The sequence below is a fragment of the Variovorax sp. CCNWLW225 genome (assembly GCF_037204045.1).
In the GTDB taxonomy this organism is placed as follows: Bacteria; Pseudomonadota; Gammaproteobacteria; order Burkholderiales; family Burkholderiaceae_C; genus Variovorax.
The window spans coordinates 55,578-168,034 of the sequence record NZ_JBBCBV010000001.1 but is presented as its reverse complement, the minus strand read 5'-3'; the positions used below and the strand labels follow the sequence as shown (position 1 = coordinate 168,034).

Annotated in this window: 107 protein-coding genes (2 of these 107 cut by a window edge); 63 read left to right on the top strand and 44 right to left on the bottom strand. The window is 65.7% G+C overall.

All coding sequences use genetic code 11. The features are described from left to right. Positions 1-441, top strand: partial view of a Crp/Fnr family transcriptional regulator gene (locus V9L20_RS00800; protein ID WP_337295120.1) — the 3' portion only. Its footprint begins 282 nt before the window's first position; only the last 441 of its 723 coding nucleotides appear in the window; the start codon falls outside the window, past its left edge; its stop codon occupies positions 439-441. Between the two features lie 84 nt (positions 442-525). Next, positions 526-1,104 carry a helix-turn-helix transcriptional regulator gene (locus tag V9L20_RS00795; protein WP_258505547.1) on the top strand — a complete coding sequence of 193 codons (579 nt, stop codon included), beginning with the start codon at positions 526-528 and terminating at the stop codon, positions 1,102-1,104. A 30-nt stretch (positions 1,105-1,134) separates the two neighbouring features. Here V9L20_RS00795 and V9L20_RS00790 read toward each other — a convergent pair whose 3' ends face one another. Continuing rightward, entirely contained in the window at positions 1,135-1,368 is a 234-nt protein-coding gene (locus V9L20_RS00790; RefSeq protein ID WP_258505548.1) for a hypothetical protein, read from the bottom strand. Between the two features lie 250 nt (positions 1,369-1,618). On the opposite strand from V9L20_RS00790, the gene V9L20_RS00785 reads away from it, so the two are divergent. The 3 genes from V9L20_RS00785 to V9L20_RS00775 are packed head-to-tail and all read left to right on the top strand — an operon-like array spanning position 1,619 to position 3,982. Next, positions 1,619-2,110 carry a hypothetical protein gene (locus V9L20_RS00785; RefSeq protein ID WP_337295119.1) on the top strand — a complete coding sequence of 164 codons (492 nt, stop codon included), beginning with the start codon at positions 1,619-1,621 and terminating at the stop codon, positions 2,108-2,110. 35 nt (positions 2,111-2,145) lie between these two features. Beyond that, positions 2,146-3,489, top strand: coding sequence for an SDR family oxidoreductase (locus tag V9L20_RS00780; protein ID WP_337295118.1), 1,344 nt, complete (start codon positions 2,146-2,148; stop codon positions 3,487-3,489). A 10-nt stretch (positions 3,490-3,499) separates the two neighbouring features. Beyond that, entirely contained in the window at positions 3,500-3,982 is a 483-nt protein-coding gene (locus tag V9L20_RS00775; protein WP_337295117.1) for a DUF2269 family protein, read from the top strand. On the opposite strand, the gene V9L20_RS00770 is transcribed toward V9L20_RS00775, so the two are convergent. The 4 genes from V9L20_RS00770 to V9L20_RS00755 form a co-directional block, all read right to left on the bottom strand. After that, complete coding sequence (locus tag V9L20_RS00770) at positions 3,983-4,243, bottom strand: hypothetical protein (protein WP_258505552.1); 261 nt, start codon at positions 4,241-4,243, stop codon at positions 3,983-3,985. Positions 4,244-4,259: 16 nt separating this feature from the next. Further along, positions 4,260-5,126 (bottom strand): ZIP family metal transporter, encoded by an 867-nt coding sequence (locus V9L20_RS00765; RefSeq protein WP_337295116.1) that lies wholly within the window; start codon positions 5,124-5,126, stop codon positions 4,260-4,262. Positions 5,127-5,402: 276 nt separating this feature from the next. Next, positions 5,403-7,163, bottom strand: coding sequence for a hypothetical protein (locus V9L20_RS00760; RefSeq protein WP_337295115.1), 1,761 nt, complete (start codon positions 7,161-7,163; stop codon positions 5,403-5,405). Further along, positions 7,163-7,696, bottom strand: a complete 534-nt coding sequence (locus V9L20_RS00755; RefSeq protein WP_337295114.1) for a protein-tyrosine phosphatase family protein — start codon at positions 7,694-7,696, stop codon at positions 7,163-7,165. Before V9L20_RS00755 ends, V9L20_RS00760 begins: the two co-directional genes overlap by 1 nt. A gap of 207 nt (positions 7,697-7,903) precedes the next feature. Here V9L20_RS00755 and V9L20_RS00750 point away from each other — a divergent pair, with 207 nt between their 5' ends. After that, a complete protein-coding gene (locus V9L20_RS00750) occupies positions 7,904-9,289 on the top strand; it encodes a UDP-glucose dehydrogenase family protein (protein WP_337295113.1) in 1,386 nt (461 codons plus the stop codon). A gap of 36 nt (positions 9,290-9,325) precedes the next feature. Next, positions 9,326-10,381 (top strand): UDP-glucuronic acid decarboxylase family protein, encoded by a 1,056-nt coding sequence (locus V9L20_RS00745; protein WP_337295112.1) that lies wholly within the window; start codon positions 9,326-9,328, stop codon positions 10,379-10,381. Here the strand turns inward: V9L20_RS00745 and V9L20_RS00740 are convergent. Continuing rightward, positions 10,297-11,256, bottom strand: coding sequence for a beta-xylosidase (locus V9L20_RS00740; RefSeq protein ID WP_337295111.1), 960 nt, complete (start codon positions 11,254-11,256; stop codon positions 10,297-10,299). The two genes, V9L20_RS00745 and V9L20_RS00740, sit on opposite strands and share 85 nt — an antisense overlap. Further along, complete coding sequence (locus tag V9L20_RS00735) at positions 11,253-12,404, bottom strand: inositol-3-phosphate synthase (protein ID WP_337295110.1); 1,152 nt, start codon at positions 12,402-12,404, stop codon at positions 11,253-11,255. The genes V9L20_RS00740 and V9L20_RS00735 overlap by 4 nt, the downstream gene beginning before the upstream one ends. A 299-nt stretch (positions 12,405-12,703) precedes the next feature. Here V9L20_RS00735 and V9L20_RS00730 point away from each other — a divergent pair, with 299 nt between their 5' ends. The 10 genes from V9L20_RS00730 to V9L20_RS00685 are packed head-to-tail and all read left to right on the top strand — an operon-like array spanning position 12,704 to position 22,820. Beyond that, positions 12,704-13,822: an NAD-dependent epimerase/dehydratase family protein gene (locus V9L20_RS00730; protein ID WP_258505561.1), complete on the top strand. Its 1,119-nt coding sequence runs from the start codon at positions 12,704-12,706 to the stop codon at positions 13,820-13,822. Then, positions 13,819-14,949, top strand: coding sequence for an NAD-dependent epimerase/dehydratase family protein (locus V9L20_RS00725; protein WP_337295109.1), 1,131 nt, complete (start codon positions 13,819-13,821; stop codon positions 14,947-14,949). The genes V9L20_RS00730 and V9L20_RS00725 overlap by 4 nt, the downstream gene beginning before the upstream one ends. Positions 14,950-14,951: 2 nt before the next feature. Further along, complete coding sequence (locus V9L20_RS00720) at positions 14,952-15,905, top strand: MDR/zinc-dependent alcohol dehydrogenase-like family protein (protein ID WP_337295108.1); 954 nt, start codon at positions 14,952-14,954, stop codon at positions 15,903-15,905. Continuing rightward, entirely contained in the window at positions 15,902-16,966 is a 1,065-nt protein-coding gene (locus V9L20_RS00715; protein ID WP_337295107.1) for a Gfo/Idh/MocA family protein, read from the top strand. The genes V9L20_RS00720 and V9L20_RS00715 overlap by 4 nt, the downstream gene beginning before the upstream one ends. Beyond that, positions 16,956-18,125 carry a glycosyltransferase family 4 protein gene (locus tag V9L20_RS00710; protein WP_337295106.1) on the top strand — a complete coding sequence of 390 codons (1,170 nt, stop codon included), beginning with the start codon at positions 16,956-16,958 and terminating at the stop codon, positions 18,123-18,125. The genes V9L20_RS00715 and V9L20_RS00710 overlap by 11 nt, the downstream gene beginning before the upstream one ends. Then, positions 18,113-19,234 (top strand): CgeB family protein, encoded by a 1,122-nt coding sequence (locus V9L20_RS00705; protein WP_337295105.1) that lies wholly within the window; start codon positions 18,113-18,115, stop codon positions 19,232-19,234. Before V9L20_RS00710 ends, V9L20_RS00705 begins: the two co-directional genes overlap by 13 nt. Next, entirely contained in the window at positions 19,231-20,337 is a 1,107-nt protein-coding gene (locus V9L20_RS00700) for a CgeB family protein (protein ID WP_337295104.1), read from the top strand. The genes V9L20_RS00705 and V9L20_RS00700 overlap by 4 nt, the downstream gene beginning before the upstream one ends. Further along, entirely contained in the window at positions 20,334-21,431 is a 1,098-nt protein-coding gene (locus V9L20_RS00695; RefSeq protein WP_337295103.1) for a CgeB family protein, read from the top strand. Before V9L20_RS00700 ends, V9L20_RS00695 begins: the two co-directional genes overlap by 4 nt. Positions 21,432-21,448: 17 nt before the next feature. After that, positions 21,449-22,273, top strand: a complete 825-nt coding sequence (locus V9L20_RS00690; RefSeq protein ID WP_337295102.1) for a TIGR04290 family methyltransferase — start codon at positions 21,449-21,451, stop codon at positions 22,271-22,273. Further along, positions 22,260-22,820, top strand: coding sequence for a DUF1003 domain-containing protein (locus V9L20_RS00685; RefSeq protein WP_337295101.1), 561 nt, complete (start codon positions 22,260-22,262; stop codon positions 22,818-22,820). Before V9L20_RS00690 ends, V9L20_RS00685 begins: the two co-directional genes overlap by 14 nt. 33 nt (positions 22,821-22,853) lie before the next feature. Here V9L20_RS00685 and V9L20_RS00680 read toward each other — a convergent pair whose 3' ends face one another. Continuing rightward, positions 22,854-23,447, bottom strand: a complete 594-nt coding sequence (locus tag V9L20_RS00680; RefSeq protein ID WP_281150252.1) for a DUF4142 domain-containing protein — start codon at positions 23,445-23,447, stop codon at positions 22,854-22,856. A 163-nt stretch (positions 23,448-23,610) separates the two neighbouring features. Between V9L20_RS00680 and V9L20_RS00675 the strand changes: the two genes are divergently transcribed. Continuing rightward, positions 23,611-23,895, top strand: coding sequence for a hypothetical protein (locus V9L20_RS00675; RefSeq protein ID WP_258505573.1), 285 nt, complete (start codon positions 23,611-23,613; stop codon positions 23,893-23,895). A gap of 33 nt (positions 23,896-23,928) precedes the next feature. On the opposite strand, the gene V9L20_RS00670 is transcribed toward V9L20_RS00675, so the two are convergent. Genes V9L20_RS00670 through rpoN form a run of 4 tightly spaced genes read right to left on the bottom strand, consistent with a single transcriptional unit; the run spans position 23,929 to position 26,170 of the window. Continuing rightward, a complete protein-coding gene (locus V9L20_RS00670; RefSeq protein WP_258505574.1) occupies positions 23,929-24,183 on the bottom strand; it encodes a hypothetical protein in 255 nt (84 codons plus the stop codon). Further along, on the bottom strand, positions 24,180-24,413 hold the full coding sequence (locus V9L20_RS00665) for a hypothetical protein (protein WP_337295100.1): 234 nt from the start codon (positions 24,411-24,413) through the stop codon (positions 24,180-24,182). Before V9L20_RS00665 ends, V9L20_RS00670 begins: the two co-directional genes overlap by 4 nt. A 15-nt stretch (positions 24,414-24,428) precedes the next feature. Next, positions 24,429-24,689 (bottom strand): hypothetical protein, encoded by a 261-nt coding sequence (locus tag V9L20_RS00660; RefSeq protein WP_337295099.1) that lies wholly within the window; start codon positions 24,687-24,689, stop codon positions 24,429-24,431. Between the two features lie 17 nt (positions 24,690-24,706). Next, positions 24,707-26,170 (bottom strand): RNA polymerase factor sigma-54, encoded by a 1,464-nt coding sequence (gene rpoN / locus V9L20_RS00655; RefSeq protein WP_337295098.1) that lies wholly within the window; start codon positions 26,168-26,170, stop codon positions 24,707-24,709. Between the two features lie 213 nt (positions 26,171-26,383). Here rpoN and V9L20_RS00650 point away from each other — a divergent pair, with 213 nt between their 5' ends. Beyond that, a complete protein-coding gene (locus V9L20_RS00650; protein WP_337295097.1) occupies positions 26,384-26,755 on the top strand; it encodes a histidine kinase dimerization/phospho-acceptor domain-containing protein in 372 nt (123 codons plus the stop codon). 130 nt (positions 26,756-26,885) lie between these two features. Further along, positions 26,886-28,310 (top strand): sigma-54-dependent transcriptional regulator, encoded by a 1,425-nt coding sequence (locus V9L20_RS00645; protein WP_337295096.1) that lies wholly within the window; start codon positions 26,886-26,888, stop codon positions 28,308-28,310. Here the strand turns inward: V9L20_RS00645 and V9L20_RS00640 are convergent. Beyond that, positions 28,280-28,525, bottom strand: a complete 246-nt coding sequence (locus V9L20_RS00640; RefSeq protein WP_337295095.1) for a hypothetical protein — start codon at positions 28,523-28,525, stop codon at positions 28,280-28,282. The genes V9L20_RS00645 and V9L20_RS00640 overlap by 31 nt on opposite strands. 145 nt (positions 28,526-28,670) lie before the next feature. Between V9L20_RS00640 and V9L20_RS00635 the strand changes: the two genes are divergently transcribed. Both V9L20_RS00635 and V9L20_RS00630 read left to right on the top strand, forming a co-directional pair. Then, the gene (locus V9L20_RS00635; RefSeq protein WP_337295667.1) at positions 28,671-33,290 is read left to right on the top strand and encodes a PAS domain S-box protein; all 4,620 of its coding nucleotides are present in this window, start codon (positions 28,671-28,673) and stop codon (positions 33,288-33,290) included. 88 nt (positions 33,291-33,378) lie between these two features. Next, positions 33,379-34,389 (top strand): chemotaxis protein CheB, encoded by a 1,011-nt coding sequence (locus V9L20_RS00630; RefSeq protein WP_337295094.1) that lies wholly within the window; start codon positions 33,379-33,381, stop codon positions 34,387-34,389. An 18-nt stretch (positions 34,390-34,407) separates the two neighbouring features. Here the strand turns inward: V9L20_RS00630 and V9L20_RS00625 are convergent, their stop codons facing one another. Then, the gene (locus V9L20_RS00625; protein ID WP_258505584.1) at positions 34,408-35,337 is read right to left on the bottom strand and encodes a manganese catalase family protein; all 930 of its coding nucleotides are present in this window, start codon (positions 35,335-35,337) and stop codon (positions 34,408-34,410) included. A gap of 212 nt (positions 35,338-35,549) precedes the next feature. On the opposite strand from V9L20_RS00625, the gene V9L20_RS00620 reads away from it, so the two are divergent. Further along, complete coding sequence (locus V9L20_RS00620) at positions 35,550-36,047, top strand: YciE/YciF ferroxidase family protein (protein ID WP_281150265.1); 498 nt, start codon at positions 35,550-35,552, stop codon at positions 36,045-36,047. 131 nt (positions 36,048-36,178) lie between these two features. Next, positions 36,179-36,391 (top strand): KGG domain-containing protein, encoded by a 213-nt coding sequence (locus tag V9L20_RS00615; RefSeq protein WP_258505586.1) that lies wholly within the window; start codon positions 36,179-36,181, stop codon positions 36,389-36,391. A 26-nt stretch (positions 36,392-36,417) separates the two neighbouring features. On the opposite strand, the gene V9L20_RS00610 is transcribed toward V9L20_RS00615, so the two are convergent. After that, entirely contained in the window at positions 36,418-36,990 is a 573-nt protein-coding gene (locus tag V9L20_RS00610) for a hypothetical protein (RefSeq protein WP_337295093.1), read from the bottom strand. A gap of 239 nt (positions 36,991-37,229) precedes the next feature. On the opposite strand from V9L20_RS00610, the gene V9L20_RS00605 reads away from it, so the two are divergent. Beyond that, the gene (locus tag V9L20_RS00605; RefSeq protein ID WP_258505588.1) at positions 37,230-37,466 is read left to right on the top strand and encodes a hypothetical protein; all 237 of its coding nucleotides are present in this window, start codon (positions 37,230-37,232) and stop codon (positions 37,464-37,466) included. Between the two features lie 21 nt (positions 37,467-37,487). On the opposite strand, the gene V9L20_RS00600 is transcribed toward V9L20_RS00605, so the two are convergent. From V9L20_RS00600 to V9L20_RS00590, 3 genes are all read right to left on the bottom strand, one after another. After that, a complete protein-coding gene (locus V9L20_RS00600) occupies positions 37,488-38,378 on the bottom strand; it encodes an SIR2 family NAD-dependent protein deacylase (RefSeq protein WP_337295092.1) in 891 nt (296 codons plus the stop codon). Between the two features lie 3 nt (positions 38,379-38,381). Beyond that, a complete protein-coding gene (gene ctaD, locus V9L20_RS00595) occupies positions 38,382-39,947 on the bottom strand; it encodes a cytochrome c oxidase subunit I (protein ID WP_337295666.1) in 1,566 nt (521 codons plus the stop codon). Positions 39,948-40,099: 152 nt separating this feature from the next. Then, a complete protein-coding gene (locus V9L20_RS00590; RefSeq protein ID WP_337295091.1) occupies positions 40,100-40,669 on the bottom strand; it encodes a DUF2244 domain-containing protein in 570 nt (189 codons plus the stop codon). Positions 40,670-40,867: 198 nt separating this feature from the next. On the opposite strand from V9L20_RS00590, the gene V9L20_RS00585 reads away from it, so the two are divergent. Then, positions 40,868-41,125, top strand: coding sequence for a hypothetical protein (locus tag V9L20_RS00585; RefSeq protein ID WP_281150270.1), 258 nt, complete (start codon positions 40,868-40,870; stop codon positions 41,123-41,125). Between the two features lie 17 nt (positions 41,126-41,142). On the opposite strand, the gene V9L20_RS00580 is transcribed toward V9L20_RS00585, so the two are convergent. The 3 genes from V9L20_RS00580 to V9L20_RS00570 form a co-directional block, all read right to left on the bottom strand. Then, entirely contained in the window at positions 41,143-42,573 is a 1,431-nt protein-coding gene (locus V9L20_RS00580) for a Coenzyme F420 hydrogenase/dehydrogenase, beta subunit C-terminal domain (RefSeq protein ID WP_337295090.1), read from the bottom strand. Further along, entirely contained in the window at positions 42,566-43,753 is a 1,188-nt protein-coding gene (locus V9L20_RS00575; protein WP_337295089.1) for a polysaccharide pyruvyl transferase family protein, read from the bottom strand. Before V9L20_RS00575 ends, V9L20_RS00580 begins: the two co-directional genes overlap by 8 nt. Before the next feature lie 89 nt (positions 43,754-43,842). Next, complete coding sequence (locus V9L20_RS00570) at positions 43,843-44,613, bottom strand: OBAP family protein (protein WP_337295088.1); 771 nt, start codon at positions 44,611-44,613, stop codon at positions 43,843-43,845. 276 nt (positions 44,614-44,889) lie between these two features. On the opposite strand from V9L20_RS00570, the gene V9L20_RS00565 reads away from it, so the two are divergent. Then, entirely contained in the window at positions 44,890-49,032 is a 4,143-nt protein-coding gene (locus tag V9L20_RS00565; protein WP_337295087.1) for a CheR family methyltransferase, read from the top strand. Between the two features lie 21 nt (positions 49,033-49,053). On the opposite strand, the gene V9L20_RS00560 is transcribed toward V9L20_RS00565, so the two are convergent. From V9L20_RS00560 to arsC, 4 genes are all read right to left on the bottom strand, one after another. Next, positions 49,054-50,418 (bottom strand): NUDIX domain-containing protein, encoded by a 1,365-nt coding sequence (locus V9L20_RS00560; protein WP_337295086.1) that lies wholly within the window; start codon positions 50,416-50,418, stop codon positions 49,054-49,056. 40 nt (positions 50,419-50,458) lie between these two features. Then, a complete protein-coding gene (locus V9L20_RS00555; RefSeq protein WP_337295085.1) occupies positions 50,459-50,650 on the bottom strand; it encodes a hypothetical protein in 192 nt (63 codons plus the stop codon). Positions 50,651-50,743: 93 nt separating this feature from the next. Beyond that, the gene (arsH, locus tag V9L20_RS00550; RefSeq protein WP_337295084.1) at positions 50,744-51,481 is read right to left on the bottom strand and encodes an arsenical resistance protein ArsH; all 738 of its coding nucleotides are present in this window, start codon (positions 51,479-51,481) and stop codon (positions 50,744-50,746) included. Beyond that, complete coding sequence (gene arsC, locus V9L20_RS00545; RefSeq protein ID WP_258505599.1) at positions 51,447-51,893, bottom strand: arsenate reductase (glutaredoxin); 447 nt, start codon at positions 51,891-51,893, stop codon at positions 51,447-51,449. Before arsC ends, arsH begins: the two co-directional genes overlap by 35 nt. A 29-nt stretch (positions 51,894-51,922) precedes the next feature. On the opposite strand from arsC, the gene V9L20_RS00540 reads away from it, so the two are divergent. From V9L20_RS00540 to V9L20_RS00520, 5 genes are all read left to right on the top strand, one after another. Next, positions 51,923-52,246 (top strand): ArsR/SmtB family transcription factor, encoded by a 324-nt coding sequence (locus tag V9L20_RS00540; RefSeq protein ID WP_258505600.1) that lies wholly within the window; start codon positions 51,923-51,925, stop codon positions 52,244-52,246. Position 52,247: 1 nt separating this feature from the next. After that, a complete protein-coding gene (arsB, locus tag V9L20_RS00535) occupies positions 52,248-53,330 on the top strand; it encodes an ACR3 family arsenite efflux transporter (RefSeq protein WP_337295083.1) in 1,083 nt (360 codons plus the stop codon). Positions 53,331-53,440: 110 nt separating this feature from the next. After that, a complete protein-coding gene (locus V9L20_RS00530) occupies positions 53,441-54,220 on the top strand; it encodes an exodeoxyribonuclease III (protein ID WP_337295082.1) in 780 nt (259 codons plus the stop codon). Positions 54,221-54,261: 41 nt separating this feature from the next. Then, the gene (locus V9L20_RS00525) at positions 54,262-54,957 is read left to right on the top strand and encodes an AP2 domain-containing protein (RefSeq protein ID WP_337295081.1); all 696 of its coding nucleotides are present in this window, start codon (positions 54,262-54,264) and stop codon (positions 54,955-54,957) included. 83 nt (positions 54,958-55,040) lie between these two features. After that, positions 55,041-55,784: an EAL domain-containing protein gene (locus V9L20_RS00520; RefSeq protein ID WP_337295080.1), complete on the top strand. Its 744-nt coding sequence runs from the start codon at positions 55,041-55,043 to the stop codon at positions 55,782-55,784. A gap of 47 nt (positions 55,785-55,831) precedes the next feature. Here the strand turns inward: V9L20_RS00520 and V9L20_RS00515 are convergent, their stop codons facing one another. The 3 genes from V9L20_RS00515 to V9L20_RS00505 form a co-directional block, all read right to left on the bottom strand. Further along, positions 55,832-57,724 (bottom strand): GspE/PulE family protein, encoded by a 1,893-nt coding sequence (locus tag V9L20_RS00515; RefSeq protein ID WP_337295079.1) that lies wholly within the window; start codon positions 57,722-57,724, stop codon positions 55,832-55,834. 130 nt (positions 57,725-57,854) lie between these two features. Further along, positions 57,855-60,899 carry a sensor domain-containing diguanylate cyclase gene (locus V9L20_RS00510; protein WP_337295078.1) on the bottom strand — a complete coding sequence of 1,015 codons (3,045 nt, stop codon included), beginning with the start codon at positions 60,897-60,899 and terminating at the stop codon, positions 57,855-57,857. A 149-nt stretch (positions 60,900-61,048) separates the two neighbouring features. Next, positions 61,049-62,713, bottom strand: a complete 1,665-nt coding sequence (locus tag V9L20_RS00505; RefSeq protein ID WP_337295077.1) for an alpha-amylase family protein — start codon at positions 62,711-62,713, stop codon at positions 61,049-61,051. A 58-nt stretch (positions 62,714-62,771) separates the two neighbouring features. Here V9L20_RS00505 and V9L20_RS00500 point away from each other — a divergent pair, with 58 nt between their 5' ends. Next, positions 62,772-64,382 (top strand): alpha-amylase family glycosyl hydrolase, encoded by a 1,611-nt coding sequence (locus V9L20_RS00500; RefSeq protein WP_337295076.1) that lies wholly within the window; start codon positions 62,772-62,774, stop codon positions 64,380-64,382. A 28-nt stretch (positions 64,383-64,410) separates the two neighbouring features. On the opposite strand, the gene V9L20_RS00495 is transcribed toward V9L20_RS00500, so the two are convergent. Genes V9L20_RS00495 through V9L20_RS00475 form a run of 5 tightly spaced genes read right to left on the bottom strand, consistent with a single transcriptional unit; the run spans position 64,411 to position 67,748 of the window. Continuing rightward, the gene (locus V9L20_RS00495) at positions 64,411-65,757 is read right to left on the bottom strand and encodes an erythromycin esterase family protein (protein ID WP_337295075.1); all 1,347 of its coding nucleotides are present in this window, start codon (positions 65,755-65,757) and stop codon (positions 64,411-64,413) included. After that, on the bottom strand, positions 65,754-66,437 hold the full coding sequence (locus tag V9L20_RS00490) for a phosphoribosyltransferase (RefSeq protein ID WP_337295074.1): 684 nt from the start codon (positions 66,435-66,437) through the stop codon (positions 65,754-65,756). The genes V9L20_RS00495 and V9L20_RS00490 overlap by 4 nt, the downstream gene beginning before the upstream one ends. 58 nt (positions 66,438-66,495) lie before the next feature. Continuing rightward, positions 66,496-66,843, bottom strand: coding sequence for a hypothetical protein (locus tag V9L20_RS00485; protein ID WP_258505611.1), 348 nt, complete (start codon positions 66,841-66,843; stop codon positions 66,496-66,498). A 38-nt stretch (positions 66,844-66,881) separates the two neighbouring features. Then, entirely contained in the window at positions 66,882-67,286 is a 405-nt protein-coding gene (locus tag V9L20_RS00480; protein WP_337295073.1) for an Hsp20/alpha crystallin family protein, read from the bottom strand. 24 nt (positions 67,287-67,310) lie between these two features. Continuing rightward, the gene (locus tag V9L20_RS00475) at positions 67,311-67,748 is read right to left on the bottom strand and encodes an Hsp20/alpha crystallin family protein (protein ID WP_258505612.1); all 438 of its coding nucleotides are present in this window, start codon (positions 67,746-67,748) and stop codon (positions 67,311-67,313) included. Between the two features lie 255 nt (positions 67,749-68,003). Between V9L20_RS00475 and V9L20_RS00470 the strand changes: the two genes are divergently transcribed. From V9L20_RS00470 to V9L20_RS00395, 16 genes are all read left to right on the top strand, one after another. After that, entirely contained in the window at positions 68,004-68,363 is a 360-nt protein-coding gene (locus tag V9L20_RS00470) for a hypothetical protein (protein ID WP_337295072.1), read from the top strand. 108 nt (positions 68,364-68,471) lie between these two features. Further along, positions 68,472-68,792: a hypothetical protein gene (locus tag V9L20_RS00465; protein WP_337295071.1), complete on the top strand. Its 321-nt coding sequence runs from the start codon at positions 68,472-68,474 to the stop codon at positions 68,790-68,792. Positions 68,793-68,987: 195 nt separating this feature from the next. Further along, complete coding sequence (gene glgB, locus V9L20_RS00460; protein WP_258505616.1) at positions 68,988-70,886, top strand: 1,4-alpha-glucan branching protein GlgB; 1,899 nt, start codon at positions 68,988-68,990, stop codon at positions 70,884-70,886. Then, a complete protein-coding gene (locus V9L20_RS00455) occupies positions 70,883-72,934 on the top strand; it encodes an alpha-1,4-glucan--maltose-1-phosphate maltosyltransferase (RefSeq protein WP_337295070.1) in 2,052 nt (683 codons plus the stop codon). Before glgB ends, V9L20_RS00455 begins: the two co-directional genes overlap by 4 nt. A gap of 12 nt (positions 72,935-72,946) precedes the next feature. Further along, positions 72,947-76,273 carry a maltose alpha-D-glucosyltransferase gene (gene treS / locus V9L20_RS00450; RefSeq protein WP_337295069.1) on the top strand — a complete coding sequence of 1,109 codons (3,327 nt, stop codon included), beginning with the start codon at positions 72,947-72,949 and terminating at the stop codon, positions 76,271-76,273. Positions 76,274-76,331: 58 nt separating this feature from the next. Further along, positions 76,332-77,087, top strand: a complete 756-nt coding sequence (locus V9L20_RS00445; RefSeq protein ID WP_337295068.1) for a mechanosensitive ion channel family protein — start codon at positions 76,332-76,334, stop codon at positions 77,085-77,087. A gap of 54 nt (positions 77,088-77,141) precedes the next feature. After that, a complete protein-coding gene (glgX, locus tag V9L20_RS00440; RefSeq protein ID WP_337295067.1) occupies positions 77,142-79,304 on the top strand; it encodes a glycogen debranching protein GlgX in 2,163 nt (720 codons plus the stop codon). After that, positions 79,301-81,157: a malto-oligosyltrehalose trehalohydrolase gene (treZ, locus tag V9L20_RS00435; protein WP_337295066.1), complete on the top strand. Its 1,857-nt coding sequence runs from the start codon at positions 79,301-79,303 to the stop codon at positions 81,155-81,157. Before glgX ends, treZ begins: the two co-directional genes overlap by 4 nt. Continuing rightward, on the top strand, positions 81,150-86,213 hold the full coding sequence (locus V9L20_RS00430) for a malto-oligosyltrehalose synthase (protein WP_337295065.1): 5,064 nt from the start codon (positions 81,150-81,152) through the stop codon (positions 86,211-86,213). The genes treZ and V9L20_RS00430 overlap by 8 nt, the downstream gene beginning before the upstream one ends. A gap of 322 nt (positions 86,214-86,535) precedes the next feature. After that, positions 86,536-86,949: a hypothetical protein gene (locus V9L20_RS00425; protein WP_337295064.1), complete on the top strand. Its 414-nt coding sequence runs from the start codon at positions 86,536-86,538 to the stop codon at positions 86,947-86,949. Between the two features lie 159 nt (positions 86,950-87,108). Next, positions 87,109-87,579, top strand: coding sequence for a hypothetical protein (locus tag V9L20_RS00420; RefSeq protein ID WP_337295063.1), 471 nt, complete (start codon positions 87,109-87,111; stop codon positions 87,577-87,579). A gap of 769 nt (positions 87,580-88,348) precedes the next feature. Next, positions 88,349-88,702, top strand: coding sequence for a hypothetical protein (locus V9L20_RS00415; RefSeq protein WP_337295062.1), 354 nt, complete (start codon positions 88,349-88,351; stop codon positions 88,700-88,702). Positions 88,703-88,986: 284 nt separating this feature from the next. Then, positions 88,987-89,820, top strand: a complete 834-nt coding sequence (locus V9L20_RS00410) for a hypothetical protein (RefSeq protein WP_337295061.1) — start codon at positions 88,987-88,989, stop codon at positions 89,818-89,820. Positions 89,821-90,936: 1,116 nt separating this feature from the next. After that, on the top strand, positions 90,937-91,359 hold the full coding sequence (locus tag V9L20_RS00405) for a hypothetical protein (RefSeq protein ID WP_337295060.1): 423 nt from the start codon (positions 90,937-90,939) through the stop codon (positions 91,357-91,359). 520 nt (positions 91,360-91,879) lie between these two features. Next, on the top strand, positions 91,880-92,434 hold the full coding sequence (locus V9L20_RS00400; protein ID WP_337295059.1) for a hypothetical protein: 555 nt from the start codon (positions 91,880-91,882) through the stop codon (positions 92,432-92,434). Positions 92,435-92,837: 403 nt separating this feature from the next. Continuing rightward, positions 92,838-93,665 (top strand): hypothetical protein, encoded by an 828-nt coding sequence (locus V9L20_RS00395; protein ID WP_337295058.1) that lies wholly within the window; start codon positions 92,838-92,840, stop codon positions 93,663-93,665. Positions 93,666-93,868: 203 nt separating this feature from the next. On the opposite strand, the gene V9L20_RS00390 is transcribed toward V9L20_RS00395, so the two are convergent. Next, positions 93,869-94,339, bottom strand: a complete 471-nt coding sequence (locus V9L20_RS00390; RefSeq protein ID WP_337295057.1) for a glutaredoxin domain-containing protein — start codon at positions 94,337-94,339, stop codon at positions 93,869-93,871. Positions 94,340-94,550: 211 nt separating this feature from the next. Here V9L20_RS00390 and V9L20_RS00385 point away from each other — a divergent pair, with 211 nt between their 5' ends. From V9L20_RS00385 to V9L20_RS00345, 9 genes are all read left to right on the top strand, one after another. Beyond that, positions 94,551-95,012, top strand: a complete 462-nt coding sequence (locus V9L20_RS00385) for a DUF4288 domain-containing protein (protein ID WP_337295665.1) — start codon at positions 94,551-94,553, stop codon at positions 95,010-95,012. 7 nt (positions 95,013-95,019) lie between these two features. Then, positions 95,020-95,226, top strand: a complete 207-nt coding sequence (locus V9L20_RS00380) for a hypothetical protein (protein ID WP_337295056.1) — start codon at positions 95,020-95,022, stop codon at positions 95,224-95,226. Positions 95,227-95,493: 267 nt separating this feature from the next. Beyond that, positions 95,494-95,841: a hypothetical protein gene (locus V9L20_RS00375; protein WP_337295055.1), complete on the top strand. Its 348-nt coding sequence runs from the start codon at positions 95,494-95,496 to the stop codon at positions 95,839-95,841. Between the two features lie 76 nt (positions 95,842-95,917). Continuing rightward, positions 95,918-96,313, top strand: a complete 396-nt coding sequence (locus V9L20_RS00370) for a hypothetical protein (protein WP_337295054.1) — start codon at positions 95,918-95,920, stop codon at positions 96,311-96,313. Between the two features lie 141 nt (positions 96,314-96,454). Further along, the gene (locus V9L20_RS00365; RefSeq protein ID WP_337295053.1) at positions 96,455-96,712 is read left to right on the top strand and encodes a hypothetical protein; all 258 of its coding nucleotides are present in this window, start codon (positions 96,455-96,457) and stop codon (positions 96,710-96,712) included. 198 nt (positions 96,713-96,910) lie between these two features. After that, on the top strand, positions 96,911-97,384 hold the full coding sequence (locus V9L20_RS00360) for a hypothetical protein (RefSeq protein WP_337295052.1): 474 nt from the start codon (positions 96,911-96,913) through the stop codon (positions 97,382-97,384). 571 nt (positions 97,385-97,955) lie between these two features. Beyond that, positions 97,956-98,324, top strand: coding sequence for a hypothetical protein (locus tag V9L20_RS00355; RefSeq protein ID WP_337295051.1), 369 nt, complete (start codon positions 97,956-97,958; stop codon positions 98,322-98,324). Positions 98,325-98,550: 226 nt separating this feature from the next. Further along, on the top strand, positions 98,551-98,820 hold the full coding sequence (locus tag V9L20_RS00350) for a hypothetical protein (RefSeq protein WP_337295050.1): 270 nt from the start codon (positions 98,551-98,553) through the stop codon (positions 98,818-98,820). Between the two features lie 116 nt (positions 98,821-98,936). Further along, the gene (locus tag V9L20_RS00345; protein ID WP_337295049.1) at positions 98,937-99,326 is read left to right on the top strand and encodes a hypothetical protein; all 390 of its coding nucleotides are present in this window, start codon (positions 98,937-98,939) and stop codon (positions 99,324-99,326) included. Between the two features lie 60 nt (positions 99,327-99,386). On the opposite strand, the gene V9L20_RS00340 is transcribed toward V9L20_RS00345, so the two are convergent. The 3 genes from V9L20_RS00340 to V9L20_RS00330 form a co-directional block, all read right to left on the bottom strand. Next, entirely contained in the window at positions 99,387-99,725 is a 339-nt protein-coding gene (locus tag V9L20_RS00340) for a PRC-barrel domain-containing protein (RefSeq protein WP_337295048.1), read from the bottom strand. Between the two features lie 146 nt (positions 99,726-99,871). Continuing rightward, positions 99,872-101,443: a hypothetical protein gene (locus V9L20_RS00335; protein WP_337295047.1), complete on the bottom strand. Its 1,572-nt coding sequence runs from the start codon at positions 101,441-101,443 to the stop codon at positions 99,872-99,874. A 26-nt stretch (positions 101,444-101,469) separates the two neighbouring features. After that, positions 101,470-101,916 (bottom strand): helix-turn-helix domain-containing protein, encoded by a 447-nt coding sequence (locus V9L20_RS00330; protein ID WP_258505625.1) that lies wholly within the window; start codon positions 101,914-101,916, stop codon positions 101,470-101,472. A 72-nt stretch (positions 101,917-101,988) separates the two neighbouring features. On the opposite strand from V9L20_RS00330, the gene V9L20_RS00325 reads away from it, so the two are divergent. Further along, a complete protein-coding gene (locus V9L20_RS00325) occupies positions 101,989-102,846 on the top strand; it encodes a class I SAM-dependent methyltransferase (protein ID WP_337295046.1) in 858 nt (285 codons plus the stop codon). A gap of 4 nt (positions 102,847-102,850) precedes the next feature. Here V9L20_RS00325 and ctaD (V9L20_RS00320) read toward each other — a convergent pair whose 3' ends face one another. The 3 genes from ctaD (V9L20_RS00320) to V9L20_RS00310 are packed head-to-tail and all read right to left on the bottom strand — an operon-like array spanning position 102,851 to position 106,742. Further along, positions 102,851-105,379 (bottom strand): cytochrome c oxidase subunit I, encoded by a 2,529-nt coding sequence (ctaD, locus tag V9L20_RS00320; RefSeq protein ID WP_337295045.1) that lies wholly within the window; start codon positions 105,377-105,379, stop codon positions 102,851-102,853. Further along, positions 105,376-106,335, bottom strand: coding sequence for a cytochrome c oxidase subunit II (locus V9L20_RS00315; RefSeq protein ID WP_337295044.1), 960 nt, complete (start codon positions 106,333-106,335; stop codon positions 105,376-105,378). The genes ctaD (V9L20_RS00320) and V9L20_RS00315 overlap by 4 nt, the downstream gene beginning before the upstream one ends. Then, positions 106,332-106,742 carry a c-type cytochrome gene (locus tag V9L20_RS00310; protein ID WP_337295043.1) on the bottom strand — a complete coding sequence of 137 codons (411 nt, stop codon included), beginning with the start codon at positions 106,740-106,742 and terminating at the stop codon, positions 106,332-106,334. The genes V9L20_RS00315 and V9L20_RS00310 overlap by 4 nt, the downstream gene beginning before the upstream one ends. Positions 106,743-106,820: 78 nt before the next feature. Between V9L20_RS00310 and V9L20_RS00305 the strand changes: the two genes are divergently transcribed. Continuing rightward, a complete protein-coding gene (locus tag V9L20_RS00305; protein WP_443098530.1) occupies positions 106,821-107,693 on the top strand; it encodes a c-type cytochrome in 873 nt (290 codons plus the stop codon). Between the two features lie 14 nt (positions 107,694-107,707). Here the strand turns inward: V9L20_RS00305 and V9L20_RS00300 are convergent, their stop codons facing one another. Together V9L20_RS00300 and V9L20_RS00295 are read right to left on the bottom strand one after the other, a co-directional pair. Beyond that, on the bottom strand, positions 107,708-107,971 hold the full coding sequence (locus V9L20_RS00300) for a hypothetical protein (protein ID WP_126748642.1): 264 nt from the start codon (positions 107,969-107,971) through the stop codon (positions 107,708-107,710). 51 nt (positions 107,972-108,022) lie between these two features. Beyond that, positions 108,023-108,454, bottom strand: coding sequence for a hypothetical protein (locus V9L20_RS00295; protein WP_337295041.1), 432 nt, complete (start codon positions 108,452-108,454; stop codon positions 108,023-108,025). Between the two features lie 251 nt (positions 108,455-108,705). On the opposite strand from V9L20_RS00295, the gene V9L20_RS00290 reads away from it, so the two are divergent. Continuing rightward, the gene (locus V9L20_RS00290; protein WP_337295040.1) at positions 108,706-109,149 is read left to right on the top strand and encodes a hypothetical protein; all 444 of its coding nucleotides are present in this window, start codon (positions 108,706-108,708) and stop codon (positions 109,147-109,149) included. A gap of 20 nt (positions 109,150-109,169) precedes the next feature. Here the strand turns inward: V9L20_RS00290 and V9L20_RS00285 are convergent, their stop codons facing one another. Both V9L20_RS00285 and V9L20_RS00280 read right to left on the bottom strand, forming a co-directional pair. After that, a complete protein-coding gene (locus tag V9L20_RS00285; RefSeq protein ID WP_337295039.1) occupies positions 109,170-110,951 on the bottom strand; it encodes a thiamine pyrophosphate-requiring protein in 1,782 nt (593 codons plus the stop codon). A gap of 61 nt (positions 110,952-111,012) precedes the next feature. Then, positions 111,013-111,495 carry a DUF421 domain-containing protein gene (locus tag V9L20_RS00280; protein ID WP_337295038.1) on the bottom strand — a complete coding sequence of 161 codons (483 nt, stop codon included), beginning with the start codon at positions 111,493-111,495 and terminating at the stop codon, positions 111,013-111,015. Positions 111,496-111,733: 238 nt separating this feature from the next. On the opposite strand from V9L20_RS00280, the gene V9L20_RS00275 reads away from it, so the two are divergent. Both V9L20_RS00275 and V9L20_RS00270 read left to right on the top strand, forming a co-directional pair. Then, positions 111,734-112,048 (top strand): plasmid stabilization protein, encoded by a 315-nt coding sequence (locus tag V9L20_RS00275; protein WP_157613337.1) that lies wholly within the window; start codon positions 111,734-111,736, stop codon positions 112,046-112,048. Between the two features lie 25 nt (positions 112,049-112,073). Further along, positions 112,074-112,457, top strand: partial view of a CBS domain-containing protein gene (locus V9L20_RS00270; RefSeq protein ID WP_337295037.1) — the 5' portion only. It continues 90 nt past the right edge of the window; the window shows 384 of its 474 coding nt (coding positions 1-384); it begins with the start codon at positions 112,074-112,076; the stop codon falls past the right edge of the window.

Here is a 112,457-nt window from a genome sequence, read left to right as displayed (position 1 = left end):
CCTTCGTCGGTGTACCTGATTCCGGTTTCCGAAATGCGCAGGCTGTGCGCGTTGCATCCAGAAATTTCGCTGAAGCTGCTCGAGCTTGCCATGAAGCGCCTGAGCGCAATGCGCGGCCAGCTCCGGCGGATTTCATCGTTGCCCTCCGAAGACCTGGTGGGCCGCGTGCTGCATCAGCTGAGCCAGCTGGCGCCTTCCACCACCGGCGGCTACGACAAGCGCATCACGCAGGCGGTGATCGCCTCGTATGCGGGGCTTTCGCGCGAGGTGGTCAACAAGGCCATGCGCAACATGGAAGACCGCGGGCTCGTTCGCCGCGACGAGCACGGGTTGCACGTGTCTTCGGACTTTGCCGCCACAGACTTCGAACCGCTGCCTGACGAGCACAGCGGCAGCGGGAATCCGGCCGCTGCATCGGGCCCTGAATCCCCCACCGATTGAAGCCTGGAGCCCATCCGCAGCGGATACGTTGCCGGTTTCCCTCTGCCAGATGTGAACAGAGACACAGCGGCACTACAAAAGCGCGTGCGCGCAAGTGGCGTTTTCCATAGCATCGGGTTTCATCAACGCGCGCGGAGCTTGCAACGTGAAGGTCTTCAGATCCATGTTCCCGAACCCGGCTTGCACGAGCCGCTCGAGCCGACGGTTTTCGGCGGCCCGCCGATGAGCGCCGCCACGGCAGCGGCGGGGGTTGTGCGGCATCTCTTCGCGCAGGCAAACGCAACAGACCTGGCCTTTCTGATGCACTCGATCGAACTCGGCGACTCCCTGTCGGCGTCGCAGATCGCACGCCGCATCCTCGACGGCATTGCCGCGCAACCTGGGGCCAAGCTGACCACTGCCGACGCGCAGCGCGCAGACAAATTGCTGCGCGCGGAGGGCATCGCGCCGAAGGGGCTGCTGACGCCCCGGGAGCTGAACGTGCTGCGGCTGATCGCGCAGGGCAAGACCAACCGGCAGATTGCCGAGGAAAGCCAGCGTTCGGCCCACACCATCGGCGCCCAGCTCAAGAGCATCTATTACAAGCTGGCCGTGAAGACGCGCACGCAAGCGGTCTGCGAGGCCACCCAGAAGGGCCTTCTCAGCTGGAATGCGTCTTCCTGACGCAGGCCGCGGCGGGCAACCGCTGCGCGCCTATTTCGATGGAGCAGTTGGGGCCGCTGGTGCTGCGGGCGCAGCAGTCGACGGCGCCGTCGTCTGCGGCGCGCTCTGCGTCGGGGTGTCCGGCTTCACCGGACCTTCTTCCCGCGTCTGCGTCAGCAGGTTGTAGAGCAGCGCCAGCAGGAACACGACGATAGCCGCGCCCACACCCCACCGAAAAACCCGCTTGTTGTCGCGCTCGTCACTTCTTGCTTGTTGAGCCTTCATCTCGATCACCTTTCAGTGCAGTGAGCCAACGCTGCATCGCCTCGCGGGCCAAGGGTGTCGGACAGCGGCGCGCACCCCTGTCGCGAAACGCCCGAAGCGCCCCCAAGCGCCTGGAAGCGCTTGGACGCACGTGCCGCCGCAGCAATGCGGCGCCGACCTACGTGTTCATGCTCCGTGCCGCACTCGCGCAAAGCACGCAGGCGTCAAAGATTCGGGCATGCAAAGCTGTGAAAGTGAAAAATCTTCCGCCATGGACGCGCCGCCCGCGAGCCGCGCGGCGTCGGCCCTCAAGACCGGCCTGATCGCGGGCGCGTTCGCCAGCGTGGCATCGAGCGTGGCGCTGGCGATCTGCGGGCGCTTCGAGACTGGCAGTTCCACGGCGACCACCAACGCCACCAGCCACTGGGTATGGGACCGCGAGGCCCTGTTCCGCAGGTCGCCGTCATTGCGGCATACGGTGCTCGGCTATGCCATTCACCATGGCTCGGCCACCTTCTGGGCGGTTCTCTATGCATGGCTTCACGCCAACCGGCGCCCCGCCCGGTCGGTGCCGGCCGCGCTGGGAGGCGCCGGCATTGCCGCGGCCACCGCATGCGCGGTCGACTACCTGGCCACACCCCGGCGGCTGACTCCCGGGTTCGAGCATCACCTTTCCAAAGGCGCCATGGCCGCGGTGTACGCCAGTTTTGCCGTCGGCCTGGCGCTCGGCTGCGCGGTGGCCAACCGCGAGCGCACGCGGTGAGGCCCGGCTGGCCGCGGCATGGGGAAAGGCGAGCAGTGAGGGTAGTGATCGTTGGCGCATCCGGCTTTCTGGGGCGCGCATTTTCTGAAGCCTTCGCGCACCGCGGGGCCGACCTGCTGTGCACCGCGCGCGATGCGGACAAGGCACGCACGGAGGCCCGCTGGCCGCAAACCCATGCGCAATGGATTTCGGCAGACCTGGCCGAGGTTCCGCCCGCTTCCTTCTGGACGGAACACCTGCGCCCCGGAGACGTGGTCATCAACGCGGCCGGCATGCTGCGCGAGCGCCGCGCAGGCGAGTTCGATGCCATTCACCACCTGGGGCCGGTGCAGCTCTTCGACGCCTGCGCCGCGGTGGGCGTCGCGCTGGTGATCCAGATCTCCGCACTGGGCGCCACGCCCGCCGGGGCCAGCGGCTATTACCGCAGCAAGGGAGCCGCAGACAGGCACCTGCGGCGCTGCCGGGTGGCGTCGGCCGTCGTGCAGCCTTCGCTGGTGTGGGGCGACGAGGGCGCGAGCGCGAACCTGTTCGCCTCGCTTGCCGTCATGCCGATGCTGCTGCTGCCCGGCGGCGGTGGCCAATGGCTGCAACCCGTCCACCTGCATGACGTGGTCGCCGGCGTGCTGGCGCTGGCCGAGGCGCGGCCCGTGGGCAGCCGCACGATCGCCTTCGTGGGCCCCGAGCCGGTGAGTTTGCGCACCTACCTGGCCGATCTGCGCCGGCAGCTCGGCTATGCGCACCAGGCGTGGGTGCTGCCGCTGCCCGAGTGCCTGTTCAGGTGGGGCGCGATGCTGGCGGGCCGGTGGAAGGGCGGCTTTCTGGACGCAGAAACCGCGGGCATGCTGCTGCAAGGCAATGCCGCGCCCGCGGCCGACCTGGAAGGCTGGCTCGGGCGGGCGCCGCGCTCGCACCGGGCCTTCATTCCGGCCCACGGCGTGCCGGCGCTGCGCCGCGCCGCATGGCTGCAATGGATGCTGCCGCTGCTGCGCTGGTCCGTTGCGCTGGTGTGGATCTGGACCTTTATCGTCTCCATCGGGCTCTACCCGCGCGACCAGAGCCTTGCGCTGCTGGCCCGCGTCGGCGCGAGCGGCCTGTGGGCCGAGCTGCTGCTCGACGGCGCCGCGGTGTTCGACCTGGCACTGGGCATCGGCACGCTCGCGCTGCCCGCCGCATGGCGCAGCCGCGTGCTGTGGCCGCTGCAGCTTGCCTTGATTGCCTTCTACACCGCGGCCATCACATGGGCCATGCCGGAGTTCTGGCTGCATCCCTTCGGCCCGCTCTCCAAGAACCTGCCGATGTGCGCGGCCATCGGCCTGCTGTGGGCCATGGAGCCGCCCTCGCGCCGCCGCATGCATGCCGCAGCACCCAAGCCGCCTTGAAAGCCGCACCATGGAATACCTTGTCTTGAAGTACGTGCACGTGATCTCGTCGACCCTGCTGTTCGGTACCGGCATCGGGTCGGCCTTCTACCTGCTGGCCACCACCCTGTCCGGCGACGTGCGGGCGATAGCGGTCGTCTCGCGCATGGTGGTGCGTGCCGACTGGCTCTTTACCGCGACCACGGCCGTGCTGCAGCCGGTCACGGGCCTGTGGCTGGTGCACCGCATGGGCATGCCGCTTTTCACGCCATGGGTTGCCGCTTCCCTGGTCTGCTATGCATTGGCCATCGCGTGCTGGCTGCCGGTCGTCTGGCTGCAGATGCGGTTGCGCGACCTGGCGGCGCAGGCGGCCGAAGGCAATACGCCGCTGCCGCCGCGCTACTGGCTGCTCTTCAAGTGGTGGGTGGCACTGGGCGTGCCGGCGTTCTTTCTCTTTCTTGCGCTGTTCTGGCTCATGATCGCCAAACCCGCGCTCGCGTTCGGCGGAGCCTGATCAGGCCATGGCCTTCGCGCGTTCTATGATGCCGCGCACCGTGAACGAAAGGGTGCAAAGGTAGCGGGCGTCGGCCGAGAGCGAGCGGCTCATCGCAAGAGCCAGCTCCTCGAAGTCCCTGTCGGCCGGCCCCTGGCCCGGATCGCCGTTCCACCTGGCAAGCGACTCGGTGATCCGGCTTTGCGCCTGCAGGTAGTCGGCGCGCAGAAGCACGCTGCGCGCAAGGAGCACGTCCAGGTTCAAAAGGTCGAGTGCAGTCATATGGCGTGCCCTTTCTTTACCCCAGCGCGGTGTCCAGCACCATCATCAGCACGAAGCCGACCATCAGGCCTCCCGTTGCAAAGGCCTCGTGGCCCTGGCGGTGCGACTCCGGAATGATCTCGTGGCTGATGACGAACAGCATGGCACCCGCCGCCAGTGCCAGGCCCCAGGGCAGCAGGCTGGCGGTCAGCGTGACCACCGTGGCGCCCAGCACCGCCATGGCCGGCTCCACCAGGCCCGAAGCCACGCCAAGGCCTACCGACATGAAACGCCCGTAGCCCACGCCGCGCAGCGCAAGCGCCACCACCATGCCTTCGGGCACGTCCTGGATCGAGATGCCCGTGGCCAGTGCGGTGGCTGCCACCGGGTCGGAGCCCGCGAAAGCGACGCCGATCCCCAGGCCCTCGGGCAGGTTGTGCAGCGCAATGGCCAGCACGAAAAGCCACACTCGCTTCAGTTTCATCGCCTTGGGCCCCTCGAGGCCCTTCACGAAATGCTCATGGGGAACCATGCGGTCGATGGCCAGCAGCAGCGCCGCGCCGAGCAGCACGCCCCCGCCCACAATGCCTCCGGCGGCCCACGCGCCGGCGCCCTGGGCTCGCGCGGCCTCCAGGCCCGGGATCACGAGCGAGAACGAAGTGGCGGCGAGCATCACGCCGGCCCCAAAGCCCAGCATGGTGTCGCAGCTGCGCTGCGAGAACTGCTGCGACAGTGCCACGGGCAGCGTGCCGAGCGCCGTAGCCAGCGCCGCCAGGCTCCCGCCCAGAAGTGCCCCGCGCACGCGCGCATCGCCGCGCCAGATCGCCTCGGCCGCCTCGAAGGCCAAGAGGCCCAGGCCCAGTACAACGATGCAGAAACCAAGCACTCGACGCACGGGTCGCATCCTGGGGCCTCGGGCAAACAGCAGATCAAGAGTGGTCATCTTCGAACAAGCGATACGCCCGCAAAAAAGGCGGCGACCACCATGGCCGCCGCCAAACTCGCACCCACGGGAAAAATGGTTGTCGAGCCGGTGTGTTCACCCGGTTGCAGATTCGGGGCGGGCTCGGGTGCCTCGCGTAGGAACGTTTCTCGTGTGGGTGGCAGCGCGGACTACATACGGGGCCTCCCAGGCTGATGCCCTGAGCACTTATGTTCGCAAGCGCTCTGGAGTAGCTTCTCAGCTGCCTGCGAGTTGGTCGCGCAGCGCCTGGGTGTAGCGCTCGCAGTGCGACTCGAGGCGCCTTTGCTCATCTTGGCTGCGAGCGTCCTGTGCCGCCAGGTGGTAGTGGCCCAACTGGAAGGCAAGGTAAGCCGGCGCGTAGAAGCTCAGCAGCTCCGCGTCGATCCGGCAGCCGCGCCGCAAGAGGCCGTCGACCAGCCGGTCCAGCTCTTCGGCGGTCAGCCCGAGCTCGGTACACGCACCGGCAACATCCCAAGCCGCGTCCTGGCAGCCGATCAGGTCGTGGCCCGCGTGGTGGTCCACCGCATCGGTCTTGAGGATGCGGTTGTCGTCCGCCAGCCATTCCCATGCGTGCATGCGGTTGTCCGTCTTCACCCGTTGCACACGGCCCTCCAGTCGCTCGGCCTGGACTTGGAATCGATCCCATGCGCTCGCCAGTCCATTGCCAAGCGCCTGGGTGCTGTTGTGCCGCCCCATTTCACACAGCGCCCGCAGCGACGCGCCGTTCTCTTCCGGTGCGGGAAAGCTGCGCACGCGAAATGCGATGTAGTCCGCAACGCGTTCGACCAGGCGCGCCCTGAGCTCCGTGCATTGCAACCGAGCGAGAGACAGCGGCGCCATCTCATCGTGCCATTGCTCCACCATGAAGCCATGGCACAGGCCCGCGACGGTGGGGGAGAAACCGGCCTCCGCCAATCGCATCGCACAGCCGAAACGCTGGCGCGCGGCGTGGCCCAGGCCGATGAACTTCACGAGCCAGGCGCCGTGATGGCTGTGCGCCAGGAACTTGCGCCGCTCCTGCCATGGATGAGCCGGAGGCACATCGCCTTGGCCATCGCCATGTGCGCGGCGCCATGCGCCTCCGGTGATCTCGGCAAGCGGCGCATGAAGCGGCCCGACCAGCGACTCGACCCAGCCCTGCAGCCGATGAGCGGGATGTTTGGCGCGCAAGATCAGTTCGTCGAACCCGACCACGTGCACCGAAGCCTGCGTCCACAGCGCGCGCGTTTCATCGTTGGCCTGCGCGCCCGGTCCGTTCGCGTGCCCGGGAAAGAGATGGATGCGGTCCGCCGGCACGCCTTCATCGCGCAGCCGCCGTATCACGCCCGCGATCGACGATCCCGAGAGCCCGGGCCCTTCATCGACGATGGCATGGTGCGCGGCGGGCTTTGCAAGCGGCGCGTCGCCCAGCGAAACATGGCGTTCGAAGGGATGCCCGACCGGCCTGAGCGTCAGCGGCGCAGGCGCATCGAGCGCCACCGCCGCCATCGCGGCCAGGCTGGTGCCGATGCTGCGGAGACCGATCACGCGCCACGGCCCGGGCCCCAACCGCTTGGCGGCGGCGAAGTGGCCTTCCGGATAGAGCGCGTAGAACGCGTAGCCCTCAGGCTGCTTCACTTCCAGGTCGGCGGAAGCAAGCAGGGTTTCGCACGCGGCGAGCCGGTCTTCCAGCGGACCTTGCCGCCACTCATGCGCAAAGGCTGTCTCCCACGACTGCGCGCACAGCCTGGCTACCGCCACGGTGAGCGCCATGGCGGCATCCGTCTGGGGCGACGGCGTGTCGCGCTTTCCGGCCGCGAGAAAGTGCGCATCCGCAACGCCCTGAACCAGTTCGCCGGCTTCGATGAGCGCATCGACAAGCAGGCAGTGCCTGCCAAGGCCCGCCGGCGAAGCCCGCGCATCGGCAAGCTGCCCGCGCAGCCGCGCCAGCTTTCGGGCGGCCGGCTCCCGCCGCGTCGCGTCGCCATAGACCAGCATCAGCGAATCCGCATGTGGCGGTATGCAATGGCCTGGAACGCATCGAAATCCGGAACCTCCCACGGCGCGCGGCTCAGCTCGCGATGGCGCGCCAGCCATTCGCTCCAGCACGCGAACTGCGCGGGGGAGGGCGACACCAGCGCCCTGCGGCTTTTCATCTGCTCGAGCGCATCGAGCGGTCGCTCGCCGCGAAACACCATCACGCACAGCGCGAGCGTGGCCGACCGGCCGATGCCGTGTTCGCAATGAATGAGCACGCGTTCGCCGCGGTCGAGCGCGGCGCTGGCAAAGGCCACGCCTTCATCGAGCTGTTCGGCATCGACGCCGCACATGTCCTCGGTCGGCAAGTGCAGCAGCGTCATGCCGTGCCGGTGCAGCACGGCCTCGTCGTCCTTGGCCTCTTTGCGCAGGTCGACCACCGCACGAATGCGATGCGCGGAGGCGAGCTCTTCGGCGCGCTCGGATGGAAAGCTGCCACCGACGGCAAGCTCCTGCGTGATCCAGCTGAAGTTGGGTGTCCAGGTCGTCGTCATCGTTCGTAGTCGTCGAAAAAAATTCATGGCAACCGGCATGCCCGCGGGGCGCCGCCTCTGTTTTCGATGCGCCACGTTATTTGCGCTCATCAATGCAGTCAACCACGCACCACGGTGCTGTCCTGTTCCTTCGCCGAAAAATTTCTGCTAGGTTTTTTCAACACGCTTACACCACCACGAACATCGGCACTCATCCGTTCTTCCTCCATGAAAATTTCAGTCCTCGGTACCGGCTACGTAGGTCTCGTCACAGGCAGTTGCCTGGCGGAGATCGGCAATGAAGTCGTCTGCTTCGACGTCGATCAACGCAAGGTCGAAATCCTGCAATCGGGCGGCGTGCCGATCCACGAGGAAGGCCTGCCGCAGCTCATCGAGCGCAACGTGCGCACCGGCCGCCTGCACTTCACGACCGACGTGGCCCGGGCCGTGCACCACGGCGACCTGATCTTCATCGCGGCCGGCACGCCGCCCGGCGAAGACGGCAGCGCCGACCTGCAATACGTGCTCGCCGCCGGCCGCAGCATCGGCCGCCACATGCAGGGCTTCAAGGTGGTGGTCGAAAAGTCCACCGTGCCGGTGGGCACCGCCGGCAAGCTGCGCGCGGCCATCGAGGAGGAGCTCTCGGAGCGCCGCAGCAACGGCGACCATGCGGCGGGCAGCGGCTTGCAGGGGCTTCCGGTCGCCATCGTGTCCAACCCCGAATTCCTGAAAGAGGGCGCGGCCGTCGACGACTTCATGCGGCCCGACCGCATCGTGGTCGGCACCGAGCCCGGCGAGGCGGGGCGCCATGCCAGGGAAGTGATGACCCGCCTGTACGCGCCCTTCAACCGGCAGCGCGACCGCATGATCCACATGGACGTGAAGGCGGCCGAGTTCACCAAGTACGCGGCCAATGCCATGCTCGCCACGCGCATCAGCTTCATGAATGAGCTTGCAAATCTTGCGGAAAAAGTGGGCGTCGACATCGAGCAGGTGCGTCGCGGCATAGGCTCCGATCCGCGCATCGGCTACAGCTTTCTGTATGCGGGGCTGGGCTACGGCGGCAGCTGCTTTCCCAAGGACGTGCAGGCGCTGGTGCACACCGCCGCCACGCACGGCCAGCGCCTGCAGGTGCTGGAGGCGGTGCGCGCGGTGAACGACGCGCAAAAGCAGGTGCTCATAGAAAAGATCGTCCGCCGCTTCGGCGAAGACCTGCGTGGCCGCCGCTTCGGCGTGTGGGGGCTGGCCTTCAAGCCCGACACCGACGACATGCGTGAAGCGCCGAGCCGCCTGGTGATCAAGGCGCTGCTGGTGCGCGGCGCAGAAGTCGTTGCGCACGACCCGGTTGCCATTGCCGAGGCGCGCAAGGTGCTTGCAGGCGACCTGGAGGGCATGCCCGAGCTGATTGCGCGCCTGCGCTACGTCGAGAACCCGATGCAGGCCGTGGAGGATGCGGATGCACTGGTCATCCTCACCGACTGGAAGGCCTTCAAGAGCCCCAGCTTCAGCGCATTGAAGACCGCGCTCAGGCAGCCGCTGATCTTCGACGGACGCAATCTGTACGACCCCGAGATCCGGTCGCAGGGTTTCGACTACCTGGCCATCGGCCGCTGAACAAAGACAGACAAACACACAACAGGAGCTTCGATCATGCGTGTCTACAACTCCCAACGCCGCATTCTCGTGACCGGCGGCGCGGGCTTTCTCGGGAGCCACCTCTGCGAACGGCTGCTGGCGCAAGGCCACGACGTGCTGTGCGCCGACAATTTCTTTACCGGGACGCGGCGCAATGTGGAGCACCTGCTCGGCAATCCGCACTTCGAGCTCATGCGCCACGACATCACCTTTCCGCTCTATGTGGAGGTAGACCAGATCTACAACCTGGCGTGCCCCGCCTCGCCCGTGCACTACCAGCATGACCCGGTGCAGACCACCAAGACCAGCGTGCATGGCGCCATCAACATGCTCGGCCTGGCCAAGCGGGTGCGCGCGCGCATCCTGCAGGCTTCCACCAGCGAGGTGTACGGCGACCCGGACGTGCATCCGCAGCCCGAGAGCTACTGGGGCAAGGTCAACCCGATCGGCGTGCGCAGCTGCTACGACGAAGGCAAGCGCTGCGCCGAGACGCTGTTCTTCGACTACCACCGCCAGCACCAGGTCGACATTCGCGTGGCGCGCATCTTCAACACCTACGGGCCGCGCATGCATCCGCGCGACGGGCGCGTGGTGTCCAACTTCATCGTGCAGGCGTTGCGCGGCGATCCCATCACCATCTATGGCGAAGGCCTGCAGACGCGCAGCTTCTGCTTTGTCGATGACCTGGTGGAAGGGCTCAACCGCTTCATGGACGCTTCGGCCGGCGGGCCCGGCCCGGTGAACATCGGCAACCCGGTCGAGTTCACCGTGCGCGAGCTTGCAACCCTGGTCATCAAGCTGACGGGCTCGTCATCGAAGCTCGCATTCGCGCCGCTGCCTTCGGACGACCCCATGCAGCGCCGGCCCGACATCCGCCTTGCCAAGGAAATGCTCGGCTGGCAGCCGAGCGTGCAGCTCGAAGAGGGCCTGCGCAAGACCATCGAATACTTCGATGGCCTGCTCTCGGCCGGAGAGCTTTCGCCGGCTCAGCTCGCGGCGGGCATGCGCGACGGCGCCGTGGTGCCGGCGGCCGCAAAGGGCAACACCGTGCACGCCCGGTTCGACGCATAGCGCCGGACCATGCTCGCGCAGAACTCGGCAAACTCCTCGGGTTGCTGCGGCGGGCTGGTGTGGTGCGGCGCAATGCCTCGGTGCTCGGGCGTGAAGCAGAAGGTGAGCGTCACGTCGAAGTCTTCCAGCGCGCGCATCTGCCGGTCGAACCAGCGCTCGGCATTCGGCCGGAAGCTGTCGGCCCAGCTCAGCCCGGTGCGCAGGTGGCGCACGCCCAGCCGCTCGAGCCAGCGCACCGCGTCGTCAAGCCGATGGTCTTCGAAGTGGAACCACTGGCAAATGCCCATCGATGGCGTGTAGCTTGCAAATTGCTCGCATGCGAGCTTGGGCGTGCCGTCTTCGCGCAGCAGGCCCATGTGAAAGTGGCGGTAGTAGCTCGATCCCTCGGCCTCGCGGTGCCGCGTGGTGGCCGGCCAGGCCTGGGGAAGGTCGTAGAGCGAATACCAGAAGATGCGCGGCACCCGGCCGATCAGCAGCTCGGCCGTGCGGCGCAGCCCGAACTCCTGCACCTCTTCAGCGCCGAAGGTCGACACGCCCACTTCGGTCACCCACACCGGCAGGTGCGTCACCGCCTCGATCTCTGCGATGCGGCGCGGCCATTCGTGGATCTGCCAGTTGTTCCAGTCCAGCGGAAAGCCGTGCACCGCCACCGCGTCGAGCCCGTCGAGCACGCCCCGGTCGCGGAGGCCCGCCATGAAGTGCGCGTCGATGGGTGATATACCGCCCAGCACCTGCGTGAGCGTGCTGTTCTCCGCGCGGACGGCACTCGATGCCAGCTTGACCATCTGTGCGTAAGCAGACCAGTCGGGGTCGAGCTCGAGGTCCCAGTGCGACTTGTTGTTGGGCTCGTTCCAGAACTTGACGGCTTCGATCATGCGAGCTTGCTCCTCTTCGTGTGGCGCGGCGCATGTTCATGCGCGCGGGGTTTGCGTTCGGGCGGCGCGGCGGCTTCGGCGTCGCCGCGAATGAACGCCTCCACCAGTTCGCGGGCCTCGTCGTCGGTGAACTGCTGCGGCGGGGACTTCATGAAATAGCTCGAAGGCGCCAGCACCGCGCCGCCCACGCCGCGGTCGAGCGCGAGCTTGGCGCAGCGCACCGCATCGATCACTACGCCGGCAGAATTGGGCGAGTCCCACACCTCGAGCTTGACTTCGCACTGCAGCGGCACGTTGCCGAAGGTGGTGCCCTCCATGCGGATGTAGCACCACTTGCGGTCGTCCAGCCACGGCACATGGTCGCTCGGGCCCACATGCACGTCGGAGGCCTTCATGGGATGGCCGAGCTGGCTCGTGACGGCCTGCGTCTTGGAGATCTTCTTGGACAGCAACCGATCGCGTTCGAGCATGTTCAGAAAGTCGGTATTGCCGCCGAAGTTGAGCTGGTAGGTGCGGTCCAGTCGGACGCCGCGCTTCCTGAAAAGATCGGTGAGGATGCGGTGCACGATGGTCGCGCCCACCTGCGACTTGATGTCGTCCCCGATGATCGGCAGGCCACGCTCGGCAAAGCGCCTCTCCCACTCGGGCCGCGAAGCAATGAACACCGGCACGCAGTTGACGAAGGCGCAGCCGGCCTCCAGCACCTGCTGCGCATACCACTGCGTCGCTTTCTCGGAGCCCACCGGCAGGTACGACACCACCACGTCGGTCTTCGTCTCCTTCAGGATCTTCGCCACGTTCTGCGCCTTGCCGGGCGCAAGCGGCACCACGTCCTTCAGGTAGGCGCCAATGCCGTCGTGCGTGGGGCCGCGGTGCACCTGCACGCCCAGCTTGGGCACATCGGCAAAGCGAATGGTGTTGTTGGGCGCTTCGTAGATGGCTTCGCCCAGGTCGCGCCCGACCTTTTGCGCATGCACGTCGAAGGCGGCACTGAACTCGATGTCGGACGGGCGGTAGCCCGCGAGATCGAGGTGCATCAGGCCGGGAATGAAGTCGGTGCCCTGGGCGTTGCCATAGAAGTGAACACCCTGCACCAGCGAGGAGGCGCAGTTGCCCACACCGACGATTGCGACACGTATCTTGCTCATGTTGGAGACCTTTGCGAGAGCCGCCGCGCGTGCGCAGGGCGGACGTGATTGAACACAAAGCCGAAGCTTTGTTCCTTCGCAATCTACGCTCGTTTGAAGCCTCGCGCGCACGTGAAACACCCTCGATGCACAGACCCAACTCTGCAGTGGCGTAACAGGGCAACGCGCCTACACACAGGTAAGTACCTTCGCACATGAAGGCGGCAATTCTTCGTCGAATTTAGGGCTTCGCCAAGGCGTTGAAAAAGAAGATATCTCCCTCGACGATTCGCCGGCGGCTCAAACAAAAAAGGGGTTTCATGTCGCAGCAAATTCTCATTACCGGCGGCGCCGGTTTCATCGGCTCGCATCTCGCAGACGAGCTTCTCTCCCACGGCTATCGCGTTCGCGTTCTCGACAACCTTGCGCCGCAGGTGCATGGCGACAGCGGCCGCAGGCCCGACTACCTTGAGGCCGACATCGAACTCGTCGTTGGCGACGTGTGCGACCCGGCCGCGGTGCGCGATGCGCTCAAGGGCGTGGACGCGGTCTACCACTTCGCGTCGGCAGTGGGCGTGGGCCAGAGCATGTACGAGGTGGCGCACTACACGCGGGTGAACAACCTGGGCACCGCGGTGCTGCTGGAGGCGCTGATCGAGAAGCCGGTGAAGAAGCTGATCGTCGCATCGAGCATGAGCCTGTATGGCGAAGGCCTTTACCGCACCGCAAGCGGCGAGCTCCGCACGGTGCAGGAGCGCACGCTCGAGCAGCTGCGGCGCGGCGACTGGGAGTGGCGCGACGAAGACGGGCTGGCGCTGGTGCCCGCGCCCACGCCGGAAGACAAGGCCCCCGCGCTCGCATCGGTGTATGCGCTCTCCAAGTTCGACCAGGAGCGCATGTGCCTCATGATCGGCCGGGCCTACAACATTCCGACCGCGGCGCTGCGTTTCTTCAACGCCTATGGCCCGCGGCAGGCGCTGTCGAATCCCTACACCGGCGTGCTCGCGATCTTTGCGTCGCGCCTGCTCAACGACAGTCCTCCCAAGATCTTCGAAGACGGGCACCAGCAGCGCGACTTCGTGAGCGTGTATGACATTGCGCGCGCCTCGCGGCTCGCACTCGAAATGCCGGCCGCGGCGGGCGAGGTGTTCAACATCGGCAGCGGCGAGGCCTACAGCGTGCGCGACATCGCACAGCGCGTGGCCGAGGCCGTGGGCAAGGAAAACCTGCTGCCCGAAATCACCGGCAAGTACCGCGTCGGCGACATACGGCACTGCTACGCAGACATATCCAAGGCTCGCCGCGTGCTGGGCTATTCGCCCCGCGTGAGCCTGGAAGACGGCCTGGCCGAGCTCGCGGCCTGGCTGGAGGGGCAAGCGGCGGTCGACCGCGTGGCGCAAGCGAGCGCAGAGCTTTCCGCCCGCGGGTTGGCCATATGAACAGCCGGGACGCAGTACTCACTCCCCGGCGCGCGCTCAACGGCAAGGATCGGGTCACGCTCATCACGGGTGGCGCGGGCTTCGTGGGGGCCAACCTCGCGCACCGGCTGCTGTCCGAAGGCCGCCGCGTGCTGGTGTTCGACAACCTCTCGCGCCCCGGCGTGGAACGCAACCTCGACTGGCTGCAGCAGAACCATGCGACCGGCCTCGACGTGGCTGTTGCGGATATTCGCGATGCCGCCGCGGTGGAGCGCGCGGTTGCGCGGGCCGACCACGTCTTTCATTTTGCGGCGCAGGTGGCGGTGACCACGAGCCTGGTCGATCCGCGTGAAGACTTTGCGGTGAACGCGCTGGGCACGCTCAACGTGCTCGAGGCGGCCCGCGCGCAGCCGGTGCCGCCCTCGGTGCTGATGACCTCGACCAACAAGGTCTACGGCGGCCTGGAAGACGTGGAGCTCAAGCTCGAGGGCCAGCGCTACGGACCGGTGGCGGCCGAGATTGCGAGCCACGGCATTTCCGAAGCGCGGCCGCTCGACTTTCACAGCCCCTACGGCTGCTCCAAGGGAACGGCCGACCAGTACGTGCATGACTACGCGCGCAGCTACGGCGTGAAGACCGTGGTCTTCCGCATGAGCTGCATCTACGGCCAGCGCCAGTTCGGCACCGAAGACCAGGGCTGGGTGGCCCACTTCCTGTTGCGCGCGCTCGATGGCGAACCCATCACGCTCTTCGGCGACGGCAAGCAGGTGCGCGACATCCTGTTCGTCGACGACCTCGTCGATGCCTTCGTGCTGGCGCAGCGCAATATCGGCAAGCTGGCCGGCGGCGCCTTCAACATCGGCGGCGGGCCGCGCAACGTGATCAGTTTGCTCGATCTGCTGGACCAGATCGAAGTGCTCGAAGGCAAGCGCCCCGAGACCGCGCATGAAGACTGGCGCACCGGCGACCAGCGCTACTACGTCTCGGACACGCGCCGCTTCGAGGCCGCCACGGGTTGGCGGCCTGCCATCGACGCGCGGCACGGCATCGAGCGCCTGCACCAGTGGCTGCGAGAGATGCGGGCGCAACCCGCCACCGCACGCAAGAGCGGCCAGCGCCGCCCGGTGCTTGCAGCGGCCGAGAGGTGAGCATGTTCGCCAGTGTCATTGCTTCGCCGGGACAGGCCGTCCTGCGGCAGGTGGATACGCCCGAACCCGCTGCGGGCCAGGTGCTGCTCAAGCTCGAGGGCTCGGGCGTCTGTGCATCGAGCCTGCCGCTGTGGGAGGGCCGCTCCTGGTTCGAATACCCGCAGCCGGCCGGTGCGCCGGGGCACGAAGGCTGGGGCCGCATCGCGGCTGTGGGCGAGGGCGTCACCGGCCTGGCCGTGGGCGACCGCGTGGCCGCGCTCACCTACCGCGCGCATGCCGAATACGACGTGGCCGATGCGGGTTCGGTGGTGCCGTTGCCGGCCTCGCTGGCCGATGTGGCCATGCCCGGCGAGCCGCTCGGCTGCGCGGTCAACATCTTTCGCCGCAGCGACATCCGCGCCGGCCAGACCGTGGCCATCGTCGGCATCGGGTTTCTCGGCGCCATTCTCACGCGGCTTGCCACGCAGGCCGGCGCGCGGGTCATCGCCATATCGCGGCGGCCCTTTGCGCTGGAGGTCGCGCGCCAGGCGGGCGCCGCGCACACCATCGTGATGGACGACCATTGGCGCATCCTGGACGAGGTGAAGCGCCTCACCGGCGAGAAGATGTGCGAACGCACCATCGAGGCCGTCGGCCTGCAGTGGCCGCTCGACCTGGCCGGTGAAATCACCGGCGAGCGCGCCCGCCTCGTGATTGCGGGCTATCACCAGGACGGGACTCGCCAGGTCAACATGCAGATTTGGAACTGGCGCGGCATCGACGTGATCAACGCGCATGAGCGCGACCCGCGCATGTATGTGCAGGGCATCCGCGAAGCCGTCGACATGATGGCCGCGGGCGTGCTCGATGCCGAGCCGCTCTTCACGCACCGCCTGCCGCTCGACAGGCTGGGCGAGGCGCTGGAGCTCACGCGCACGCGGCCCGACGGTTTTCTGAAAGCGGTGGTGACCACGTGAGGGCCGCGCACATGGTGAATGCGCTGGAGCCGGCCCTGGCGACTGCGCCCTCCGCAGGCACCCAGGCGGCGCCGCTTCGGCGGCCCCGGCTCGGTTTTTTGGGTGTCGGCTGGATCGGCAGGAACCGCATGGAAGCCATTGCGAAAGACGGCTCGGCGGAAATTGCAGCCGTTGCGGATGCACAGGCCGATGCATGCGATGCCGCATGCGCACTGGCACCCGGCGCGGCCAGCTTGCGCTCGCTCGATGCGCTGCTCGAACGCGAACTCGACGGGCTGGTGATCGCCACGCCAAGCGCGCTTCATGCCCGGCAGGCCGAAGCGGCACTCGCGCGCGGCATGGCGGTGTTCTGCCAGAAGCCGCTGGCACGCACGGCCGAGGAAACCAAAGGCGTGATCGACGCAGCGAAGCGCGCGAACCGGCTGCTGGGCGTCGATCTTTCTTACCGGCGCACGGCCGGCATGCAGCGCATCCGCGAGCTCGTGTCCGCCGGAGAGATCGGCGAGGTGTATGCCGTCGACCTGGTGTTCCACAACGCCTACGGCCCCGACAAGCCCTGGTTCCGCGACCCGGTGCTTTCGGGCGGCGGCTGCGTGATCGACCTGGGCATCCACATGGTCGACCTGGCGCTCTGGACCCTGGGCTTTCCACGCGTCGAGGCGGTGTCGAGCCGCCTACATGCCGGCGGCCGGCGCCTTGCGCTGCCTTCGGCGGTTGTCGAAGACCATGCGGTGGCGCAGATCGATCTCGCGGGCGGTTGCGTGGCGCGGCTCGCGTGCTCTTGGAACCTGCCGGCGGGACGGGATGCCGTCATCGAAGCCAACTTTCACGGCACGCGCGGGGGCGCCTCGTTCCGCAACGTGAACGGCTCCTTCTACGACTTTATCGCCGAGCGCTTCGACGGCACGCGTGCAATCCCGCTCGCCTCGCCGCCCGACGACTGGGGCGGGCGGGCCGCCGTGCACTGGGCCCGCGCGCTCGCGAACGGCGGTGCCTTCGATCCCGAGATCGAGCGGCTGACCGAAGTGGCGGCTGTGCTGGATGCAATCTATGAACGCTGAAACACCGCAACAAGCGCCGCGCCATGTGCTGATGACGGCCGATACGGTCGGCGGCGTCTGGAGCCACGCATTGGAGCTTGCCGCGGCGCTTGGCGAGCGGGGCGTGCGCGTGTCGCTGGCCACCTTGGGGGCGCTGCCCACACCGGCGCAGCGCGCGCAGGCCGCGTCGCTCCCGGGCCTGGAATTGCACGCGAGCGAGTGGCGCCTCGAGTGGATGGAGAACCCGTGGGACGACGTGCGCCGCGCCGGCCAGTGGCTGCTGGGACTCGAACACGAACTGGCTCCCGACGTGGTGCACCTGAACCAGTTCGCTTTCGGCGCGCTTCCGTTCGCGGCACCGAAGCTCGTGGTGGCTCATTCGTGCGTGGCCTCGTGGTGGCGCGCCGTGCATCGCCAGCTTGCGCCGGCGAGCTGGGACACCTACCGCCGCACGGTGCGGCAAGGGCTCGACGGCGCGGACCTTGTCGGCGCGCCGACGGAAGCCATGCTCTCGTCGCTTGCGCTCGACTACGGGTACATCCACGGCGGCCTCGTACTGCCCAACGGCCGCAGCGCGGCGATGTTCGCTCCCGGCGACAAGGAGCCGGTCATTCTCTCGGCCGGCAGGCTGTGGGACGCCGCCAAGAACGTGTCGGCGCTGCAGGCCGTGGCCACACGCTTGCCCTGGCCGGTGTGCGTGGCCGGGTCGGCATCGGCGCCGGGTGCAGGCCAGAAAAGCATCCAGGCCTCCGGCGTGCTGTGGCTTGGCGAACTGGCTCCCGACGCCATGGCCGCGCAGTTCGCGCGTGCATCGATCTATGCCTTGCCCGCACGCTACGAGCCCTTCGGCCTCTCGGCGCTCGAGGCGGCGCTTTCGCAATGCGCGCTGGTGCTGGGCGACGTGCCGAGCCTGCGTGAGGTGTGGGGCGACGCCGCGCTGTATGTGCAGCCGGACGACCACGATGCGCTGCACGCGGCCTTGATGCAGCTGATCGACGATGCGCCGCTGCGCCAGCAGATGGCGCACCGGGCGGCGGAACGTGCGCGGCATTTCACGCCGGCGCGAATGGCAGACGCCTACATGTCAGCCTACGGCCGCTTGCTCGCGCCGGCAGCGTCCCGCGCGGGCGGCGCCGGCCGCGCCCGAAGAAAAACAAAGGAGGCCGCATGCGCTTCGTGATGTTCTGCCATTCGCTCGTATCCGACTGGAACCATGGCAACGCGCATTTCTTGCGCGGCGTGTGCAGCGAGCTGCTTGCGCGCGGCCACGAGCTTGCGGTGTACGAACCGCACGGCGCGTGGAGCCGCACCAACCTCGAGGCCGAGCACGGCCAGGCGCCGCTCGAAGAGTTCGCGCGGGTGTACCCGGAACTGCACAGCACCACCTATGACCCCGCCACGCTCGATCTCGACGAGGCGCTGCAAGACGCCGACGTGGTGCTGGTGCATGAATGGAACGACCATGCGCTGGTGCGCCGCATCGGCCTTCACCGGCGTGACGGTGGGCGCTACCGGCTTTTCTTTCACGACACGCACCACCGCTCGGTGACCGAAGAAAAGAGCATGGCCGGCTACGACCTTTCGCACTACGACGGCGTGCTGGCCTTCGGCAACGTGATCCGCGACCTGTACCGCAAGAAGGGCTGGGCGCGCCGTGCGTGGACCTGGCACGAGGCCGCCGACATCCGCCACTTCCATCCGATACCGGATGAAGTGGAGGAGGGCGACCTGGTCTGGATAGGCAACTGGGGCGACGACGAGCGCGAAGCCGAACTCGACGAGTTCCTGCTCCAGCCAGTGCACGACCTGCGCCTCAAAGCCCGCGTGCACGGCGTGCGCTACCCCGACAGGGCGCTCGACCGCCTGCGCGCCGCGCGCATCCACTTCGGCGGCTGGCTCCCCAACTACCGGGCGCCGCGCGTCTTTGCGCGCCACCGCGTCACGGTGCATGTGCCGCGCAGGCCTTACGTCCAGGCGCTGCCGGGCATTCCGACCATTCGGGTGTTCGAGGCGCTGGCCTGCGGCATTCCGCTGGTTTCCGCGCCGTGGAACGACGCCGAAGGGCTGTTCACGCCCGGCCGCGACTTTCTGGTGGCCAACGACGGCGGCGCCATGCGCCGCCACTTGCGCGACGTGCTGCACGACCCTGACCTGGCCCGCGCGCTGCGCGAACAGGGCCTGGAAACCGTGCTTGCCCGCCACACCTGCGCCCACCGCGTCGACGAGCTGCTGGCCATTCACGCCGAACTCGAAGGCGAACCCACCCACCTCCGGAGCATTCCCGCATGAAGAAAAAGATGAACATCGCCTTCTTTGCCTCCAGCCTCGTGTCGGCCTACTGGAATGGCGCCGCCACCTATTACCGCGGCATGGTTCGCGCGCTGCACGAGCGTGGCCATCGCGTGCGCTTCTACGAGCCCGATGCCTTCGGCCGCCAGCAGCACCGCGACATGGACGCCCCCGACTGGGCGGAGGTCATCGTCTATCCGGGCGAGGGCGATGCCAATGCACGCCGCATGGTCGAGCATGCACGCGGCGCCGACCTGGTGGTCAAGGCCAGCGGCGTGGGCGTGTTCGATGCGCTGCTCGAAGAGGCCGTGCTCGACTTGCAGGGCCCGGGCACGCGCGTCGTGTTCTGGGACGTCGATGCGCCCGCCACGCTCGACCGGCTGCAGGCCGATGCGGCCGACCCGTTCCATGCGCTGGTGCCGCGCTACGACATGGTGCTGACCTACGGCGGCGGCGACCCCGTGGTGCAGGCCTATCGCCGTGCCGGCGCGCGCGATTGCATTCCGATCTACAACGCACTCGATCCCTCCACGCATCACCCGGTAGGGCCCGATGCACGCTTCGAGGCCGACCTGGGCTTTCTCGGCAACCGCCTGCCCGACCGCGAGGCGCGCGTGGAAGAGTTCTTTCTTCGCGCCGCCAGCCTGCTGCCCGAGCAGCGCTTTCTGCTGGGTGGCAGCGGCTGGAGCGACAAGGCCATGCCCAGCAACGTGCGCTATGTCGGCCACGTCTACACCGCCGACCACAACGCATTCAACCGCACGCCCATGGCCGTGCTCAACGTGAGCCGCGACAGCATGGCGCGCTACGGTTTTTCGCCGGCCACGCGCGTGTTCGAGGCGGCCGGTTCCGCCGCCTGCCTGATCACGGACGCGTGGGAGGGCATCGAGCTTTTTCTCGAGCCCGGAAAGGAAGTGCTGGTGGCCGCCGACGGCGGTGAAGTGGCGGCGCATGTGCGCCAGCTCGACGCCGCAAGCGCGCGCCGCATCGGCGAGGCCGCATACCGCCGCGTGCTGGCGGAACACACCTACGCGCACCGTGCCGCGCAGCTCGAGGCATTGCTCGAAGGCCGCGATGCGGCGCAAGCCCTGGAGGTTGCATGAGCATGCAGGCGTCACCGCTCAAGATCGTCATCCTCGGGCTCTCGATCACTTCTTCGTGGGGCAACGGCCACGCCACCACCTACCGCGGCCTGGTGCGCGAACTGGTGCGGCGCGGGCACGACGTGCTGTTTCTCGAGCGCGATGTGCCCTGGTACGCCGGGCACCGCGACCTGCCCAATCCGCCCTTCGGTCGTACCGCGCTGTACGCCGACGTTGCCAGCCTGCAGCGCGACCATGCGGCGCAGATCGGTGAGGCCGACCTCGTGATCGTCGGCTCCTTCGTGCCTGACGGCGTGGCCGTCGGCGACTGGGTGCAGGCCGAGGCACCGGGGCGCACCGCCTTCTACGACATCGATACGCCCGTCACGCTCGCAGCCCTCGCGCGCGAAGGCACCCCCTACCTGCAGGCGCGGCAGATTGCGGGCTACGACATGTACCTGTCTTTCACCGGCGGCCCCACGCTCGACCGGCTGGAGCGCGAGTTCGGCTCGCCCGCCGCGCGAATGCTCTATTGCTCGGTCGACCCCGAGCTGTATTACCCCGAACCCGTGGCGCAGGATTGCGACCTCGGCTACATGGGCACCTACAGCGACGACCGCCAGCCCACGCTCGAAGCGCTGCTGCTCGAGCCCGCGCGCCAGTGGGCGCAAGGGCGCTTCGAAGTGGCCGGGGCGCAGTATCCGAGTGGCATCGAATGGCCGAGTAACGTGCGCTACACGGCACACCTGCCGCCGGCGCTGCACCGCGATTTCTATAACCGGCAGCGCTTCACGCTCAACGTGACCCGCGCCGACATGATCCAGGCCGGCTGGTCCCCCAGCGTGCGCATCTTCGAAGCAGCGGCGTGCGGCACGCCGATCATCAGCGACCGCTGGGACGGCATCGAATCGCTGCTCGTGCCGGGTGAAGAAATTTTCTTGGCGGATTCGCCTGGCGAAGTGCTGCGGCTCTTGCGAGAACTGCCCGAAGAAGAGCGCCGCGCCGTGGGCGAGCGCGCGCGACGGCGCATTCTTTCGGAGCACACCGCCGCTCACCGCGCCGCCGAGCTCGAAGGCTACGCCCGCACGCTGCTGCAAGTGCGCGAGGCGGCATGAAAAGAGGAGGCATGCACATGCACAACAACCAGAAATCAACCGCAGCAGCGGCAACCGATTCGAGCAGAGACTCCGTTCGCCAGCAGATCGAGGCGCTCGGCCCCTGGTTCCACAACCTGCACCTGCCCGGCGGCGTGCAAACCTTGCCCAAGCATTTTCTCGGCGGCGACTTTCCCAACTTCAAGTGGCAGGAGATCAAGCCCTTTGTGCCGGAAGACCTGAGCGGATGGCGCGTGCTCGACGTGGGCTGCAACGCAGGCTTCTACAGCTTCGAGCTGGCGCGGCGCGGGGCCTCGGTGCTGGGCATCGATGTCGACGCGCACTACCTCGCGCAGGCCCGGTGGGCCGCCGGCCAGCTGGGCATGGAGTCGCAGGTGGAGTTTCGGGAGATGCAGGTGTACGACCTCGCGCGCTCCAGTGAGACCTTCGACCTCGTCTGGTTCATGGGCGTTTTCTATCACCTGCGTTATCCGCTGCTGGCGCTCGACCTGCTGGCCGAGCGCACGCGCCGCATCATGATGTTCCAGACGCTCACCATGCCTGGCGACTCGGTCTATACCGACACGGCGGACTGCAACATCGACAACCGCACGCCGCTGCTCGAGAGCGGATGGCCGCGCATGGCCTTCATCGAACACCGGCTTGCCAACGACCCCACCAACTGGTGGGCCCCCAACCATGCCGGCGTGGAGGCCATGCTGCGCTCCAGCGGACTGCGCGTCGAAGCCCGGCCGGGGCACGAAATCTACCTGTGCGTGCCCGATGCACAGGCGCAGGGTGCACGCGCCATCTATGGTTCGCAATACGAGTCGGCCACGGGAGCGATCCGTGGCGGCGGCTGAACCGGCCACGGAGGGCCAGGCATCGGAGGCGCCGGTAGCGGGCGTGGTCGACCGCAACATTGCCGCGCTGGTTCGGCGGCGCCAGCAGCAGAAGATATCGACCGGCCTGCAGGACCGGATTGCCGACGCCATTACCCGCTTTGCCGGCAGCATGAAGTTCGTGTACCTGCACCTGCTGATCTACGGGGGCTGGATCGTCATCAACCTGGGATGGGTACCCATGGTTCGCGCATTCGACCCGACCTTCGTGGTGCTGGCCATGGTGGCGTCGGTCGAGGCCATTTTCATCTCGACCTTCGTGATGATCAGCCAGAACCGCATGGCCGCGATGGCGGACCAGCGCGCCGACCTCGATCTTCAGATCAGCCTCTTGGGCGAGCACGAGATCACGAAGGTCATCACCCTGGTCACGGAGATCGCAAAGCGCATGGACATTCCGGCGGCGCACGACCCGGAGCTCGACGAGCTCCGCGAGAACGTTTCGCCGGAGCGGGTGCTCGACCGCATCGAGCGCCCTTCGAAAGAACCCGGGCAACCGGAGGGGTAGGGCAGCACTCCCGGCCCCGCCCGCTCTTTCTTCTTACTTCTTGCCGGTGATTCCCTGCGCCGTCGTCAGGTGACCGTGAACCACGGGCAGCGTCTTGGCTGCATAGGCCTTCAGGTCCGCATCGGCCGCATTGCGCTGCACCTTCTGCAGCATTTCATGCGTCTTCTTGTGGTCGGAAAGGCCCGCCATCGACATGTACTGCTTGTCGAAGGTTTCGCCGCTCAGGGCCTTCAGCGCGGTTGCGGTGGCCTTGTGCTTGGCGTCGGGCTCGGTCGGCAGCTCCACGCCTTTCTTCGATGCGATTTCCTGCAGTTCGCTCAGCGCCTTGGTGTGGTCGTCGACCATGGTCTTGCCGAACTGCTTCACCTCGTCCTTCGAGGCTTTCTCCTGGGCGAGCTTTCCGGTTTCGATCTCGGCGAGATTGGCCTGCGCAATGTCTCTCATAAAGCGCTGATCGCCCTTCGACGGCTTGCCTGCCTGGTCCGACTTGCCGGCGGCGCTGCGTGTTTCCGTGGCCTGGTCGCCGCGCGAGCTCGCGCTCTGGGCGGCGGCGGGAAGAGTCGCAGCAAATGCGCAAGCGGCCACTGCGGCCATGCCGAAACGGAAGGCAGTGCTTTGGATGGTCATCGATGTACTCCTTGAAGGTGATGATTTCGGGCCCGCCCGTTGGAGCGGAATCCGTCCCTTGCGGGGCAACGCGCATGCCCGGCGCGGTGCGGGCATGCCGCTTGCCGCCCGCGTTTGTCCCTGTTCTTCCCTTCATTCTTTTCAACGCCCTGGACGTCCTGTCATGAAAAGATCGCAATCGCGCATGGGCCATGCGAGCGAGTGCTATGAACTGCTTGAATTCCTGTCCCGCCGCCAGATGCCCGTGGTGTGCTCGGAACCCGATGACATTCACAAGATCCTTGCACTGCGCAGCGCCTCGCTGCTCCAGGCGATGACGGAGCCGACGGTGGTGTTGCGCACCGGTGAGCGGCGGATCGAACGCGCCATCGTCACCGCGATCACCGCCGAAGGCCGCGCGGCCTGCATGATGCGCAGCGCCAATGCGCTGACGCCCGGGCGCCGCTGAGGGCGCTTGCCGCCGCTTGTTGCGGCGGATGCTTCAGAGCTGGCCCTGGCCGTCGCCCGTGCGGTCGTGCACCCAGCGCATGGCTTGCTGCTGCGCATGGCGCAGCGCCTCTGCTTCGGTGGCGTAGGCGATCTCGTCGGTGTCGTTGGGCAGCATGGTTTCCTGGGTGGCCGTTCCCTCGCCGAGGCAGACGACCTCGGGGCGGTACACCCCCGTGGCCATGCGGCGGGCGCAGTACGCGAAGCGCCAGCCGCGGTAGACGAATTCGTGGCGCTGCTCTTCGTTCATTGCGGGTGCTCCGCCGCGGCGGGTGAATCGTCACCGCGGATCGCGTTCCATCCGGCGGGCGTGAGCGCGCGGACTTCGCCGAACTGCCCGTCGCAAGAGTCCGGCGGATAGAAGCGCACATCCACGTGCCCGGTGGCCGCGAGCCGGCGCAGCACGCGCACCTTGGACGGCCGTGCCACGAAGATGGGAAGTCGCTTGCGGGCCAGTCTTTCGAGATAGCGGTAGGACATGCGGTACCCCTCTCTTTACTGCTGCACCTGCTGCAATTGCGGATTGGCCTGCACGCCGCGTTTGAAGCTGTCCACGGGCGCTCCGAGCGCGCTGCGTCCGTCGGGCGTCAGGGCGAGAAAGCGGCCCACCTCGCGGCCTCCGGCATCGGGCTTGAAGGTCAGCGCCGCAACCAGGCCGGCGGCCCGCAGCACCAGCAGGCTGTCGATGTCGTGGGGGTCGGTCAGCGTCGCGGGCGCGGGATGCTTTGCGAGCACACGCAGAAATTCAATGGACATGTTTTCTCCTTTGCGGGCTAGGCCGCAGCTCCCAGTTCTCCCCCATGGACGCGGCGGCGCTCGAAGGGGTCGATGTTCATGCTCTGGCGGTACTTGGTGACGGTGCGGCGCGCAATGCGAAAGCCCTGCTGCGCCAACTGGCGTGCCAGCGCCGCATCGCTTAGCGGCGCCACGGGTTTTTCGACGGCAATGAGCTCGCGGATGAGCCCCTGCAGTGCCACCGGCGCGCTCGCGCCCCCGGCGGCGTGCTCGAGCCCGCGCGAGAAGAAGTGCTGCAGTTCGAAGATGCCGACGGGCGTGGCCATGTACTTGTTGTGCACGGTGCGCGAAACGGTGGACGGATGCACGCCCACTTCTTCGGCAATTTCGCGCAGCCCGAGCGGCTTCATGGCGAGCGGGCCGTGCTCGAAGAACATCTTCTGCCGCGCGACGATGGCGCGCGCCACCTCCAGAATGGTGGATGCGCGCTGCGACACGCTGCCCACCATCCAGCGCGCTTGCTCCAGGCATTCCTTCATGGCGGCGCACTGGCCGGTGCCGTGTTTCTCGCCATGCTGCTCGAGCATTTGCGCGTAGGCCGAGTTCACCTTCACGCGGGGCAGGGCGCTGGCGTTGAGCGAGGTCCGCCAGGTGCCGCGCACCTTCTTCACGGTCACGTCGGGTATCACGATGCGCGCCGCCGTTTCGCCGAATTGCCAGCCCGGGTGCGGGTTCAGGCGCCGGATGCAATCGATTGCGCACTGCACTTGCTGCGGCGCCGCATCGAGCGCCTTGGCCAGTTTGCCGACGTCATGCGTGGCAAGCAGGCCGATGTGCGCTTCGAGAATACGGCGCGCGAGTTGCCGGATGACTGTTTCCGATTCGTTCGCATGCTTCGGGGAAGCCTCGAGTTGCAGGCAAAGGCATTCGGCCACGCTGCGCGCCGCCACGCCCGCAGGGTCGAGCGCCTGCACGCGGCGCAGGGCCGTGCGCAGTTCGCGCTCCGCATCCGCGCCGGTTTCTCCGAGCGCGGAGCCCACCTCTTCGAGCGAAATGCGAAGGTAGCCGTCGTCGTCCAGCGCCTCGACCACGGCGCGCGCAAACGCCATTTCGCGCGCAGAAATGCGCAGTACGCCAAGTTGCCCGTGCAGATGCGCGCGCAGCGAATCCGGCAGCGGCACGCGCTGCATCAGGTCGAAGCTCTCGTCATGCGACAGGTGCCTGTCGCCCGAGGCCGGGGCCGCGGTAATCCTGTCGAAGGCCGCCGCCGCTTCGATGTCGGCGGCAGCATCGGCCGCGGCCGGCACGGTTTCGGCGATGGATTCGTGGCCTTCTTGCGCGAGCGGTTCAATCTCGAGAAACGGGTTCAGCTCGGCTGCGTCGCGCAGCGCCTGCGCGTACTCCTGCGAGGACATCTGCAGCAGCCGAACGGCCTGCTGCAGGCGGGGGGAAAAGATAGGGGCCTGCACCTGGCGGGCCTGCAAAACAATCGACGTGTTCATGTTTCTCCGTAGCGCCTCCGGTTCTCGGGGCGGGATGGCTGCGCAACGGTCGTGCCAGGGTATTTCTCGCTCGCATGGGTCGAAAACTAGTTTTAAAGTACGCATAAAAGGGTTCGCGCGCGCCTTCGGCGCCGGGGTGTTGGAAGCCTTGCGGCAAATCTTGCGGTTCTCTCGGGGCAGACAGGGGTGGTGCGTTTGTCGGAAACTCATGCAATGAAAAATTCATCGGGAGACAGGGGGCTGCCCGCGGCGTGGCCGGCGCTGCTGACCGGCGCTTGCCTTGCCATTGCGGGGATCGCGGGGCTGGGACTCGCGTTTCGGCAGAAAGCCCGCACCGCACGGGCTGCAGAAGAAAAGCTGGCGCTGCATCGAGCGCGCTTGGCTCGCCAGGCGCTGTGCGCCCAGCGCCTTGAACACGATCTTCGAAGCCCGGTGGGCGCCATGGCCGTGGCCTTGGAGCTTTTGCGGACCTCCGACGACACCGACACGCAACGCGAAGCCCTGGAAGTGCTGGAGCGGCAGGTCGCGCGTATGACGTCTCTGACAGAGCAAGTGCACGAATTCGCACAGGGCTTGGACGATTGAACCGTCCGGCGTTTCTTGCCGGGCGGCGCAAGATTCGAAGTGGGACATCTACGCGCGAAAGAAATTGCGCGGGAAATTCGAGGCAAGCACTCATTCGCAGTGCAGCACAGGCGTCAAGCCAGGTACGAAGTTGGGCCACACACTTATTGTTGAAGACGACGAAGATTCGGCGCGGATGATTGCCGCCCTGGTCGCGCGCGAGGGGCACACCGTGATGTGCGCGCACTCGATCGCCGCGGCGCGCCGCCTGGTTGCCATGCAGCGGCCCGATCTGCTGCTGCTCGACCTGCACCTGCCCGACGGAAGCGGCTTCGACCTGCTGGACGACCCCGAGATCGTGAGCGACACCATGCTGGTCCTCATGACGGGGCAGGCGAGCCTGGAGACTTCCATCAGGGCGCTGCGTATCGGCGCTGCCGACTACCTGGTAAAGCCGATCAATCCGCAGCACCTGAAGGGGCTGCTCTCACGCCTCATTGCTCCTTCGCAATTGCGCGCTGAACTCGACGAGGTGCAGGAGCTCTGGCGCGAGACCGGGCGCTTCGGCCACCTGATCGGCCGCTCGCAGCCCATGCAGCGCGTGTACCGGCAGATTTCGCGCGTGGCCGGCACCGCGGTTACCGTGTTCATCCACGGAGAAAGCGGCACCGGCAAGGAACTGGTGGCCCGCGCGGTGCACGACCTGAGCCGGCGGCGCGAGCAGCCGTTTCTTGCCGTGAACTGCGGTGCGCTGTCGCCGCACCTCGTCGAAAGCGAAATCTTCGGCCACGAGCGCGGCAGCTTTACCGGGGCGGAGCGCCAGCACCAGGGCTTCTTCGAGCGCGCGCATGGCGGCACGCTGTTTCTGGACGAGGTGACGGAAATGCCGCTCGAGCTGCAGGTAAAACTGCTGCGCGTGCTGGAGAGCGGCACCTTCATGCGGGTGGGCTCCACCCAGGTGCAGCAGACCGACGTGCGCATCATCGCGGCCACCAACCGCGACGCCGGCGAGGCGGTGGCGCGGGGCACCATGCGCGAAGACCTGCTGTATCGCCTCAACGTATTTCCAATCGGGCTGCCGCCCCTGCGCGAACGCGGCGACGACATCGCCCTCATTGCCACGAGCTTCCTGCAAGACCTGGCGCGCCAGGAAGGTGGCAGCAAGCACTTCACGCCGGGCGCGCTGGCGCGGCTGGCGGCGCACCGCTGGCCCGGCAACGTGCGCGAGCTGCGCAACGTGGTGCAGCGCGCATGGGTCATGGCGTCCGGCAACGAGATCGACGAGGAGTGGCTGCCCGCAGCGGACAGTGCGGGCGCCGGGCCCGAGCCCGAAGCAACGCGCGGCCGAGCGCTCGCGCCCCCTCCGATCAATGGCCAGCGGGATGCCGCTGTGGCACCTCCCGAGGCGGGGGAGGACCAGATCGTGATCGAAGTGGGCACGCAACTCGCGGAGGTAGAAAGGCGCGTCATTCTTGCCACCTACGAGCGCTGCGGGCGCCACAAGGAGCGCACCGCCGCGCTGCTGGGCATCAGCATGAAGACGCTCTACAACCGGCTGAAGGAGTACCAGCAATGAGAAGGCGCCGGCGGCTGCGCCGGCGTGTTCCGACGGGAGCATGAGGACGGACCCGCGGCGGAGGACGCGCCGCGCATTCGCGCGCGATAGCGCTCCTTCCAGCCGCGCAGCCGGAACCTGTAGGCCGCGGCGCCTGCGGGATCGAAGTCGGTTCCCAGATAATTCGCCGGGTTTTCAAGTGGATGGCGGGCGAAATAGCTGCTGAGTTCGTTCATGCGTGTCTCCGGGTGCGTGAAGGTTCTCGCTAGGCGAAGGTCTCGCGCAAGGCGTTCACCGCCCGGCAAACCGCGTGCCGAGGTGCCGCCGCCGGGCCGGTACGCCGTTTGCCGGAAAGCAAGTAGGAGAAGCGCATTGGATGAAATGAACCCCGACCATGCCGAGGAAGCGCTGGGCGATCAGATCGACGACGCCGTGCCGTCGCGCGGCTATCGCATGCTGCCCGTTGTCGGGCTTGGCGGCTCGGCGGGCAGCATCGAGGCGGTGGGCGAGTTCCTGGAGGGCATGCCCACCGACACGGGCATGGCCTTCGTGGTGGTGCTCTACCTGCCCGCAGCGCATGAGAACGCACTGGCGCAGGTGCTGGCGCGCTCCACCCGCATGCGGGTGGTGCCGGTCGGCGGCAGGGAGCGCATCGAGCCCGACACGGTGTATGTGGTTCCGCCCGGCAAGACGCTGCGCACCCGCGGCGAGCTCATCGAACTGGCGGCGCTTCCGCCGGGGCAGGGCCGCCACATGGCGGTCGACTTCTTCTTTCGAACGCTGGCCGATACCCACGGGCCCCACGCCATTGCGGTGGTTCTTTCGGGTGTGGACAGCGACGGCACCATCGGCGTCAAGCGGATCAAGGAGCGCGGCGGCCTGACGGTGGCGCAAGACCCGCAGGAAACCCGCCACAACGGCATGGCGCAGTCGGCCATTGCCACCGGCATGGTCGACTGGGTGCTGCCCGTGCGCGAAATGGGCGCGCGCATTCACGCCTACTACCGCATCGAGCGGCAGCTGAAGCTGCCGCCCGAGCAGCTGCCGGACGGCGAAGACGACGCACCGCCCGCGCCCGATGTGGACGAGGCGGCCTTTCGCGAAGTGCTGGCCTTCGTGCGAAGCCGCAGCGGGCGCGATTTTGTCAACTACAAGCGGGCCACCGTGCTGCGGCGCATCGGCCGCCGCATGCAGGTAAACGGCGTGAGCGATCTTGCCGCCTACCTGGACTGCCTGCGCACGCGCCCCGGCGAGGCCGGCGCGCTGTTGCAGGACATGCTGATCAGCGTGACCAATTTCTTCCGCGACGGCGAATGCTTTTCGGCGCTGGAAGGCATGGTCCACGAGCTGTTCCGCAGCAAGACCTCGGCCGACACCATCCGCGTGTGGGTGGTGGCCTGCGCCACGGGCGAAGAGGCCTATTCGATTGCGATGCTGCTGAGCGAGCACGCCCGCATGCTGGAAAGTCCGCCGACCATCCAGATCTTTGCCACCGACCTGGACGAGGACGCGGTGCGCGCCGCCCGTGAAGGCATCTACCCCATGGTCAGCGAGGCGGATGTGTCGGAAGAGCGGCTGCGGCGCTTTTTCATCCGCGAGCAGCGCGGCTACCGCGTGCGCCGCGAGTTGCGAGAGATGGTGCTGTTCGCGGTGCACGACGTGCTGAAGGATTCGCCGTTCTCGCGCATCGACCTGGTCACCTGCCGCAACCTGCTCATCTACCTCAACCGGGAGGCGCAGGCCCGCGTGTTCGAGACGCTGCACTTTGCGCTGGTGCCCGGCGGCCGGTTGTTCATCGGCGCATCGGAGGCGGTGGACGAGGACAGCCCGCTGTTCGCTGTGCTCGACAAGAAGCACCGCATCTACGCGCACCGCCATGCGCCCAAGGCCGCGCTGCCGGTGCCCACCGGCCGCAGCAGCACCGCGCTGGCGCTGGACGCCAAGCGCGCGCTGCCCGTGATTCCAGGGGCGGCCTTTGCGCAGCTGCAACGCAGCGCAATGGCGCCGCTCTCCGATGGCCGCAGCATGACCTGGGGCGAGCTGCACCTGCGGCTGCTCGACCGGCTGGCGCCGCCTTCCATCCTGCTGGACTCGGACCACGAGATGCTGCATATCTCGCCCGCGGCAACGCCGTTCCTGCACTTCAGCGGCGGCGAGCCGTCGCGCAACGTGTTGCGCGCCATCGTGCCCGACCTGAAGGCCGAGCTGCAGACCGCGCTTTACCACGTGAACGAAAGGCGACAGGCGGTGGAGGTGGCGCCGGTGCGCGTGCGGCTGAACCATGGCGAAGCCGAGGTTTCGCTCCATGTGATGCCGGTGGAAGAAATCGGCGGCGGCCTGCTGGTGCTGCTGCGCCAGGCCGACCCCGCGAGCGCGCGCGGCAGCATTGTGGTTCCGCGTGTGGATGCAGAGCCCCTTGCCGAGCACCTGGAGCGCGAGGTGACGCGCTTGAAGTCGCAGTTGCGTGAAACCGTGGAGCAGTACGAGACATCGACCGAGGAACTCAAGGCGAGCAACGAGGAACTGCACGCCATGAACGAAGAGCTCCATTCGGCGACCGAAGAGCTCGAGACCAGCCGCGAGGAACTGCAGTCCATCAACGAAGAGCTCACCACCGTCAACCACGAGCTCAAGAGCAAGGTGGACGACCTGGGCCAGGCCAACAGCGACATGCTGAACCTGATGGATGCGACCGCCATAGCTACGGTGTTTCTGGACCGCGAGTTCCGCGTGACCCGCTTCACGCCCAGCGCGGTAGCCATCTTCAAGCTGATTGCCACCGACGTGGGGCGGCCGCTCTCCGACCTGACCACGCCGCTGGACTACCCGCAGCTTGCGGCGGATGCGCGCAAGGTGCTCCAGACGCTGCAGCCTTCGGAGCGGGAGGTGGGCGACGCCGCCGGCAACTGGTACCTGGCGCGCGTGCGGCCCTACCGCACCATCGAAGACCGCATTGCGGGCGTGGTGCTCACCTTCGTCGACATCACCGAGCGCAAGGAAGCGCAGGAGTCGCTGCGGCAGTCGCAGGAGCGCTTCAGCGCCATCGTCAACCAGGCCTCGGTGGGCGTGGCGCAAACCCGCCTCGACGGCGAAATTACCTTTGCCAACACCTGCTATCACCAGCTCATGGGCTACGGCGAGAACGAACTCGCCGGCGTGAGCGCGCTCGACCTGGTGCACGCCGCCGACAAGCCGGCAATCTCGGCGCTGTTCGCGCGGCTGGCACAGCATGGCGAGCCGTTCCAGAGCGAGAGCCGCAATGTCCGCAAGGACGGCTCCTTCATCTGGCTGCACAAGAGCGTGACCGTGCTCACCAACGCGGGCGGCAAGCCCGACTCCGCGCTCATCGTGTGCAACGACATCAGCGAGCGCAGGGCCGCTGAAGAAGCGCTGCGCGAAAGCGAGGAGCGCTTCCGGCTGATGCTGGAAAACGCGGTCGACTACGCGATCTTCTCGGTCGACATGGAGCGCTGCGTCAAAAGCTGGAACACCGGCGCCGAGCGGCTCCTGGGCTATACCGAGGCCGAGATCCTCGGCCGTTCGGCCGACATCATCTTTACCGAGGAAGACCGCGCGGCGGGCGCCCCGCAGGAAGAGGCGCGCACCGCGCTCACCGCCGGCCGGGCGGCCGACGACCGGCTGCACCAGCGCAAGGACGGCTCTCGTTTCTGGGCCAGCGGCGCGCTCATGCCCATGCACAACGGCGAGGGCGCGGTCATCGGCATGGTGAAGGTGCTGCGCGACCAGAGCGAGCAGCGCGCGGCGCAGCAGGAGGTGGAGCAAAGCCGCGGCGAACTGCTCGATGCGCTGCGCGCCAACGAGGCCGCGCGGCAGGCGCTCGAGGCCGCCGATGCCGCCAAGGACCGCTTTCTGGCCGTGCTTTCGCACGAACTGCGCAACCCGCTCGCATCGATCAGCGGCGCCGCCGAACTGCTGGCACCCGAGGAGCTTCCCACGCAGGAGCAGGCGCGCGCCGCGCGCGTGGTGCGGCGCCAGGCGGCGGCCATGAAGGTGCTGCTGGGCGACCTGCTCGATGTGTCCAGCCTGCGCCGGGGCCGGCTGGTGCTGCGTCGCGAGAGGGTCACGGCGCAGAGCATCGTCGATGCGGCGCTGGAGGCCACCCGCCCGCTGATGGAGCAGGGGCGCCACAAGCTCGAACTCGACATCTTCGCCGCCGAGATTCCGCTCGACGCCGACCCGATGCGCCTGACGCAGGTGATCTCGAACCTGCTGTCCAATGCGGCCAAGTACACGCCGGAAAGAGGCGAGATCCAACTGGCGGTGCATGCCGATGCCGATGCGGATACCGGCCATGCGATCTTCACCGTCACGGACAACGGCATCGGCATGGACCCGGACACGGTCGACACGATGTTCGAGATGTTCACGCAGAGCGTGCACGCGCACGAGCGCTCGGCGGGCGGGCTGGGCATTGGCCTGGCGCTGGTGCGCAACATCGTCGAGCTGCATGGCGGCACGGTCACCGGCGAGAGCAGGGGGCTCGGCCATGGGAGCCGGTTCACCGTGCGTATTCCGCTTGCGGAGCCGCTTGCATCCGACACCGTGGCGGGGCACGTGAAATCCGAGCCTGGCTCGCCGGATGCTGCGTCCGAGGCCGCTCCGCAGCGCGTGCTGCTCGCGGACGACAACGTGGACGCCCTGTGGGGCATGGCGCGCATGCTGTCGATTTCCGGCTTCAGCGTCAAAACCGCCGACAACGGGGTCGATGCACTACGGGTGGCGGAGCACTTCCGGCCCGATGCGGCCGTGCTCGACATCGGCATGCCCGGGCTCGACGGGCACGAGGTGGCGCGCCGGATTCGCGCAGAGCCCTGGGGGCGCGGCATGCTTCTTGTGGCGGCCACGGGGTGGAGCCAGCCTGAGGACAAGCTTGCCGCACTGGAGGCGGGGTTCGACGAGCACCTGGTGAAGCCGGTGGCCGCGGCAGACGTCCAGCGCCTGCTGCGGGCGCGCGACGGGGCAGCAGCCGCAGGCGGCTAAAGGGGCGGCTAGCGGGCGGGCAAGCCGGGCACGCCGCTTGCCCTGCAGGAAGACAACGTACTTATTCGTGTACTTCTGCTGCTCAGGAATGCTGAACTCTGTTCCCCAAAACCAAGCCATCTTTATTGGCGCTTCCGTAGGCGGCGTCTATGCAATGCTCGATCTGGTCGCTGAATTGCCGGCCGACTTTCCCGCGCCGATTTTCTTCGTGCAGCACATCGGCGCGCACCGCAGCCACCTTGCCTCGCTGCTCAACGACCGCGGGCCGAACCGCGCGGTCGAGGCGAAGCAGGGCGACGTGCCCGCGGCGGGCACCATCTACATCGCGCCGCCCGACCACCACATGCTGCTCGAAGGCGGCGTGGTTCGCCTGACCCGCGGACCCAAGGAACACCATGCCCGCCCAGCCATCGATCCGTTGTTTCGTTCCGCCGCGCTGGATTGCGGCCCCCGCGCCGTGGGCGTGGTTCTTACCGGCAGGCTCGACGACGGCAGCGCCGGCCTGCGTGCCATCAAGGACTGCGGCGGCATTGCCGTGGTGCAGGACCCGGCCGAAGCGCACGAGCCCAGCATGCCGCAAAGCGCGATGGCCGCGGTGCAGGTGGACCACGTCGTCGCGTTGCGCGGCATGGGCAAGCTCCTGTTCCAGTTGGCGCAACCGAGGCCCGACCTGCCGGCCTTCGAAGCGCCTGCCGCGCTGCGCCGCGAATATGCCGTGGGCCTTGGAGACCGCACCGTGGAAAACCTGAAGGTGATCGGCGAGCCCTCCATGTTCAGCTGCCCCGACTGCGGGGGCGTGCTGTTCGAGCTGCACGACAAGCACCCGGTGCGCTACCGCTGTCACACGGGCCACGCCTTCAGTGCACGCAGTCTTGCGGCCACGCAGGAAGAGGTGACCGACGCCGCGCTATGGACCAGCCTGCGCGCCATGCAGGAGAAGGAAGCCATGCTGCGGCGGCTGGCCGAGGTCCAGAAGGCGGACGGCGTCGGCAACGCCGAGAACTCGCTGCGCGAAGCCGACGAGCTCGCGGCGGTGAGCGCCGCATTGCGCAAGCTCACCGTGAGAGCGCCCAGCCCGGCCAGTTTCGACGCGAGCTGAGCGGTTCAGGCACGCGCGCTACTTCTTCGGCATTGCCGGCCCGTTGGCGCCGCTGGCGCCGTCGGCCAGCGCCGGGCCTTCGCCCATGCCCAGCTCCGCGCCCGTGAGCGGATCGCCGTCGGGGCGCGACTGCGTGCGCGCCGCCATCTGCTGCAGCACCGGTGCATCCGCATCGCTGAGCTCCACCGTGGCCAGGCCGTCGCCGCCGTCCACCGGCCCCGACTCTTGCGTGACGGGCACGAAGTCCCACCGCTCGCCCTGGTTCCAGGGGCCGCGCAGGTCCGCATCGCTCTTGGACATGCGGAAGTACACGTTGGTGAAGCGCGGGTCGCCGGGCAGCTTGCCCGGCGGGAAGTTGGGCTCGATGGAATACAGCGCCTTCTCGAAAGACTTCTGGTGCGCGATCTCGCGCGTCATCAAGAAGGTCAGCGCGTCCTTCACGCCCGGATCGTCGGTGAGGTTGATGAGGCGTTCGTACACGATCTTGGCGCGCGCCTCGGCCGCGATGTTGGAGCGCAGGTCCGCCGTGGGCTCGCCGATGGTGTCGATGTAGGCGGCCGTCCACGGCACGCCGGCCGAGTTGACCAGCGGCGGCCCGCCGCCGTAGAGCACCTGCGTGATGTGGCTGTCGTTGCCCGCGCCGGTGATGGTGCGGTACATCTCGCCTTGCTCTTCCACGCCTTCGGCGAGCCGCCCCTTGGCGCCCTTGTTGAGCATGCCGACGATGGTGCCGATGATCTCGAGGTGGCTCAGCTCTTCGGTCGAGATGTCGAACAGCATGTCCTTTCGCCCGGGGTCGTCGTCACCGAGCGCCTGGGTGAAGTAGCGGCATGCCGCGGCCAGCTCGCCTTGCGGGCCGCCGAACTGCTCGAGCATGAGGTTGGCGAGGCCGGGATTGGTCTCGCTCACGCGTACCGTGTATTGCAGTCGCTTGTTGTGAGAAAACATGGGGACTCCTTGCGTTGGGTTGGGTCTGGGTCTGTTGAACGAACGGCCGCGCCCTTCGGCACCACCGCGCTTTTCTTGCGGCAAGCGGCGTGCCCCCCACGCGTGCGGCAAAGACTGACAAGGCGTTGCGAAGCAGCCTTGCTTGGCCCCTGTGCACGCACCACAAACATCGGCCTTGTTTCTTCCACCAACTCGTTTTTTCAGGAACCAACATGCCCGTCAAAAGCCTCTCCGATCTTTTCATCCACGAGCTCTCCGACACCTACAGCGCAGAAAAGCAGATGACGCGCTCGCTGCCCAAGCTGGCCCGCGCCGCCACCGACGAGGGCCTGGCCTCGGCCTTCGAAACGCACCTGGAAGAGACGCGCGGCCAGGTCGAGCGCATCGAACAGATTGCCGAGCTGCTGCAGATCAAGATCAAGCGCATCAAGTGCGAAGGCATGGCCGGCCTGGTCGAGGAAGGCGATTCGCTGATCGACCAGATCGAGAAGGGCCCGGTGCTCGACGCGGCCCTGATCGGCGCGGCGCGCAAGGTGGAGCACTACGAGATTGCGGGCTACAACTCGCTGTGCACGCTGGCCAAGAAACTCGGGCACACGGAAGCCGTGTCGCTGCTCGAAGCCTCGCTGGCCGAGGAAACAGCCACCGACGGCAAGCTCAGCGCGCTGGCCGAGGCGCAGGCCATGGAAGAGGCCATTGCCGAGGAGTGAGCCAGGAGCCCGCTTTCCTGCCCGCAGCCCGCCGAAGAGGCGGGCACGCCGTTTGCCCCGAGTGAGGTCGGCGCGCAACGGTTGCGCGCACAGGCCCGCACTGTGTTCGCGGAGCGAAGGAAAGCATGTCAATGAACGATCAAGAAGGGCGCATTCGCAGCCGGCGCGGCTTTGCGGGGATGGACCCCGAACGCCAGAGAGAGATCGCCAGGAAGGGCGGGCGCACCGCCCACGAACTGGGGCTCGCCCATGAATTCACCCCCGAGGAAGCCCGCAATGCGAGGGCCAAGAGCCTGAGCGCGCGGGCGCAGGGAGCCGCCGCGGCCACGCCGCAGCAGGAGTAAGTAGATTAGATAGCGGACCGCCGCGGTCAGGCGATTGCGGCGCGCAGGGCGGCGGGCTCGAAGGTCCTTGCAAGCACGGCATCGAACCCGGCGATTCCACCCTTGTCCTGCTGGTCTTGCGCCAGCGGTGAACCCCACACGGCCACCATGCGGCCTTCGAAGCCGGCGTCTCGCGCGCGCCGGCCCATCGCCAGCCCCGAGCCGGTCGAGGTCCGCACGTCGACCACCGCGATTTCAGGCGCTCGCTTCATGAGTACGTTGTAGCCGCCGTCGCTGCTCGCGGCAAGGTCGACCTTGTAGCCCGCGTCCGAAAGAAGCCCACTCAGCACCGCCAGCAGCCTGGCATCGTCCGACACCACCAGTGCTCGGCCGGGTTCGCCCGCGGCCCGCTGCGCGTGGACGACGAGTTCGCTCATCCGGGCCGAGAGCTGGCGGACCTGCCTCGACACCACGACCGCCGCTTCGTGCAGCACGTCGTGCGGAAGTTCGACCCGGGCGAGCACCTCGCTCGCGGACGAGATCGCGGCCAGCGCATTGCGCGCGTCGTGCACGCAGCGGCTCAGATCCTTCGAGTCGTCGACCATGGAAGATTGGGACATGTGAATCTGGAACATTGAAGGCGACACTTTCCATGGCATACGGCGTGCCCGGCGCGAGGGCAAGGGCAAGGGCCGCCGCGCGTTCCGCTATTTGCCGCAAGTTTTGCAAGCGCCGGAAAGCACGGGAAGCGGCTTACAGCGGCCTCGGCGCCAGGACGACAAGGTGCGCCGCGGTGTCGGCCATCATGAATTGCAAATCCGCTGGGCAACGCCGCCGAGCCGGTATCCAGGAGTAAAGAATGACCCGTCCTCCCGAACAATCGCCCGTGAACATCGACCAGAACCGCGCCGTGGGGCAAGACAGCCCTGAAGAGGGAAGCGAGATCGGCCGCGAGGCGAACAAGCGCCACGGCTATCCGGGCTCGCGCGACATCGGCACCAATGCCTCGCAAAGCATGCAGGTGGGCGAGAAGCCTCCGCCGAGGGACGCGCCAAAACCGCACAAGGGCGAAACCGATCCGGACGCGCGCCGCTAGGGCGCACTGGCAACCCCTGGGTCAGCCGACCACGGCCTCCAGGAATTCGATCAGCGCCTTCGACGGATCGTCGCGCGCCAGCGGGATCATCTCGATGCCCCACTGCGCGAGCACGGCCTGCTGCACCTCGTTGGCCGAGGGCGAGAAAAGGTACGAAACCGGCTGCGCCACGTCGGGCACCGACTGCTTCCACAGCCGCGAGAGCTTGTAGAACAGGTAGCGGATGTTCACGTCCGCCAGGCTGTACCCGATGAAGACCACCGAGCGCCCGAGCACGTCGGCGCGCAGCTTGATGTCCAGCGGCGACTCGAAGTCGAGCCGGGCGAAGTAGCTGCTTTCGTCGAGCACGATGGAGGCGTCGTCCTCCAGGTCGCCGTGGAACTTGATGATCTGCGTGACGCCCGGGTGCAGCTTGGCAAGGTCGGCAACGCTCACGATCTTGGTGTACTTCACCTTGTGGTGCTCGAAAGCGGTCTCCAGCCAGCGGTCGTAGTTGGTGGTGTAGATGATCGGGAAGCGGCCCTTGGCCAGCAGCTCATGGATGCGCGAGCTTTCCACCCGAACGTCGCCGCTGTGCCACTCGCGGTCCATCCAGCTGCGCAGCGGGCCGATGCTGCCGTGCCGGAGGCGGAAGTATTCGGCCAGCGTGAGATAGCCGCCCTTGTCGCCGAAGGAGTGCGCATCGATGCCGAGCTCGCGTGCCATGTGCTCGATGAGCGCCGACCACGGCGGCAGGCCCAGGCCCATCGAGATGCCCGCGCCCACGAACAGCACGACCTTGCCGCGCCGGTGGGCGTCGCGCAGCTGGGCGAGCTTTTCGTCGTCGGGCTTTTGCACCGCGATGCGCGACGCGGCGCGCGAACTCGCGCCTGTGCGCTTGGCGGTGCGTCGCTTGGTGGCTGCCGGCGGCACGGTTCAGCCGACCACCCGGGTGGCGGTGCTGTCCAGCCGGGGCGGGGTCTCGAAGGTATGCAAGGGGGCGGGCGAAGGCACTTCCCACTCGAGCCCCTCGGCGCCTTCCCACGGTTTGGCGGGCGCGGGTTGCCCGCGCTTCCTCATCGCAGGCAGCACGATGAAGAAGACGAAGTAGGCCTGTGCCAGCCCGAAGACGAAGGCGCCGATGCTGGCGATATGGTTGAAGTCGGCAAACTGCATCGGATAGTCCGCATAGCGGCGCGGCATGCCCGCGAGCCCAAGAAAATGCAACGGAAAGAAGCCCACGTTGAAGCTCGTGATCGACACCCAGAAGTGAATCTGGCCGCGAAGCTCGTCGTACATCACACCGGTCCATTTGGGCGACCAGTAGTAGTAGCCCGAAAACATCGCAAAGAGCGAGCCCGCCACCAGCACGTAGTGGAAGTGCGCCACCACGTAGTGCGTGTCGTGCACCTGGATGTCGATGGGCGAAATGGAAAGAATCACGCCGCTGAGCCCGCCGATCGAAAACACGAAGATGAAGCCCAGCGCAAAGAGCATCGGAGTTTCGAGCGTCAGCGACGACTGCCACATGGTCGCGATCCAGTTGAACACCTTCACCGCCGTGGGCACGGCCACCAGCATGGTGGCGTACATGAAGAAGAGCTGCCCCGTCACCGGCATGCCGGTGGTGAACATGTGGTGCGCCCACACGATGAACGACAGGATGGCGATGGACGCCGTGGCATAGACCATCGACGCATAGCCGAACAGCCGCTTGCGCGAGAAGGCCGGCACCACCTGGCTGATGATGCCGAAGGCCGGCAGGATCATGATGTAAACCTCCGGGTGGCCGAAGAACCAGAAGATGTGCTGGAACAGCACCGGGTCGCCGCCGCCCGCGGGGTTGAAAAAGCTGGTGCCGAAGTGCCGGTCCGTGAGCAGCATGGTCACCGCGCCGGCCAGCACCGGCATCACCGCAATCAGCAGGTAGGCGGTAATGAGCCAGGTCCAGCAGAACATCGGCATCTTCATGAGCGACATGCCGGGCGCGCGCATGTTCAAGATGGTGACGATGATGTTGATGGCACCCATGATCGAACTCGCGCCCATGATGTGCACCGCAAAAATGCCGGCGTCCATGGCCGGGCCCATCTGCAGGCTCAGCGGCGGGTAGAGCGTCCAGCCCGAAGCGGCCGCGCCGTCGGCCGTGAAGAAGGGCGCAATCAGCATCAGCCCGGCCGGCGGCAGCAGCCAGAAGCTGAAGTTGTTCATGCGGGCAAAGGCCATGTCCGATGCGCCGACCTGCAGCGGAATCATCCAGTTCGCAAAGCCCACGAAGGCCGGCATGATGGCGCCGAAAACCATGACCAGCCCGTGGATGGTGACGAACTGGTTGTACACCTCGGGGTTGAGCAGTTGCAGCCCCGGCTGGAACAGCTCGGCGCGAATGCCCAGCGCGAGCACCCCGCCCACCATCAGCATCGTGAGGCTGAACAGCAGGTACAGCGTGCCGATGTCCTTGTGGTTGGTGGCCAGCACCCACCGGCGCCAGCCGTAGGGCATGGCGTGGTGCTCGTCATGCGCGTCCGCAGCAGGCAGTGCATCGTTTGCCGCGGCCAGGGAAGAAAATTGATGCGGGGTGGAGCTCATGGTGGTGGCGCGTGGGGTGAAGGGCACTCGCGTTCGGCAAGCCGCATGCCTGGTACGACGACGCGCTACGAGGTGCAATCGGCCGTGCCCGGCGTGCGATCGACCGTGCCCGGCATGCGGGTGCCAGCGAGCATGCGGCCGAACTCCGCGGCAAACCGGCGGCGCTGCGGCTCGGCCAGGTACACCGCCACGGGCACGCGGGTGCGGCCGCTGCACAGCGTGGGCGGCTCGGCGCCCGCCGTGCATTCGAGCCGCGTCCAGCAAGGGTCGAGGCGAACGGTGTGCGAGCGAAAGCCGCGCGTGCATCGCACTTCGAGCGCATTGCCGGTGAGCACGAGCTGCTCGCCGTCGAGCGCGTGAACCGCATAGTGAACCATGGCCACCAGCAGCGCCAGGGCCTGGCAGGCACAGAAGCCCAGCACCAGCGGATAGCCTGCAATGCAGAACCCGATGCCGATCGCGCAGCTGATGCCGGCCGCCGCGCCGATGTGCAGCATGAAGACGCGCGGCTTCATTGCGATATTGCGCCGGAGGTTCCAGCGCCCTGCGGCGTGCGCGTTGTCCGCCTCGGGTGCCTGGGCGTTTGCGCGGGCAATCTCGGGGGCGGTGGTGGTGCGGTCAATGGGGCCTGGCAATTTCTTCTCCGGCTGCGGGCCGTGCGGTGGAATACCGGCGATGCGCCGACGCGTTTTCGGCAATCGGCATGCCCATGCGCGGTGCGGCCAGAAGCTGTGGGCGCTATCCGACGGGGCCTGTGGGCGTCTGCTGGCGCGGTGCCTTTGCATGCAGCCGATGCTTGCTGCCGTGTTCCACTTTTTACGGGGCAGACAGGCATGAACAAGGATTCGGTCAAGCAGATCCGGCCCGGAGCGTTCTCGGAGTCGGTCGCGGGCGAAGAAGACCCGGGCGCATCGGTGGACCTGGTGCAGCCCCCGCCCATGCAGCCCGGCGACGAGGCTCCGCCCGGCGCGCCCGGTACCGGCGAAACCGTGTGCCGCCTGTGCGGCGGCAGCGGGCGCCGTAACAGCGGAGAAAGCTGCCCCGAGTGCGGCGGCACGGGCAAGGTGAACGTGGGCGTTGGCGGCGGCTGATCGAGAGGCCGCGGGCGTCAGCCGCCCCGCTCGTCCGGCGCCAGCCGCGCCACCCACGAGCCGATGCGCCCCCGTGAATAGGCCAGTGCGTGGTAGAGCGATAGCGCACCGCGCGCCCAGTGCACGTAGAGCGAACGGCCGCCCGCCCGTCGCGTGGCCGCGAACAGCTGCCGACTCCATCGGGTGATGACGGCGCGCATGCGGTAGATCAGCTTTCGGCGCCAGGGCAACGCCCGGCCGGGGGGCACCCGCTTGACGGGCTGCAGAACGCCTCCCCTCCAGCCGCGCCGCCGCCAGCTGAGGCGATAGGCCAGGCCTTCGCGCCGCTGGCGAAAACCCGCGGCCTGCGTTTGCGCAAGAAACGCCGCATCGACCGGCGTCAGTTGCAGGCGCCCAGCGGCAATGGCGTTGGCAACGAGTTCGTGCAGCACCGGCGAACGGACGATCACCACGTTGGTTCCGCGCCCATCCGACGCATAGGGCTCCACCCATGCATCGCCGAATGAGATGTCCGCCGTTTCCGAAACCACGTCGTCGCAGAAATTGCAGGCCTCGTTCTGGAAGAAGCCCGATCCCCAGTCGCCCTCCGCCAGGTGGAACCAGTCGCGCTGCACGCTGCGGCCGTCGCGCAGAACGAACTGCGCGGTGTACCAGTTGGCGGGCCGCCGCTCGTCCTTCAGCCGGTATTCCACGCTGCGGATGTCCGCGACGTTCACGCCCATCTGATAGGCGAAGCTCTCGACCAGGCGCGCGCTTTTCATGTGGCCGCAAAACAGGCCCAGCGTGAACGCAATGCGCTCGCGCATCAGCGGGTCTTCGCGCCGCAACAGCTGCACGGCCTTGATGAAGCAGGGCACGCCGACCACGGCATAGCGGCCCGGAACGGCGCGGATCGTCTCGAGCACTTCCGACATTTCGACCGGGTAGTAGCGCGACTTGGCACCGGTGCCGATCTCCTCGGGCGTGCGCGACAGGCCGTAGCGAAAGAAGCGGTCGCCACCGGAAGGCAGCACATGGGCCACCGCATCGACAAGCCCGGCGCGCAGCAGCTCCGCGGCGGTCCAGCTGACCATGCCGCCGGAACTGCCTTGCGCGCGAAAGTCTGCTTCGTCGGCATGCCCCACGTAGCCGCCGTCGAAGCGGCCCACCAGCGGATCGTCATGAGCGGAACCGGGGAACAGGTCGGCCGCGAGTTCGGTTTCGTTGCGCGCCGATGGAGAGAAAGGGCAGGTGCGAGAGAAGGCCGTGGGGCCCATGCGCAGCCACTCCGCGGGGCCCTGGGGCTTGAGCTCGCCATACCCGTTGAGCCGCATGAGGGGCGCCTCGCTGCCGGTCGCAGAGGGTGCCGGCTCCGCGCTGCGCGACTGCGCGACGCAGCTGCCGCACCCGATGCAAAGGCCCGAGCGCACGATGCTGGCGGGTGTCGGCTGCAGCCGCCGTTCATGCATGGGCGCGCTCCCGTGCGGGCGCATCCGATTCCTCCCGCAGCGCCTGGTGGAGGAAGCCTGCCGACGAGGCACGCAGGGCCGCGATGCGAGCCTCGACCGAAGGCGCGAGCGGTTCGGACAGCACTGCGTCGCAGTGCGAAGCCGGCGTGCCGGCATCCGCCAAATGATGCTGCGCGCCGAGCGCAAACAGCAGGTCGCGAATCTTGATGGCGCGGTAGGCCGAGTTCTCGCAGAGAAAGGGCTTGCGGTTTCGCAGCGCGAAGACGCAGCCGTGAAAGAAGTTGGTTGCCACCGCGTCCGCATCGGCCATGAAGCGCGCGAAGTCTTCGGGGCCGGCGGTGAGCCACTGGGTGTCGGCCCAGTCGTTGCGGTAGCCGATGCTCACCAGGCGCATATTCCGCTTGCGCGCCCACTCGCGCATGCGCACCACGAACCAGTCGCTGAAGTTGTGGCCATACACGGCCACATGGCGCGGCGCCTGCCCGCTCTTGCGGGGCCGATCGCCGGATGCCGGCGGCGCGAACTGCAGGCAAGGGTCGAGCACCAGTTCGGGTGCGTGCCCCAGTGCCTTGCCCAGCAGCGCGCGCGAGTTGGCGTCGCGCACCGACACGCTGTGAAATTTGTGCAGCATGCTTGCCCACTGTTGCGGCAAACCTTGCTCGGCCGGGTAGTTGCCGAAGCTCGCCGCATAGGCAACGAGCCGCCTGGTGCGGATCCGCTCGCCGAAGAAAAGCGGGCAGCGCCCATACCAGGGATGGGAGAGGTTCCACACTTCGTCGCTGCCGACCACCACAGTGTCGAACGCCTCCATGTCCTGCGGGTTCTCCAGCACAAATGGACGCGAGAGCGGGAGCGAGGCGATCGACGCCAGGAACTTGCGCGTCTTGTGCGCATAGAGCTTGCGGTCCGCACCAGAGACCGGAGTGGGCAGCACCGGCTGAAGGGCGCAGCGCCATTCGGCCATGTTCACGCGGTGCGAGTGATGGTCGAGCAGCACGGCGCGGTGGCCCATGTTCCGAAGCGCTTCTGCCAGCAGGCGCGCCTGCCAGTACGAGCCGTAGTTGATGCAGCGATGAAAGGTGAGCACGCCGATGTTCATCGGCTGCGCTGCGGGAGGCGCCGGCGCATGGGCTGACGAATCGAAGGCAAGGACAAGGGAAGTAAGGGCGGGCGGTTGCATCGCTCCGAAGCTAGGCATTGCATCGTGGGCGATACGTCGGACGACGTGCCGTCGGCCGGTGCGAGCACCCTGTGGCGATGGCAGTCGTCCTACTTGCCGGGGGGCGGTGCCCCGTGCCCAGCGTGCGGCTCGGCGCCCGTGGGGTCCGCAAGCTGCACCGCCTTGCCGTTTTGCCAGTTGTCCGCGCCTTCGGCAATGGCGGGAGCGGGTATGTCCTCGCGGTTCTTTTTCTTCTCCGCGGAATCGACGCCGAAGCGCTTGTCGCGCTGCACCACCATGTCGGCGTTGGCTTGGCCGTCGGCGGTGAATCCCATCATGAGCTGCGGCACGCCGGTAGGGAGTTCCTTGTGCATGTCTGTGTGCCAGGTGTGGAAGGTCTTGCCGTAGGTGCCGATGAGTTTCTTCATGAGCTCGTGTTCGGCGGCCTGCGGAATGCCGGGCGCGATGAGCTGCCCGGACTTCACCTCGTGCACATGGCTGTGCCATAGGGCCTTTTCCTGCGGCGGAAGCGACTTGAAGAGCCGCTCGCTCACGATGTATTCGACGCCCATGATCCTGGCGTTCTTCACGTTGCCGTCGTAGATCACGCACTGGATCAGCTCTTCGTTCAGCACCGAGCAGTAGTGGTGCGCCTCCATCTGGGCCTGCATGTTGCCGCTGTAGAAATGAAAGCCGTCCAGGTACGCGTTCAGCGCATCGAGCGGCGGCTTGTCCTGCAGGGCGGCGGCGCCGGCTTCTAGCGTGGCGGTTTTTGCGCTCTTGCCGGCACCCGGCGATTCGACGCTGGAACCGGTGTTGCTGCCGCCGCAGGCCGTGAGCAGTGCGCCCAGGGCAAGCGGAAGGAGAAATCGCAATGGCATGGCTTGCATGGTGGGTTCTCAAGAAGGAGAAGAGAAAACCGCGACCATGCGCCGCGGGCGCCTGTCGGCGGCAAGATGCGGCCGACGCGGTGTGTAGGAACAGCGCGAAAACCCTGCCGTCTGCGGGCTTGCCCGGCCCGCACGGTGCAAACCGCGAAAATCAGGGAAAAAACCGACCGCAAACCCGGAATATGGCGGCCACAAGGGGCAGAATTTCAAGATCGAATGCCGCCGCGCGGCAGGCTCCGGGGCTGCGGCTCCCGCAATGACATCCCAATGCCCAAATCGAATCCGCCTTCGCCTTCCTCTGCCGATGAACGCAAGCTCACGCCCAGCACGCTGAGTTTTCCGGTCGTCGGCATCGGCGCCTCCGCGGGCGGGCTGGAGGCGCTGATCCGTTTCTTCGAGCAGATGCCGGCTGACGCGGGCATGGCCTTCGTCGTCATCCTGCACCTGTCGCCCACGCATGAAAGCAATGCGGCCGCCATACTGCAGCGCTCCACGCAAATGCCTGTGATGCAGGTCACGCAGCCGGTGCCGGTCGAGGCGGACCATGTGTACGTGATTCCGCCCGGGGTCGACCTGACGATGAACGACGGCCACCTGCAGGCCACGCCCAGCGAGCGGATCAAGGGCCTGCACCTGGCCGTGGACGTGTTCTTTCGCACCATGGCCGAAGTGCACAAGGAGCGGGCCGTCTGCATCGTGATGTCGGGCACCGGCAGCGACGGCGCGGTGGGGCTCACGCGCGTGAAGGAGCACGGCGGCATTGCCATGGCGCAGTCGCCCGAAGACGCGGCGCATGACGGCATGCCGCGCGCCGCCATTGCCACCGGCATGGTCGACATCGTGCTGCCCGCGGCCGAGATGGGCGAGCACCTGGTCCAGCATTGGCTCAACGCACAGCGCATTCGCATGCCCTACGACGGGCATGCGGAACTCTTCCAGGAGCCCGACACGGGCGAGGCGGCCAAGCGGGCAGAAAAAGCGCTGCAGGAAATCATGGGCCTGCTGCGCACCTACACGCGGCACGACTTTCGCCACTACAAGCGCGCGACGGTGCTGCGGCGCATCGAGCGCCGGCTGCAGGTGAACCGCCTGGCCGACCTGCCGGCCTACCGCAACTTTTTGCACGACCATCCCGAAGAGGCGACTCCGTTGCTGCAGGACATGCTCATCAGCGTGACCAATTTCTTTCGCGACCCCGAAGCCTTCGAGGGGCTGGAGCAAGATGCGCTTCCCAGGTTGATCGAAGCCAGGCAGCCTGGCGAGCAGGTGCGCGCCTGGGTGGCGGGCTGCGCCACCGGCGAGGAGGCGTATTCGCTGAGCATCCTGCTGCGCGAGCAGATCGACAAACAGGCCAAGCCGCTGGACATACAGATATTTGCCACCGACATCGACGGGCGGGCGATTGCCACGGCGCGCAGGGGCCTTTATGCGCAGGGTATCGCCGAGGACATTTCACCCTCGCGGCTGCAGCAGTTCTTCGTGCCCGAACAAGACCAGTACCGCGTGGCGACCACGGTGCGCGAGCCGGTGCTCTTTGCGCTGCACAACCTGCTGCGCGATCCGCCGTTCTCGCGGCTGGACATCATCTGCTGCCGCAACCTGCTGATCTACCTGGACCGCGCGGCGCAAGCGCATGTGCTGGAAATGTTCCGCATTGCGCTGCGGCCGGGGGGCTACCTGTTCCTGGGCACTTCGGAATCGATCGACGCGGTGGGCAGCCTGTTCACCGCGGTCGACAAGAAGAACCGCATCTACCGCGCCAACCCCGAGTTGCCGAGCGGGCGCCACATGCCGCTCATCAGCGATGCGCCGTTCAAGCCAGGCGCGCCCAGCCCCATGGAAGCGCTGCGCTCCCCCAAGCGCGCCGAGCGCCTGAGCTTTGCCGAGCTGCACCAGCGCGCGCTCGAGCAGTTCTCGCCGCCCAGCGTGCTCATCAACGGCGAGTACGAGGTGCTGCACCTGTCCAGCGGTGTCGGCCGCTTTCTGGAGCGCGCCGGGGGCGAGCCGTCGAACAACCTGCTGAACAACGTGCGGCCCGACCTGCGGCTGGAGCTGCGCACCGCGCTCTTCAAAGCCGCGCAAACTTCAGGCAGCGTGGAAACGCGCCTGGTGCAACGCCGTGACGATGGGCGGCAGGTGTTCCTGAACATCACGGTGCGCCCGCTTCAACAGGGCGACGGTGAAGATAAAGACGCACCGCGGCTTACGCTGGTGGTGTTCGACGAGGTCGAAGACAGCGTGCGTCCCGAGGGCGCCGAGACGGCCGATGCGGCGCGCGAGCTGCTCATCGGCCAGATGGAAGACCAGATCCGCCAGCTCAAGCTGCACCTGCAGGAAACCATCGAAGGCGCCGAAACCTCGACCGAGGAACTGAAGGCCTCCAACGAGGAGCTGCAGGCCATCAACGAAGAGTTGCGCTCCGCCACCGAAGAGCTCGAGACCAGCAAGGAAGAGCTGCAGTCGATGAACGAGGAACTCGTGACGGTGAACTTCGAGCTCAAGATGAAGGTGGAAGAGCGCGGGCACATCAACGACGACCTGCAGAACCTCATTACGTCGTCGGAGATTGCAACGGTGTTCGTGAGCCGCGGCATGCACATCAAGCGCTACACGCCGCACGCGAGCAAGCTGTTCAACCTGATTCCGTCGGACCTGGGGCGCTCGCTGTTCGACATCACGAGCCGGCTCAACTACCCGGAGCTTGCGGAAGACACGGCCGCGGCCTTCAAGGACCTGCGCATTACCGAGCGGCACGTTGCCAGCGTGGACGGGCGCCACTTCATGGCGCGAATACTCCCGTACCGCACGGCAGAAGACAAGATCGAAGGCGCGATCCTCAACTTCTTCGACATTACCGAACTGCGTGCCGCGGAAGAGAAGGTGCGCGCGGGCGAAGAGCGGCTGCGCATGGTGGCCGCCACCACGCGCGACTTTGCCATCATCACCTGCGACGAGCAGGGCCAGATCACCACCTGGAACGCAGGCGCCCAGCGCATCTTCGGCTACAGCGAGGAAGAGATGATCGGCCGGCCGCTGGCGGTGATCTTCACCGCCGAAGACCAGGCCAACGGCGTGCCCGAGCGCGAGATGCGCCGCGCGGTGGAACTGGGCCGGGCCGAAGACGAGCGATGGCACCAGCGAAAGGACGGCAGCCGTTTTTTCTGCAGTGGCGTGACCACGCCGATGGAACCCGCCGCGGGCGGTGGCTTTGCCAAGATCGCGCGCGACATGACGGGCACCAAGCAGCATGAGCTCGCCCAGGAGCACCGGCTCTTCAAGGAGAAGAAGGCCAGCCTCAGCGCGCAGGCGGCCAACGAGCTGAAGGACAAGTTTTTGGCGGTGATGTCGCACGAGTTGAAGCAGCCGCTCAACCTCATCCAGATGAATGCCGAGCTGCTGATGCACATGCCGGCCACCGCGGAGGTGCCGGCGGTGCGGCGGCTGGGCGAAACCATCAAGCGCGCCGTGGCCAGCCAGACGCGCATCATCAACGACCTGCTCGACCTTTCGCGCATCCGCACCGGCAAGCTGCGGCTGAATCGCGTGCCCGTCGACCTGGGCGAGCTGGTGCAGACCACGGCGCAGGCCGCGGTGAACGATGTGGCCGGCAAGAAGCTGACGCTGGACGCGAACTGCGAAGCCGGCGTGCTGTGCAACGGCGACCGCATACGCATGGAGCAGATCGTGTGGAATCTGCTCAGCAACGCCGTGAAGTTCACGCCCGACGGCGGCCGCATCACGGTGCGCGTTGCGGCCGACGAGAACTTCGGCAAGCTGATCGTGGCCGACACCGGCTGCGGCATTGCGCCGGAGTTTCTGCCGCACGTGTTCGGCATGTTCAACCAGGCCAGCAGCGACGCGACGCCTCCCAATGGCGGGCTGGGCATCGGCCTGGCGCTGGTGCATGAACTGACGCGGGCCCACGGTGGCCGCGTCGAAGTGCATTCGGCCGGGTTGGGCCTGGGGGCCGAGTTCAGCGTGTGGCTGCCGCGCGTGGGCGCGGCGGTCGAAGCGGTGGTGGAACAAGCCCCGGCCGAAGTGAGCCTGCGCGGCTGGCGCGTGCTTGCGGTGGACGACTATGCCGACGCGCTGGCCCCGTTTGCCGAGGTGCTGAGGCTCGAGGGCGCGATCGTCGATATTGCGCCAAGCGCAAAAAAGGGCCTGGAGCTGCTCGAATCGAATGCCTACGACCTGCTGGTGTCCGACCTCGGCATGCCCGAGATGGACGGCTACCAGTTCATTGCCGAAGTGCGGCGGCGGCCGGAGACGCGCGAGTTGCGCTCCATTGCCATGTCCGGCTTCGGCCGGCGTGCCGACGCACGCCGCGCGCTGGAGGCAGGCTTCAATGCGCACTTGCCCAAGCCCGCCTCCATCGACGAGCTCAAGGCGGCCATCGGCAAGCTGCAGTGAGCGTGTTCAGGTGTGCGCGGCTCAGGCGCCGTGCCGCAGCAGGAAGCCGCTGGCAGGCGCAATCCATTCGACCTCGTTGCCGGCATGCGCGGCGGTTGGATCGGCTGCGCCGGTGAACAGCGTGCGTTCCTCGGGCAGCAGAAACTGAAGCGCGGGAGCTGAGGTGCCGCCGGGGCCGGGAAGGGCCACCAGCGTGGCGCCGCCCAGGTCGAGCGATTCGCCAGGAGCAGGCCACAGCACCACGGCACCAGGCCACGACGATCGCAGGCTTTCGAGCGCTTTATCGGCCGCCTCTGTGCGCGGTGCGGTCGAGAGCAGCCATTGCACCTCTCCCGGCGCCGCTTTGCGCAGCAGCTCGTTCGGCGCCGCGCCGTGCGGCAGCGGGGCGATCAATGCCCACGGGCCGCCTGCGCCGCCGACGAAATAGCTGTTCGATCCCGGCTCCAATGACGACGCGCCGGCGCTGCCCGTGACCCGTCGCACGCGCGCGGACAACTGCATGGCCAGGCCGGCCTCGAGCGCATAGCGCGCTTGGCCGTTGCCGTGCGGGTCGAGGCGGCCGATTTCCTGATAGGCCGCCTCGTCGATGTTCACCGCGCGGCGCCCCGCCGGTCCGTCGGCCAGGCGAGGCATGTTCAGCACAATGCCGGCCAGGCCGCGCGCGTGCGCCATGCAGCTGGCGGTGCTTTCGAATGCGGCGAGCTGCTCGAGCGTGCGGCGCGTCACGTTCATCAGCTTGAGCCCGCGGTCCGGATGCACCGCGTCGGCCGGCTTGAGCCACATGTGCTCGACGGTCTCGCGGCCGTCCGGCTTCACGCTTTGCCCGGCGGGCATCTCCGCGATGAAAAAGCGGGTGTCGAAACGGCGCGGCATGCCGGGCGGCGTGAGCCAGTGGCTGAAGTAGGCGAGCCGGTCGACCGCGAGACGCCAGCCTTGCGCGTCGCACATGGCCAGCAGCGCGTCGGTGCCTTGCTCGGCGGCATGCCGCATGGCCTCGAGGCGCGAGGCGGGCAGCCTGTCGAGCTCGACCACGCGGTCTTCGGCGTCGCAGGCGAACAGCACGCCCGCTTCCTCGAAGCATTCGCGTACGGCGGCGGCGTAGTAGTCGAGCCCGCCTTCGGCCACGCCGAGCCGCCTGCTCGCGCCTGCGTCGTCGAGCCCCTTGCACATCAGGTGCAGGCTGCGGTCGTGCGTGTCGACCACGCCGCCGGGGAACACGCTGGCGCCGCTGTTCTGGTCGTCGGCCTTGTCTGCGCGGCGAAGCAGCAGCACTTCCATGCCGCTGGCGCCGTCGCGCAAGAGAATCAACGTGGCCGCAATGCGGACGGGGCGGGGCGCTGGCTGCGGCGGGGTCGCCGGGGCTGTTGCCGATGGCTTGGCATTCATGGGCGCCGATTGTCGGCCAACGGGCGCCCGGCTTTCCTCTTCAGTCCTTGGGTGTCAGCTGTCCTGCCGCGCCGCCGGCGGAAGAGTTGGCGGACTTGCCGAGCGATGCGCCTTCGTTGACCTTGGGCGTGGCCACCGGGCCTTCGGATTTCTTCGTGGCGGGCGCCCGCTGGCTTGTTGCGGGCTGCACGGTGCGCGGGGTGCGGGTGGGGTTCGGCTTGGATGGGTTCATGCATGCCTCCTGAACGGACCCACCTTAACTACGCCTCTGCATGCTGATGTCGGAAAGCCTGCATGCCGGCGTAGGACGCGGCGCGAAAATGGCCTAGATCGCGCGCTGGTTCACCCGCTTGGCAAGCTCTTCGGCGCTCTCCCGGCGCTCGCTGTAGCGGTCGACGAGGTAGCCGGCCGCGTCGCGCGTGAGCAGGGTGAACTTCACGAGCTCTTCCATCACGTCGACCACCCGCTCGTAGTACGAAGAGGGCTTCATGCGCCCGGCTTCGTCGAACTCGAGAAAAGCCTTGGCAACGGAAGACTGGTTGGGAATGGTGAGCATGCGCATCCAGCGCCCGAGCACGCGCAGCTGGTTCACCGCATTGAACGACTGCGAGCCGCCCGACACCTGCATGACTGCGAGCGTCTTGCCCTGCGTGGGCCGGACGGCGCCCATGCTCAGCGGAATCCAGTCGATCTGCGCCTTCATGATGCCGGTCATCGAGCCGTGGCGCTCGGGCGAGCACCACACCATGCCTTCGGCCCATTGCGCCAGGTCGCGCAGCTCCTGCACCTTGGGATGGTCGTCGGGAGCACTGTCCGGCAGGGGCAGCCCGGCGGGGTTGAAGATGCGTGTCTCGCCGCCCATGGCCTGCAGCAGCCGTGCGGCCTCTTCGGTCAGCAAGCGGCTGTAGGAGCGGTCGCGCAGCGATCCGTACAGCAGCAGAAAGCGCGGTGCATGGCGCGCCGGTGCGTTGCCGGACAGGCGCTCGAGCGAAGGCCGGTCGAACAGGGCGGCATCGATGTTCGGAAGCTCAGGCAGCGGGTTTGACACGGCGGCCCTCCGCATCGATGACGACTTCGCCGTCTTCCTTGGTGAACGGGCCTTTTTGCGGCGAGGGAAGAATGTCGAGCACTTCTTCGGATGGGCGGCAGAGCCGGGTGCCCAGGGGCGTGACCACGATGGGCCGGTTGATCAGGATGGGGTGCGCGAGCATGAAGTCGACCAGTTGTTCGTCCGTCCACTTTGGATCGGCCAGCCCGAGTTCGGCATAGGGTGTTCCCTTTTCGCGCAGCAGCGCGCGGGGCTGCATCTTCATGGCGGCGAGCAGCTCGAGCAGCGTCTCCTTGCCGGGCGGCGTCTTCAGGTATTCGACCACCCGGGGCTCTTCGCCGCTGTTGCGGATCAGCGCCAGCGTGTTGCGCGAGGTGCCGCACGCGGGGTTGTGAAAGATGGTGATGGATGGGTTGGGCGATTGCATTCTTGCGATTATGCAACTATTATTGAATTATGGAAGAACAAGACATCGTCAAGTCGCTGGCCGCGCTGGCCCAGCCCGTGCGCCTTCAGGTTTTTCGCGCGCTGGTGGTGGCGGGCCCAGCGGGGCTTACGCCCGGTGCGCTGGTCGATGCGCTGGACGTGCAGGCCACCAGCCTCTCGTTCCACCTCAAGGAACTGACCCATTCCGGTCTTGTGACGCAAGAGCGAAGCGGCCGCAACCTGATTTACCGCGCCGCCTTCGAGCGGATGAACGCGCTCATCGGCTACCTCACCGAGAACTGCTGCCAGGGCGAGGCTTGCCTGCCCGCGGCGGCCCAGGCATGTGCGTGCTGAGATGAGCACCCATACCGCTACGGCCCTTGCATCGTCCGCACCGCGCCCCGCCATCGGCTTCTTCGAGCGCTACCTCACGATCTGGGTCGCGCTGTGCATCGTTGTAGGCATTGCGCTGGGCCAATGGCTGCCCGGCGCGTTCCGGGGCATCGCCTCGCTGGAGGTGGCCAAGGTCAACGTGCCGGTGGGCGTGCTGATCTGGGTGATGATCATCCCGATGCTGCTGAAGATCGACTTCGCGGCACTCGGGCAGGTCAAGGCGCATTGGCGCGGCATCGGCGTCACGCTCTTCATCAACTGGGCGGTCAAGCCGTTCTCGATGGCGCTGCTGGGCTGGATCTTCATTCGCCATGTGTTCGCGCCGCTGCTGCCGCCAACGCAGCTCGACAGCTACATCGCGGGCCTCATCCTGCTGGCGGCCGCGCCGTGCACGGCGATGGTGTTCGTGTGGAGCCAGCTGTGCAAGGGCGATCCGTACTTCACGCTCTCGCAGGTGGCGCTCAACGACGCGATCATGGTAGTGGCCTTCGCGCCGGTGGTTGCGCTGCTGCTCGGGCTCTCGTCGATCACCGTGCCGTGGGACACGCTGCTGACTTCGGTCGGCCTGTACATCGTGGTGCCGGTGATCATTGCGCAAGTGCTGCGCAAGCGACTGCTCAAGAAGGGCACGGCGCACTTCCAGGCCGTTGCGGCACGGCTCGGGCCGTGGTCGATCTCGGCGCTGCTGCTCACGCTGGTGCTGCTGTTCGCGTTCCAGGGCGAAGCCATCATCGGCCAGCCGCTGGTGATTGCGCTGCTCGCGGTGCCCATCCTCATCCAGGTGTTCCTGAACTCGGGGCTGGCCTACCTGCTCAACCGCAAGCTGGGCGTGGCGCACTGCGTGGCCGGTCCGTCGGCGCTCATCGGCGCCAGCAACTTCTTCGAGCTTGCAGTGGCCACTGCCATCAGCCTGTTCGGCTTTCAATCGGGCGCTGCGTTGGCAACAGTGGTGGGTGTGCTGATCGAAGTGCCGGTGATGCTGCTGGTGGTTGCCGTGGTCAACCGGTCGCAGGGGTGGTACGAAAAAGGTGCCAAGGCGCACTGACGGGCAAGGGCAGGCAGCGCACGTCTCCATCGCAGGGCGTGTTCTCCGACAAGATGAAGGCGGCTTTCGGGCCATGATTCGCCGACTTCCTCTTGTTTCATGCAGCGCCCGTGAAGATTGCGACCTTCAACGTCAACGGCATCAACAGTCGGCTTCCACGCCTGCTCGAATGGCTCGAGGAGTCCCGCCCCGACGTCGCCTGCCTGCAGGAACTGAAGTCTCCCGACGCCAACTTTCCCGCGGCGGCGATCCGCGAGGCGGGCTACGGCGTGCTGTTCCATGGCCAGCGTTCATGGAACGGCGTGGCCATCCTCGCGCGCGGAAGGGAGCCGATAGAAACCGGCCGCGGGCTCGACGGAAACTCCGAAGACAGCCAGAGCCGCTACCTCGAAGCCGTGGTGAACGGCGTGGTGATCGGTTGCCTGTACCTGCCCAACGGCAATCCGCAGCCTGGCCCCAAGTTCGACTACAAGCTCGAATGGTTCGAGCGGCTCAATGCCCATGCGCAGCGCCTCTACGGCTGCGGCCTGCCGGTTGTGCTGGCCGGCGACTTCAACGTGGTGCCGACCGACGCCGACATCTACAACCCGGCCTCGTGGCGCAATGACGCGCTGCTGCAGCCCGAAAGCCGCGCCGCCTTTGCGCGCCTGCTGGCCCAGGGGTGGACCGACGCGATCCGGACCCGCCATCCGGGCGAGGCGATCTACACCTACTGGGACTACTGGCGCAACCGCTGGCCGCGCAATGCGGGGCTGCGCATCGACCACCTGCTGCTGAACGAGGAGCTCGCGCCTTTGCTGGTCGACGCCAATGTGGACCGCGAGGTGCGCGGCCGTCCGGGCGCGAGCGATCATGCGCCGGTGTGGATCGAACTCGAATTGCCCTTCTAGAATTCTTTCCGATGCCAAAAGGTGTTCCCAATCCAGCGCCCATGTACGGGATCTATGCCCGCCCGTGGGGGTTCGAGGTTTCCATCGTCCGGCGCGGGGTCCGGTATTTCCAGCAGTTCGGCAACGGCAGCTACGGCGGCGCCGAGCATGCGCTGCGGCAGGCGCAGGAATGGCGCGATGCCGTCGTGCGGAGCGTGCCCCCGGCCACGCGGCGCGAGCGGGCGGAAAAGCAACGGGCGAACAACACCACCGGCGTGACGGGCGTTTTCTGCCTCGCGTCGCCCGACGGAAGAGGGCTCTCGTGGCTTGCCAAGACCTACATCGCGGCCGACGAAATACTGCGCGCCAACTTTCCGATTCAAAACTGGGGCGATGCGGCGCGCACCATGGCCATCGAGGAGCGGGCGAAGCAGTTGCAGCACATGACGGGACTGGCGGCCCTGCATCCCGCCGAAGAGTCGATCCGCAAATCCGCAAGTGCGCCGACCGCGACTCCCGCGCCGCGCAAGCGCTCCCGCTCCGAGATCCTTCGCAAGTCGAATTCCAGCGGCGTGAGCGGCGTGCACTACAAGCAGCCCCGCCACGACCACCCCGGTTATTGGCTGGCCATTACCTACACCGCAGGCAAGGGCAGCGTGAGCAAGGCATTCTCGATCAAGGCCCATGGCTACGATGAAGCCAAGAGGCTCGCCATCGCCGAACGCGCTCGCCAGTTGGCTCAAAAGGGTATTGGCTGATGGGCGGGTTACATTTATACGCTATCGTCCGCGTTGTAGGTAAAAGTAATTAACATCACTCTCCCCGCGAGAAATCCACACCAGTGACTACCCCAACAGCGGCCAATGCCAGCTTTCCCGGCTCCGATGCCGGGTTTGTGATGGCTTTCCAGCCGATCGTGGATTTCGAGCGGCGCGAGATCTTCGCGCACGAGGCGCTGGTGCGCGGCATGTCGGGGGAGGGCGCGGTCCAGGTGCTTTCACGCGTGAGTCCGCGGCACCGGTTCGCGTTTCACGAGGCCTGCCGCATCAAGGCCATCGAGACGGCTTCGGCGCTGGGCATGGAATCGAGGCTCAGCCTCAACGTGTGGCCCAACGATCTCACCGAGCGCACCGAGTGCTTCCACAGCGCCATGGACACGGCCCGGCGGTGCAACTTTCCGGTGCACCGCCTGATGTTCGAGATTGCCGAGTGCGAACACGTGGCCGATCTGCCGGGGCTTGCCGCCGCCTTTCATGCCCACAAGGCCTTCGGCTTCACTTCCGCCATCGACGACTTCGGCGCCGCCTATGCCGGCTTCGAACTCCTGGCCGGCTTCCAGCCCGATGTGGTGAAGGTCGACATGGGCCTGGTGCGCAACATCCACACCGATCCCGTCCGGCTCAGCATCGTCAAAGGCTTTGTCGGCACCTGCAGCGAACTCGGCATCCGGGTGGTGGCCGAGGGCGTCGAAAGCTCCGACGAAGTGCACGCACTGCAGGCGCTGGGCGTGGGCCTCTTCCAGGGCTTCCTGTTTGCCCGGCCCGCCGTGGCCATGCTGCCGGCGGTGGCATGGGATGCCGCCTGAAGCGACCAGCCATTCCGTGACGGGCCGCTGCCGCACGCGGTGCTGACTCAGACGTTGCTGGTCGCGCGGACCTCCTCGATGGTGGTCTTTCCGGCCAGGACCTTTTCGATGCCGTCCTGCCGCAGGGTGCGCATGCCTTCGCGCAGCGCCGCTTCCTGCAGCTCTTCGGCACGGGCGCCGCCCTGCACCAGCCGCCGCAGCGTTTTCGAGATCACCATCAGCTCGTGAATGCCCACGCGGCCACTGAAGCCGGTGTTGTCGCAGTGCTTGCATCCGGTGCTTGCATAGGCGAGCAGCTGGCCGTCCTGCCCGTAGTGGCGGTGCCAGCCGTGCCGCACTGACTCGCGCTCGGCCGGGGTGTCGTGCGCGCCGAACGAATGCATGTAGTCGGACAGCAGTTCCTCGACCTCTTCGGGGCGCATCGGCCGGCTGGTCACGCAGTGGCTGCAAAGGCGGCGCACCAGGCGCTGCGCCAGCACCGCCAGCAGCGAATCCGCGAAGTTGAACGGGTCCATGCCCATGTCCAGCAGCCGGGTCACGGTTTCGGGCGCGCTGTTGGTGTGCAGCGTCGAGAGCACCAGGTGGCCCGTCAGCGAGGCCTCGATGGCGGTCTTGGCGGTTTCCTCGTCGCGGATTTCGCCGACCATGATCACGTCCGGGTCCGCGCGCACGAAGGCGCGCAGCGCCTTGGCAAACGTCCACTCGATGCGCGGGTTGACCTGCACCTGGCGCAGGCCCGGCTGGGTGATTTCGATGGGGTCCTCGGCCGTCCAGATCTTTCGTTCCGGCGTGTTGATGTGCATGAGCGCCGAGTGCAGCGTCGTGGTCTTGCCCGAACCGGTGGGGCCCACGCACAGCACCATGCCGTAGGGGCGCTCCACCGCCTTGGTGAACTCCGACAGGTTGCGCTGCGACAGGCCGAGTTGGTCCAGCTCAATGGGTTTTGCCGAAGCCAGGATGCGCATGACCACGTCTTCCAGGCCGTTGCTGGTCGGAATGGTTGCCACGCGCAGCTCGATGCGGTGCTGCGGCGAGTACTTGGCAAAGTTGATCTTGCCGTCCTGCGGCTTGCGCTTTTCGCTGATGTCCAGGTCGCACATGATCTTCACGCGCGCGACCACCGCGTTGCGGTAGCTGGCCGGCAGCTCCAGGTGGGTGCGCAGCCGCCCGTCGCGCCGAAAGCGGATGCGCGTCTTTTCCTTGCCCGGATAGCTTTCGATGTGGATGTCGGACACGCCCTCGCGGTGCGCGTCGACGATCATGCTGTTGATCATTCGCACCAGCGAGTTGTCCGACTGCTCGATGCTTTTTTCTTCTTCGAGCGCGGGAGTGGGGCGTTCCTTCTCGAGCGTGACCAGGAGCTCGCTGGTGGCGGCCGGCTCGAAGTCGAGCGGGCGCGACGGATCGTGCACGATGGTCGGGTCCAGCACGGTGTCGCTGCCGATCTTTCCGTAGGCCTTGTAGAGCACCGTGTCCAGCACAAGGCATTCGCCGATCACCGGCACCACCTTCATCTGCGAGATGAACTCCACTTCGTCGATGGCGGCATGGCGGCTGGCCGGATCGTCCATTGCAAGGATGAGGCGGCCCTGGTGGATCATCAGCGGCATGACCTGCAGGCGACGCGCAACGCCGTGGCTGATGGTGCGCAAGGCGTCGATGGCGACCGGGAACAAGTGCAGGTTGACCAGCGGGTAACCCATCTTTCGTACCAGCGCGGCCTTCAGCTGCTCCCGGGTGACCACGCCCATGCGGACCAAGGTTTCGCCCAGCGGCACGCTGCGGTCGAGCTGCTGCTGGGCCAGGCCTTCGCGCAACTGCTCCTCGGTTACCGCGCCCAGGGCCATCAGCGCCTGGCCGATCCGCAGGATCGGCATGCGGCTTTGAACTTCCAGGGCGTGCAGCAACTGCTCGGGCGTGACGACTTCGGTGGGCGACATTGAATTGAATCTCCTGTTGCGGTGATTCTGGGGTGCCCGGGCAGGCTTGTCAGCAGGAGCAGACCTCGTGCGAAGGCTCGCTGCAATGCCGCGTCACTACCAAAGTTCTCAATTTCTCAATTGAAGCGCGTCAATCGGAAAAACCGTAGGTATTGCGTCCCGCGGACTTCGCGCGGTACAGCGCGGCGTCGGCGCGCGCGAGCAACTCCGACGACGTGGCGGGCGCTTCGTCCGCCGGGTGAAATGCCACGCCGATGCTGGTGGTGACGCGAAGGCGCTGCCCGTCGAGCTCGAACGGCGCGCCGCCGATCTGATCGACGATCTTCCGCGCAATGGCGGCGGCCGCTTCTTTCGCCTGCAGGTTTTCGAGCACCACCACGAATTCGTCGCCCGCAAGGCGGGCCACGGTGTCGGTGGCTCGCACGCTCGCCAGCAGGCGGCGGGCGTATTCCACCAGCACGCCGTCGCCTGTTGCATGGCCGAGCGTGTCGTTGATGGTCTTGAAGCGGTCGATGTCGAGAAACAGCACCGCCAGCGCGCTTTGCGTGCGCTGCGCGCGGGCGATGGCACCGGGCAGGAACTCGTTGAACGCAAGCCGGTTGGCCAGGCCGGTGAGCGTGTCCACCCGCGCCAGGTCGATCAGCTTGCGCTCCACCGCTTTCAGCGCACTGATGTCCAGGCTCAGCGAAAAGATGCCGCGTGTGACGCCGTCGGCCCCGGTGTCGGGCACATAGCTCACGCGTGTGACGCGCTCGCCTCCCTGCGTGAGGGTCTGGGCCTCGAACTCGACCCGCTCGCCCGCCAGCGCGCGCTGGATCATGGGCTTGCGCGAGAGATACAGGTCGGGGCCCGCGACGTCGCTGATGTGGTGGCCCAGGATGGCGGATGGCTCCACGCCCAGCCATTCGCGGTAAGTGGCGTTGGCGAAGGTGATCTTTTCGTCGCGGTCGATGTAGGTGATGAGCGCCGGCAGGTTGTCCGTGATGGTGCGCAGGCGCATCTCGCTTTCGGCCTGCCGGACCTCGGCCTTCTTCAGCGCGGTGATGTTGAAGGTCATGAGATAGAAGCCCAGCACCTTGCCTTCCAGGTCCTTGTCGGGAATGAGGTTGACCTGGAAGTAGCCGGTCTTGCCATGCAGCGGCGTACGCACCGGAAACCTCACCGCCTTGCCCTCGCGCACCATGGGAAGGTAGGGCTGCTGCTGCCGGTACACCGTGTCGCCCACGGCCATGCGCAGGTTTACGCCGGTGAGCGGGCCGTCGTCCAGGCCCGCCATCCGCCGCGCCCGCACGTTCGCAAAAAGGCAGTTCTCGTCGTTGTCGAAGTAGCCCACCAGCGCGGGAATGTTGTCGGTCACGTCGCGCAGCCGCTTCTGCTGTTCGGTCAGCGCCTTGCGGATGTTCACCTCGTCGGTGATGTCGAAGGTCATGGCGAACACGCCTTGCACCACGCCGTCCGCGTCCCGGTCGGGAATGTAGTGCGCCTTGAAAGTGCGGTGGCCGATGCCCAACGAGGGATCGCCGGATTTTTCGATGACCACAGTCTCGCCGGCAAGCGCGCGCTGGTAGGAGTCTTCGACGACGGCGAAGTCCTCGGCGCCGCGCACCTCGGGCATCGAGCGACCGATCATGGCCCTGTCCTTGTGCAGCGCCTTGACCTTCGCATTCACGAAGGTGTATCTCAGGGAGGAATCGACATGCGAGACCAGGGCGGGGATGTTGTCGGCAATGATGCGCACCTGCGCTTCGCTGTGCGCAAGGCTCACCTCGATGCGCTTGCGCTCGGTCACGTCGAAGGTCATGGCGTAGTAGCCGCGCACCTGCCCGGCCTGGTCGCGGTCGGGAATCAGCTCAGTCTGGAAGAAGCGGTCTTCCTCGCGAAGGCGTGCGTCGCCCCGGCTTTCGAAGCTGACCGCCTCGCCGGCAAGCACGCGCTGAACGGCGGCGTCCACCGCTTCGTTCTCGCCAATCGGCTGCGCCGTGCGACCGATCAGCTGCGCCGCGCCGCGATCGAGCTTTCTGCAGAGCGGGGCGTTCACGAAGGTATAGCGGCCCTGCGCATCCACGTGCGACACCAGCGCGGGCAGGTTGTCGGTGATGTCGCGCAGGAACTTCTCACCCGTCTTGCGCTGGCGCATCAGTTCGTCGAAGGTTCGCGCAATGTCGCCTATCTCATCGTTCGGATAGCTGCGGGGCACGGTTCTTTCGAGCGCCGCGTTGTCCACGTCCAGCATGTGCCGGTGCAGGTAGCGCAGCGGCCTGAGCTGCCAGCTCACGACCGTGAGCGCCACGGCCCCGGCAATGATCGCGAGCACCAGCGCGCCCACCCAGGCTGCGCGCTCGATGGCGTCGATGCGCGCAAACGCTTCCGCGGTCGGGTACATCGCGCCGATGACCCAGTTCGTCTGCTGTATGCGCTTGAAGGAATAAAGGCCGTGCACGCCCGCATGGTTGACGCCTTCCGCGGCGCCTTCGTAGCCCTCCATCGGGCGGTCGATCTCGGGGTTGCCGGCACCCTTCAGGCCGGTCTGGTTGATGATGAGTTCGGTGCGCGGGTGGTCGATCACCACACCCTCGGTGCTGGTGATGAACAGGTAGCCGGTTTCGCCGAACTTCACGTCGGCCAGCTCGCCCAGCAGGTTGCGGTCCTTCAGGTTCAGGGCGCCCGAGATCACGTACTTCACGTTGTTGGCCGGGTCCAGCACCGGCTCGGTAATGGCGATCTGCGCCAGGCCGCTCAGCCGGTTGAGGTAGGGCTCTGAAATGACGCTGGCCTTGGACGCAAGCGTTTTCTGGAAATAGGGGCGATCCTTGATGTTCACCCTGCCGGACTGCTGCGCACCATTGAGGCTGGCAATCAGGTCGCCCTCGGCGGTGAAGAACGCCACATTGCTGAAAGCCTTGTGCAGCGGCTGGTGCTTTTCAAGAAAGGCCTGCAGTGCCTCCGGGTCCTGGAAGTCGTTCGATTCCACGCTGGTGGCAAAGGTCTCGAGCAGGATGCGCCTGCTGACGAACTTCTGGTCGACCGTGTTTGCAACGGCCGACAGTCTCGCGAACTCTTCGCTTTCGATCGAGGCCCTCATGCTGGACTTGACCAGCTGCAATGCCACCGTGCCGATGGCGGCCGTGGCTGCCAGCACCACCGCGGCAACGCCGATGCCGAGACGCGTATTCAAGTTGATGCGAATCTTCCGGAGACCTGATGTGTTCATTGTCGTGGACAGGCATCGCGAGGGAATCCGCGTTGCGCATGTAGTGTGTCAGAAGCAGGGTCCCGGGTACTTCGCGCAATCCCCCATGCCTCGCTGCGTTACCGGGGCGGGGCTCACATCTCGTCTCGCTTGAGCAGGTAGTCCAGCGCGCCCACGCGAAACCACCGGTAGCCGTACGACTCGATCACCATGCAGTGCTTTCCTTTCGAGTTGGCGCGGCTGTGCGCGTTCGACAACAGGTTGATGAGTTGCCCGCCGTGCTTGCCCAGCGCCTTGGCATCGAGCTTGATCTCCAGCGGGTTCGCATCGAAATTGTGGACGAAGACCACCGCGTTGCCGCGCCATTCGTAGCGCACCACCAGCACCGCGTGCTCATCGTTGGGAATGACCGTGAAGTCGCCCCAGCCGATCTCGGGCACCTCCTTGCGCATGCGGAACACGCGCTCCATCCAGTTGAGCAGCGAGTCGGGGTCGCGCCGCTGCGCCGCCACGTTCACATGCTCGAAGCCGTAGGCGCCGCCCGTGACCACCGGGAGCACCGGCTTGGACGAGGTGGTGAACCCGCCCTGGCGCTCCGTCGACCACTGCATGGGCGTACGCGCACAGTTGCGCTCCGGCAGGCTCAGGTCGTCGCCCATGCCGATCTCGTCGCCGTAGCGCATCACCGGCGTGCCGGGCAGGGTGAGCATCAGGCTGTAGGCCAGTTCGAGCCGGCGCCGGTTGCCGCCGAGCATCGGCGCAAGGCGGCGGCGTATGCCGCGGTCATAGAGCTGCATGTCCTTGTCGGGCCCGAAGGCCTCGAACACGCGCTTGCGCTGCGCAGGGCGCAGGCGCCCGAGGTCGAGCTCGTCGTGGTTGCGCAGGAACATGACCCACTGCGAGGTGGGAGGCCGCTCCCGCGTGGCCTCCAGCGCCTTGACCAGCGGCCGCGTGTCCCCCACGGCCATGGCATAGAACAGGTTCTGGTTGACCTGGAAGTTGAACATCATGTGCAGCCGCTCGCCCTCGTCGCCGAAGTACGCCATGTTGGTCTTGGGCAGCACGTTGGCTTCGGCCAGGATGATGGCGTCGCCCCGTCGCCATTGAAGCAGTTCGCGAAACTGCCGCAGCATGTCGAACCGCTCCGTGGGGTACACGACCTTCGGCCCCTTCGCGCCGATGACAAAGGGCACCGCGTCCATGCGGAAACCCGACACACCCAGCTGCGTCCAGAAGCCCATGATCTTCAGGATCTCGGCCTGCACATGCGGGTTGGCCGTGTTCAAGTCGGCCTGGAACTCGTAGAAGCGATGAAAGTACCAGCGCCTCGCGACCTTGTCGAAAGTCCAGGTCGACTTCTGCACGCCCGGAAAGACCACACCGTCGGTGGAGCGGGGCGGCTTCTTGTCTGACCACACATACCAGTCGTGGTATTTTGATTTCCGGCTCTTGCGCGCTTCCTGAAACCAGGGGTGCTGGGTCGAGGTGTGGTTGACCACCAGGTCCATCAGCACGCGCATGCCGAGCTGCTCGGCCGAATGCGTGAACTCGACGAAGTCCCCGAGCGTGCCGAAGCGAGGGTCTACGTTGTAATAGTCCGAAACATCGTAGCCGTCGTCACGCCCCGGCGAAGGGTGGAACGGCATCAACCACAGCGTGGTCACGCCAAGGCCGTGAAGGTACTCCAGCCGCCGCGTCAGGCCCTCGAAGTCGCCGCAGCCGTCTCCGTTGGAATCCATGAAGGTTCCCACCGAGAGGCAATACACCACGGCGTTCTTGTACCAAAGGTCGTTGATCATGCCCGGGGAACCTCCTAAAAATGGAAGCCTCGCAACACAGAACACGAAAGGAAACTCGATGTCGGCCGATGCTTGGTGGAAGAACGGAATCGTTTATCAGATCTATCCGCGTTCGTTCCAGGACAGCGACGGAGACGGCATCGGCGACTTGCGGGGCATACAGAAGCGGCTTGATTATCTGGTCGAGCTTGGCGTGGACGCTGTCTGGATATCGCCTATCTACCCCTCACCAATGGCCGACTTCGGGTACGACATTTCCGACTACTGCAACATCGATTCGCGCTTTGGCACGCTGCAGGACTTCGATGCGCTGGCCGCCGAGTGCAAGGCACGCGGCCTCAAGCTGGTGCTGGACTTCGTGCCCAACCATACGTCGGACCAGCACCCGTGGTTTGTGCAAAGCCGGGCCTCGCGCAACAACCCCCGGCGCGACTGGTACCTGTGGCGCGACCCGGCCCCGGGCGGCGGGCCGCCCAACAACTGGCTCAGCAATTTCGGCGGGCCGGCATGGACCTTCGACGAGGCCAGCGGGCAGTACTACTGCCATTCGTTCCTGAAGGAGCAGCCCGACCTGAACTGGCGCAACCCCGAAGTGCGCAAAGCCATGTACGACGTGCTGCGCTTCTGGCTGCGGCGCGGGGTGGATGGTTTTCGAATCGACGTGCTGTACCACCTCATCAAGGACGAGCTGTTCCGCGACAACCCGCCGAACCCGGCCTTCCAGCCGGGGCAGGACCCTTCGCACCGCCTGCTCGCGCTCTACACCACCGACCGCCCGGAGATGCAGGACATCGTCGCCGAGTTGCGCCGGGTGGCGGATGAGTTCAGCGATGAAAGCTCGGCGCGCGTTCTGATCGGCGAGCTTTATCTGCCGCTCGAACGGCTCATGGCCTACTACGGCGCAACCTCCGAGGGCCTGCTGCAGGGCGTGCAGCTGCCCTTCAACTTCCAGCTCATCACGGCGCCGTGGCATGCGTCGGAAATCGACCGCATCGTGCGCAATTACGAAGCGGCGCTGCCGCACGGCGCGGCGCCCAACTGGGTGCTGGGCAACCACGACAAGCCGCGCATCGCGAGCCGGGTGGGGCAGGAGAGGGCGCGGCTCGCGGCCATGCTGCTGCTCACGCTGCGCGGCACGCCCACGCTCTACTACGGCGACGAGATCGGCCTGACCGACGTTCCCATTCCGCCCGAGGAAGTGCAAGACCCCTTCGAGAAGAACGAGCCCGGAAAGGGCCTGGGGCGCGACCCGCAGCGCACGCCCATGCAGTGGAGCCGCGCGCACGCGGCGGGCTTTACCGACGGCACGCCCTGGCTGCGGCTCGGCGGCGACTGGCACATGCGCAACGTGGAAGTGCAACTGGCCGATCCCGCCTCGATGCTGCAGCTCTACAAGCGGCTGATTGCGCTGCGCCGCCAAGAGCCCGCGCTGCACGAAGGCAGCCATGAGCAGCTCGATGCGGGCGCCGACGTGCTGGCCTATGCAAGAACCTCGGGCACGAGGCGGCTGGTGGTGCTGCTGAACTTCGGCATCACGGAAACGCGGGTCCGCGCCGAACTGCTGCCGCACGAAGTCGTGGTGCTGGCTTCGACCCATGCCGACCGGACGGGGGCGGTGAAGGGCGCGCTGACGCTGCAGCCGCTGGAGGGCGTGATCGTCGCCCAGTAGCGAGCGTGCGGCCCGGGGGCTCGGAGGGCTATTTGCCGGATGGATAGGTTTCGGGCACGTCCACGTCGTCCCGCGGGGCAGGGCTGTCCAGCGGAACCACCGCCTGGGTACGGTCGATGTGCAGCAGCGCATCGAACTGCACCGGCAGCCGCGCGAAGAAGTAGTGGCTCTGCCGCTCGGTGTCGGGCCGGTAGATGACGCCGATGGCGCGTTCGAGCCGCTGCTCCCGCAGCGCGAAATAGTGGCTGCCTTCGCCGCGCAAGGGCAGCATGAAGCGCTCGAGTCCGGTCTCGTGCATCAAAGCCTCGTAGCTGTCCGGCCGCGAAGGCAGAACGTGTTTGCGCTCGGCGGCGGCGCCCCAGTCGGAGGCCGCCATCACGGTGCCGGTGTGGGTGGTAAAGCCCACCAGCACCGCGTCGCAGCCCTGGCGTTCACGCACCAGTTGGCCGACGTTGAGCTCGCCGCGTTCCTCGCCCATTTCGGTCGCCCGCGCATCGCCCAGGTGCGAGTTGTGGGCCCACACCACGATCTTCGGGCGCTCGCTGCCGCGCCAGAGGTGTCGCTCCACTTCGCCCAGCGTCTCGACCATGTGCCGGTCGCGCAGGTTCCACGATGAAACGTCGCTCAGGTACATCGAGCGGTAGTACGCCTCGGCATTTTTCACGAGGCGCGCGTTCTGCTCGGCATTGAACGCGTCTTCCTCGTTGGCCGTGTTGCCGCTGCGCCAGGCCTCGCCGGCGGCCCGCCGCATCTCGAGCAGCATGTCGACCACCGCCTGCTGGCAAGAAGCCGTGTTGCCGACGCCGGCCATCAGCCCGTACATCTGGCCGCGGTCGCCGAAGCGGTCGAAGCAGCCGTAGCGTTCGCGCGCGAGGCGGGCCGCCTCGGGATCGGTCCGCTCGAAGTACGCGAGCACGGCTTCCATGGAGCCCGAGAGGCTGTACAGGTCGAGCCCGTAGAAGCCCGTTTTTCCTTGCGGCGGCGCGGAGTCGTTGAAGGCGCGCTGCCATTCGACGAAGCGCGCCACCTCTTCGTTGCGCCACATCCAGGTGGGAAATCGCCGGAAACCGGAGAGTGCCTCGGCTGCGCTGGCGTCATCGCTGGCCGCCCTGACGTAGCGGTTCACGCGGTAGGCGTCGGGCCAGTCGCCTTCGATGGCCACGGCGTTGAAGCCCTTTTCGGCCAGCAGGCGCCGCGTGATGCTGGCGCGCTCGGCATAGAACTCCTGCGTGCCGTGCGAGGCCTCGCCAAGCAGCACGTAGTGCGCATCGCCGATCAGGTCCAGCAGGGCGTCGTGGTCGCAGGGGTTTCCTTCCATCGGGTGCGCCGCCGAGCGCAGCGCCTCCGCTTCTTTCGAAATATCGGATGGCTTCATCGTGCAGGGTCCTCGGGCTGGTGCGCGCGGCGGGGGCGGTTCGCTTCGTCGAGCAGGCGGCACACCTCCTCGTCGCTGGTCTGCGAAAAATCGAGGTACCAGCGGCCGACGCCGAGAAAGGAATCCGGAATCTCGGCGCAAACGACGTCGTCCGCCTCGCCGTGCAAGAGCGCGCAGGCTTCGGGCGATGCGACGGGCGCCGCAACGACCACGCGGGCCGGTTCCTGCCTGCGTACAGCGCGCACGGCCACGCGCATGGTGGCACCGGTGGCAAGCCCGTCGTCGACCAATATGACGATGCGGCCGGCCAGGTCGGGCGCGGGGCGGTTGCCGCGGTAGGTACGCTCGCGCCGCTCGAGCTCATGCTGTTCGTTGCTCACCACTTCATCGACCGCCTCGGCGCCGATGCCGAGTTCGCGCACAAGCTCTGCGTCGAGCACCTGCTCGCCGCCGCTTGCAATGGCGCCCATGGCGTATTCCTCGTGGCCGGGTACGCCCAGCTTGCGCACCACCAGAACGTCCAGCGGAGCCTGCAGCGCCTGGGCCACTTCGTACGCCACCGGCGTGCCGCCGCGCGGCAGGGCCAGCACGATCACGTCAGGCCTTACGGCATAGACGGCCAGCTCCTGGGCGAGCACGCGGCCTGCGTGCTGCCGGTTCCTGAAATACTCGAATCCCATTTCGGTGTCCTTGTGGCCACCTTAGGTTTGCTCGAGCGCCGGCGCTGTAGGGGGATGCTCACATCCGCGTAGGCGTGCTCTGCCCCGGCCCGGAGCGATAGCGCTGCGCCGCCTCCCAGGCCTCGACGATCAACGCACGGGCCTTCGGGTGCTCGGGGTCTGTCACCACCCATTCCGGGTACGCGTGCGGAAGGCTGGAGGCCGTCACGCGGATCGCATCGAATTCGGTCGGAGGGAGCGGCTGCGTTGCGCTGGCGCGGTGGGTCAGCGTCTTGCGCAGGCCCGCCTTCCATGCATCCGGCAGGTGATCGACGGCGGGCAGGAGCGCCAGCGCGATGTGGGCCGCGCGCGGGCTCAGGGCTTCGGCGTCGGCGCGCAAACGCGCCAGGCACTCGGTACCGCTCATTCCTCACCTCCGGAGCATGTGCTCATGGCGGGCTGCTCTCATGCGGCCTGGATCTCGATGCGCCGCGGCTGCGCGTGCTCGGTCTTCGGAATGCGCAGCTTCAGCACACCCTGCTTCAGTTCAGCCGAGATCGCGGCCGTGTCCAGCTCCTTGCTCAGCGTGAACACGCGGCGGAAGCGGCCGAGGCCCACCTCCGTGTGGCTGGATTCCAGCCCCTCCGGAACGGCCAGGTCGGACTCCGCCTCGATGGTCAGCGTGTCGGAGGCCACGTGCAGGCCGAGCTTCTCGCGCGAAACGCCGGGCAGGTCGGCAAAGAGCGTGATGCCGCCGCTGTCCTCGATCACGTCGACCGGCGGCGTCAGGGCGGCGTCGCTGTAGCGCGCGCCCTCCTTGCGGGCGAGCTCCTTCGATTCGGCGACGCGAGGCGATGTGTTGCTGTTCATGATCGTCTCTCCTTTCTCTGCTTGTCACTGAACGGTGATGCGCCGGGGCTGCGACGAGGCACGGCGCTGCACCGTGATGTGCAGCACGCCGTCGCGGTACTTGGCCTGCACGGCGTCGGGGTCGGCGTCGTCGGGCAAGGTCAGCACCCTGCGGAAGCTGCCCTCGAAGCGCTCGTTGATGTGAACGGCCGCCTTGGCATCGCCCTGGGGCAGCGTGTTGCTGCGCGTACCGGCGATGCTGAGCAGGCCGCGCTCCAGGTTGACTTCCAGGCTGGACGGGTCGACACCCGGCGCAAACGCGTAGATCTCCACGGTCTGCGGCGTGCCGCCGACGTTCAGGGCCGGAAAGCCGTTGCGGCCGAAGCCGCGGATGGTGGGCGACAGATCGAAGGCCTGCTGCATCTCGCGCTGCAGGCGATCCATCTCGGCGAACATGTCGCGCGGAAACAAGGATCGGTACATGGCGAAAACCTCCATTCGAAAGTTGAACAGGGCGCCGGAGGCCTCTCCAGCGCTTCCGATCAGCGAAATAGGCGCGGCCATGCTTTTTTCAAGAGCCCTTTTTCAGCTGCCGCAGCGGCAGGAACCGATGCTATGAACCTGCCCCGTGCGATAAAAAAGACCTTCCGACGGACCCCTTGAAGCGCGGCAAGGCGGACCTAACTCGAACGTCGTCGAAATCGTCAGTCGTCATTCCAAACCTAGAGGAGATTTGTCATGTCGATAGACCTGCTCAAGCAGATTGCCGCATCCCGCCTTCCCATGTCTTTCCGGACGCCCAAGGAGATCGACGAGGTCAGGATTCTTCGCCAGGCCGGACTCGTGATCGCCTTTGTTCCGGCTCCCGCCGACCCGCTGAAACTGTCGGGTGCGGAGCCCGCGGCGCAGGTGCTTGCCATTACCGAAAAAGGGCGCGAGGAACTGTCGCGGGTGCGTTATCCGGGCGAAGCGCCGGGGCGCAGCAAACCGCGCCACATGGGCCTGAAGAACTGGCTCGCCGCCGGGCGCCACGGGCGCGGATTGCAGCAAGGTTTGCTGCATCAAAGTCGCGATTCACGGCCTTCGCAAAGCTTGTAGGCCGCATCCTTCCTGAACATGCGCGGAAGTCCATGACAGCGCATGCGTGCTTCCGCGCTGAATCCGTTTCGCCACTACACAAGAGACAAGCGAGAACAGGAGACAGACATGGACTTCGAAGGCATCTACTGCTTTGACACGGCGAGCGTCCGCTTCGCAATTTATCCGGACGGTCCCGACGGCGCGCGGATCATTGCGCAAATTTCAGAAGAAACCCTGCACGACGTGTTCGGCACCAGGAACCTCGGCGACCAGTTGCTCGACACCTGCAGGACCCACTTCGACGACATCGGCGCCGCCGCGCTCAAGCGGTACCGGGCCAACCCCAACCAGGCCATCAACCTGACCGTGGACGACTTTTCCCGGCGCATTCTTCCGCGCTCCGCGGGAGTGCAGGGCGCATGGCCGGCAGCCTCGCTCGCGGCCTGAAATAGCCGCGCCCGGCGCGCGGCCATTTTTCGTCCCTCATCGCGTTATGGGGAACTCTCCGACACGGCAAGGAGGCTTCAGCCTTACCCGCCGGGCCCGAATTCTTTGCAAATTGTGAGCTCAGGCCGTTGGGTTGACGAGAGCGTGTTCCTTTGAACACCCGGTCGCTGGCCTTCAAGCAAGCAAGGAACACCGGTGCCAGTGACTCAGCAGCTACCCGAGCCCGAGGCGCAAGACGCCTACCTGTTCCGCGAAGGAACGCATTCCCGCTTGTACGACCTGATGGGTTGCCACCTCTCCAAAGAGGGCGGTGCCCGCTTTGCGGTGTGGGCGCCCAATGCGGAATCCGTTGCCGTGGTCGGCGACTGGAACCACTGGTCCGGCGACGCCGATCCGCTGTCACCCTCGCCGGACGGCACGGGCATCTGGCTGGGCCATGCGCCCAACGCGGCGCTAGGCCAGACCTACAAGTACCGCATCCGCTCGCGCTTTGGCGGCTACACGGTCGACAAGGCCGACCCCTTTGCCTTCTGCGCCGAGCATCCGCCCGCCACGGCCTCGCGCATATGCGAGCTTTCGTATGAATGGAACGACGGCGAATGGATGGCCACGCGCGCCGCGCACAACGCGCTGGATGCGCCCATGTCTGTCTACGAGGTGCACCTGGGCTCCTGGCGACGGCGCGACGGGCACTTCATGGGCTACCGCGAAATCGCGCATGAGCTTGCAGAGTATGTGAAGCACATGGGCTTCACGCACGTGGAGCTCATGCCCGTGACGGAGCACCCGTTCTACGGCTCCTGGGGCTACCAGACCACCGGCTACTTTGCACCCACCGCGCGCTTCGGGTCTCCGCAGGATTTCATGTACCTGGTCGACCACCTGCACCAGAACGGCATCGGCGTGCTGCTGGACTGGGTGCCTTCGCACTTTCCCACCGATGAGCACGGCCTTGCGTTCTTCGACGGCACGCACCTGTATGAGCATGCCGATCCGCGCCAGGGCTTTCATCCGGAGTGGAATTCGAGCATCTTCAACTACGGCCGCGCGGAGGTGCGCAGCTTCCTGGTGTCGTCGGGGCTCTTCTGGCTCGACCGGTACCACCTGGACGGGCTGCGGGTGGATGCGGTCGCGTCGATGCTGTACCTCGACTACGCGCGCAAGCACGGCGAATGGATTCCCAACCGTCACGGCGGCCGCGAGAACCTCGAGGCGATCGACTTCTTGCAGACGCTGAACCGCGCCGTGTACCGCGAGCACCCCGACACCATTACCGTGGCCGAAGAGTCGACCGCATGGCCGCGCGTTTCGCGCCCCACCGACATGGACGGCCTGGGCTTCGGCGAGAAGTGGAACATGGGCTGGATGCACGACGTGCTCGCCTACATGAAGGAAGAGCCCGTCCACCGCAAGTACCACCATCACAAGATGACGTTCTCGCTGGTGTATGCCTTCCACGAGAACTTTGTGCTCCCGCTCTCGCACGACGAGGTGGTGCACGGCAAGGGCTCGCTGCTCGGCAAGATGCCCGGCGACCCGTGGCAGCAGTTTGCCAACCTGCGCGCGCTGTTCGGCTTCATGTGGGCGCACCCGGGCAAGAAGCTGCTGTTCATGGGCGGCGAGTTCGGCCAGCGGCGCGAATGGACGCATGACGGCGAGCTCGAATGGTGGGTGTGCGACCTCGAAGGGCACTCGGGCCTGCAGCGGCTGGTGTCGCAGCTCAATCGGGTGTACCGCGGTGCGCCCGCGCTCTACCAGCAGGACTTCACGCCATCGGGCTTCGAATGGGTGGTGGCGGACGACGCCGAGCGCAGCGTGCTCGCGTTCGTGCGCAAGGCGCGCGATGGCCATCCGCCGCTGCTGGTGGTCAGCAACCTGACCCCGGTGCCGCGCACCAACTACGTGCTGGGCGTGCCGCAAGGCGGCTACTGGCGCGAACTCATCAACACCGACGCGGTGGAGTTCGGCGGTTCGGGCTGGGGCAACCTGGGCGGCGTGGAGTCCGCACCGGTGCGCTCGCACGGCCGCATGCAGTCGGTGTGCATGACCTTGCCGCCGCTTTCCACGCTGATCCTCGAGCACCGGCCATCATGAAAAAATTGTTCGCAACCCCGCAGACGCCCGCAGCTTCGAGAATGCCCGAGATGAGCGACGGCAACCGCCGCGCCGTGGTCGATGCCGTCTTGCCGGCGGTCGACAACGGCCGCTTCCCGGTGAAATGCATCGTGGGCGAAATGGTGCACGTGAAAGCGCACTGCTTTACCGACGGCCACGACGTGCTGCGCGTGGTGCTGTGCTGGCGGCCGCACGACAAGACCGAGTTCCGCGAAGTGCCGATGAAGCCGCTCGTCAACGACGTGTGGGAGGCCGCGTTTTCGCCGCCCGCGCTGGGGCGCTACTTCTACACCGTGGTTGCATGGGTCGATCCCTTCGAATCGTGGCGCAGCGAAATGGCGCGGCGTGTGGACGCCGACGACGTGCGCATCGCATCGCAGGTGGGCGCGCTCGAGGTGGCCGCGGCCGCCGAGCGGGCCGAGGGCGCGGACCGGCAGGCGCTTGCGCGCTGGGCCACCGAGCTCGATGCAGTGGCCGCGCACCCGGCCACGGAGGTGTCGACCCTGAAGGCACTGGCGCTGGACGAAGAGCTGGCCATGCTCGCGCGCCGCCACCCCGACCGCCGGCACCAGGTGCGCTATGCGGTCGAGCTGCCGCTGGAGGCCGAGCGCGAGCGCGCCCGCTTCAGCACCTGGTACGAGCTGTTCCCGCGTTCGGCCGGCACCACGCCCGGCGTGCACGGCACCTTCAAGGACGTGGAGGCCCGCCTGCCGGCCATCGCCGCCATGGGCTTCGACGTGCTCTACTTTCCGCCGATTCATCCGATCGGCCGCGTGCAGCGCAAGGGCCCCAACAATGCGCTGACCAGCGGCCCCGACGACGTGGGCAGCCCCTGGGCCATCGGCGCCGCGGAGGGTGGGCACAAGTCGATTCTTCCGGCCCTTGGCACGGCGGAAGATTTTCGCCACCTGTATGCGCAGGCCACCGCGCACGGGCTGGAGATTGCACTGGACATCGCGTTCCAGTGCGCGCCCGACCACCCCTATGTGAAGGCGCACCCCGACTGGTTCCGGTGGCGGCCCGACGGCAGCGTGCAATACGCGGAGAACCCGCCCAAGAAGTACCAGGACATCTATCCCTTCAACTTCGAGAGCGAAGACTGGCGCGGCCTGTGGGTGGAGCTGCGCAGCGTGATCGAGCACTGGATCGGCGAGGGCGTGCGCATCTTCCGGGTGGACAACCCGCACACCAAGGCCTTCCCGTTCTGGGAATGGGCCATCGGCGAGATACGGCGCGAGCACCCCGAGGTGATCTTTCTTGCCGAGGCTTTCACGCGGCCCAAGGTGATGCACCGGCTGGCAAAGCTGGGCTTTTCGCAGTCGTACACCTACTTCACTTGGCGCAACACCAAGCAGGAGCTCACCGAATATTTCACCGAGCTTTCGACCGCGCCGGGCGTCGACTACTTCAGGCCCAACGTGTGGCCGAACACGCCCGACATCCTGCACGAGCAATTGCAGGGCGGAGAGCCCTCGGTGTACATGGCGCGGCTGGTGCTGGCCGCCACGCTGTCGGCCAACTACGGCATCTACGGGCCGGCTTTCGAACTGCGCGAGCACCTGCCGCGCTCGCCCGGCGGCGAGGAATACCTCGACTCCGAGAAATACCAGCTGCGGCACTGGAACCACGACGACCCCGGCAGCCTGGCGCCCTTCATCGCCCGGGTGAACCGCATCCGCCGCGAGAACCCGGCGCTGCAATGGGACCGGAGCCTGCGCTTTCTGCAGATCGACAACGACCAGCTGCTGGCCTATGCCAAGGTGTCCGAGAGCGGCGACAACGTGATCGTGACCGTGGTGAACCTGGACCCGCACAACGTGCAGTCGGGCTGGCTCCAGTTCGATCCGCAAAGCGCCGGCATCGACAGTTCGCGCGCGTTCCAGATGCATGACCTGCTGAGTGGGCAGAGGTTTACCTGGCAGGGTGGATGGCACTACATACGCCTCGATCCGCACAGCGTGCCCGCGCACATCTTCGTCGTCCGGCGGCGCCATGGCGACGAGCGCGACTTCGACTACTTTCTGTGAGGCCGCGCCACCATGAATGCACCTGTCTCCCACATTGCGCTTGAAACGGTCGAGATCGACATCAGCGACGACCCGCTGTGGTACCGGGACGCGGTGATCTACCAGCTCAACGTCAAGGCCTTCTTCGACTCCAACAACGACGGCATCGGCGACTTCAAGGGCGTGACGGCCAAGCTCGACTACGTGAAGGAGCTGGGCGTCAACACCATCTGGCTGATGCCGTTCTATCCCTCGCCGCTGCGCGACGACGGCTACGACATCTCGGCCTACGAAGACGTGAACCCGCAGTACGGCACGCTCGACGACTTTCGCGAGATGCTCGACGCCGCGCACGAGCGCGGGCTGCGTGTGATCACCGAGCTGGTCATCAACCACACATCGAGCGACCACCCCTGGTTTCAGGCCGCGCGCCGTGCGCCCGCGGGCTCGCCCGAGCGCGACTTCTATGTGTGGAGCGACACCGACCAGATCTACCAGGGCACGCGCATCATCTTCACCGACACCGAGACGTCGAACTGGGCTTGGGACCCGGTGGCCAAGGCCTACTACTGGCACCGCTTCTTCAGCCACCAGCCGGACCTGAACTTCGACAACCCGGCGGTGCTGGAGGCCATCTTCAAGGTGATGCGCTTCTGGCTCGACATGGGGGTGGACGGCTTCCGGCTCGATGCCATTCCCTACCTGGTGGAGCGCGACGGCACCAGCAACGAGAACCTGCCCGAGACGCATGCGGTAATCAAGAAGTTGCGCGCCGCCATCGACGCGCAGTACAAGAACCGCTTTCTGCTGGCAGAGGCCAACATGTGGCCGGAAGACGTGCGCGAGTATTTCGGCGACGGCGACGAATGCCACATGGCGTACCACTTTCCGCTGATGCCGCGCATGTACATGGCCATTGCGCAGGAAGACCGGCACCCCATCGTCGAGATCATGCAGCAGACGCCGGACATTCCGGAGGGCTGCCAGTGGGCGATCTTCCTGCGCAACCACGACGAGCTGACGCTCGAGATGGTGACCAGCAAGGAGCGCGACTACATGTACACCATGTACGCCGCCGACCTGCGCGCGCGCATCAACCTGGGCATTCGCCGCCGCCTTGCGCCGCTGATGGAAAACGACATTGACCGCGTGAAGCTCATGAACGGCATGCTGCTGTCGATGCCGGGCTCGCCCATCATCTACTACGGCGACGAGATCGGCATGGGCGACAACGTGTTCGTGGGCGACCGCAACGGCGTGCGCACGCCCATGCAGTGGAGCCCCGACCGCAACGCCGGCTTCTCGCGCGCCGACCCGCAGCGCCTGTACCTGCAGCCCATCATGGACCCGATGTTCGGCTACGAGGCGCTGAACGTGGAGGCCCAGGCGCGCGACAGCAGCTCGCTGCTCAACTGGACCAAGCGCATGCTGGCCGTGCGCAAGACCAGCCATGCCTTCGGCCGCGGCAAGCGCCGCTTTCTGAAGCCGGGCAACCGCAAGATCCTCGCTTACCTCAGCGAGTACGGCGACGACATCATCCTGACGGTGTTCAACCTCTCGCGGGCCGCGCAGCCGGTGGAGCTCGACCTTTCGGCCTTCAAGGGCAGGGTGCCCATCGAGATGCTGGGCCGTGCGCCGTTTCCGCCCATCGGCGAGTTGCCGTACCTGCTCACGCTCTCGTCGTACGGGTTCTACTGGTTCAGGCTCACGTCCGACGCCGAGATGCCCAGCTGGCACCAGGAAGGCGTGGCGCTGCAGGAGTGGCCCACGCTGGTGCTGTTCGACGGCTGGACCAGCTTCTTCCGCGACCGGGTGATGCCGTGGCGCATCGGCATGTCGGAGCGCATGCGCGCGCAGTTCGAGCAAGAGGTACTGCCGCGGCACATCGAAATACAGCGCTGGTATGCATCGAAGGGAACCACCATCGAGCGGGCGCGGCTGGCGGACCATGCGGTGTGGGAATCCGGCTCGCAAAGCTGGATGCTGCCTCTGCTCGAGCTCGACGGCCCTCACGGCGGCGCCACCTATTTCATGCCGCTGGCACTGGCCTGGGAAGAGCGCGATGAAGAGCGCATGGCCGGAGTGGCGCAGGCCGCGGTGGCCAAGGTGCGGCAGCAGGCGCAAGTAGGCCTGATGGGCGACGCCTTCTACGACGAAGCTTTTTGCCGGGCGCTGCTGCACGCCATTCGCAACGGCATGGACCTGGACACCGCACACGGGCGGATGCGTTTCCGCCCCACTGCGGCATTCGCGGCCGTCAAGGCAGATATCGACAGCCTGCCGGTCGGGCGGCCGAGCGGCGTGAGCAGCAACACGGTGGTCACGGTGAACGAAACCCTGTTCCTCAAGGGCTACCGCCACCTGCGCGAAGGCCTGAACCCCGAACTGGAGATGGGCCGCTTCCTGACCGAAGTGGCGCACTACCCGCACTGCGTGCCGGTGCTGGGCGCGCTCGAATACACGGCCAGCGACGGCCGCACCATGACGCTGGCCATGGTGCAGTCGTATGTGTCCAACCAGGGCGACGGCTGGGACCACACGCTGGGCTACCTGGAGCGCTTTTTGCGCGACTTTGCCACCACCAACGGCGCGCTGCCCGACCCACTGGCCGCGCATGGCGGCTTTCTCGCGCTCATGGCTACGCTGGGCAGGCGCACCGCCGAGCTGCACAAGGCCCTGGCAATGCGCACGGGCGCCGCGGCCTTCGAGCCCGAGCCGCTGCTGGCCGAAGACATTGCCCGCTATGCGGCGCAGGCCCGGGCCGACGTTGCGACCACGCTTTCGCTGTTGCGCGACCGGCTGGGCCAACTGCCGGCGCCGGCGCAGATCGACGGCCAGGCGCTTCTCACCATGGAAGACGCACTGCAGGCTTCGATTGCGGCGCGCAAGCCGCAAACGCAGGGCGGCATCAAGAGCCGCTACCACGGCGACTTTCACCTGGGCCAGGTGCTGGTGCGCGACAACGATTTCGTCATCATCGATTTCGAGGGCGAGCCGGCCCGCAGCTTCGACGAGCGCCGGGCCAAGGGCTCGCCGCTGCGCGACGTGGCCGGCATGCTGCGCTCCTTCAACTACGCGCGCTGGTCGGCCCTGCGGCGGGTGGCGCAGAGCGTGGAAGAAGCCGCCTACCTTGCACCGCCCGCCGCCGCATGGGAGCAGGCCACGCGCCAGGCCTTCATGGACGGCTATTCGCAGGCGGCAGGCGACGGCAACGCGCAGATCGACACCGAACTGCTCGCGCTGTTCGAACTGGAGAAGGCGCTGTACGAGCTGCGCTACGAGCTCAACAACCGCGCCGACTGGGCCCAGGTGCCGCTGAACGGCGTGCTGGCGCTCCTGCAGGCAGAGCGGCCCGGTTGATGCTTGCATCGCATTCGCCGCTTTTGTCCGCAACCGCATTCACGCACCGGAGAGACTCATGGACCGATTTGGCATTCACCTGGAGCCGCTGAACGCAATGCTCTACCAGGTTGGGGCCTTCGTGCCTCGCCTGGCCATTGCACTCGTCGTGGTGCTCGCCGGCTGGCTTATCGCCAAAACGGTGCGCTTTGCCGTTACCAAGGCATTGCGCGCCATCAACTTCAACGTGCTGACAGAACGCGCTGGGCTGGACAACTTCTTGCGCCAGGGCGGGTGGGGCGGCGACACCAGCAGCCTGTTCGGCGTGCTGGCCTACTGGCTCGTCATTCTTGCGGCACTGCTGGTGGCGTTCAACGGCCTGGGGCTGAGCTACATCGCCGACCTGCTCGGGCGCGTGGTGTGGTTTGTGCCGAACCTGTTCGTCGCCTTGCTGGTGCTGGCCTTCGGATCGTATTTCGCCCGCTTCGTGGGAGAGGCGGTGTCGAGCTACTTTCGCGGTGCGCAGATGCGCGATGCCGTGCTGCTGGGGCAGATTGCGCGCTATGCGGTCATGGCCTTCGTCATCCTGATTGCGCTGGACCAGATCAAGGTGGGCGGCGACATCGTGCGCGAGAGCTTCCTGGTGGTGCTGGCGGGCGTGGTGTTTGCGCTGGCGCTGGCCTTCGGGCTCGCGGGAAAAGACTGGGCCGCGGCGCAGATCGAGCGCTGGTGGCCGCGCGAGCCCCAGGGCAAGAGCACCACCACCACGACAACACCGACGATCGTCGTCGAGCCCAGCAAAGGCAGCTCGCCGGGCGAGCGGCCGCCGCGCTGAGCATCTCTCGCACCTCGCTTTTCTCCTTCGCCTCTTTCTCCCACATTCGAATTGATGACACGCAGCAAACGACCTTCCATCACGGCCGTGTGGCCGGGCCGCCCCTATCCGCGCGGCGCCAACTGGGACGGGGAGGGCGTCAACTTCGCGCTCTTCTCCCAGCATGCACAGGGCGTTGACCTGTGCCTTTTCGACGAGAAGGGCCGCCACGAAATCCAGCGCATTCCGATCCGCGAGCGCACCGACGGCATCTGGCACTGCTACCTGCCCGAGGCCCGCCCAGGCCTTGCCTACGGTTACCGCGTGCACGGGCCGTACAAGCCCGAAGAAGGACACCGCTTCAACGCGCACAAGCTGCTGGTCGACCCCTACGCGAAGGACCTGGTCGGCGAGCTGCGCTGGGGCGATGCGCTCTACGGCTACACCGTGGGCAGCAAGCGCGAAGACCTGTCGTTCGACCGCCGCGACAGCGCACCGCTGGTGCCCAAGGGCCGCGTGCTCGAAACCGCCTTTACCTGGGGCGACGACCGCCGCCCATCCGTCCCCTGGCAGGACATGGTCATCTACGAGCTGCACGTGCGCGGCTTCACCATGCGCCACCCCGACGTGCCGACCGAACTGCGCGGCACCTACGGCGGCCTGTGCTGCGCGCCGGTGGTCGACTACCTGAAGCGGCTGGGCGTGACCACCGTGGAGCTCTTGCCGGTGCACAGTTTCCTGAACGACAGGCACCTGGCCGAAAAGGGCCTGCAGAACTACTGGGGCTACAACTCGCTGGCCTACTTCGCACCCGAAATGCGCTATAGCGCCTCGGGCAAGGTGAAGGAGTTCAAGACCATGGTGAAGACGCTGCACTCTGCAGGCATCGAGGTGATTCTCGACGTGGTCTACAACCACACCTGCGAAGGCAACCAGCTGGGGCCCACGCTCTCGATGCGGGGCGTGGACAACTCCTCTTACTACATCGTCAACGCCGAGAACCGGCGCTACTACGACGACTTCACCGGCTGCGGCAACACCGTCAACCTGGAGCATCCGCATGCGCTGCAGCTGGTGATGGATTCGCTGCGCTACTGGGCCGAGGAAATGCACGTCGACGGGTTCCGCTTCGACTTGGCTTCGGCTCTCGCGCGCGAATCGGGCAAGGTCGAGAACCTGGGCGGTTTCTTCGATGCGATACGGCAAGACCCGACGCTCAACCGGGTCAAGCTCATTGCGGAGCCATGGGACCTGGGCCACGGCGGCTACCAGGTCGGCAACTTTCCGCTGGGCTGGGCCGAGTGGAACGACCGCTACCGCGACGGCATGCGCGGCTTCTGGAAGGGCGACGCAGGCTTGATCGGCGAGGTGGGCAAGCGGCTCACCGGCTCCGAAGACCTGTATGGCTGGTCGGGCAAGCAGCCCACGGCAAGCATCAACTTCATCACCGCGCACGACGGCTTCACGCTCAACGACCTGGTCTCTTACAACGACAAGCACAACGAAGCGAACGGCGAAGACAACCGCGACGGCAACAGCCACAACATCTCGTGGAACTGCGGCGCGGAAGGGCCGACCGACGACCCCGAGATCGTGGCGCTGCGCGAGCGGCAAAAGCGCAACATGCTGGCCACGCTGCTGCTCTCACAGGGCGTGCCCATGCTGCTGGCCGGCGACGAGCGCGGCCACACGCAGAACGGCAACAACAACGTCTACTGCCAGGACAACGAACTCGGCTGGATCGACTGGACCCCCACGCCCGAGCGGCAGGCGCTGGTCACCTTCGTGGAGCGCGCCATCGCACTCAGGCGCGCGCATCCCTCGTTTCGCAGGCGCAGCTTTTTCGCAGGCAAGCCGAGCGAGGCCGAGAGCGTGACCGACGTGCTCTGGCTCAGGCCCGACGGCGCAGAGATGCGCCCCGAAGACTGGGGCGACGCCAACGCCAGGTGCTTTGCCATGTACATGTCGGGCGGCGGCATCGTCGACCGCGGGCCGCGCGGCGAGGCGCAGCACGACGACGACTTTCTGGTGCTGTTCAACGCGCATCACGACGAGATCAGGTTCACGCTGCCGCCCGCGCCCTACGGCGCATGGCGGTTGCTGCTGGACACCGCCAGCGGTTCGCCGCCGCCCGCCACCGAAGACGTGGCCGCGCTCGCGCCCGCGTGGTCGGAGCCCGCTTACCCGCTGCAGTGCCGCTCGCTCGTGGTGCTGAGCCGGCCGGATGTGCGGCCATGAAGCGCGCTCATCGCATGCCCTTCGGGGCCACCGTAAGCAGCGACCGCGGCGTCGACTTTGCACTTTGGGCGCCCTCGGCGGACGGCATCACGCTGGTGCACACGCCGGCCGAAGGCGCGGCCGCTTCGCACGCAATGCAGCGCGATGCGGACGGCTGGCACCGCCTCACGCTGGCCGATGCGCGCCACGGCGACAGCTACGCCTACCGGCTCGCCGACGGCCTCACCATTCCCGATCCGGCCTCGCGCTACAACCCGGACGACGTTCATGGCCCGAGCCGCATCGTCGACCCGGGCCGCTTCGAATGGACCGACACGGACTGGCGGGGCCGGCCCTGGCACGAAGCCGTGGTCTACGAACTGCACGTGGGCACCTTTACCGAAGAGGGCACCTTCCAGGCTGCGCGCGAGCGCATCGGCGAGCTGGCCGAGCTGGGAATCACCGCCATCGAGCTCATGCCGCTGGCGGACTTCCCGGGTGCGCGCAACTGGGGCTATGACGGCGTGCTGCAGTTCGCGCCCGACGCCAGCTACGGAACGCCGGACGACCTCAAGGCGCTGGTCAATGCCGCGCACGGGCTCGGCCTCATGGTGCTGGTCGACGTGGTCTACAACCACTTCGGGCCGGAGGGCAACTACCTGCACGCGTGCTGCCCCGAGTTCTTCAACGCGGCGGAGCGCACCCCCTGGGGGGCCGCCATCAACTTCGACGGCGACGAGTCGCGCACCGTGCGCGACTTCTTCATCCACAACGCGCTGTATTGGATTGAAGAGTTCCACATCGACGGCCTGCGCATGGATGCGATCCACGCCATTCGCGATTCGTCCGAAAAGCACATCGTCCAGGAAATCCGCGAGGCGCTGAACAACGGCCCCGCACGCGAAAGGCATGTGCACCTGGTGCTCGAGAACGACGCCAACCTGGCCTCGCTGCTGGCGCGCGACGGCGCCGGCCTGCCGGTGGCGGGCACCGCGCAGTGGAACGACGACCTCCACCATGCGGCGCATGTGCTGACGACCGGCGAGCGCGACGGCTACTACGCGGACTATGCCGACGACCCCGCGTGCCGCCTTGCGCGCGCGCTGGCCGAAGGCTTCATCTACCAGGGCCAGCCATCGGCCTTCCGCGCCGGGGAGCTGCGCGGCGAACCCAGCACGCAGTTGCCCTCGACCGCTTTCGTGTCTTACCTGCAGACGCACGACCAGGTCGGCAACCGTGCCTTCGGCGAACGCATTCATGCCATGGGCGACCCGGCGCTGGTGCGTGCCGCGTTTGCCTGCGTGCTGCTATCGCCGCATGTGCCGATGCTCTTCATGGGCGATGAATTCGCAGCCTCGTCGCCGTTCCTGTACTTCTGCGATTTCGGTCAGGAGCTGGCTTCCGCCGTGGCGGAGGGGAGGCGAGCGGAGTTCGGCGGCTTTGCCGCGTTTGCCGACGAAGCGGCGCGAGCGCGCATTCCAGACCCGAATGCCGAAGAGACCTTCGCCGCCTCGAAGCTCCGGTGGCGCGAGCGCGGCACGCAACCGCACTTTGCGCGGCTGTGCGAAATGCAGCAACTGCTCGAGGCGCGCCACCGCATGCTGGTGCCGCACCTGGCCGGTGCCCGCCACGCCGGAAGCCATCGCTGCGAAAACGGCGTCGTGCAGGTGCAGTGGGATCTGGCGAGCACCGTGGCCGGCGAGCCGGCCAAGCGCCTTCACCTGCTGGCCAACTTCGGTGCGCAATCCGCCACGCAAGCCGCGGCACCGCCCGGTGCGGCGGTCTACAGCTCAGGGGCTGCTGCGGAGGCGACGGCCCTGCGGCTGGAGCGCGGCGCCGTGCACGCAACGCTGGAGGACGTGGCCGGTGGCTGATTCGACCCAGTGGTCCGCCGATGCGCTGGAACGCCTTTGCAGGCACTACGGCATCTCCGCCACCTATTTCGACGCTTTTGGAACGCAGCGCCACGCCACGCCCGAGAACCTTGCCGCATTGCTGGCCGAGTTTGGGGTGCAGGCGGGTGCGGCACGGGGCGATGTGGCCGAGCCGGCCATACCGCCGGTGCTGGTTGTCGCGGCGCAGGCGCCGCACTGGAGCGTGCACCTGCCGCGGCAAGGCCATCTTGCCGGCAAGCTTCGCTGGCACTTGCGCGATGAAGAAGGCCGCCTGCGTGATGGCGAAGCCGATGCGCACGCACTGCACGATGGCGGCTGCGTCCTGCACCTGGGCGAGTCGCTCGCGCCCGGCTACCACTGGCTGCGGATCGATGGCCTGGACGGCGAAACCATGGTCGTCGCGTCTCCCGGGCGCTGCTACCGCCCGCCGGCTGTGCGCGACGGCGGCCGTGTGTGGGGGCCGGCGGTGCAGCTGTATGCGCTGCGCTCGCCGCGCAACTGGGGCATCGGCGATTTCACGGACCTGGACACGCTTATCGACAGCATGGCCGGGCAGGGCGCCGATGTGGTCGGGCTGAACCCGCTGCATGCGCTGTTCCCTACAGACCCGCAGCGCGCCAGCCCCTACAGCCCTTCGTCCCGGCAGCGGCTCAACGTGCTGTATATCGATGTCGAGGCGGTGGATGATTTCGCCGCCTGCGAGCCCGCGCGCCGCCGTGTGGAATCGCCCGAGTTCCAGGCGAGGCTGGCCGCGCTGCGCGAGGCGCCGCTGGTGGACCATGCCGGCGTGGCCGCTGCCAAGTTCGAAGTGCTCGAGCTGCTTTTCGATCACTTCAGAACGCACCATCTTTTGCGCGCCGGTGGCCCGGACGCAGCGGGCAAGGCCTTTCTCGACTTCGTTGCCGCGCAGGGCGACCCGCTCCTTCGCCATGCGCTGTTCGAAGCGCTGCAGGCCCACTTTGCGGCGGCAGACCCGCAATGCTGGGGCTGGCTCGTGTGGCCGGAGGCCTACCGCGGCATCGACTCGCCCGCGGTGCAAGAGTTTGCGGCCCAGCATGCCGACCGCCTGCAGTACCACCAATACCTGCAATGGTTGGCCGAGCGCCAGCTCGCGCGCGCGGGCGCTCGCTGCGAGGCGCTGGGCATGGGCATCGGCCTGTACCTGGACCTGGCCGTTTCAGTAGATCGCGGCGGCTCCGACGCGTGGAGCGCGCAGCATTGCTTTGCCGTGGGTGCCAGCATCGGCGCGCCGCCGGACGAGTTCAACCCGGCCGGGCAGAACTGGGGCCTGCCGCCGCTGCGGCCGGACCGCCTGCGCGCCAACCACTACCAGCCCTTCGTGCAGATGCTGCGCGAGAACATGCGCCATGCGGGCGCGCTGCGCATCGACCACGTCATGGGGCTGATGCGCCTGTTCTGGATTCCACCAGGCCGCACCGCCCACGACGGCGCGTACGTGCGCTACGCGGTCGACGAGATGCTCGCCATCGTGGCCCTGGAGAGCCATCGGCACCGCTGCATGGTCGTGGGTGAAGATTTGGGCACGGTCGAAGACGCGATGCGCGATGCGCTCGCGCGTGCCGATGTGCTGTCTTACCGGCTGCTCTATTTCGAAAAGCAGGGCAGCGGGTTCACGCCGCCCGCGGCATACCCGCCCGCGGCATTGGTCGCCATCAGCACGCACGACCTTGCCACGCTCACAGGCTGGTGGTCGGGGCACGACCTTCGGCTGCGGCTGGCGTTGGGCCTTTTTCCCGACCCCCGGCTGTTCGACAAGCAGCTGCTCGACCGGGCGCAGGAACGCATCCGGCTGATGCTGGCGGTGCGCGAGGCGGGGCTGCTGTCGGACGACGAGGCCGCGCAGGCACTGGCGCTCGCAACGCCTTCGCCGCGGGCCATGCAGGCAATTCATGCGTTCCTGGCGGCGGCGCCTTCGGCGCTGATGGTGTTCCAGCTGGAAGACGTGGCCGGCGAAGTCGAGCAGGCCAACATGCCCGGCACGGTCGATACGCATCCCAACTGGCGGCGTAAGCTTTCGTCGCCGGTGGAGGCGCTTGCCGCGAGCGATGCCATGCAAGGCCTGGCCGGGCACCTGCGCGCGGCGCGGCCTAGACGCAGCGCAAGCGCGGAGCCGGCGCCGCTTCTGCAGGCGCGCGTGCCGCGGGCCACCTACCGCCTGCAGTTCCACAAGGGCTTCAGCTTCGACGATGCCATTCGCGTGCTGCCTTACCTGGCGCAGCTCGGCGTGAGCCATGTGTACTGCTCGCCCATTCAGCGGGCCCGCGCGGGCAGCACCCACGGCTACGACGTGGTGGCCCATGCGGAGATCAACCCCGAGCTTGGCGGCGCCGAAGGCTTCGCGCGCTTTGTCGAGGCGCTGCAGGCCAACGGCCTGGGGCAGCTGCTCGACATGGTGCCCAACCACATGGGCGTGCTCGGCGCCGACAACGCGTGGTGGATGGACGTGCTGGAGAACGGCCCGGCCTCGCTCTTCGCGCAGTATTTCGACATCGACTGGCAGCCGCTCAACGAAGAGCTGACCGGCAAGGTGCTGCTGCCGGTGCTAGGCGGCCACTATGGCGAGGTGCTCTCCAGCGGCGACCTGGTGCTGCATTTCGAAGCGGCGCAGGGCAGCTTTGCGCTGCGCTACTTCGACCACCGGTTTCCGCTCGCGCCCGAAAGCTATCCGGTGGTGTTGGGCCGCGCGCTGCCGCATCTCAGAGACCCGGCGCTTGCGGCGGAGCTCGCCAGTCTTGCGACAGCCTTCGGCCACCTGCCGGCCCGTCATGCGAAAGCGCCTTCAGAGCGCACGGAGCGCGTGCGCGACAAGGAGCTGTTCAAGGCCCGGCTTGCGCAGCTGGTGCAGGCGCATCCCGCGCTGGCGCGCGCCGTGCTCGCTGCGGTGGCCGAACTCAACCTGGCTTCGGACAACGCGCGCGACGAGCTGCACCGGCTCATCGAGGTGCAGGCCTACCGGCTTGCGTACTGGCGTGTGGCGGCAGACGAAATCAACTACCGGCGCTTCTTCGACATCAACGACCTGGCGGCGGTGCGCATGGAGCGCGACGAGGTCTTCGAGGCCACGCAGTCCTTTGCGCTGGACCTGGCCGCGGCCGGCGTGGTGGACGGCCTGCGCATCGATCACCCCGACGGGTTGTACGACCCCGCGCGCTACTTCAGGCAACTGCAGGAAGGCTACGCGCGCCGCGCGGGCATCGTGCTGCCGGCCCCGGGGCCCGACGGCAGGCCCCAGCGCCCGCTGTACGTGGTCGCCGAAAAGATCGCCGCCTCCGAAGAAGAAGTGCCCGTTGAATGGCACGTGCACGGCACTACCGGCTACCGTTTTGCCAATGTGGCCAACGGCGTGCTGGTGGACACGGCCGCGGCTGACGCGCTGCGGCAAACCTGGCACCGCTTCACCGCCGATGCGCAAGACTTCGATGCCGTGGCCCGCGCAGGCAAGCACGAGGTCATGCGCAGCGCGCTCGCTTCAGAACTGAACGTGCTCTCCACCGAGCTGCTGCGCATTGCGCGCGCCGACCGCACCACGCGCGACTACACGCTGAATGCGTTGCGCCGCGCACTGGCCGGCGTGGCGGCCTGCATGCCGGTGTACCGTACCTACATTGTCGATGCGCCTTCCGTGCAGGACGCGCATTTCATCGATGCCGCCACCGACGCCGCCGAACGCCAGAGCCTCGATGCCGACCGTTCCATCTTCGCCTTTGTGCGCCGCTCGCTGCGCGGCGAGGCCGCCGAGCGTGCAACCCCGGCACTGGCCGAGCGCGTGCGCCGGTTCGCGGTGCGCTTTCAGCAGTTCAGCGCACCGGTCGCGGCCAAGGGCGTGGAAGACACCGCGTTCTACCGCTACTTTCCGCTCAGTGCGCTCAACGAGGTGGGCGGCGAGCCCGATCAGTTCGGCTTCGATGTGGATGAGTTCCATACGCTCAGCGCCGACCGCGCGCGGCACTGGCCGCACACCATGCTCGCCACTTCCACGCACGACAACAAGCGCTCGGAAGATGTGCGCAACCGCATCGACGTGCTTTCGGAAATGCCGGACGAGTGGCGCGAAGCGCTCGCGCGCTGGCACGCGCTCTGCCGTGAAGGGCACGAGGCTGCCGTGCCTTCGCGCGCGGACGAGTACCTGCTCTACCAGACCCTGCTCGGCACCTTGCCCTTCGGTGGACTCAGCGCCGAAGCCGCGCCGGCGTATGAACAGCGCGTGCTGCAGTACATGCAAAAGGCCGCACGCGAATCCAAGTCGCACACACGCTGGACCCAGCCCGACGCGCAATACGAAGAGGCGCTGGAGGCCTTGGTACGAAAGATTCTTTCCGATCGTTCGCAAGGCGGCTGCCTTGCCGACACCCAGCGCATGGCAGATCGCCTTTCATGGTTCGGGGCGTGGAACGGCCTGACGTTGACGCTGCTGAAGTACGCCTCGCCGGGCGTGCCCGATCTGTATCAGGGCAGTGAGCTCATCGACCTGAGTTTGGTCGACCCCGACAACCGGCGCCCGGTGGACTATGAACTGCGCAGCAAGCGGCTCGATCAGCTTCAGGCAATGGCCGGCGAAGCCGATCTGCCGGCGCGGGTGCAATCGCTCGCCGAGGCACCGCACGATGGGAGCGCAAAGCTCTGGTTCGTCTGGCGGATGCTGTCGCTGCGGCGTGAGCATGCGGAGCTTTTCCGCGACGGCAGCTATGAAGGGCTCACGGTCGAAGGGCCGTTGGCCCGGCATGTGGTGGCCTTTGCGCGTAGGCATGAAGGGCGAATGCTGGTGGTGATTGCAGGGCGGTTGTTTGCTGGCATTGCGCGAAATGAGACGGAAGGAGGGGCGCCGGTGCTTCCTGACATGGCTGCCTGGCGGGGGACGAGGGTGGTGTTGCCTGAAGGGCTTGGGAGTGCGAGGCTCGCGAATGTGCTTACCGGGGAAGCGCTTGTAGCGGACGGCAATGTCGTTCCACTCGAAGGGGCGTTTTGTTGGATGCCGTGGGCCGCCTTCACCCAAATCGCGGAACCATCGGTGTGACTCGCTCGACACGTCCGGCGCGGGATTGTTCCTACCGTTGCAGCTCGCGGGATTATTCTTTGCTCACACGCGACCTTGAGATATAGGAGCTCGTCATTCCGGGCCGGCGGCCAAGGAATGTAAAACCTAGCCCCCGTTGTTGGGTCTGGCAGTTTTTGCGAGGGCTTCCGCTGTGGGGTCAAGCTCCGAGGCGGCGGCCGGCTGGGTTCGGCCAGGAGCGGAAGTTCGTCGCGGCCCTCCAGTTTTGAGACGCGGGCCCCCTGTGGCGCTCCCGCAGAAGCTAAAGTCAGCCTGGCGACTTCAACCCAGTGACTCATCGAGCATGCTCACGGACATCCTGATTGCATCGACCGACGACGCACCTCAAATTCTCTCCGCCGCACCAGGCAGTTGGCCGCGGTTGCAATTCAACTCGTTGGACAACGTAGCACTGGCTGGACTTTGGGCCGCCCTTGGGGCGACCGCTGAGGCGACGGATTTTGAAGGTGAGAAGCACTTGCTTGCTCACACGTCGGAGCGATGGGTTTTTGAGTTTCCGCAGGACTTCGTGCGCAGGCTGTCCGCGCTGCAGCCGGCTGGCATCAAGGATGTGGCTGCGCTGTGGGCCACGCATGATGAAATTGCACGGATGGGCGCGAGCGGCCCTGCAATTGAACCGGTTGTGGACTCGGTCAGTGGATTTGCGCGGCAGGCGACGGGTGAGAACAAGAGCCTGCTCTTATTCATGTCGCTGTAAAGCACGACAGCCGCCGCCAAAACCGGAAGTTCGTCACGCTCCTCCAATTTGCAGCTAGCAGGGCCTTGCCCACGCGTGCACGCCGGTCAAGGTCGGCCACAACCGGACCTTCGTCACCACGGCAGAATTGAGCGGTTGTAACCCGGGAGCCTCGATTTCATGCGTCTTCAACTCGACTACAAGCTAGGGGTAGCAGAACGGCTTGCCCATGAAGAATTTCGAAGTGGGTCCTCGCTGCAAAGGCCCGCCTACTTTCGCCAAGCAATACCCTCACTTGTCTTGTGTGGCCTAGGCTTGGTGGCGTCATACAAGGGCCAAAGCGTGACACTTTTGGCGATATTCCTCTTGGCCGCGGGTGTCTTGACCGTGGATGCGTGGAAAAAGGGCCTGCGTTGGAAATCGAATCTTTCGGCAGCAGTCGACAAAGAACCCGCAAATAGTGTTCAGCTCGTCATCGACGACAGGGGAATTCAAGAGACGGTCGAACAGCAGGTCGTGTCGTTTGCGCCGTGGTCCGCGGTTCGGTCATACGTTCAGCTCGAAAGGATATGGGCGTTCAACCTTGCCGGAGGCTACACAGCAGTCGTTTCGGCAAGCGCTATCCGAAGCCGGTCCGGCAGCGGAAGCTGACCTAAAAACAGAACTTGTGGCTCGCTCGATACCAAAGCTGGTGAATGGGCGAGCCTTGCCTCCCGCACTCAGCTGACTGGGTACGGCCACGAGCAGACAGTCGGCATCGATGTCCAATCGAAGTGCACGCTATCAGATGGTTCACGAAACAACGCCCAAGTCCTCAATGCAAGAGACCTACATTCCATTCATGCCAGTTGCGGATGTGGTTGGTCCATGCGCTCACGCTGTACTTTGCACGGAGCCAGGCGACTGCACAGTCCGACTCAGTTTCTCAAACGTTCGCGGTGCTCCGGCGCGAGATCTACTGGTACGCTTCGATAGCGTCATGGCCTGCATGTCTCATGCCGAGTTCTCACATCCGTGGGAAGCTATGTCAATTGCCGAAATACCGCGGCTTGCAGAAAGGTGGAACGGCTACGCATTCCCAATGTTGGAAGTCATGGACTCTCATTGGTTGGCCTCCTTCACGGACACCCAGGCCATCGGTCTGGCGCGAGGCGCCGTCCGTCACTTCCGGTTTGTGAGTCTCGATAATATCGTCGACGTTCTGATGTATGGCGGTGGCGTCGTGACGGCGGAGTGGGTTGCCGTCACGCAAGAGTAGGCTCGAAGTCTGCCTTGGGCGAATGTGCAACAGTGAGGGACGTAGGAATCGCATAGCGAACGACTGCTTTGGCAGCTTCGGGCCCTTTGCGCCGACACCTGGTCCGGCTACAGTCGGCCAAAAGCCGACCTCCGAATCGCCAGCCCAGCTTAGGATTGATGGATGAACTACGTCCAGCACCAATTGCGTAACCTGCCCGCAGCACACCGAGGACTCCTTCAAGACCTTGCATGCACGCCGCTCACGCAACGTCAGCTGACAGAGAAGTACGGCTTCGTGTTCGAAGAGGTGCCAGACGAGCTTTCTATGACCGAGGCAAGCTTCGTCGCCACGGCAAGTGGGCGACTTTTTGTCATTCTCTGTCGCCGGGGCATCCCGGAATGGTCTAACACCATTCGGACAGAGCTCTCGGACGAACCGCTTGCTACCTATGTGCCGCGGATGCTTTCTGAATTCTCCGAAGCAACGGACTTTGCAGACGGTGACCTTGACCGCATTTGGACTGAGAGCGCGTGACGGCCTGCGGCCAGGACCGGACTTTCAACCTCAACGCTCAAATCGCCGCTTTCAAGCCATGAATCCGCTGTCAAAACTCGGCAGCTGGCTCAGCCAGAGCAACAAGCAGGCAGAGTCAGATGCGTGGAACTGCTGTACTAGGCCGCAACAGATGGGGGAGATGACAGACATGGGCCACGCGAATTCGTTCGAGTTGGACCTCGCATCTTGCGGTACGTGCGGTGCGTACTGGGCCTCGTTGTTCTGCGTTGCAAACGGCAAGAGCGGTTGGGAGCGCGTCACGGATGCCGATGCGCAAGCGCTTCTCGATGCACCCGAAGGGCCGGAGCACAAAGCTGTGCTTCGCGATTGGATCGATACCCATACTTGAAGTCGCAAATCGGCCAGAAGCAGACGACGGCATAGTGGTGCTTGAAGATTATTTTTCCCTACAGCTGAGTTTTGCCGAGCGCTATGCGGCGGTTGCAGATTTGCCTTTGGGCGCGTCGATCGCGCACTGCACAAACCTGCGGCGGCGTCTGAATCTTTGGGGACCTGCGGGCGCAAACCGCTGGAACGACTTCGTCGCTCGGATCGGCGACCCGAGCAATGGAAGGCGCGATGCGCTTTCCCTATGCATGGAGTGGTACGAGGATCGTCCACGCTTCGCTACGGGGCGGTCGTTCGGCTGCTTCTCCTTCGATCCGCCCGATGCCAGCGGCGTGCTCCGCATTCACTTCGTCCCTCCAGAGAACACAAGCACAAGCCCTCTGGCCTCCGCGAACACTGGTGCCAGAGTGCAGGAGCTGTGCGAATTGTTCTCCCATGTTCGTCGCACAGAGCGCGGCGTCTTGTCGGTTCGCGGCATCTCCTGGCTCTACAACCTCGATGCTTACAGGAGGCTGTTCCCGCGCTCCTATGCGATGTCGATTCAACCCGTTGATGTGCCGCTGCATCTGAACGGCAGTTCAACCTGGGGTCAGGTTTTGAACTGGCGTCGGGAGGTAAAGCCGGACATGCGTGACGCGCTCCTGGCCCGCTTTGCAACGATGAGAGCAGAAGCACCTTGGGAAGCCTTTCCGCTCCAGGCGCTGACCGCCACTGGTGATGTCGCCGAGTTTTATGAGCGCTTTACCTGACTTGGACCTGCCAATGGCAACGGGAGGCTGACCCCTCGCACGTGGGTGGCAGAATTCGGGCCATGAGCAGACCTTCGGCACATCAGCTTCGTTGCCTATGAATATTGGCGCTCCCCCAAGGTTCGTGCGACTGGCTGCAGTCGCATTTGGAGCGCTGGCGCTGATGGCGCCAGCGTGGGCCGAAAGGACCTGTGCGTTGAAGAAGCCTCCTCGCGCTGCCGGTGTGAACGCCAGCCATGGAAACTATTTCTTCGTCTTCCCTCGCAAGGTGAGTACCGGATACACCGGCTGTCAAACGATGTGGAACGAGATGGGCGAGCGCGTCTTGGTGATTCGGTTTCGGCGCGGCTCTCCGCTGATATACGAAGAGCATGCTCGTCAGGGGAATGGGACGACGTTGACATGTGACTTCCGGCGCGGCGCCGTGCGCGCAAGCGACTGCCCCGCCTATGAAGACTTGCGGGATGGTCTCCGAACCATTCCGGCCGAACAAGAGCTTCAGGTGCGACCCAGCAACGACCCGCGAAAGTTGTGATGCTGTGTGGGCATCGACGACAGAGTGCGGCCAAAACCAGACGCTCGCCGCCGAGGCAGAATCTGTCCAGAAGCCAACTGTCGTTCCATGAAAGCTGCCCGATGGACCCTACTTTTGAAGTCCTCGTCGAGTCCGAGCGCACTGAAGCGGAGCTCCTTGACGCCTTGCAACTCTCACTCCACGGGACCCGACAAGGAGGTTACCTACTTGTACAAGGTAACGTCCTAAAGTTTTCCGAGAACCCGCTCCGTGACAGGAGCAAGCTTGGGAACGGCGAGAGGTCGTGGCCGTACTTAAAGTACAGCCTATCCGTATTTCCGCAGCGCGAGCCCGACCTCGCAGCTCAAAACGCTCTCGCGAACGAGGTGGTCGCCGCGCTTCGACCCTACTGCTCCGTCCTGGAACTGATTGCTGAGGCGTGGGCAGGCGGAGCGCGATGACAGACAGACTTCGGCCAATACCGGAAGTTCGTGTTGACCGGCCAATTTTCATCCGACCGCACCCTTCAAGCGCCCGCAAGCTGACTACAGTCAGCTGAAGTCGGGCGTTCAATCCGGTACCAAGCCTTACACGAGGTCAAAGTGCAAGAGTTTTTTGTAGTTGAGCCAGAAGTTGCCGGTGGTCTCGGCGAACACACCAGCATCAATCGTTCGACCGTCCCATTCGAAGTCACGAAGCTGCACTATGTCTTCGAAGGCTGGCTCGGAGACGCGCTGGTCGAAAGCACCCCTTGCTTCCTAGTCACCGAGGAACTCGCAGCGACGATTCGCGATCAGGCGCTCAGCGGAGTGCGTTTCGACGAGGTCGAAGTTTCAACGTCGCCGGAGTTTGGCGAAATCCATCCCTGCCTCCGGCTGCCGAACTTCCTGTGGCTCAAGATTGAGGGCGAGCCGGCGAAGGATGATTTCGCCCTTTCGAAGCTGACCCTGGTCGCTTCTGGAAGAGCGCTTGCTGTCCTCAAACGCCATGGCCTCGCGCATGCCACAGTCGTTCCATTCGCATGACGCCACACGGCCAGGAGCAGACGTACGTTACGGGCCTTCAGTTTTCGGGCGAAAGCAGTGCCGACGACCCGCTATCCGTGGATACATCGCTCACACGCGAAAGGCAGATGAAGCTCGCATGTTCAGATAGGCCACCGATGTTGAGGGAAACGTTATGAAATTTGTATGCCCCTGCGGAGCTGTTGTGCGAGACAACACCGATTACCAGGAACACAAAGCCCACTTCATCCCCGACCAGCTGTACGAGGGCGCTGCAGAGAGAATTCAAGCAGGCGGTGAGGTGTGGGCGGAGATGCGGCGCGTAACGCGTCCGATGTATCAATGCAGCGAATGCTGCCGATTATTCCTGAGTGATGACGCTGGAAACTTGGTTTCCTTCAAACCGGATGAAAGCACTCCCTTCGGGATTCTCAAAGGCAAACTATGAGGCGCTGTTGACCTGCACGTCCGGCCAGCACCGGACATAACCCGGTGAGCTCAAATTAGCTAATAGAAACCTGCAAACAATAGCTCCTTGACCATGGCGCCCGACTTCGCCTTCCACTCTCTCAGCTCGCCTCTTGGGGTGGGGCTCCTTCTCGCGATCCTTGTGCTCCCGACTGCCTTCGTTCGCGGCGTCGCCAAGCAGTCATTCCAGCGATTGGGGCTTCGCTTGATCGCTCAGGGCTACTGCGCAGTCATCGCTGCAAGTTTCCTGCTGTCAGTGCTTATGGTTTTCCTCGGCGGAGGCAGCATGGAAAGAGCCCAGTACGTGTTCATCTTGTCTCTCATCTTTGTGCTGCCGTTAGCGTCGTTTGTTGTGATGCCCATTTCCGTTGGCCTTGCTCGCGTGGGTGCAGCGACGGTTGCGCTGATGGCCGCAGCCGGCGTCATGTCGGCGCTCGCTCTTGGGGCCTTGAAAGCCGCATATCCTTCAAACGAATGGGGCCGCGCGCATCGCTTCGAAGCGTTTATCGACACCACCCTCACAGTCGGTGCCATCGCGACTGTCGTGTTCTGTGCTTTCGCTCTTGGCGCGCGAATGCCACTCTGGCGCTTCCCACCGCGCCTTCCTAGGGGATCAGAAACGGCGTAGCCTCAAGGCGGAATTCGGCCACCACCGGACCTCCACCGCCAAGGTCCAACCGCAAGGCGAACCACACGATGACCAAAGAAGGTGAACCAGACAATTTGCTTTCCCAGCCGAGAGCGAGCGTGTTGCAAGTCTCTCCCAGACCAACTGACGCTTAGCGACGCTGCGCTCCCGTCGAATGGGGGTTCAGTGAGGTGCGCCGCAGTTCGTCTTGACGGCAGAATGTGGCTAGAACCGGAAGCTCATTGCCAACGTCCGCCGTGCACGCGCGCTCCCTCCTGGCTATTCACGCAAAGAGGAGTGGCAACCTCGCCCTGGGCTTTCCCGCTTGGATGCAGACTATCGCGCCGCAGCATAAAAGTCCGCTGAATGACCATTCAGCACAATTCGGCGTCAGCAAAATAATATGAATTCATACGCAAAAGTCTTTGAGTCACTTTATTTTCCGGCCACGGTAAGTCAGTGTGCTGCAGGAACGATTAAACCGCCTTTGACCACATTTAAGGCGCCGGCAGAGTGGTACGGATTTCCACCCGCATTGATTCCGATATGGAGCGACGGATCGCGTCCGACCTATATCGGGGCATGGAAGCATTGGTTCATGGATCGCAAACCAACATACATAAAAATGCATGTCGGGGCCGGGCGCATGACTATCGAAATAGCACGAACCGTCGAGCAGTTGTTCGCTCTCGCCGCAATGATGTCAATCAGCGAACAAGACGGCGTCGAAAGGGATTTAGTCAATTTTGCAAAGACGGTTGGTGTTCAAAATCTGGATCAAATTAACGCCGTTTCATTGATATCGGGTGATGATGCGCGCGGCTTGGCAGTGATTGACCAGTTTAAAAACCAGACTCCGCTCGAAAGTGCGGAAGCCGTAGGCGCCTACTCAGGAGAATTCCCACTTGTGAGCTTCGATAAGCTAAAGCCATGGTGGAACAGCGCCTGCTCGTTCGAAATTTCCCAAGAAATCCTGGCTGCGTGGCCCGCTAACTTACCCAAGCCAGCTTGGATCGATGATTCTGGTAAGGATAAGATTGAACTATTCAATGAGTATCTAAGCGCCGGCAATCTTAAATATGCATGGCTGACATTGAATTCAACTGGCTGGGCTATCCGAGATGCCAGAACTGCAATTTCTGCACTGAACATTAAGGCAAAGGACAGTCAGTTCAATCTGCTTGTCGACGCATGGCTATCAATTGCGGACGAGAGTGCTGGCGGATATTAGTCTGCTGCCATGCTGAATGTCAGCTCTCCGCGCTGCTAAACGTCCGCTTCCGCGAATCGCGAAGGACTGCAGTGGGCCCGAAGCCGAAGTTCAGAAAACCCTAAAGCGGTCGTTCACCGGCTTCAAATCCGGTTCGTGACCGCTTTGCGGCACGCGCTTGTCGAATTTGAGGCGAGTTCAAGCCTTGGGGCGCAGCATCGCTGCTATTTGCTGCGAGCCTGAAAAAACGCGTCATACGCGGCAGCGGTAAAGCCCGTGACACCCCGACCATTCGCGAAGAGCTGAGGCACTCCGCTGTTACCTCCGAGTTGCGCATAGGCTGATTTGCCTTCTGCGGTGTCGATGTCCACCTCCCGATAGCCGATGCCCTTGGCTGCCAGGTAGGCCTTTGCCTGTTTGCAGTAGCCGCACCACTTGGCAGAAAAAAGCACAGTGTCGCGAGGCGGCGTGGCCGATGCTCGGGCGTCAGCTGACTTGCGCAGCTGTTCGACGTACGCAAGGGTGTCTGCAGACAAAGGACTGGCCGGCAGATTCTTGAACGTCAGCGTCTTGGAGTCTCGGGCCTGTGGCGGAGGAACATCGCTATAGATCGTTCTTCCATCAGGGCCGGTGGACTTGTAGAGCGTTGTTGTCGATCCATCAGCGGCGGATACTGTACTTACCCAGACGAGCATACATATGGACCAAAGTCGCATCCTGGACCCCCGAAATTTTGATGGCCGCGAGAATAGCACCGCCGCCTTGGCCAAATGGGCAACCGCAAGACTCCAAGGTGTCTTGATCGCGTTTTGAAGGAGTGAGGAGCATGCAGAGGAAAGAGCCGCGCATCCAAGTTGACTTCAATGAGATGTTGGAGAGCAATGCAAGTTGGGCGCAGGCGGCGAAATGGTGCTGCCGGATCGACCGTCAGGGAATACGACACCAGTCGGAGATTTGAGGAAGAGCGCTTTGTCAAAGTCGTCGACTGGGACTTCTATGTGGTACGCAGCACACGCGGTGTTTTATTTCAAGCTGATCGATGAGAGCCAAGACTCCTTCCTGGTGCATGAAAACATCTACATCATCAACGCCGCCGATCCAGACTCAGCAAAGACTAAAGCCGAGATCATCGGCCGGGCAAACGAGGACGCGGTAGGTGACGGGCACCTGGAACTCAATGGAGAGAAGGCGAGCTATGTTTTTGCCGGCATCAGAAAAATTGTCGAAGCCGAGACCACACCCTCACCAGAGGGTGCCCCACTTGCGGGCGGCCAAGAGCTGACCTACTCAGTCCTTGAGGTGGATACGCTCGATGAAGTCCTTGCTCTGGCGGGAGGGAAAATGGTCACTGTCCTGTATCGTGAATAAGAACCAGATGAACAGTCTGAACTTTCGAGTGGAAGCGGTGGAGGACGGTACGGGCGACCTTTCCTCGCTGTCGACTACCAAGGTTTCTCCGGGTCTGCTAGTTGCTGTATGGACCTGGCCGCTCTTCGCGAGGCTGCGAAAGAATTTGCGCTTTATCCGCTTCCTGCAGGTCGAACCGTTCGCCTCAAAGGCGGGTACTTCGCTCCAGACATGAAATCTTTGGTGCAGACTCATCTCCACGTATCTGCAGTTCCCATCGACTCGGTCGGAAACGTTGGGCTGAGCGTCAGCTTGGCGGTTCCGAACGATGAGGGAATCAGCACGTACAAAGCGTCGTTGTGTTGCGAGTTCTCCGTGTCCTACAAACAGCTGAAGGATCTTTCACGGGGATTGATTGCACTCGCCGAGCGACAACGTGTCGAGTACTCGATGGCCTTGTAATTGATCAGCCCTCGATGCTTGCGACCACTATGAGAGCCTTATGAAAGTTTCGTCAGTCTCGTCAGCCGACCCTGCCTCGTTCAACTTCAATGTTGCTCATGTCGCGACCATCCAGGCAAGCTTGCTGGAACTGGCATCGAGGCTCAACTTCAGTGTTGGTCAAGCGGTGGACGACCTCGAAGAGTACGAGGTGGCATACCTTCAGCTGAGAGACGGGTTCCACTTTTATCTCAGCAAATACAAGAGCCGACCGCGGAGCGAAACGGAGGTGTTCTTTGCCTCTAGGCTGAATGACTGGGAGGTCCGGCTCGAGAAGGTCTGTTCCGCCCTTGGCGTCAGTTCGGCGGAGCTGCTTTGGAAGAACACCGCGTATGTGGAGACCCCTTGAGCGGCGCGAACACGAGAGCGAGAAAGCGGCCACCTGAAGATCGGAAGCCGCCCTCGGCCACCCAGTATGGAGCGATATGTTTGCCAAACTGATCGGTGTACCGCTACTTATCCTGGCGACGACGGCCAGCGCCTACGACGAACCAATGGAGTTCAAGGATGTTGAGGCAGCAAAAGCTTGGTTCAAGAAAGCGTATCCCCAGAGCGAGATGCGCAAAGAGAACGTCATGAATGCACAGAAGGAGGCCGGGGTGATCTATGCTTTCTACGGCCCAAGAGGCTCCGGGATCATCCGTACCGAGGGATGGTTCTATTCTTGTACCCCCGGGTACTGTGGCTTGATCGCAATGGCGAACTTGGGAGTGATCAAGTCAGAGAAGGAGGCGCCCAAGTTTTCCATCGAGTCGGGGTTCTTGGTACTCCGATCTGGCGGAAGCATCGTTCTTAAAGTCAAACCTCGACCTTGGAACTGACACGATACGTGCGTTGCCGAGATGGCCTTCAGCAAGCGACCTCATCATGCAGATGGCAAAGGGGCAATGTGTCTGCGAATCCACTGTCAACGTGGACGCTTACGGTTTGGCAGAGGGAGCAATACTCAGGAGAATGTTGAGATGAAAGACCAAATTCCAATTGGAAGTCGTGTCCGCGTGGTGCACCTTCCAGACTGGCTGTTGCACGACCTTCCAGAAAGCGAGCAGGCAGAGATGCGTGCCTGCATTGGCCAGATCGCCGCCATCCAGGAAATCGACAGCTATGGTTATCTATGGATCGGTTTCGGAGCTACCACAAGTGACGACAAAGGTGCTCGCTATAGCGGACATTCCTTCGGTGTTCCTCGAGAGTGTCTTGAGTTGGTTCTAGATACCTGAACTAGTGTTGATTTCCACGCGTATGTGATCCGCATTCCTGACCCATCCATATCCCTGAACGCGCGTCTCTGATCCTGCAGATTCACTTGCTGAAAGGCTCAGCAGGAGCCTAAACACAAGGGCGGGTAGCTTTCGCGACACCCTCATCCTTCATCGAGGCGGACAGACCAGTCCGGCAAACCCAACGGTACTCACGCCATGAAAAGCTTATTTTCAGCACTCATTTTTCTTCTCTCTGTGAGCGTTTGGGCTGGGCCGATGAATGGAGGCGCGAACTGTCAACACATCGTGACTATATCCAGGGGCGAGGTCTATCTGGATGGAGGATCGTTGAGGATCGATGGACTGGACAGATGCCTGCAAGAGTTCTCGTTGAAGGTTGACCACTCACTTGAGCGCGAGAGAAAAGTGGGCTATCCCAAATTCGTCTTGAACGGAACTGAGATAGAGCGCAGCAGCGACTTGGAGCGCCAACTTTTGGGGATTCTGGATCGAGCTGTGTCGCGCAGAATAAGCCCGCTATCAATAAAAAGGTTCAAAGAGAGGATGGCTGATGATTTCGACAACGAAGAAGCCAGGAATACCGCCGTCCTTATGGGGGCGATGGAATATCTCTGCCAGCGCCAACAGCGCGAGAATCCGAGGCCCCCTTGTACGAAATATTTAAGCTGACATCGTCGATTGCCACAAGTGAGGATAAATGACTTGGGAATATAGAGTGATGAGCCGAGACGGCGTGGTCGCTATCTTCGAGGTTCACTACTATGAAGACGGTAGGATACGGGGGTACAGCGCGGAACCAACGTTTCCTGCGGGCGAAACCGTTGAAGAGCTACGAGGCAACTGCGGTTTGTACCTTGCTGCACTCGGGAAGCCAGTTCTCGAATACACCAGTTAGCGGGGTTCAAGTCAGGTGACTCTTCTTGACGGCTGCTTCGGTCATCTGTGCGGCCTTGTGGTTCGGGTTTGCAAGCCTTATGTCTCGGCTCATATTTGGATTCAATGAGCCCGGTCTGTCGAGGGTCTTCGACGCCGGCGTCGCCTTGATGATTGCGCCAGGCCTTGCGTTCATTGCACTGGCTGGTTGGGTTCGTGCTCTGCTTCTGACCAAGTAACTTTCACCGGCCAGTGCCTACTCAGGCTTGCTCGTTAGCCAGGTGCGGACACACCAAGGGCGAGCCCTCCATCTCGTCAAATCGAGTGTGTGTCCGTCCTATCTGCGAATCGTTGCAAGAGCAGTCGAATGAATGAAGATGTGCGTAGCCAGGAATGGCAATCTCTCTACGAGGTGCTTTGTCGTACGCTTGCCTCATTCGGAACCGAGAATGCCTGTGGAGATGGCGACTATTGGCTGGTAGATGATGACTACGGAGACACCACTCAGAAGCTATGCGTGTGGCGACCGGAGTTCTTGCAGCCCAGCCTTATCCGTCTCCTCCAAGCGAGGCTAGGTGCGTATAGCCATTGGCGAGTGATGGTGCAGCTGGAAGTCAAGGTCAATGGTGCGCTCGATACTTCAAATGGATTTCTTGTCTATCACGACAAGATCGAGCCGCACTGGGTGAGCGACGCTTCTGTGTTCTTGGATCTGAGAAAGCGCCTTCACCTCTAACTCGGTAGGGATTTGAAGCGTGAGCTCTCAGTTCCTTTTGCGGCGCAACAGGCAAGAAGCGGCCGTTCAATTTTTTTGTGGCACACGTGAACGACGCTCGTTATTACTACAGCATTCGATTGCTTATTGCTCACCCCTCTATGCCCGTAGAGGAGATCACTGCCGTCTTAGGCATGGAACCTTCGCGCGCCTGGAACGCCAGTGAACGCCTTTCACGAAAAATGCGATGTGGGGTTACTCCTCATGGACGGAGGGAAAGCGCCTCTTCTTCGAGGAGATCCTCGATGTATTGGAATGGCTCGAGGAGCAGCACGAGTTTGTTTCGCGCCTGCGATCCTCCGGTGGAGATTTTCAAGTGATCGCGCAACTGCCTGGCGACATCAACATTGGTAGCGTCCTCTCGCTTGAGACTATGGCGATTGCTGTAAAGCTTGGCGTCCGCATTGGGGTCGAGGTATTTCCCAACTTGCCGAGAAAGGTGCCCGACAAAGACTGAGTCGGAAGATTAGTTCCTTGCTGCGAGCCGAACCGACCACCCGCCCGGCATCTGTCCGACATCCTCTCTCCCCAAAATCGCAGACCGTGCCATGAAGAAACTTTCAGGAGAATCTCATGGCTGAACCTCACCAACCAGTCGACAAGAGCGGATCTCATAGCCCCGGTCACCCCGCGCCTTCGCCGGCAGACTTGAAACAAGCCGCCGACGAATTCACCGAGGGGCCGAACGTCGAGGCAAGTCTCTGGGAGCTCCAAGCCGCGCGCGGAGAAACACCGCTCGAAGGCAGCCGGGCGGAAAATGCTCTCGATTGGGACGAGTTCCTGGCGCGCTATGAAGAGTGGAAGGACGCGACTGTCCGTTTCGAGGCCGCCGTTCGCGAGATGAAAGCAGGCTCGGAACAAGGCCGATCTGAGGCTCAGCAACTCGCACGCGAGCTTGCCCGCCTGCATCACGCGTTCATGGAGTCTTCGCAGCCTTACTTCCAGGCATCGAAGGTCGATTGAGGGGCTTCTGTTTGCCCCTCGATGGTTCGGCGGGTGCGCCCGCCGAACCCCTCTAGCTCTTTACAGCCCGTAGTACTTGTCCACCGTGCCGCTGTATTTGTCGTCGTAGTCCGGCACGCGGTCGCTCGCATACTTGGGCGCGCCCTCGAGCTGTGCCTTGTCCAGCGGCACCACATACCCATCTTGCGCGGTGTCGTACTTCAGCATGGGCCACGGAATGGGATAGCGGTCGGTGCCCATGCCCAGGAAGCCGCCGAACTCCATCACGGCGTAGCGAACCTGGCCTGAAACCTTGTCGATCATGAGGTCGTCGATGGTGCCGAGTTTGTCGCCCGCCGCGTTGTAGACGGCAGTCCCCTCGACACGCTCTGAAGAAATAACCGGATTGGCGCTTTTCATGGAAGGATGTCTCCGGCCGGCATTTCTGGGGATGACGGCGTTGAATGTTGCAATGCCCAGAGCTGCAACTTTCGGCCTGCAAAAATTCCGGCGCATCGGCCAGGCGATGATCGTGCTGTAGGAGTCCGCCCGCGCAATGGCGCAGGTCAGATCAAGATCAGCAGCGCCAGCCCGACGGTGGTCAAGCCCATGCCGAGCATCTCGGCTGGGGACATGCTGCGCAGCCGCCGCACGGTGATGGTGGCCAGCGGCAGCAACAGCACAAGGCCGATCCAGCGGTCCAGCGGCGCGAGGCAGATGCGTGCAAGGGCCCACAACCAGGCGCAGTGCGCGACAAAGCCCCAGAACTCGGCGCGGCTGTTGGCGGAGCCCAGGTCGAGCGTCTTGCGCCAGCCTTTGACCACGGTCTCCCACCAGGTGGTTCCTTCGTCATCCACCAGCTTGTGCAGGCCGTGCAGCGCCAGCACGCCCAGCAGAATGGGGCCGAAGTACACACTCCATATGCCGATGCCGGTGTACAGCGGATGGGCATAGCCCGTGCCACCGCGGCCCAGGCTGGCGGCGGCCAGTGCTGTCATGCCAAGGCCGGCCAGCAACGTACCCGCGGCCACGGCGAACTTCGGCATGCCGACGCGCAGCAGGCCGCGCCCCGCGGCAAACAGGCCAAGCGCGAGCACGGTGGCGGCCATGAAATTCTTCAGCGCCTCTGCAGACGACTTCCAGCCCTTGTGTGGGCCCGCGGCCCAATGGCTGGACACGGGTGGCTCCAGCGGGTTTGCGCCGGGCGCCCATTGCCGCGCCGGTTCCTGCTGCGCAATCAGCCGCCGCCGGCCCCAGGTTTCGTCTTGCGGCGCAAGGTCCCTCAGGGCGAGTTCCAGGTGGTACACGCGCCGGGCGTTGTCCATGTCGTGCGGCACCAGCAGCGGCTTTGCGGCGGCATCGCCGCTGGCCGCCATGAGCGCCGGCAACTGCTCGCGCCAATATGTGGGGGCGGGTTGCGCCTCGCAGGCCAGCGGTTCGGACGCCGCGCCGGGCTGCACCATGGTCACAGCGTTGGCCTGCATTTCGCTCAGGTTTTGTTCCGGGCGATCCCAGGTACACGCAAACGCCAGGCCGCCCAGAACGATGTCGGGCCGGAAGACGGGGAGCGGCCGCGTGGAGGTGTTGGCCAGGCGCAGCGCCAGCATCAGGCGAACCCTGCCGCCACTCGTCGGTGCGGCCCACAGGCCGGGTGCGACGGGTTGCATGTCGCGCATCATGATGGTGAAGAAAGGCGTGCGCGCGGCGCCAGTCTCCCAGCGTGGAATCAGCCCGTGGTTGAGCGCCCCTTGCCAGGCGGCGCGAAAGGGGGCGTCGAGCACGTCGCTTCGCGTGTGGCCGCGTGCAATTGCGGCGGCCACGGTGTCTTCAGGGGCGGACGCCGCCCAGGGCAGGCTGCGCTTGAACGATTCCCACGTGCCGGGCCGGGGCGCGGGTGCAGCGGCCGGGTGGGTGACCTGCGCCACATACGCATGCAGGAGTTCGCGGCGCAAGGCATCGACGTCGGCGCGGGGCGCCCCCGCGCTACGCAACTGGCCGACGAGGAAGAAAGCCTGCGCTGCGTTGTCGCCTACCGTTGTTTCGCGCAGGGCGGCGGCAAATCGGGACGGCTCCGAGGCCAAGGCCCACACCGGCAGGCACAGCAAGACACAGAGAACGCGGCGCAGGTAATGCGTCATGGGCAATGCAAGGCCAGCGGCCGAGTTCAGGAGCGGGCGGATCTTAGTGCACTTGCCTTGGGCGAACGCTTGGCCGCCCCGGACGCCGCAGCCCGCAAGATGCGCTGGAACGTCGGGCATTCCATGTGGCTGGGCGCCGGGCAGGCGGCGGCGTGCCGGAGGCCGTCGCGCATGGCGCTGAGCTTGCGAATGGTCTTGTCGAGCTCGTCGGCCTTGGCCGCGAGCATCTGCCTGTCGATGCGCGGTATTCCGCCGGGCGCGAACATGCGGCCGATCTCTTCGAGCGAAAAGCCGGCGGAGCGACCCACCGCGATCAGCGCCAGCCGCTCGAGCACGCCCGCATCGAACAGGCGGCGCAAGCCGCGCCGGCCGGTGGAGGCGATGAGCCCTTTCTCTTCGTAGAAGCGCAGCGTCGATGCGGGAACGCCGGATTGCTGCGCCACTTCGGCAATGTCCAGATGAGTTGCTGCCACCACTTGACCTCAAGTCGACTTGAAGTTGCAAAGTCTAGCTTCCGCCCTTCAGGGCTTGCAAGGAAAACGATCATGGACATCAAGCAGCACACGGAAGACAACGAGCAGGCCGCACTCTGGAACGGTCGCGCGGGGCGCGCCTGGGTCGATGCGCAGGAGTCGCTCGACCGGTTGTTCACCCCGTTCGAACACCTGCTCGTGAATGAGGTGCGCGCCGCGCACGGGCGCCGGGTACTCGACGTAGGCTGCGGCACAGGTGCGACAACGCTGGCCATTGCACGTGCGCTCGGCACGGAGGGTGGCTGCACCGGCGCCGATATTTCAGAGCCGATGATTGCCGTCGCGCGGGCACGCGCCGGGCGCGAAGGCGCACCGGCAAGCTTTGTGTGCGGCGATGTGCAGAGGCACCCGTTCGCGCCGGCGAGCTTCGAGATGATCGTTTCGCGCTTCGGCGTGATGTTCTTCGACAGCCCGGTCCAGGCTTTCTCCAACCTGCTGAATGCGGCCAGGGGCGGCGCGAAGCTTCGGGCCATTGCATGGCGCAGCGCCGCGGAGAACCCGTTCATGACCGCGGCCGAGCGCGCCGCGGCACCGTTGCTGCCGAACCTTCCGGCCCGCAAGCCGGGTGCGCCGGGGCAGTTCGCCTTCGCGGACCGGGACCGGATCGCTTTCATCCTGGAAGAGAGCGGCTGGGCCGGCATCGACATCCGACCCATCGACGTGGAATGCACTTTGCCCGAGAGCGATCTGATGGGCTACATCACGCGGCTCGGCCCGGTCGGCCTGGTGCTTCAGGACGAGACGGACGAGCGCAGGCTGGCGCAGGTTGTAGCGACCGTGCGCGCGGCGTTCGAGCCCTATGTGCGCGGCAGCGAGGTTCGCTTCACCGCGGCCTGCTGGATGATTGGTGCAGAGGCGCCGGCTGCGTAGCGGCTCAACCCAGCAGCCGCGGCACCAGTTGCACAGTCAGCACACCGATGATTCCCTGCGCTGTGACGCAGTGCCACATGAGCCCGGTGTTGTCGATGGTCGCGCGCGCCGTGGGCAGCAGCCGGCCTGCCCAGGAGCGCACCAGCACGTAGCCGCCCATCAGCATCAGCACGGCGATGTGAAAGGCTTGGTAGCCCAGCAGCATGCCGACCGATGCACTCCAGCCTTGCGCACGCGGGTCGAGCGCCGCCAGCAGATGGCCGCCGATGTCGAGCGCGGCCGAGGCTGCAGCGCCGGCCATGGCCAGCGCCACGAGCACGCGCAGCCAGCGCTGGCCGCGTGCCTGCGAGGTGCGAACCATGCGCGTGGCCGCCAGCATGGCGCCCGAACTGGCCGCGAGCAGCAGGGCCGAGGCCAGCGGCCAGCGCATGGCCGGCAGCGCGGCACCGGGAGGCGGGCACACATCGCTTGCCATAGCCAGGTGCACGTGGGTGTAGAGCAGCGAGACGAAGATCGTCATGTCCACCGCGATCAGAACGATCATCGCCCACCATGAATGCGACGTGCTGCCATGCGCGCCGACCGGCAGGCGCACGCCGCGGCCCACGTCCACCGTCGCAACCGGCGGCGGAAGATCCGAATCCCACAACCAGCGCAGGATGAACGCCACCGCGAGCACGCCGCATGCAAACGCAGGGATGGGCTGCGAAACCGTCAACAGAAGAAAGAAGCCCGCCGTGCCCGCGGCCGCTCCCAGCGGCCACCAGCTGTCGGTAGGCAGGCGCAGCAGGTGCAGCGGCCGTGCGTCGCGCAGGCTGGTCATCAGCGTTTCCCGGCCGCCGAACACCGTGCCGGGCAGCCAGTGGTGGCCGGCCTCGACCTCTTGCGGGAGCGCGGGGTTGTTCCACAGCGGATAGGCCGAATCGATCTGCGGAATGCTGCGCGCGCCGTATTCGCGCGGCGGCAGCCATTCGAGCGTGCCCGCGCGCCAGGGATTGCCGTGGTCGGTGGAGGGCCGCCGCAGCGTGCGGAACGCATCGATGAAAAAGAGCAGCACGCCGGCGGCCAGGATGTAGGCGCCCACGGTCGACAGCATGTTGAGCGCGTTCCAGCCCAGGCTGCCGTCATAGGTGTACACGCGCCGCGGCATGCCGAGCATGCCCGCGATGTGCATCGGAAAGAACGTGAGGTTGAAGCCGCCAAACATGAGCCCGAACACCCAGCGGCCCCAGCGCTCCGAGAGGCAGTGGCCGTTGAAGAGCGGCGCCCAGTAGTAAAACCCCGCGAACACCGGAAACACCATGCCGCCGATCAGCACGTAATGCAGGTGCGCAACGATGAAGTAGCTGTCGTGCGCCTGCCAGTCGAAGGGCAGCACCGCCACCATCACCCCGGTGAGGCCGCCCAGCACAAAGATGAAATGAAAGCCCAGCAAAAACAGCGTGGGCGCGTTCAGCGCCACGCGGCCGCGCCAGAAGGTGGCAATCCACGCGAACACCTGCACGCCGCTCGGTATGGCAACGATGAAGCTCGCTGCCGAAACGATCAGCAGCGAGAGGTTGCCCAGGCCCGCGGTAAACATGTGGTGCGCCCACAGCGCGAAGCTCACCACGCCCACGCCGATGAGCGCCAGCACCACGGCGCGATGGCCCACCAGCGGCGTGCCCGCAAGCGTGGCCACCATCATCGAGACCATGCCGGCCGCCGGCAGAAAGATGATGTAGACCTCCGGGTGGCCGAAGAACCAGAACAGGTGTTGCCACAGCAGCGGATCGCCGCCGCGCGCGGGAATGAAGAAGGGCCAGTCGAACGCGCGTTCCAGCTCCAGCAGCATGGTGGCGGCAATCACGGCCGGAAACGCGATGACGATCATGAGCGCGCTCACCAGCATGGCCCAAGCAAAGATGGGCATGCGCATCAGCTTCATGCCCGGCGCGCGTGTGAACAGAATGCCCACAATCAATTCGATGGCGCCCGCAATGGCCGAGATCTCGATGAACCCGATGCCCAGCAGCCACCAGTCTGCGCCGCGCCCGGGAGAAAACTCCTTGCCGGTGAGCGGCGGGTACATGAACCAGCCGCCGTCCGGAGATTCGCCGAAGAAGATGGTGCAGAAGAAGGCCAGGCCGCCGATGAAGTAGGCCCAGAACGCATAGGCCGAAAGCAGCGGAAACGGCAGGTCGCGCGCACCGAGCATGCCGGGCAGCAAGTAGATGGCCACGGCCTCGACGATGGGCACCGCAAACAGGAACATCATCACGGTGCCGTGCATCGTGAAGAGCTGGTTGTAGGTGTTGGCGTCGACCAGGCCGTTGTTGGGCACCGCCAGCTGAGTGCGCATCAGCAGCGCCAGGATGCCGGCCAGCACAAAGAACAGCATGGCCGCGGCAATGTAGAACACGCCGATGCGCGTGTTGTTGACCGCCGAAAGCTGGCGCCAGCCGGTGGGCGGCTCCCAGGCACGCTCCAGCGCCTCGCGCTCTCCCTCGGGGCGCGGCGGCAGGGTTGCAAGGTCGTTCGCGGCGTGGGTCATTTCAGTTGCGCGAGCCAGGCCGCGATCAGTTGAAGGTCGGCCTCGCCGATGCGTTCGCCGGAAGACGGCATGCGTGCGCCCGGCTTGAGCTGCTGCGTGTGGGCCACCCACGCGGCCAGTTGGGCGGGGTCGTTGGGCACGGTGCCGGCGCCCAGGTGCAGCCGGCTGCCGACGTGGGTGAGGTCGGGGCCAAGGCGGCTTTCTTCGCGCACGCCGCGCACGGTGTGGCAGGCGTTGCAACGGTGCGCAAGAAAGGCTTCGCGGCCGCGCTCGACCTCGCGCGGCAACGCGGGCGAAGTGGCTGAAGTGGCTGAAGTGGCCGCGGGTTTTGCCTGCGCCGCAAGCCAGGCATCGAAGGCCGCGGGCTCCTCAGCCACCACATGCAGCGCCATGCGCGCGTGCTGCTCGCCGCAATATTCGGCGCACTGGCCGCGCCAGGTGCCGGGCCGGTCGGCCTGCAGCTGCAGGTGCTGCACGCGGCCCGGCACCATGTCCATCTTGCCGCCGAGCGAAGGCACCCAGAAGCTGTGGATCACGTCGGCGCTGCCAAGCCCGAAGTAGACGGGCCGCCCCACCGGAATGCGGATTTCGTTCGCGGTGACCACTTCGGCGCCGGTGGCGGGGTCGCGGTAGCGCACCTCCCACCACCACATGTGGCCGGTCACGCCCACGATCAGCGCGCCGGGCGGTGGAATCGGCCGCCATGTCGGCCGGTGCCATTCGCTGTAGAAGAAGAGCGCGGTGAGTACCACCGTCGGAAACACCAGGCCGCCGCCAATCAGCCACCAGCGCGCGTTCACGGTGCCCTTGCGCCGCCGCATGGCTAGCACCAGCAGCAGCATCACGCCGGCGAAGATCAGCGTGCCGCCCACCACCAGCACGCCGCTCACCTCGAGCAGCGTCTCGGCGACCGGCCCAGCGGCCCGGAGTGCGGATTGCGGCGGGCCTTCGCTCATTCGAGTGAGAGCAGGTAGGCCGCCATGTCGCGCGCATCATCGGGCGAAACGCCCATTGCCGGCATCACGGTACCCGGCACCAGCGCTCCCGGTGCGACGATCCAGCGGACGAGGTGCTCGGGTCCGTTCGGCACATGTCCCGCGATGTAGCTGCGGCGCCCGAACGAGGCCAGCGTGGGCCCCATGCGTCCGCGGGCCGCCTGCACGTCGGGAATGGCGTGGCAGCTGCCGCACTGGTATTGCGCGAGCAGAAGCCTTCCTCTTTCCACCTGCGCCCACGGCGCGTGGTCGAACGAAGGGCCGCTCTCCTGCGACGTGCATGCGCTCGAGAGCAGCGCCAGCAACAGCAAGGCGAACGGGTGTACGGCAAACGCGAGCACGGCGCGGTACGGCAGGGCGGCCAGCATGCCGAGATTGTGCGGACAGGAACGCGGCTTGCGCCGACACGGCGGCGCCGGTGCGCGTCGGACAATGCCGCCAATTGAATGTTGCCGATGGGTGCACCCAAGACCGTTCTTCTCACCATTGCCGCGCTGGGCCTTGCAGGCGCGGCGGCGGGCGCGCTGGTGGTGTACGGCGGGCTGTACAACGTGGCCGCCACGGTGCAGCACACGCAGCCTGTGTATTCGCTGCTCGAAACCGCCATGCACCAGTCGGTCAAGCTGCGGGCCCGCAACATCGAGACGCCGAAGCTCGACGATGAGCGGCTGGTGATGCGCGGCGCGGCGTGCTTTCGCGACAAGTGCGTTCAGTGCCACGGCGCGCCGGGCGTGGCGCAGGGCGACATCGGAAAGAGCATGCAGCCGCTGCCCGGCCCGCTGGTGGACGCACGGCACCACTGGAAGCCGCGCGAGCTGTATTGGCTCACCAAGCACGGCATCAAGATGAGCGGCATGCCGGCCTGGGAATACCGGTTGTCGGAGGAAGAGCTGTGGTCGGTGGTGGCGTTTCTTGCGCGGCTTCCCGATTTGACGCCGCAGCAATATGCCGAAGCCACGCGCTTCGACGCGACCGGCGCGCAGGGCGCATCAACGGGTTCGGCATGCGGCGCGGCTCCGGATGGCGCATCGGTTCGCGTGGGCGATGCCGACCGCGGCAAGCGGGCGCTTCACCAGTACGCCTGCAGCGCCTGCCACACCATTCCGGGCGTCACCAGCTCGTCTCCACACGTCGGCCCGCCGCTCGCGGGAATAGGGGGGCGCACCCTCATTGCCGGAAAGCTGGCCAACACGCCCGACAACATGGTGCGCTGGCTGCGGCATACAAAAGAGGTCGATCCGCTGACGGCCATGCCGGAACTGGGCGTGACCGAGCAGGACGCGCGCGACATCGCAGCGTACCTTGCAACCTTGCGCTGAGGGCGGCTGCCAGCCTAGAACTTCGCGGCAGTGCGTTCGTCGTCGACAGTGGCAATGCGCAACCGAGCGCGCTCGTGCTTGATGACGAGCTCGGCGCATCGCTCCTGCATGGAGGCATCGGCCGGCGGTTGTTCCCTGCAGTCCACAAGGAGCTGCGACTCGTCGAAGTCCAGCCCATGAAGAACCTCCTGGCCATGCGAATTGATGGCCAGGAGATTTTCGGCGGACAACTGCGTGCGCAGGGTCTCGGAAATGGCGAGCGTTTGCACGGGCTTCACCGCTTCGTCGTCCCGGCGCAGGCTTGTGGAATGACTCCCGTCACTTGGGTGTCACTTCTTCATGGCCTTGATCTCGGCCTTGCCCTTTTCCTGGTCGGCCTTGGCTTGCTTCACGCAAGCGTCCTTGGCGTCGCCCTTCTGGTCGTCGCACTTTTCCTTGGCAACCTCATAAGCTACTTCCACCTTGGCTTCGGCCACCTTGCGGGCATTGCCGTCACTGGGCTTCTGCTTCTGGTCGAGTTCGGCCTTGGCAATCTTTTCCTTGCCCTTGGCTTCTTCCATGCAGACGTCCTTGGCGTTGTCCTTCATGGCGTCGCAGGCCGCCTTGTCGGCCTTGTAGTCGGCCGAGATCTTGTCGCGGGCCGCCTTGAATTCGGCCATGGCCGGATCGGTTGCCGCCGACGGGGTGGTGTTCACTTGCGCGTGCACCTGGACCATTCCAAGGCACGATGCCGCGGCGCAAATCATTAACAGTTTCTTCATGATGATCTCCTTGACGCCGGTGGTTGTTCTGCAAGAAAGGATTCGGCGTCTGAAATCAATATAGAAGTCGTCGGCGCCGCACCGGTAGGACGCGTCGCGAAGCATCCGTAAGCACATGCTGACGCTCCCCGGGGGGAACTGCCGAGGGTGCTGCGCGTCGGCGGCGCCCCCGGGAGGCTTGGGCGCACGTCCTACCGGTCGGGCCGATGCGGCGCCCACACTGGCCGAACGCGAACGTACAGGAGATTGCCATGCAAATCATGCAACACGAGCTTTACGCGTTGTTCGCTGCCGCACTGCTGTGGGTTGTCGCAGCCGCGGCAAGTGCGCAAGACACCCGGCCGCACCCGGCCGAGATCGATCCGGCCATGGTGGAATACGGCGCCGCCCGCGAACGCATCGGCGCCAACCTCAAGGCGGCGCTGGGCCAGTGCGAAACCCAGGTCGAATCCGCACGAACCGTCTGCATCAAGGAAGCCCAGGGCCGCGAGAAGATCGCGACGGCCGAGCTCGACCATCAGCGCAGCCCCAGCGATGCGAGTGCCCGCCGCCTTGCCGAAACCAGAGTGGCGGTGAACTACGAGGTGGCCAGGGAGAAGTGCAACCAGCGTCAGGGCGGCGACAAGGCCGCATGCCTCTCGCGCGCCAGCGAAGAAGAATCGAAGGCGAGGGCGGGCATCCGGACCGGCGGGTAGTGGGTCAGCGGCGCAGCGGCTCAGGCCGTTGCGCTGGCCCAGTATTCCCGCGCGGCGGCCTTGATGGTGCGCATCGCCTCGGGGTCGCCATGCCAAAGCGCCGAGAGGTAGGCCTTGGCCTGCGCAAGCGACACATCGGGCGGCAGCGGCGGCACGGCCGCGTCGGTCACCATCTCGAGCAGCATGGGGCGGTCGGCCGAAAAGGCGGCATCCCATGCGGGGCCGATCGCTTCGGGCGTGTCGACACGCAAGGCCCCCAGGCCGAGCATTTCCGCGAAGCGCGCGTACGGAAAATCAGGCAGCACCTGCGAGGCCTCGAACTTCGGATCGCCGCCAAGCACGCGCTGCTCCCAGGTCACGAGGTTGAGGTCGCGGTTGTTGAGCACCATCACCACCAGGCGCGGGTCGGCCCAGTCGCGCCACATGCGCGCGAGGGTGATGAGCGCGTTCAGGCCGTTCATCTGCATGGCACCGTCGCCCAGCATGGCAACCACCGGCCGGTCCGGGTGAACCAGCTTGGCCGCGATGGCGTAGGGAACGGCGGGCCCCATGGTGGCCAGGCCGCCCGAAAGGCTGGCCTTCATGCCGCGACGCAGCTTGACATCGCGGGCATACCAGTTGGCCGCCGTGCCGCTGTCGCACGTGAGCACCGCCTGTTCGGGCAGCCGCGGGGAGAGCTCCCAGAACACGCGCTGCGGGTTGAGCGGCGATGCCTCCACATGGGCGCGTGCCTCGAGCACCCGCCACCATTTGGACACCTCGGCCTCGATGCCGCGGCGCCACGGGCCGTGTTCCTTGTGCTCCAGCAGCGGCAGCAGGGCGGCAAGCGTGGCGCGGCTGTCTCCGACCAGGCCCAGTTCCGCCGGGTATCGCAGCCCGATGGCGCGCGGGTCGGTGTCGATCTGCACGCACCGCGCCCGACCCTCGGGCGGCAAAAACTCCGCATACGGAAACGACGAGCCCACCATCAGCAGCGTGTCGCAGTCTTCCATCATTCGCGAGCTCGGCCGCGTGCCCAGCACGCCGATGGCGCCGGTCACGAAGGGGAGGTCGTCAGGCACCGCGGCCTTGCCGAGCAAGGCCTTGGCAACGCCCGCGCCAAGGCGTTCGGCCACGTGGATCAATTCGTCGGTCGCGTGCAGGGCACCCGCACCCGCGAGGATGGCGACCTTGCTTCCGGCATTGATGATTTCGGCCGCGCGCTGTAAGGCGGGCGATTCGGGCACCACCGCGGTGGCCGTGGCGCCGATGCCGCTGTGCACGGTGCCGTGCTCGCGCGGCGGCACCGGCACGGCGGGCAGGTCCTGCACGTCGTTGGGAAAAATCACGCAGGTCACCGCGCGGCGGTCGCGTGCGATGCGCATCGCGCGGTCGATCAGGTGGCGGGCCTGCTCCGCGCTGGAGGCCATCTGCACGAACTCGTGCGCCACGTCCTTGAACAGCGAGACAAGGTCCACCTCCTGCTGGTAGTCGCCGCCCAGGGCGCTGCGTTTCTGCTGGCCGACGATGGCGACCACGGGCTGGTGGTCCAGCTTCGCGTCGTAGAGCCCGTTCAGGAGGTGGATTGCGCCGGGCCCCGAGGTGGCCAGGCACACACCCACCTCGCCCGAGAACTTGGCGTGCGCGCAGGCCATGAAGGCGGCAAGCTCCTCATGCCGGCTTTGAACGAATTCGATGGAGCCGTCGGCCCGGTCGAGCGCGCCCATCAGGCCGTTGATGCCGTCGCCGGGGTAGCCATAGATGCGCCGCACGCCCCAGTCGTACAGGCGTTGCACCACGAAATCACTGACTGTCTGCTTCATTGAAACTCCATCTGCCGGACGCGCCGGCGTTTGTCGGTTGCTGTGGATGCGGTGGGTTGCTCTATCGGTTGCGGATGACGCTGATCTTTCCGTCGGCCTCGAGAAGCGCGACCCGGACCAGGCCGAGATCGTCGATGCCGTGTTCCCGCAGCTTGGCCATCAGTTCGTCGACGCTGATGCGCTCCTTGCGCAGCGTGCGTGCTACCAGCCGCCCGTGTCGCACCAGCGGCTCGGGCGGGGGAGCCAGCACCCTTGCCACCCACTCGTAGCGGTAGCCGAGCAGGTCGAGCAGATAGTTCCATCCGATCAATGTGGCCAGCAGCGTCAAACCATTGGTGACAGACCTGTATTCGCCCTGCATCGCATTGCTCGAGGCGTCGGCCACCAGCACGATGAACAGCAGGTCGGCCATGCTCATCGAGCCCACATCGCGCCGTAGCACGAAGCGAAAGACGATCAGAAGAAACCAGTAGATCGCGCTGCCTCTGATCACCATTTCAAGCAGCGGCTGGTCGGCGGAGAAAAGATCGGACAGGTTCATCATCGATGCGCCCTTCGGTGGCGAGGGGCGGCCACCACCACCCCATGTTCGGCGGGTGCGGGCGCAGCGGGTGTCGTGCAATCGGCTTCAGGAGGCGTCGGCGCAATCCCACAGCGGCATGGCGTTGCGCGGCGCTGCGCCGCCGCCAGACTGCTCCCACGCGCAGGTCCTGCGTCCTCCGACCCACGGCGCGGAGGGCAGGCGCACGATGCAGGGCATCTTCACCCTTCAGGAGAAAGCAATGCCACGAGGTGACAAGTCGTCCTACACGGACAAGCAGAAACGCAAGGCCGAGCACATCGAGGAAAGCTACGAGCACCGCGGTGTCGGCAAGGCCGAGGCCGAAAAGCGTGCCTGGGCCACCGTCAACGCCGAGACCGGCGGCGGCAAGAAGAGCGGCAGCGGCCGCGGCAAGGCCGAGAACCACGCCCCGTCACGCAAGGGCGGCCACAAGGGCGGCGCTGCCGCAGCATCGCGAACCGCCGCCGAACGTTCCGCATCCGCCAAGAAGGCCGCTGCAACGCGCAAGCGCAACGCCGAGCACCGCAGCGGCTGACCCCAGGCAATCAAGGAGATCCGCAATGACCCGAGTTTCCGAACTGATGACCCGCGGCGTACGAACCCTTTCGCCCGCCGATTCGGTGGCACTGGCCGCCCAGGCGATGGACGAGCTGGACATCGGCGCCATTCCGGTGTGCGACGGCCAGCGCCTGCTGGGCATGGTGACCGACCGCGACATCGTGCTGCGCGTGGTGGCGCAGGAGCGCCCCCTGGACACTTCTCTGTCAGAGGTGATGACGAAGGACGTCAAGTGGTGCACCGAAAGCGACAACGTTGAAACGGTGATGAATGAAATGGCCGGCTACCAGGTGCGCCGAATGCCGGTGGTAGACCGCGACCGGCGGCTCGTGGGCATGCTGTCGCTTGGCGACACGGCCGCCAAGGGCGACATCGGCAAGGCGGGC

Coding starts and splice junctions, on each gene's coding strand:
- V9L20_RS00790 (WP_258505548.1), bottom strand. CDS start 1,368: ATGAAGGCTCAACAAGCAAGAAGTGACGAGCGCGACAACAAGCGGGTT.
- V9L20_RS00785 (WP_337295119.1), top strand. CDS start 1,619: ATGGACGCGCCGCCCGCGAGCCGCGCGGCGTCGGCCCTCAAGACCGGC.
- V9L20_RS00775 (WP_337295117.1), top strand. CDS start 3,500: ATGGAATACCTTGTCTTGAAGTACGTGCACGTGATCTCGTCGACCCTG.
- V9L20_RS00770 (WP_258505552.1), bottom strand. CDS start 4,243: ATGACTGCACTCGACCTTTTGAACCTGGACGTGCTCCTTGCGCGCAGC.
- V9L20_RS00765 (WP_337295116.1), bottom strand. CDS start 5,126: ATGCGACCCGTGCGTCGAGTGCTTGGTTTCTGCATCGTTGTACTGGGC.
- V9L20_RS00760 (WP_337295115.1), bottom strand. CDS start 7,163: ATGCTGGTCTATGGCGACGCGACGCGGCGGGAGCCGGCCGCCCGAAAG.
- V9L20_RS00755 (WP_337295114.1), bottom strand. CDS start 7,696: ATGACGACGACCTGGACACCCAACTTCAGCTGGATCACGCAGGAGCTT.
- V9L20_RS00750 (WP_337295113.1), top strand. CDS start 7,904: ATGAAAATTTCAGTCCTCGGTACCGGCTACGTAGGTCTCGTCACAGGC.
- V9L20_RS00745 (WP_337295112.1), top strand. CDS start 9,326: ATGCGTGTCTACAACTCCCAACGCCGCATTCTCGTGACCGGCGGCGCG.
- V9L20_RS00740 (WP_337295111.1), bottom strand. CDS start 11,256: ATGATCGAAGCCGTCAAGTTCTGGAACGAGCCCAACAACAAGTCGCAC.
- V9L20_RS00735 (WP_337295110.1), bottom strand. CDS start 12,404: ATGAGCAAGATACGTGTCGCAATCGTCGGTGTGGGCAACTGCGCCTCC.
- V9L20_RS00730 (WP_258505561.1), top strand. CDS start 12,704: ATGTCGCAGCAAATTCTCATTACCGGCGGCGCCGGTTTCATCGGCTCG.
- V9L20_RS00725 (WP_337295109.1), top strand. CDS start 13,819: ATGAACAGCCGGGACGCAGTACTCACTCCCCGGCGCGCGCTCAACGGC.
- V9L20_RS00720 (WP_337295108.1), top strand. CDS start 14,952: ATGTTCGCCAGTGTCATTGCTTCGCCGGGACAGGCCGTCCTGCGGCAG.
- V9L20_RS00710 (WP_337295106.1), top strand. CDS start 16,956: ATGAACGCTGAAACACCGCAACAAGCGCCGCGCCATGTGCTGATGACG.
- V9L20_RS00705 (WP_337295105.1), top strand. CDS start 18,113: ATGCGCTTCGTGATGTTCTGCCATTCGCTCGTATCCGACTGGAACCAT.
- V9L20_RS00700 (WP_337295104.1), top strand. CDS start 19,231: ATGAAGAAAAAGATGAACATCGCCTTCTTTGCCTCCAGCCTCGTGTCG.
- V9L20_RS00695 (WP_337295103.1), top strand. CDS start 20,334: ATGAGCATGCAGGCGTCACCGCTCAAGATCGTCATCCTCGGGCTCTCG.
- V9L20_RS00690 (WP_337295102.1), top strand. CDS start 21,449: ATGCACAACAACCAGAAATCAACCGCAGCAGCGGCAACCGATTCGAGC.
- V9L20_RS00680 (WP_281150252.1), bottom strand. CDS start 23,447: ATGACCATCCAAAGCACTGCCTTCCGTTTCGGCATGGCCGCAGTGGCC.
- V9L20_RS00675 (WP_258505573.1), top strand. CDS start 23,611: ATGAAAAGATCGCAATCGCGCATGGGCCATGCGAGCGAGTGCTATGAA.
- V9L20_RS00670 (WP_258505574.1), bottom strand. CDS start 24,183: ATGAACGAAGAGCAGCGCCACGAATTCGTCTACCGCGGCTGGCGCTTC.
- V9L20_RS00665 (WP_337295100.1), bottom strand. CDS start 24,413: ATGTCCTACCGCTATCTCGAAAGACTGGCCCGCAAGCGACTTCCCATC.
- V9L20_RS00660 (WP_337295099.1), bottom strand. CDS start 24,689: ATGTCCATTGAATTTCTGCGTGTGCTCGCAAAGCATCCCGCGCCCGCG.
- rpoN (WP_337295098.1), bottom strand. CDS start 26,170: ATGAACACGTCGATTGTTTTGCAGGCCCGCCAGGTGCAGGCCCCTATC.
- V9L20_RS00650 (WP_337295097.1), top strand. CDS start 26,384: ATGAAAAATTCATCGGGAGACAGGGGGCTGCCCGCGGCGTGGCCGGCG.
- V9L20_RS00640 (WP_337295095.1), bottom strand. CDS start 28,525: ATGAACGAACTCAGCAGCTATTTCGCCCGCCATCCACTTGAAAACCCG.
- V9L20_RS00635 (WP_337295667.1), top strand. CDS start 28,671: ATGAACCCCGACCATGCCGAGGAAGCGCTGGGCGATCAGATCGACGAC.
- V9L20_RS00630 (WP_337295094.1), top strand. CDS start 33,379: ATGCTGAACTCTGTTCCCCAAAACCAAGCCATCTTTATTGGCGCTTCC.
- V9L20_RS00625 (WP_258505584.1), bottom strand. CDS start 35,337: ATGTTTTCTCACAACAAGCGACTGCAATACACGGTACGCGTGAGCGAG.
- V9L20_RS00620 (WP_281150265.1), top strand. CDS start 35,550: ATGCCCGTCAAAAGCCTCTCCGATCTTTTCATCCACGAGCTCTCCGAC.
- V9L20_RS00615 (WP_258505586.1), top strand. CDS start 36,179: ATGAACGATCAAGAAGGGCGCATTCGCAGCCGGCGCGGCTTTGCGGGG.
- V9L20_RS00610 (WP_337295093.1), bottom strand. CDS start 36,990: ATGTCCCAATCTTCCATGGTCGACGACTCGAAGGATCTGAGCCGCTGC.
- V9L20_RS00605 (WP_258505588.1), top strand. CDS start 37,230: ATGACCCGTCCTCCCGAACAATCGCCCGTGAACATCGACCAGAACCGC.
- ctaD (WP_337295666.1), bottom strand. CDS start 39,947: ATGCCCTACGGCTGGCGCCGGTGGGTGCTGGCCACCAACCACAAGGAC.
- V9L20_RS00585 (WP_281150270.1), top strand. CDS start 40,868: ATGAACAAGGATTCGGTCAAGCAGATCCGGCCCGGAGCGTTCTCGGAG.
- V9L20_RS00580 (WP_337295090.1), bottom strand. CDS start 42,573: ATGCATGAACGGCGGCTGCAGCCGACACCCGCCAGCATCGTGCGCTCG.
- V9L20_RS00575 (WP_337295089.1), bottom strand. CDS start 43,753: ATGCAACCGCCCGCCCTTACTTCCCTTGTCCTTGCCTTCGATTCGTCA.
- V9L20_RS00570 (WP_337295088.1), bottom strand. CDS start 44,613: ATGCCATTGCGATTTCTCCTTCCGCTTGCCCTGGGCGCACTGCTCACG.
- V9L20_RS00565 (WP_337295087.1), top strand. CDS start 44,890: ATGCCCAAATCGAATCCGCCTTCGCCTTCCTCTGCCGATGAACGCAAG.
- V9L20_RS00560 (WP_337295086.1), bottom strand. CDS start 50,418: ATGAATGCCAAGCCATCGGCAACAGCCCCGGCGACCCCGCCGCAGCCA.
- V9L20_RS00555 (WP_337295085.1), bottom strand. CDS start 50,650: ATGAACCCATCCAAGCCGAACCCCACCCGCACCCCGCGCACCGTGCAG.
- arsH (WP_337295084.1), bottom strand. CDS start 51,481: ATGCGGAGGGCCGCCGTGTCAAACCCGCTGCCTGAGCTTCCGAACATC.
- arsC (WP_258505599.1), bottom strand. CDS start 51,893: ATGCAATCGCCCAACCCATCCATCACCATCTTTCACAACCCCGCGTGC.
- V9L20_RS00540 (WP_258505600.1), top strand. CDS start 51,923: ATGGAAGAACAAGACATCGTCAAGTCGCTGGCCGCGCTGGCCCAGCCC.
- arsB (WP_337295083.1), top strand. CDS start 52,248: ATGAGCACCCATACCGCTACGGCCCTTGCATCGTCCGCACCGCGCCCC.
- V9L20_RS00525 (WP_337295081.1), top strand. CDS start 54,262: ATGTACGGGATCTATGCCCGCCCGTGGGGGTTCGAGGTTTCCATCGTC.
- V9L20_RS00515 (WP_337295079.1), bottom strand. CDS start 57,724: ATGTCGCCCACCGAAGTCGTCACGCCCGAGCAGTTGCTGCACGCCCTG.
- V9L20_RS00505 (WP_337295077.1), bottom strand. CDS start 62,713: ATGATCAACGACCTTTGGTACAAGAACGCCGTGGTGTATTGCCTCTCG.
- V9L20_RS00500 (WP_337295076.1), top strand. CDS start 62,772: ATGTCGGCCGATGCTTGGTGGAAGAACGGAATCGTTTATCAGATCTAT.
- V9L20_RS00495 (WP_337295075.1), bottom strand. CDS start 65,757: ATGAAGCCATCCGATATTTCGAAAGAAGCGGAGGCGCTGCGCTCGGCG.
- V9L20_RS00490 (WP_337295074.1), bottom strand. CDS start 66,437: ATGGGATTCGAGTATTTCAGGAACCGGCAGCACGCAGGCCGCGTGCTC.
- V9L20_RS00485 (WP_258505611.1), bottom strand. CDS start 66,843: ATGAGCGGTACCGAGTGCCTGGCGCGTTTGCGCGCCGACGCCGAAGCC.
- V9L20_RS00480 (WP_337295073.1), bottom strand. CDS start 67,286: ATGAACAGCAACACATCGCCTCGCGTCGCCGAATCGAAGGAGCTCGCC.
- V9L20_RS00475 (WP_258505612.1), bottom strand. CDS start 67,748: ATGTACCGATCCTTGTTTCCGCGCGACATGTTCGCCGAGATGGATCGC.
- V9L20_RS00470 (WP_337295072.1), top strand. CDS start 68,004: ATGTCGATAGACCTGCTCAAGCAGATTGCCGCATCCCGCCTTCCCATG.
- V9L20_RS00465 (WP_337295071.1), top strand. CDS start 68,472: ATGGACTTCGAAGGCATCTACTGCTTTGACACGGCGAGCGTCCGCTTC.
- V9L20_RS00455 (WP_337295070.1), top strand. CDS start 70,883: ATGAAAAAATTGTTCGCAACCCCGCAGACGCCCGCAGCTTCGAGAATG.
- treS (WP_337295069.1), top strand. CDS start 72,947: ATGAATGCACCTGTCTCCCACATTGCGCTTGAAACGGTCGAGATCGAC.
- V9L20_RS00445 (WP_337295068.1), top strand. CDS start 76,332: ATGGACCGATTTGGCATTCACCTGGAGCCGCTGAACGCAATGCTCTAC.
- glgX (WP_337295067.1), top strand. CDS start 77,142: ATGACACGCAGCAAACGACCTTCCATCACGGCCGTGTGGCCGGGCCGC.
- treZ (WP_337295066.1), top strand. CDS start 79,301: ATGAAGCGCGCTCATCGCATGCCCTTCGGGGCCACCGTAAGCAGCGAC.
- V9L20_RS00425 (WP_337295064.1), top strand. CDS start 86,536: ATGCTCACGGACATCCTGATTGCATCGACCGACGACGCACCTCAAATT.
- V9L20_RS00420 (WP_337295063.1), top strand. CDS start 87,109: ATGCGTCTTCAACTCGACTACAAGCTAGGGGTAGCAGAACGGCTTGCC.
- V9L20_RS00415 (WP_337295062.1), top strand. CDS start 88,349: ATGAACTACGTCCAGCACCAATTGCGTAACCTGCCCGCAGCACACCGA.
- V9L20_RS00410 (WP_337295061.1), top strand. CDS start 88,987: ATGCCGATGCGCAAGCGCTTCTCGATGCACCCGAAGGGCCGGAGCACA.
- V9L20_RS00400 (WP_337295059.1), top strand. CDS start 91,880: ATGGCGCCCGACTTCGCCTTCCACTCTCTCAGCTCGCCTCTTGGGGTG.
- V9L20_RS00395 (WP_337295058.1), top strand. CDS start 92,838: ATGAATTCATACGCAAAAGTCTTTGAGTCACTTTATTTTCCGGCCACG.
- V9L20_RS00390 (WP_337295057.1), bottom strand. CDS start 94,339: ATGCTCGTCTGGGTAAGTACAGTATCCGCCGCTGATGGATCGACAACA.
- V9L20_RS00385 (WP_337295665.1), top strand. CDS start 94,551: ATGGTGCTGCCGGATCGACCGTCAGGGAATACGACACCAGTCGGAGAT.
- V9L20_RS00380 (WP_337295056.1), top strand. CDS start 95,020: ATGAACAGTCTGAACTTTCGAGTGGAAGCGGTGGAGGACGGTACGGGC.
- V9L20_RS00375 (WP_337295055.1), top strand. CDS start 95,494: ATGAAAGTTTCGTCAGTCTCGTCAGCCGACCCTGCCTCGTTCAACTTC.
- V9L20_RS00370 (WP_337295054.1), top strand. CDS start 95,918: ATGTTTGCCAAACTGATCGGTGTACCGCTACTTATCCTGGCGACGACG.
- V9L20_RS00365 (WP_337295053.1), top strand. CDS start 96,455: ATGAAAGACCAAATTCCAATTGGAAGTCGTGTCCGCGTGGTGCACCTT.
- V9L20_RS00360 (WP_337295052.1), top strand. CDS start 96,911: ATGAAAAGCTTATTTTCAGCACTCATTTTTCTTCTCTCTGTGAGCGTT.
- V9L20_RS00355 (WP_337295051.1), top strand. CDS start 97,956: ATGAATGAAGATGTGCGTAGCCAGGAATGGCAATCTCTCTACGAGGTG.
- V9L20_RS00350 (WP_337295050.1), top strand. CDS start 98,551: ATGTGGGGTTACTCCTCATGGACGGAGGGAAAGCGCCTCTTCTTCGAG.
- V9L20_RS00345 (WP_337295049.1), top strand. CDS start 98,937: ATGGCTGAACCTCACCAACCAGTCGACAAGAGCGGATCTCATAGCCCC.
- V9L20_RS00340 (WP_337295048.1), bottom strand. CDS start 99,725: ATGAAAAGCGCCAATCCGGTTATTTCTTCAGAGCGTGTCGAGGGGACT.
- V9L20_RS00335 (WP_337295047.1), bottom strand. CDS start 101,443: ATGACGCATTACCTGCGCCGCGTTCTCTGTGTCTTGCTGTGCCTGCCG.
- V9L20_RS00325 (WP_337295046.1), top strand. CDS start 101,989: ATGGACATCAAGCAGCACACGGAAGACAACGAGCAGGCCGCACTCTGG.
- ctaD (WP_337295045.1), bottom strand. CDS start 105,379: ATGACCCACGCCGCGAACGACCTTGCAACCCTGCCGCCGCGCCCCGAG.
- V9L20_RS00315 (WP_337295044.1), bottom strand. CDS start 106,335: ATGAGCGAAGGCCCGCCGCAATCCGCACTCCGGGCCGCTGGGCCGGTC.
- V9L20_RS00310 (WP_337295043.1), bottom strand. CDS start 106,742: ATGCTGGCCGCCCTGCCGTACCGCGCCGTGCTCGCGTTTGCCGTACAC.
- V9L20_RS00305 (WP_443098530.1), top strand. CDS start 106,821: ATGTTGCCGATGGGTGCACCCAAGACCGTTCTTCTCACCATTGCCGCG.
- V9L20_RS00295 (WP_337295041.1), bottom strand. CDS start 108,454: ATGAAGAAACTGTTAATGATTTGCGCCGCGGCATCGTGCCTTGGAATG.
- V9L20_RS00290 (WP_337295040.1), top strand. CDS start 108,706: ATGCAAATCATGCAACACGAGCTTTACGCGTTGTTCGCTGCCGCACTG.
- V9L20_RS00285 (WP_337295039.1), bottom strand. CDS start 110,951: ATGAAGCAGACAGTCAGTGATTTCGTGGTGCAACGCCTGTACGACTGG.
- V9L20_RS00280 (WP_337295038.1), bottom strand. CDS start 111,495: ATGATGAACCTGTCCGATCTTTTCTCCGCCGACCAGCCGCTGCTTGAA.
- V9L20_RS00275 (WP_157613337.1), top strand. CDS start 111,734: ATGCCACGAGGTGACAAGTCGTCCTACACGGACAAGCAGAAACGCAAG.